Here is a 115,343-nt window from a genome sequence, read left to right on the forward strand (position 1 = left end):
TACGAAACCTTTCAGCATTCATGAAGTAATTGCACGAGTAAAAGCTCTTATGCGGCGTTTTTTAGTTCTCGGAAGTAACAATACTGCTCAAGAAAAAACAACTTTATCTTTTAAAGGACTAACTATCAATTTAAATACATACACAGTTCATACAAACAAAGAAGAAATTAGCTTAACCGGAAAAGAACTGGAACTGTTAAAATTCTTTACTTCAAACCCAGGACAAGTATTTACAAAAACACAGCTCTTCCGAAATGTATGGGACGATAATTATATAGAAGATGACAATACCGTTATGGTACATATTCGAAAACTTAGAAAGAAAATAGAAATTGACCCTTCCAATCCAAAATTCATTCAGACTATATGGGGAATTGGTTATAAGTTTGTAGGTGAAAAGCTTGAAGACTGATAAAACCCTCTTCCTGATTTCATTACAACTTATCATTTGCGGGATTTTAAACATACAAATGGATCCAAGAATAAAAATGTCTTTATTTATTATCCTTATCTTAATTACAATTTATCTCTTCTTTTCAAGAATACAATTCATTCAACATCGCAAAGCAATGGATACTAAATTAAGTCGTGTACTAAAAGGAAACTTACAAACGAGATTATTCACAAGCAATGACCACTCATTACATAATATCGTTTTTTCAATAAACGAGCTAATAGGTAAATTAGAGCAGGTTCAAATTGAAGCCAAAAGATCCGAAGAATCCAGAAAACAACTTTTGTCTAGTATCTCCCACGATATACGAACACCACTCACCTCCATTATCGGATATATAGATGCTTTGAAAGACGGAGTTGCTGCTTCTGAAATAGAAAAACAAGAATATCTTAAAATACTCTATATGAAATCAAATAACTTAAAGCACCTAGTTGATGAAATATTCAATATGGCGAAGCTAGACGCTAATGAATTTCCACTAAAAGAAGAAGAACTCGACTTTTCTGAAGTTACTAGAGAAGTTTTGATTGAATTTTTACCTGAGCTCTCAAAACATAACATCGAACTGCAAATTCGCATACCAGAGTCTACTTGTCCTATCATCGCAGATCATCTAAGCATTATGCGGATTATCGGTAATTTAATGAAAAATGCAATTTATTACGGAAAGGATGGGAAAACAATAGGAGTCGAATTGCTAGAAGCTGATGCAGAATACGAACTTCATATTTGGGATCAAGGCCCTGGTATTCCAAAACATGATTTACAAAACGTATTTGAGCGAATGTACCGAAGCGAACAATCAAGAAACTCTTCATTTGGTGGTAGCGGTCTCGGGCTTTCTATTTCCAAAGCGCTCGTTGAGAAAAACGGTGGACATATATGGGTTGAAAGTACTCCATGGAAACGAACTACTTTTGGCTTTTCTATTCCAAAACACAATACTTTTAAGAAATAGTTAAGAAATGATTAATATGCAGTTAAGCCTTCCTTTTTATGATGTAAGTAAGAACTTATAGAAAGCAGGTGTCTCCTATAAATACAATTATAAAAACGACTAACCTTACTAAAGTATATGGCAATCAAAAGTCAGTAGATAATTTAAATATTAATGTTCAACAAGGGGAGATTTATGGCTTCATAGGCCGCAACGGTGCTGGTAAAACAACAACCATTCGCATGCTGCTTAGTCTTATAAAGCCTACAAGTGGAACGATTGAAATATTCGGAGAGAACTTATTCCAAAATCAAAAAGATATTTTAAGCAGAATTGGTTCTATAGTTGAAGTTCCAGGATTTTATGAAAACTTAACTGCAAAAGAAAACCTATTAATTAATGCAAAAATAATTGGGGTTCACAAAAAGAATGCTATCGAAGAAGCATTAGAAATAGTAGGCTTGCAGCATGAGACAAAAAAGTTAGTAGGAAAGTATTCTTTAGGAATGAAGCAACGCTTAGGAATTGCGCGTGCTCTTCTCCATTATCCTGAGCTACTCATATTAGATGAACCAACTAACGGACTAGACCCTATTGGTATTAAAGAAATGCGAAAACTTATTCATTCTTTAGCTCAAGAAAGAAATATAACAATACTGATTTCTAGTCACATATTAGCCGAGGTAGAACAGTTAGTCGATCGTATCGGAATTATTCATGAAGGAAAGTTACTAGAAGAAGTTTCTCTTGATACGCTGCGCAAAGCAAACCGTAAGTACATAGAGTTTCAAGTGAATAATGACGATAAAGCTGTGATGTTATTAGAAAATCATCTTCAAATTTTTGATTATGAAGTACATGATGAAGGAAATATTCGTATTTACTCTCATTTTGGACAACAAGGATACATAAACAGAACGTTCGTTCTTAACGATATTGAAGTATTAAAAATGATGATAAGTGAAGATAGACTAGAAGATTATTTCACAAAACTAGTTGGAGGTGGAACAATTGGTTAATCTACTCTATACAGAACTCTTAAAACTAAAACGCTCTAATATGTTTTTAATTAGCATTATTGGTGCTGGTGTCGCACCTTTCTTAGTTGTAGTAGCCTCTTATATACATATAAAAACAAAACAGCCAACTCCAACTATTTGGTTCGATCAATTATTTACTGACGTTAACTTATATACTACTTTAGTTATAGGATTCCCCTTATATGGAGTAGTGGTTGCTTATTTGCTTACCCGCGAATATACAGAAGATACACTGAAAAATTTACTAACTATCCCCGTGTCACGCATTAGCTTTATTACAAGTAAATTCATCATTCTCTTTCTTTGGATTATGATGCTAACTTTAGTCGCTTGGGCACTTACTTTAATATTAGGGCTATTGGGGAACTTCCCTGGTTTTAACATTTCTTTACTTTTAGGTTCTTTCCTAGAATTTTTAATATGTGGTGGACTTCTCTTTCTATTGTCTTCACCTATTGTGCTACTAACTCTTGTAATGAAGAGCTATGTACCACCCATTATATTAACAGTCATTATTACAATGACTAATCTTATGCTCGTAAACTCCAAGCATAAAGATTTATTTCCGTGGACCGCTACTCTAGATATCGCAAATAACGAATTACAACCGACATATCCACCAGAGTATTCTTATATCATCATTGCAGTAACGACAATTTCCGGATTTATTGCAACACTATTCTATTTTAAAAAAGTAGACATTCATTAATGTATAGGAGTGAAACTATGAGCGATATCATTATTGCCTTCATACTCGGTATTGTAGAAGGATTAGCTGAATTTTTACCTATATCTTCTACTGGCCACCTTATATTAGTCGGGCATTTATTAGGCTTTGAGGGAGAAAGAGCAAAAACGTTTGAAATTGTTATTCAGCTAGGCGCAATTTTAGCTATTGCAATTTTATATCATAAACGTCTCGTTTCTTTATGTAATATTAAACCTCTTATACAGAAAGAAAAAAAATTCAACGCGTTCCATATATTTCTTGGCGTATTTCCGGCAGTGGTTGCTGGTTTGCTACTACATGATATTATTAAAACATACTTATTCCAGCCATACACTGTTGTGATTGGACTTGTAGCAGGGGCAATTCTTATGATCTTTGCAGAAGTAAAAAAGAAAGAGGCAGCAGCCTATTCACTGGACGATTTAACATACCGTCAAGCTTTAACAATCGGATTATTTCAGTGCTTAGCGGTATACCCTGGCTTCTCTAGAGCTGGCTCTACTATCTCTGGAGGTCTATTAGCAAAAGTAAATTATAAGACTGCATCTGAATTCTCTTTTCTAATAGCTCTTCCTGTAATGATTGGGGCAACAGGCTTAGACTTACTAAAAAGTTGGAAGTATTTAAGTGTCGATGACATCCCTATGTTCGCGGTAGGATTCATTACCTCTTTTATAGTAGCGATGCTAGCAGTAGTAACTTTTCTAAAGCTTTTAGAGAAGATAGGTTTAAAACCTTTTGCATACTACCGTATTTTGTTGGCTATCTTATTTACGCTTTTCGTATTGCTATAGATTCATATAAGTCACATATTATTAAACTGATATTCAATTTAGAATATCGGTTTTTTTATCTATTTCAACTCTAGTATTACTCACTTCAATATGGCATAGTGATAATAAACTACCATTCATAATCTGAACGTTCTTTAAGTAAATATGTCCTTTATCATAAAATGCAATTGGAAAATTAAAGATCCCATATATGTACAGAACATATTTACAAACTATATTCACTCCACATAGTATCTTTTTAAGTTGCAAAACACTGATACAAATTAAAAATAAGTACAAAGGCATAACAAATAAATAAATTTCCTAGGAATTATAAAGAGATTAAATATTAATTAGAGTGAGGTGACGATAAAAATGAATCAATTAGCACAGACATATTGGGATACTTATTGGGGAAACAACAAAAAACCAGAATCTGTTACAGCTTGGCAATTTGGGGATGCCCCTAATTATCTTGCACAACTAGTAATTGACGGTATTAAAACAGCTACATGCTCCGGTCACATTTTTTATAAATTAGAAAATGAATCGCTACCGACTACTAATGATTATAGTATTATACTCAATAGTAATGATGAACCTGTAGCTATTATTAAGACAATAGAAGTAACTGTAACACCAATGAATGAAGTAAGCGAAGAATTCGCTATCGCTGAAGGCGAAGGAGATCGTACTTATAATTACTGGAGAGACACCCATGTTCGTTTTTTTACAAAGGAACTAAATGAGATTGGTCTTAATTTCTCTGAAGATATGTTACTCGTCTGTGAGCGTTTTGAACTTGTTGATGTGAACAATAAAGTGAAATTTTAATAAACTGAGATTTACCAGCCATTCTTATTTTTATAAACACAAAAAAGACGAGTCATTCTGACTCGTCTTAAAGTTGCTTGGCGACGTCCTACTCTCACAGGGACAAGGTCCCAACTACCATCGGCGCTAGAGAGCTTAACTTCCGTGTTCGGTATGGGAACGGGTGTGACCTCTCTGCCATCATCACCAAACTATGAAGGCATATTCCTTCAAAACTAGATAACATTTGCTACATATTATATGGTTAAGTCCTCGATCTATTAGTATTCGTCAGCTCCACATGTCACCATGCTTCCACCTCGAACCTATCAACCTGATCATCTTTCAGGGATCTTACTAGCTTACGCTATGGGAAATCTCATCTTGAGGGGGGCTTCATGCTTAGATGCTTTCAGCACTTATCCCTTCCGCACATAGCTACCCAGCTATGCCCTTGGCAGAACAACTGGTACACCAGCGGTGCGTCCATCCCGGTCCTCTCGTACTAAGGACAGCTCCTCTCAAATTTCCTACGCCCACGACGGATAGGGACCGAACTGTCTCACGACGTTCTGAACCCAGCTCGCGTACCGCTTTAATGGGCGAACAGCCCAACCCTTGGGACCGACTACAGCCCCAGGATGCGATGAGCCGACATCGAGGTGCCAAACCTCCCGTCGATGTGGACTCTTGGGGGAGATAAGCCTGTTATCCCCGGGGTAGCTTTTATCCGTTGAGCGATGGCCCTTCCATGCGGAACCACCGGATCACTAAGCCCGACTTTCGTCCCTGCTCGACTTGTAGGTCTCGCAGTCAAGCTCCCTTATGCCTTTGCACTCTACGAATGATTTCCAACCATTCTGAGGGAACCTTTGGGCGCCTCCGTTACACTTTAGGAGGCGACCGCCCCAGTCAAACTGCCCACCTGACACTGTCTCCCGGGTCGATAAGACCCGTAGGTTAGAATTTCAATACAGTCAGGGCGGTATCCCACCAGCGCCTCCACCGAAGCTAGCGCTCCGGTTTCAATGGCTCCCGCCTATCCTGTACAAACTGTACCAAAATTCAATATCAGGCTACAGTAAAGCTCCACGGGTCTTTCCGTCCTGTCGCGGGTAACCTGCATCTTCACAGGTACTATAATTTCACCGAGTCTCTGGTTGAGACAGTGCCCAAATCGTTACACCTTTCGTGCGGGTCGGAACTTACCCGACAAGGAATTTCGCTACCTTAGGACCGTTATAGTTACGGCCGCCGTTTACTGGGGCTTCAGTTCAGAGCTTCGCTTACGCTAACCCCTCTCCTTAACCTTCCAGCACCGGGCAGGTGTCACCCCCTATACTTCGCCTTACGGCTTTGCAGAGAGCTGTGTTTTTGCTAAACAGTCGCTTGGGCCTATTCACTGCGGCTTTCCGTTAAGAAAGCACCCCTTCTCCCGAAGTTACGGGGTCATTTTGCCGAGTTCCTTAACCAGAGTTCTCTCGCACACCTTAGGATTCTCTCCTCGCCTACCTGTGTCGGTTTGCGGTACAGGCACCTTTTATCTCGCTAGAAGCTTTTCTTGGCAGCGGGGAATCAAAGACTTCGCTCCATAAGGAGCTTCCCCATCACAGCTCAGCCTTTACGATAAGCGGATTTGCCTACTTATCAGCCTAACTGCTTGGACGTGCACAACCAATCGCACGCTTCTTCTATCCTTCTGCGTCCCTCCATTGCTCAAACGATAAAGAGGTGGTACAGGAATATCAACCTGTTGTCCATCGCCTACGCCTGTCGGCCTCGGCTTAGGTCCTGACTAACCCTGAGCGGACGAGCCTTCCTCAGGAAACCTTAGGCATTCGGTGGACGGGATTCTCACCCGTCTTTCGCTACTCATACCGGCATTCTCACTTCTAAGCACTCCACCAGTCCTTCCGGTCTGACTTCACTGTCCTTAGAACGCTCCCTACCACTGATACCATTGGTATCAATCCGCAGCTTCGGTGGTGTATTTAGCCCCGGTACATTTTCGGCGCAGAGTCACTCGACTAGTGAGCTATTACGCACTCTTTAAATGGTGGCTGCTTCTAAGCCAACATCCTAGTTGTCTAAGCAACTCCACATCCTTTTCCACTTAATACACACTTTGGGACCTTAGCTGGCGGTCTGGGCTGTTTCCTTTGACTACGGATCTTATCACTCGCAGTCTGACTCCTAAGGATAAGTCATTGGCATTCGGAGTTTGACTGAATTCGGTAATCCGATGAGGACCCCTAGTCCAATCAGTGCTCTACCTCCAAGACTCTTACACTTAAGGCTAGCCCTAAAGCTATTTCGGGGAGAACCAGCTATCTCCAGGTTCGATTGGAATTTCTCCGCTACCCACACCTCATCCCCGCACTTTTCAACGTGCGTGGGTTCGGGCCTCCATTCAGTGTTACCTGAACTTCACCCTGGACATGGGTAGATCACCTGGTTTCGGGTCTACGACCACGTACTAAACGCCCTATTCAGACTCGCTTTCGCTGCGGCTCCGCCTCTTCAGCTTAACCTCGCACGGGATCGTAACTCGCCGGTTCATTCTACAAAAGGCACGCCATCACCCGTTAACGGGCTCTGACTATTTGTAGGCACACGGTTTCAGGATCTCTTTCACTCCCCTTCCGGGGTGCTTTTCACCTTTCCCTCACGGTACTGGTTCACTATCGATCACTAGGAGTATTTAGCCTTGGGAGATGGTCCTCCCAGATTCCGACGGAATTTCACGTGTTCCGCCGTACTCAGGATACATTCAAGAGAGAACGAAGTTTCGACTACGGGGTTGTTACCCTCTACGACGGACCTTTCCAGGTCGCTTCGTCTACCTCGTTCCTTTGTAACTCCGTATAGAATGTCCTACAACCCCAAGAGGCAAGCCTCTTGGTTTGGGCTATGTTCCGTTTCGCTCGCCGCTACTCAGGAAATCGCATTTGCTTTCTCTTCCTCCAGGTACTTAGATGTTTCAGTTCCCTGGGTCTGTCTTCCTTACCCTATGTATTCAGATAAGGATACCATACCATTACGTATGGTGGGTTTCCATTCGGAAATCTTCGGATCAAAGCTTACTTACAGCTCCCCGAAGCATATCGGCGTTAGTCCCGTCCTTCATCGACTCCTAGTGTCAAGGCATCCACCGTGCGCCCTTTCTAACTTAACCAAACTAAAATTAAAAAATATGAGCTACACTGTTATCTAGTTTTCAAAGAACATACATTTATATATGAGAGATAGTTCTCTCAAAACTGAACAAAACGAAACACGGAAACTTTATTGATGAACAGCGTTCATCAATTCTCCATAGAAAGGAGGTGATCCAGCCGCACCTTCCGATACGGCTACCTTGTTACGACTTCACCCCAATCATCTGTCCCACCTTAGGCGGCTGGCTCCAAAAAGGTTACCCCACCGACTTCGGGTGTTACAAACTCTCGTGGTGTGACGGGCGGTGTGTACAAGGCCGGGAACGTATTCACCGCGGCATGCTGATCCGCGATTACTAGCGATTCCAGCTTCATGTAGGCGAGTTGCAGCCTACAATCCGAACTGAGAACGGTTTTATGAGATTAGCTCCACCTCGCGGTCTTGCAGCTCTTTGTACCGTCCATTGTAGCACGTGTGTAGCCCAGGTCATAAGGGGCATGATGATTTGACGTCATCCCCACCTTCCTCCGGTTTGTCACCGGCAGTCACCTTAGAGTGCCCAACTTAATGATGGCAACTAAGATCAAGGGTTGCGCTCGTTGCGGGACTTAACCCAACATCTCACGACACGAGCTGACGACAACCATGCACCACCTGTCACTCTGCTCCCGAAGGAGAAGCCCTATCTCTAGGGTTTTCAGAGGATGTCAAGACCTGGTAAGGTTCTTCGCGTTGCTTCGAATTAAACCACATGCTCCACCGCTTGTGCGGGCCCCCGTCAATTCCTTTGAGTTTCAGCCTTGCGGCCGTACTCCCAGGCGGAGTGCTTAATGCGTTAACTTCAGCACTAAAGGGCGGAAACCCTCTAACACTTAGCACTCATCGTTTACGGCGTGGACTACCAGGGTATCTAATCCTGTTTGCTCCCACGCTTTCGCGCCTCAGTGTCAGTTACAGACCAGAAAGTCGCCTTCGCCACTGGTGTTCCTCCATATCTCTACGCATTTCACCGCTACACATGGAATTCCACTTTCCTCTTCTGCACTCAAGTCTCCCAGTTTCCAATGACCCTCCACGGTTGAGCCGTGGGCTTTCACATCAGACTTAAGAAACCACCTGCGCGCGCTTTACGCCCAATAATTCCGGATAACGCTTGCCACCTACGTATTACCGCGGCTGCTGGCACGTAGTTAGCCGTGGCTTTCTGGTTAGGTACCGTCAAGGTGCCAGCTTATTCAACTAGCACTTGTTCTTCCCTAACAACAGAGTTTTACGACCCGAAAGCCTTCATCACTCACGCGGCGTTGCTCCGTCAGACTTTCGTCCATTGCGGAAGATTCCCTACTGCTGCCTCCCGTAGGAGTCTGGGCCGTGTCTCAGTCCCAGTGTGGCCGATCACCCTCTCAGGTCGGCTACGCATCGTTGCCTTGGTGAGCCGTTACCTCACCAACTAGCTAATGCGACGCGGGTCCATCCATAAGTGACAGCCGAAGCCGCCTTTCAATTTCGAACCATGCGGTTCAAAATGTTATCCGGTATTAGCCCCGGTTTCCCGGAGTTATCCCAGTCTTATGGGCAGGTTACCCACGTGTTACTCACCCGTCCGCCGCTAACTTCATAAGAGCAAGCTCTTAATCCATTCGCTCGACTTGCATGTATTAGGCACGCCGCCAGCGTTCATCCTGAGCCAGGATCAAACTCTCCAATAAAGTTAGTTTGTCTAGCATCTAAAATAAAAATTGACGTTTCACGTTGTTTGTTTCGTTCAGTTTTCAAAGAACTACTTGGCCGCTCATTTGCGACTTCCTTATGTTAACATTTTCATCTTTCAATGTCAACTAAGTTTTTCATTTCGTTTGTCGCTTACGACGTTATTGTCATCGGCGACTTGTTCTATATTACACCTCTAAAGTATAATCGTCAATACGTTTTTTAAAAAACTTTATATTTTATAGATTTCATTTACGTATTTCTTCTATAAGTTATATACAAGCATCCCACAGAACAATCTATGGGGTGCTCTTCTACCATAAAAACTATTGTTCTTTCGACGGCACCGAACAACTTCCATCAGTACAAGAAAGATCGCTTCCACCCTCTGAAGAAAGTTCTTGCAACTTAGGTGCAGGATTCTCTTCTTCCCACACTTGCTGAAGTGCACCAACAAAAGTTTCAAGTGGTTGTGCACCTGAAATAGCATACTTTTGATTAATAATAAAATAAGGCACTCCCGAAATTTGATATTGCTGAGCAATCGCTTCATCAATTCTAACATCATTTGCATACGCATTTTTATCATTAATAACATTTAAAGATTCTTGCTTATCTAAACCTGAAGCTTCAGCGATAGTAGCAAGTGTATCCACATCGCTTAAATTTTTCGATTCAGTGAAATATGCAAAAAGTAAATTTTCTGTAATCTCTTTTTCTTTCCCTTGATTCTTTGCAAACTTAGCAAGACGATGCGCATCAAAAGTATTAGTCGGCTTCATCTCATCAAAATTAAAACTTAAACCCATACTAGCTGCATGATTTCCTAACTGTACGTTATTACGCTTAGCTTCTTCAATACTAATTCCATACTTTGATGCAAGTACTTCATTAATACTTGTTCCAGAATAGATTGGAGCATTTTGGTCTAATTCAAAACTTTTAAACTCAACTTCAACATCCTTCTTATGTGGAAATTGTTCTAAAGCAATCTCTAATCTACGTTTCCCAATATAGCAAAATGGACATACAAAATCCGACCATACTTCAATTTTCATAAAAAACACCTCATTAACATTTAGTTTTCAATCATTGTAGCACTGAGATTAAGGAATTCAAAAGTTTTTGCTCTATCTCCTTCATATAGTACATACAAAAACACACTTATAGCAGAATACCTAATTAACAAAAAAAACGATAATCAAAAGGATTAACTATTATCCCTCCGATTATCGTCTATATATATGCAACAACTTTAATTATGCCGGAATATACTTCCCTACGAACTTCCATACAGTATTCCAATATTTATTCGAATCTACTTTCTCCGCTTCTCCATGTCCAGCACCTGGAACAATTAATTTCTCTTTTTCTACTTTTGCAGCATTATATACTTCATCTAACATTTCAAAAGGAACGAATGTATCAGCATCCCCATGAATGAACAGCATAGGTGTTTTACTTTTCGCTACTTGTTTTACAGCTGAAGCCTCTTCTAAATCGTAACCAGCTCTTAATTTAGTAACCATATTTGCCGCATTCATAACAGGAAACTTCGGTAAATGGAATAAATCTTTTAGTTGATAAGTAAATTCATCAATAACAGTTGAGTATCCACAATCTTCAATAATAACTTTAACATTAGAAGGTAAATCTTCTCCTGAAGTCATCATTACAGTTGCCCCGCCCATTGAAACACCAAATAGAGCTATTTCAGCATTAGGGTCTTTCTTCAAGATTTGTTGAATCCAAATCAAAACATCTTTACGATCATGCCAACCCATACCAACATAATCCCCTTCACTATTTCCGTGTCCACGAAGGTCTGGTGCTATGACATTATAGCCTTGTTCATAAAAGTTACGAACATATTTCGTCATTTCTGATGCTCTACCATTGTATCCATGAACTACAATTGCCCATTTATGACTGGATGGTTCATTCATATATTCATAACCTTTTAAATTTAATTTATCGAAAGAACGTATAGTTAATGTGTTAGGTTTATACTTCGATACGAAGTTTGCATTCTTTTCTTCATTTGCAGCCAATACATCTCCCGACGCATTTACCGTTTCTACTAAATGAGGATTATCTTGCAAAAATTCTTTTTCTTGTTTCGCATTTAACGCGTAGTTATAAAAATAATTCCCAACTAACATATACACGATTACTAGCAGGACTAAGACTACTATAGTAATTATACTTATCTTTTTCATATTATCTCCTTTTCTAACTTAAATCTTCTTATATTAAAGTACATCAAAAACAACTGTACTATTTTAACACACTGATGAATCCTATCTTTAAGAAATAAAATAGAAAATCTTAAATTACATATAAAGAATCACGAAAGAAATTGAATAAAACTTATATAGCTACGTACTCAAAAACCTTTTTGAAAAGCGAGAAGCACTTCAAAATATTTAGCTTTGAAAAGAAGTTATAAAACACAAAAAAGACGAGTCATTCTGACTCGTCTTAAAGTTGCTTGGCGACGTCCTACTCTCACAGGGACAAGGTCCCAACTACCATCGGCGCTAGAGAGCTTAACTTCCGTGTTCGGTATGGGAACGGGTGTGACCTCTCTGCCATCATCACCAAACTATGAAGGCATATTCCTTCAAAACTAGATAACATTGCTACATATTATATGGTTAAGTCCTCGATCTATTAGTATTCGTCAGCTCCACATGTCACCATGCTTCCACCTCGAACCTATCAACCTGATCATCTTTCAGGGATCTTACTAGCTTACGCTATGGGAAATCTCATCTTGAGGGGGGCTTCATGCTTAGATGCTTTCAGCACTTATCCCTTCCGCACATAGCTACCCAGCTATGCCCTTGGCAGAACAACTGGTACACCAGCGGTGCGTCCATCCCGGTCCTCTCGTACTAAGGACAGCTCCTCTCAAATTTCCTACGCCCACGACGGATAGGGACCGAACTGTCTCACGACGTTCTGAACCCAGCTCGCGTACCGCTTTAATGGGCGAACAGCCCAACCCTTGGGACCGACTACAGCCCCAGGATGCGATGAGCCGACATCGAGGTGCCAAACCTCCCCGTCGATGTGGACTCTTGGGGGAGATAAGCCTGTTATCCCCGGGGTAGCTTTTATCCGTTGAGCGATGGCCCTTCCATGCGGAACCACCGGATCACTAAGCCCGACTTTCGTCCCTGCTCGACTTGTAGGTCTCGCAGTCAAGCTCCCTTATGCCTTTGCACTCTACGAATGATTTCCAACCATTCTGAGGGAACCTTTGGGCGCCTCCGTTACACTTTAGGAGGCGACCGCCCCAGTCAAACTGCCCACCTGACACTGTCTCCCGGGTCGATAAGACCCGTAGGTTAGAATTTCAATACAGTCAGGGCGGTATCCCACCAGCGCCTCCACCGAAGCTAGCGCTCCGGTTTCAATGGCTCCCGCCTATCCTGTACAAACTGTACCAAAATTCAATATCAGGCTACAGTAAAGCTCCACGGGGTCTTTCCGTCCTGTCGCGGGTAACCTGCATCTTCACAGGTACTATAATTTCACCGAGTCTCTGGTTGAGACAGTGCCCAAATCGTTACACCTTTCGTGCGGGTCGGAACTTACCCGACAAGGAATTTCGCTACCTTAGGACCGTTATAGTTACGGCCGCCGTTTACTGGGGCTTCAGTTCAGAGCTTCGCTTACGCTAACCCTCTCCTTAACCTTCCAGCACCGGGCAGGTGTCACCCTATACTTCGCCTTACGGCTTCGCAGAGAGCTGTGTTTTTGCTAAACAGTCGCTTGGGCCTATTCACTGCGGCTTTCCGTTAAGAAAGCACCCCTTCTCCCGAAGTTACGGGGTCATTTTGCCGAGTTCCTTAACCAGAGTTCTCTCGCACACCTTAGATTCTCTCCTCGCCTACCTGTGTCGGTTTGCGGTACAGGCACCTTTATCTCGCTAGAAGCTTTTCTTGGCAGCGGGGAATCAAAGACTTCGCTCCATAAGGAGCTTCCCCATCACAGCTCAGCCTTTACGATAAGCGGATTTGCCTACTTATCAGCCTAACTGCTTGGACGTGCACAACCAATCGCACGCTTCTTCTATCCTTCTGCGTCCCTCCATTGCTCAAACGATAAAGAGGTGGTACAGGAATATCAACCTGTTGTCCATCGCCTACGCCTGTCGGCCTCGGCTTAGGTCCTGACTAACCCTGAGCGGACGAGCCTTCCTCAGGAAACCTTAGGCATTCGGTGGACGGGATTCTCACCCGTCTTTCGCTACTCATACCGGCATTCTCACTTCTAAGCACTCCACCAGTCCTTCCGGTCTGACTTCACTGTCCTTAGAACGCTCCCTACCACTGATACCATTGGTATCAATCCGCAGCTTCGGTGGTGTATTTAGCCCGGTACATTTTCGGCGCAGAGTCACTCGACTAGTGAGCTATTACGCACTCTTTAAATGGTGGCTGCTTCTAAGCCAACATCCTAGTTGTCTAAGCAACTCCACATCCTTTTCCACTTAATACACACTTTGGGACCTTAGCTGGCGGTCTGGGCTGTTTCCTTTGACTACGGATCTTATCACTCGCAGTCTGACTCCTAAGGATAAGTCATTGGCATTCGGAGTTTGACTGAATTCGGTAATCCGATGAGGACCCCTAGTCCAATCAGTGCTCTACCTCCAAGACTCTTACACTTAAGGCTAGCCCTAAAGCTATTTCGGGGAGAACCAGCTATCTCCAGGTTCGATTGGAATTTCTCCGCTACCCACACCTCATCCCCGCACTTTTCAACGTGCGTGGGTTCGGGCCTCCATTCAGTGTTACCTGAACTTCACCCTGGACATGGGTAGATCACCTGGTTTCGGGTCTACGACCACGTACTAAACGCCCTATTCAGACTCGCTTTCGCTGCGGCTCCGCCTCTTCAGCTTAACCTCGCACGGGATCGTAACTCGCCGGTTCATTCTACAAAGGCACGCCATCACCCGTTAACGGGCTCTGACTATTTGTAGGCACACGGTTTCAGGATCTCTTTCACTCCCTTCCGGGGTGCTTTTCACCTTTCCTCACGGTACTGGTTCACTATCGATCACTAGGAGTATTTAGCCTTGGGAGATGGTCCTCCCAGATTCCGACGGAATTTCACGTGTTCCGCCGTACTCAGGATACATTCAAGAGAGAACGAAGTTTCGACTACGGGGTTGTTACCCTCTACGACGGACCTTTCCAGATCGCTTCGTCTACCTCGTTCCTTTGTAACTCCGTATAGAATGTCCTACAACCCCAAGAGGCAAGCCTCTTGGTTTGGGCTATGTTCCGTTTCGCTCGCCGCTACTCAGGAAATCGCATTTGCTTTCTCTTCCTCCAGGTACTTAGATGTTTCAGTTCCCTGGGTCTGTCTTCCTTACCCTATGTATTCAGATAAGGATACCATACCATTACGTATGGTGGGTTTCCATTCGGAAATCTTCGGATCAAAGCTTACTTACAGCTCCCCGAAGCATATCGGCGTTAGTCCCGTCCTTCATCGACTCCTAGTGTCAAGGCATCCACCGTGCGCCCTTTCTAACTTAACCAAACTAAAAATTAAAAAATATGAGCTACACTGTTATCTAGTTTTCAAAGAACATACATTTATATATGAGAGATAGTTCTCTCAAAACTGAACAAAACGAAACACGGAAACTTATATTGATGAACAGCGTTCATCAATTCTCCATAGAAAGGAGGTGATCCAGCCGCACCTTCCGATACGGCTACCTTGTTACGACTTCACCCCAATCATCTGTCCCACCTTAGGCGGCTGGCTCCAAAGGTTACCCCACCGACTTCGGGTGTTACAAACTCGTGGTGTGACGGGCGGTGTGTACAAGGCCGGGAACGTATTCACCGCGGCATGCTGATCCGCGATTACTAGCGATTCCAGCTTCATGTAGGCGAGTTGCAGCCTACAATCCGAACTGAGAACGGTTTTATGAGATTAGCTCCACCTCGCGGTCTTGCAGCTCTTTGTACCGTCCATTGTAGCACGTGTGTAGCCCAGGTCATAAGGGGCATGATGATTTGACGTCATCCCCACCTTCCTCCGGTTTGTCACCGGCAGTCACCTTAGAGTGCCCAACTTAATGATGGCAACTAAGATCAAGGGTTGCGCTCGTTGCGGGACTTAACCCAACATCTCACGACACGAGCTGACGACAACCATGCACCACCTGTCACTCTGCTCCCGAAGGAGAAGCCCTATCTCTAGGGTTTTCAGAGGATGTCAAGACCTGGTAAGGTTCTTCGCGTTGCTTCGAATTAAACCACATGCTCCACCGCTTGTGCGGGCCCCCGTCAATTCCTTTGAGTTTCAGCCTTGCGGCCGTACTCCCAGGCGGAGTGCTTAATGCGTTAACTTCAGCACTAAAGGGCGGAAACCCTCTAACACTTAGCACTCATCGTTTACGGCGTGGACTACCAGGGTATCTAATCCTGTTTGCTCCCACGCTTTCGCGCCTCAGTGTCAGTTACAGACCAGAAAGTCGCCTTCGCCACTGGTGTTCCTCCATATCTCTACGCATTTCACCGCTACACATGGAATTCCACTTTCCTCTTCTGCACTCAAGTCTCCCAGTTTCCAATGACCCTCCACGGTTGAGCCGTGGGCTTTCACATCAGACTTAAGAAACCACCTGCGCGCGCTTTACGCCCAATAATTCCGGATAACGCTTGCCACCTACGTATTACCGCGGCTGCTGGCACGTAGTTAGCCGTGGCTTTCTGGTTAGGTACCGTCAAGGTGCCAGCTTATTCAACTAGCACTTGTTCTTCCCTAACAACAGAGTTTTACGACCCGAAAGCCTTCATCACTCACGCGGCGTTGCTCCGTCAGACTTTCGTCCATTGCGGAAGATTCCCTACTGCTGCCTCCCGTAGGAGTCTGGGCCGTGTCTCAGTCCCAGTGTGGCCGATCACCCTCTCAGGTCGGCTACGCATCGTTGCCTTGGTGAGCCGTTACCTCACCAACTAGCTAATGCGACGCGGGTCCATCCATAAGTGACAGCCGAAGCCGCCTTTCAATTTCGAACCATGCGGTTCAAAATGTTATCCGGTATTAGCCCCGGTTTCCCGGAGTTATCCCAGTCTTATGGGCAGGTTACCCACGTGTTACTCACCCGTCCGCCGCTAACTTCATAAGAGCAAGCTCTTAATCCATTCGCTCGACTTGCATGTATTAGGCACGCCGCCAGCGTTCATCCTGAGCCAGGATCAAACTCTCCAATAAAGTTAGTTTGTCTAGCATCTAAAATAAAAATTGACGTTTCACGTTGTTTGTTTCGTTCAGTTTTCAAAGAACTACTTGGCCGCTCATTTGCGACTTCCTTATGTTAACATTTTCATCTTTCAATGTCAACTAAGTTTTTCATTTCGTTTGTCGCTTACGACGTTATTGTCATCGGCGACTTGTTCTATATTACACCTCTAAGCTCTAATCGTCAATATATTTTTATAAAAAATATAAAAAGGCTTATTTCTTTTAAAATAAGCCTTTTTATCACATATCATTCTATTCATTTATTATTTTTCTATAATTGGTAACGAGACGATAAATTGAATAGTGCCATCCCTATATTCCGCTCGAATACTACCACCTTGTAACTCAACAATACTTTTCGCAATCGCTAAACCGAGTCCCGACCCTTCCGTTACTCTACTTCGAGATTGATCCTTCTTATAGAAACGTTCAAACAAATTCGCTAACTCTTCTCTTGTAAACTCTTCACTATGATTCGCAATTACAATTTGTATATCCCTACGCTGCCTTTGAAGAGAAACTTTTATCTCTCCATCATCTTTACTATACTTAATTGCATTCATTAGTAAATTATCAAATACACGAACCATCTTTTCCGAATCAATCGATGCATAAGCACGTTCCTCAGGAAACTTCTTAACAAAAGTAAGTCCATGCTCTTCCGCTTGCGGTACTAACTCTTCTATTAATTGCTCAAGCAACTCATTTACACATACTTCTTGTTTTTCTAATACAACTTGTTCATTTGTTAACTTCGTATACTCAAATAAATCTTCTATTAAATTTTTTAACTGCTCCGACTTTGCAAAAGCAATTCTCGTATACTCATCGTGTTGTTCTTTATTTTCATATTTAGAATCTCGAAGTAATCGTAAGTAACCCATAATAGAAGTAAGTGGTGTACGCAAATCATGCGATACATTTGTGATAAGCTCATTCTTTTGCTTTTCTAATTTACGTTCCTTTTCTATATTATTCATAAGCTCTTCTGCCATATTATTAATATTCTCCGTTAAAGCTGCAATCTCATCTTCACCTTTTTTCTCAATGCGGTAGGCTAAGTTACCTCTTTCTATTTCCTTTACGCCTTGTGCCATTGCTTCAATCTGCTTCATCTTTCTCTTTGTTATATAGAAGAAAGAGAAAATGAATACAAGTACACCAATTAAAAATGGGAATGGTCCTTCTTGCGTATCATATATTACCTCTCCCTCTGGAATTCCACTAACAAACATGTACAAATTCTTTCCTTCAATAGTAATAGGTGAAAAAGATATAAACTCTTTTCTTGTACTTTCAAATACATTTCTACCATCTGTATAATTAATCGCGAATGATGCTGCATTACGAATCGTATTATGCAAATCGATTTGCTCTTCTTGCGCTTGCTTTGTTTTATATAAAACTTTACCACTTTCATCAGTAACCAATATCTTCAAAGCTCTAGACCCTTGCTCTAAATTTTGGTTCTCCATTTCGATCATATTTGATATAGCTTCTAATTTATTTTCATGAACCGAACTATTTGCCGCTCCTTGAGCTTGGTGATTAATTTGTTCCATACCAGCCCGATAATCGATAGTTGCTTGACGATTCGCATTCTCAAAAAACGGTGCTGCTGCCTTTGCTGACAAAACTCCTAATAACGCACAAGCAGCAAAAGTAGTAATCAATTGAATCCTTATACTCTTTCGTACGCTCTTTACTAATTTCTCAATTAATTGTCTTATTTTCCTTATATAAGTAAACGGATTAAATATCTTTTTCAATCTTATACCCCACTCCCCATACTGTTTTTATATATCTAGGTTTCCTTGGATTCTCCTCAATCTTTTCACGCACTTTTCGAATATGCACCATTACAGTATTATCAGACTGGAAAGATCGTTCGTTCCACACCTTTTCATAAATTTGCTCCGCACTAAACACCATACCTGGATTTCTAGCTAGCAATTCTAAAATTGAAAATTCCCTCGGAGTTAGTTTCACTTCTTCTCCCTCTACAATAACTTTATGGGTCGAGATGTTGATTTTCATCTCCCCAATTTCTAACTCGTCCTCATTTTGAATAGCGAAACCATTCATTTTCATATAACGGCGTAACTGAGATTTAATTCGTGCAATTAGCTCTAACGGATTAAACGGCTTCGTTACATAATCATCTGCCCCTGTTGTTAATCCTAAAATCTTATCCATATCTTGCGTTTTGGCAGAAAGCATAATAATAGGCATTTCTTTCGCTTCCCTTACCTTCATACACATATGAATACCATCCACTTTCGGCATCATAATATCTAATACGACTAGATGTACTTCATTTTCTTCCAATAGACGTAATCCTTCTTCTCCGTCTCCTGCTTGTAATACTTTATATCCTTCATTCTTTAAATAGATTGTAATTAAATTCCGAATTTCTTTTTCATCATCTACGACAAGTATTGTTTCGTGTGCCACAATATCTCCCCCATCACTTTTTTAATCCCTAACTTCTATTATAGGAAAACTTCTGAAGAAAAACGCTCGGAAATCCTTAAGATTTTCTGAAGACGCAAAAAAGGTCTAGACTCCCCTTAAGTCTAGACCTTTAAAAAACCCCTTTTATTTACGAACGTAGATGAAATATAGTACGAATAAAACTCCCATAACATACATAATCGGATGAACCTCTTTACGACGACCACTCACAACCATTGTAATTGGATAGAAGATAAATCCAATCGCAATCCCAGTTGCGATACTATACGTAAGTGGCATAGAGATAATTGTAAAGAATGCTGGCACTGCAATCTCGAATTTCTTCCAATCAATTTCCCCTAAGGAAGAAACCATCAAGATTCCTACAATAATTAAAGCCGGCGCCGTTACAGCTGGCGTTACAACACTTAGTAATGGCGAGAAGAATAGTGCCAGTAAAAAGAATCCTGCTGTTACAACTGCTGTAAATCCAGAACGTCCTCCTGCTGCTACCCCTGCAGACGATTCAATGTAAGACGTTGTTGTTGATGTACCAAGAATCGCACCAATTACAGTTGCAATCGCATCTGCAAATAACGCTTTTCCGGCACGTGGTAATTTATTGTTCTTCATTAATCCTGCTTGATTCGCAACCGCTACAAGCGTACCTGCTGTATCAAAGAAATCGATAAAGAAGAACGTTATAATAACAATCCCCATTTGAACTGTGAAAATATCTCCGAAGTGCGTTAACGCCACGCCGAACGTTGGTTCTAGACTCGGTATTGCTCCCACCACAGCTTTCGGAGTATCAATTAATCCTGTTGCTACTCCTAAGATCGCTGTAAGAATCATACCGTAAAATACTGCACCATTAATTTTCTTAATCATGAAGATGATCGTAGTAACAACCCCGAAGATTGCTAGTAACGTTGTACCCTTTGTTAAGTCCCCCAACCCAACAAGAACTGCATCATTTTTCACGATAATTCCGGCATTTTGGAATCCAAGAAATGCAATGAACAATCCGATACCTGCTGCTACTGCAAACTTTAACTCCGATGGAATTGCATTGATGATTTTTTCACGAATACCTGAAGCAGTAAGAATAATAAAGATAATACCTGACATTAATGTTCCGGCAATTGCTGTTTGCCATGGAATCCCCATCGTTAACACTGCTGTATAAGCAAAGAACGCGTTAATTCCCATACCTGGCGCTAAAGCAATTGGATACTTCGCGAAAATACCCATAATTAACGAACCGATCGCTGCCGCTAATGCCGTAGCAACGAATACTGCACCTGGATCCATCCCTGTACCTGCTGGTAACCCTTTAACATTTCCAAGCGACAGCGTAGCAGGATTGACAAATAGTACATAAGCCATAGATAGAAATGTCGTTAACCCTGCTATGAACTCAGTCTTATAATTCGTACCGAGCTCATCAAACTGAAAATAGCGTTTCATCCTACGTTTCCCCCGTTATATGATTACTCGCCGCATTTCTCCTAGCCCTCTTTTATCCCGAGAAATAAAAAAGGCTTCCATTGCATATATACATGGAAGCGTTCTATGAATAAAGATAAGATTCCCCTCACCTTTATAAAAACGCCTCGTAGTCAAGCCATTTACGGTAGCTAGGTAGAAACTTTCGGGCCATATCCCCGATATTATACGACGGCTATAATATTCACTTTTTGTTTGAATTACATAATCATATTAACTCGACGAAGTAGTTTTGTCAATTTAAAAACGAACGTTTTTATAAACTTTTATAGTTTCGTTCGTATTAACACCAAAATAAAAAAGATCCACCTATGCATAAGCAATAGATGGACCTTTTTATAAATACTATTCCCACTCAATAGTTGCTGGTGGCTTACTCGTTACATCATACACGATACGGTTAACGTGTTTTACTTCGTTTACGATACGTACAGAGATTTTCTCTAATACGTCCCAAGGGATACGTGCCCAGTCAGCTGTCATACCGTCGATAGATGTTACCGCACGGATACCTACTGTGTAATCGTAAGTACGCTCGTCACCCATAACACCTACGCTACGCATACCAGGAAGCGCAGTGAAGTATTGCCAGATTTCACGGTCTAAGCCCGCTTTAATAATTTCTTCACGTAAAATCGCATCAGATTCACGAACGATTTCTAATTTCTCTTCTGTGATTTCACCTAATACACGAATACCAAGACCCGGTCCTGGGAATGGTTGACGCCATACGATTTCATCAGGAATTCCTAATTCAGATCCTAATACACGTACTTCGTCTTTAAATAACGTGTTTAAAGGCTCAATTAATTTGAACTGCATGTCTTCTGGAAGTCCACCAACGTTATGGTGAGATTTAATTGTTTGCGCAGTTGCTGTACCACTCTCAACGATATCTGTGTAAAGTGTACCTTGCGCTAAGAAGTCCATACCTTGTAATTTTGACGCTTCATCATCAAATACGTAAATGAATTCGTTACCGATGATTTTACGTTTTTGTTCTGGATCTTCTACACCTTTTAACTTGTCCATGAAGCGGTCTCTTGCATCCACTTTAATAACGTTCATATGGAAGCCTTCGCTAAATGTTTTCATAACGCCTTCTGCTTCACCTTTACGAAGTAAACCGTGGTCAACGAAAATACATGTTAATTGATCACCAATTGCTTTATGAATTAATACTGCTACAACAGAAGAGTCTACACCGCCACTAAGTGCGCATAGTACTTTTTTGTCTCCAACAGTTTCACGAATCTTTTCTAATTCTACTTCAATAAAGTTCTCCATGTTCCATCCTTCAGAACAACCACATACACCGAATACGAAGTTTTTAATTAAATCGTTACCGTGCTCAGAGTGACGTACTTCTGGGTGGAATTGTACACCGTATAAGTTTTTCGCTTCATTGCTCATACCAGCAATTGGGCAAGACTCACTTGTTGCATCTACTACGAATCCTTCAGGTAAACCAGTTACTAAGTCGCCATGGCTCATCCATACAACTTGCTCTTCTGGAAGGTTCGCATATAATTTTGATTCGTTCTCTACTTTAAGAACAGCTTTTCCGTACTCACGGTGATTTGCACGCTCTACTTTACCACCGAATTGTTGCGTCATAAGCTGCATACCGTAACAAATACCGAAGATTGGTAAACCTAGTTCAAAGATTTTTTCATCACAATGTAATGCACCTTCACCGTATACACTATTTGGTCCACCAGAGAAAATAATCCCTTTTGGATTCATTGCTTTAATTTCTTCTGCAGTAATTGTATGTGGATGAAGTTCACTGTATACACCGAACTCACGAATTCGACGTGCTATTAACTGATTGTATTGACTTCCAAAATCTAAAACGATAATTGTATCGTGTTGTTTCTTCAAAATAATCACCCCAACGTTAGTTCTCGTATATAAATATTTTCACCAATTTGGCGAAAAGCATTACCAATATAATAAAAAAAGCCAGTCCTCCGCCTCTAGTCTCATAACAAAGAAAAGGCAGGGGTCTGGCTTTATAAAGAAAGATAGTCTCCGCTCTTTATAAATATAAGACACACTGCCTTCATAGTCAGGTTGTTTACGGTAACCCGGTAGAGACTCTCAAACCATATCATTGAGGATATATGAAGGATCGTTTTATATTATCTTCCTAGATTCTAACAATGAAGTATCAATATGGTCAAGAGAGAAAGCGACAAAATTCTACAGAAATTCATTTCCTTTTCTAAAAAACATAAAAAAACATCCATTTCTATATAGAAATGGATGTTTTTTAGGACAAACGGAATTACATCATTCCGCCCATACCACCCATGCCCATGCCGCCCATGTCAGGCATTGCTGGTGCATTTGGTTCTGGCTTGTCAGCTACTACAGCTTCAGTTGTTAAGAACATAGCTGCAACAGATGCTGCGTTTTGAAGTGCAGAACGAGTTACTTTAGCTGGATCTACGATACCAGACTCAAGCATGTTAACCCATTCGCCAGTAGCTGCGTTGAAACCAACGCCTACTTTTTCGCCTTTTAGACGCTCTACAACTACAGATCCTTCTAGACCAGCGTTGATTGCGATTTGACGAACTGGCTCTTCTAGTGCACGAAGTACGATGTTGATACCTGTTGCTTCGTCGCCTTCAGCTACGATAGAAGCTACTTTTGTGTATACGTTCATAAGTGAAGTACCACCACCTGCAACGATACCTTCTTCTACTGCTGCACGAGTTGAGTTAAGTGCATCTTCAATGCGAAGTTTGCGCTCTTTTAACTCAGTTTCAGTTGCTGCACCTACTTTAATTACTGCTACGCCACCTGCTAGTTTAGCAAGACGCTCTTGTAATTTTTCGCGATCGAATTCAGAAGTTGTTTCTTCTAATTGCGCACGGATTTGACCGATGCGAGCTTCGATTTGTTCTGTGCTTCCTACACCTTCAACTACAGTTGTGTTTTCTTTTGTAACAACAACTTTACCAGCGCGTCCTAAAGATTCAACTGTAGCAGATTTTAAGTCACGGCCTAATTCTTCAGTGATCACTTCGCCACCAGTTAAGATTGCGATATCTTCTAGCATTGCTTTACGACGGTCACCAAATCCAGGAGCTTTAACAGCTACTACATTGAATGTACCACGAAGTTTGTTCACTACTAATGTAGCTAATGCTTCGCCTTCTACATCTTCAGCAATGATAAGAAGTGGTTTACCTTGTTGTACCACTTGCTCTAATACTGGTAAGATTTCTTGAATGTTAGAAATCTTTTTGTCAGTAATTAAGATATATGGGTTATCAAGAACTGCTTCCATTTTGTCAGAATCAGTAATCATGTAAGGAGATGCATAGCCACGATCAAATTGCATACCTTCTACTACGTCTAATTCTGTTGTGAATCCTTTAGACTCTTCTAAAGTAATAACGCCGTCGTTACCAACGCGCTCCATTGCTTCAGCGATTAATTGACCTACTTCTTCGTCAGCTGCAGAAATAGCAGCTACTTGTGCGATAGAAGATTTGCCTTCGATTGGTTTAGAAATCGTTTTTAATTCTTCAATTGCAGCAGTAACAGCTTTTTCGATACCTTTACGAAGACCCATTGGGTTCGCACCAGCTGTTACGTTTTTAAGACCTTCACGAATCATAGCTTGCGCTAATACAGTTGCAGTTGTTGTTCCGTCACCAGCTACGTCATTTGTTTTGCTAGCAACTTCTGCTACTAATTTCGCACCCATGTTTTCGAATGCATCTTCTAATTCGATTTCTTTTGCGATTGTTACACCATCATTTGTAATAAGTGGTGAACCAAATTTTTTCTCAAGTACAACGTTACGACCTTTTGGTCCAAGCGTAACTTTTACTGCGTTTGCAAGAGTGTCGACACCGCGAAGCATCGAACGACGTGCTTCTTCACTAAATTTAATATCTTTTGCCATAATAATTGACCCCCTTGGATTTTTTAAGATTTATATAATTAACCGATAACTGCTAAAATGTCACTTTCACGTAAAATCAAGTAGTCTGTACCTTCATATTTCACTTCAGTACCTGCATATTTTGAGAAGATGATAAGATCACCTGCTGCTACCTCTAAAGCAACACGCTCACCATTCTCAAGCACTCGACCAGTACCTACTGCAACAACTTTACCCTCTTGTGGTTTTTCTTTTGCAGTATCTGGTAATACGATACCACTTGCTGTTTTTTCTTCTGCTTGAACAAGCTCAATTACAACGCGATCACCTAATGGCTTTAGCATGAACAATAACCTCCTCATTTTGTTATGTAAATTTCTTTTATTAGCACTCAAGTCATCCGAGTGCTAACACACTTATAATAATAAATAATCTCAATTTCTTTTGCAAGTAAAAAAATCATAATTTTTTCGCAAATCACTATATAAACTTTCTATATACAATACTGCCTTTACTATATGAATCGTTGTTTCCACTGCTCGTATGTTACAATATGAAAGGACACCCTAAGTTGTTTTCGCTACACATACAACTTTCTCCTGTCTTCTATTATAATTTCAAATAAGGATTTACGAAAAAAACATAATTCAAGAGGTTTATATCGTAGGTAGCATATTTACATGTTATCCTAACTTATCTCATACACTATAGTTAGAAAGGATGGTTAAACCATTTGAAGAAACAATACTGGTGGATTATCGTTACATACATTTTAATGCAGTTATCTGGCGTTGTTGGATTACCACTTCTCCTAAAAACAGGACTCTATGATAATAGAGGATTTACCATTGAGGAAAAAGGACAAATCATAACAGGACACTGGGCAATTATTAGCTTCTTTGTTGCATTATGTATCGTACTTTGGTTACTTAGAACAGATATTCGTGACAGGCATTTAGATGCAATGCGCTCTTCTGTCCCAGCTACTATTGGATGGATTTTTATCGGGTTCTTCTTAGCTTTCTTTTCACAAATAGTTGCCGGTATGATCGAGATGCAGCTGCTAGGAATTAAACAAGGTTCAGAAAATACAATGAAACTTATGGAAATTGCAAGAACGACACCTTGGTTCCTTATTGTTGTTTCTATAATTGGACCTATCTTAGAAGAAATCGTATTTAGAAAAATTCTATTCGGCACGCTTTATAAGAAGTTTAACTTCTTTATCGCAGCTATCATTAGTTCGCTTGTATTCGCAGCAATTCATTTTGATTTTACTCACTTATTGGTATACACTGCTATGGGGCTCGTATTCGCCTTCTTATATGTGAAGACGAAACGTATTATCGTTCCGATTGCAGCTCATGTTGCGATGAATACATTAGTCGCTATTGGGCAAATTTTTATGAGCAATGAACAAATTCAAGAAATGATTAAAGAAGCTGAAAAAATGCAAGGCTTTATCGGAGGATTTTTTGTATGAGAAACTCACCATTGTTCATGGCTGCACTATACTTCCTTCTTGGATGTATCTTTACACGCTTCGCCATTACGAACGTGACAGATACAATCTGGAATATGTGGACAATACTATTTGCAGTTATGGCAACAATTGATTTTAATTTGGCACTTCGCCTTATATTAGTTAAATTCACAAAGAAGAAACAATAATAAAACGCAGAGGTCGCTTCCTCTGCGTTTTATTGTGGATAGTTTTTCAAAAAGTAAACTAATGTTTGTAACTCTACAGCTAAGTCAATATGATGAATTCTAATATTCTCTGATACGTTTAATCGCGCTGGTGTGAAATTCAAAATACCGTGCACGCTTGTTTCAGCTAATCTATCTGCTACAGCTTGTGCTACTGTAGCCGGTACTGTTAATATTGCCACTTGTATATCATTTGATAATCTCTCTTCTAATTCATCTAAATGATATACAGGAATGCCCCCGATTTCTGTTCCAACTTTCTCTTCACTAACATCAAATGCCATTTCAATTTTTGTATTATTGTTTTTCGTGAAATTATAATGTAAGAAAGCGGTCCCTAAATTACCTACTCCAATAAGTGCTACACGTGTTATATCATCTTGATCAAGTGTTTCGCGGAAAAATGATAATAAATAATTTACGTTATATCCATATCCCTTTTTCCCTAACGCTCCAAAATACGAAAAATCTCTTCGTATTGTTGCGGAATCTACTTTTACTGCCTCACTCAATTCGGCCGATGAAACACGCTGCTTACCAGAAAGAGATAAGTTTTGGATAAATCGATAGTATAGAGGCAATCTTTTAGCAGTGGCTTGTGGAATCTTTTGCTGATCCATATGACCTCTCCTCTCTTCCTATCTTTATTCATATACTTTAATCAAATACAGAAGTTTAGCACTCATTAAATTCCTTGTATAATAAAGAGAAGAAGTATTCTCTCTTTATTTTAAACTATACACTATTTTTAGTATGATTGAGAAATATAAACATGGCAAAGTTAAGAAATTATTTGAGGTGAAAACATTGATTTTATTACAAGTAAACGCGCTTTCGAAATTATACGGTGCAGAAACGATTCTTGCAAACATAAAATTGGAAGTACAAACAAAAGATCGTATCGCATTAGTTGGAAGGAATGGAGCAGGAAAATCTACATTATTAAAAATTATCGCTGGTGAATTATCTCATGATGGTGGCGAAATTATAAAACCGAAAGATGTCTCAATCGGATATTTAGCTCAAAATACTGGACTAGAAACGTCTTTAACAATTTGGGATGAAATGCTAACCGTCTTTACCCACTTACAGCAAATGGATACAAAACTTCGAAGGCTTGAGCAAGAAATGGGAAAAGAAGAAAACTTTTCAAACGAAGCTACATATGAAAGATTGTTAGCTGATTATGACCAACTACAACTCAATTATAAAGATCAAGGTGGATATCAATATGAAGCGGATATTCGCTCCATTTTAAGCGGCCTTGGCTTCCCAGTTGAAACGCACCAGACGACGATCTCTACTTTAAGCGGCGGGCAAAAAACAAGATTAGCTCTCGGGAAATTATTATTAACAAAACCAGACTTACTTATTTTGGACGAGCCTACAAACCATTTAGACATCGAAACATTAACATGGCTTGAGCAATATTTGCAAGGTTATCCTGGCGCAATATTAATCGTCTCACATGACCGTTATTTCTTAGACAAACTCGTTACACAAGTATATGAAATTTCGAATAAAGAAAGCAGACGATTTGTTGGTAACTACAGTAAATATTTAGACTTAAAATCAGCATTATATGAGCAAGAAATGAAACGTTACGAAAAACAACAAGATGAAATCGCAAAACTTGAGGACTTCGTTCAAAAGAATATAGCTCGCGCTTCTACAACGAAACGTGCTCAAAGTCGCCGTAAACAACTAGACAGAATGGAATTATTAACGAGACCATTAGGGGATTCTAAGTCAGCATCATTCCACTTCGATATTGAAAAACAAAGTGGAAATGATGTTTTACAAGTAAATGATGCAACCATCGGCTATGATGGAAACCCTATAATTGAACATGTAACTATGCGCTTAACTCGCGGAGATAGTGTTGCTTTAGTTGGTCCAAACGGAATTGGGAAATCCACATTGTTAAAATCCATTGTGAATAAGTTACCACTATTAAATGGTGATGTTTCTTTCGGATCAAATGTATCTGTTGGTTATTATGATCAAGAACAAGCAAACTTAACATCTTCTAAACGGGTTTTAAATGAACTATGGGATGAATATCCACTGCAACCGGAAAAAGAAATCCGTACTATACTTGGGAATTTTTTATTCACAGGAGATGATGTACTGAAACCAGTATCTTCCCTTAGTGGTGGACAAAAAGCTCGATTAGCTCTTGCAAAACTTATGATGCAAAAGTCAAATTTGTTAATTCTAGATGAGCCTACGAACCACCTTGATTTAAATAGTAAAGAGATTTTGGAGAATGCTTTAATTGATTACCCAGGGACTCTTCTATTCGTCTCACATGACCGCTACTTTATTAACCGTGTAACAACGACTGTGGTTGAGTTATCAACAGAAGGTGCACAGGAATATTTAGGGGATTACGATTACTACGTTGAAAAGAAAAATGAAATGATTGAACGTGCAGAACTTGAACAGCAAGAAAGTGACGTTCCTGTTCAAAAGGTGATTGCACAAGAGAAATTAAATTATTTAGAAGAAAAAGAGCGTAAAAAACTAGAGCGTCAACGCACTAGAAAAATTGAAGAGCTAGAACAAAGTATAGTGGAATTAGAAGAAGAAATTGCTACGTTAGAAGATCAACTTTGCTTACCAGAAATATATGCAGATTATGAAAAAGCTAGTGAAATTACAACTAAAAAGCAAACGCTACAAGAACAACTTGAAACTTGTATGGCAGAATGGGAAGAGCTGCATGTATAAGCATATTTAAATAAGGAAGATGTCTCATAAGTCAGGATTTTTGACTATGTGACATCTTTTTTTAGTACTTAAACAATTTTTTGAATATATCTATCGTAACTTAGAATATACTAACGATTTTTTAAATATATCTATTGTAACCCTATATATATTAACAATTCGACACGAAATACCTTTTTAACGACAAAGATTGACAATATTAGCATCTTCTATAATGGGGAGATGTTTCAAAATGTTTTTCGGGGATATCTTCTTGCTTTTTATTTCCCGAAAAAGAACAAATTCAAAGGTCTGACATCAACCTATTTATCCACAAGTTTATACACATATCCACCTTTATAAAATAAACATCAAAATAACTTTTCCACATTATCCACAGTCAATAAAAAAGTTATCAACATTTTATATACACAATAAAACCCACATTATCAACAGATAATATGGGTTTTATCCACAACCTGTGGTTAATTATGTGTATAACTATGCTTCAATATCTAATCCTGGATTTGCATTTAAGGCTAATGTTGCACGCTTACCTTGTTCATAAGCAATTGTCCCTGCCGCTGCAATCATCGCTGCATTATCTGTGCATAAAGATAGCGGCGGAATAATTAATTCAATGTTTTCTTTTTGTGCAAATTCCTCTTCTAATCGCGCACGAAGTCCTTTATTAGCAGCTACTCCACCAGCAAGAAGTAATTGCTTTACATTATAAGCTTCTGCTGCACGAGCTGCTTTCGTTACAAGTACATCTATTACACTTTCTTGGAAACTTGCCGCTAAATCTTCTGGTGCAATTTCTATACCGCGCTGTTTTGCGTTATGCACAGTGTTGATAACTGCTGATTTCAATCCACTAAAGCTAAAATCATACGAATCCGGTTCTAGCCATGCACGAGGCAAATCAATTGTCGGTTCTCCTTCATGTGCAAGGCGATCAATATGAGGACCACCTGGATATGGCATAGATAACGTACGAGCTACTTTATCATATGCTTCTCCAGCTGCATCGTCTCGTGTTTCACCAATTACTTCGAATGAACCATGTTCTTTCATATAAACAAGTTCTGTATGCCCACCAGATACAACAAGTGATAATAACGGGAATTGAACTTCTTTTACTAAACGGTTCGCATAAATATGACCAGCAATATGATGAACACCGACTAACGGAATATCATGTGCAAACGCTACTGCCTTCGCTGCATTTACTCCAATTAGAAGTGCTCCTACTAAACCAGGACCTTCTGTTACAGCAATTGCATCAATATCATCAAATGTGATATTTGCTTCCTTTAAAGCTTCTTCTAACACAACTGTAATTTCTTCTACATGATGACGGGATGCAATCTCTGGTACAACGCCGCCAAAACGTTTATGACTTTCAATTTGTGATGCAACGACATTCGCAATAATTTCCGTTCCATTTTTAACAACTGCTACTGCTGTTTCATCACAACTTGTTTCAATACCAAGTATAATCGTATTTTTTTCCATTATATATTCACCCACATTACGAGACCATCTTCCTGATTGTCTGCATAGTATCGTTTACGAATCCCACCATTTTGAAATCCGTATTTTCTGTATAACTGCTTTGCTACTTCATTTGATACACGTACTTCAAGTGTCATTGTTTTTACCCCTAGTTCTTTCGCTTCAGAAATAACTGCTTTCAATAGGGCATCTCCTAACTTTTGACCTCGGTATTCTGGCAAAATAGCTATATTTGTTATATGTGATTCATCAATAATTATCCACAATCCACAATACCCGACTACACGACCATCTTTTTCTAACACAATATAATGTGCATGTTCATTCATCGTTAATTCACGGTGAAAGGCATCTGCAGTCCAAGGAGTTGAAAAAGACGCTTCTTCAATAGCTACAATTTGAGCAATATCATCAAGCTCCATCTTTCTAAATATCATATCCATCTTCTGCAAGCTCCTACTTGTTTTGACTTTCTAACCACTTTGTTTCCGCTTCAGCTAAACGAAGATAGCTTGGAACAAACGTATGCACATCTTGTTCTTCTTTTTGTAATCCTAAGAATGCTAGCTCACTTGGTCTTGGGTTATTTTTAGTAAATGGAGCGAATACAGCTTGATCACCTAAATGTTCTATAATTGTTTCTTTATGCAATTTAACATCGTTACCGATAAATAAAACAGGCTGTCCTTTATCTTTTAACATTTGCAACCAGTCTACAATAAGAATAATTCGGTCTTCTTCTATTGAAGTTAACTGCTCTCCTTCATATGTATATAACCCAGTATAAATTTGCCCACGTCTTCCATCAAATAAAGGACAAATTAACCCGTTAAAGTTAGCACCGTTTGCAGCTACTACCTCTAAACTTGATACACCTACAATTGGTATTTGAAGTGACCAAGCTAATGTTTTCGCCGCTGTCACGCCTATACGAACACCTGTATAGGATCCAGGTCCAGCAGCTACAACGATTTTAGTTAATTCCTTCGGTTTTACACCGCATTCTTTTAACAGTTTCTCTACAGCTGGCATAAGACGTACAGAATGGTTTTTTGTTAAATTTGTAATGATTTCCCCAATTACGTTTTCTTCCTCAATAAGGGATACACCCATTACGTAATTTGAAGTATCAATTGCTAGTACTTTCATCTTGTAATAGCTCCTCACATAATCTAATATAGCGATCTCCAATTGGCTCGAGTATAATTTTTCTTGTGTCATCTCCAGCATGGAATAAACTAATTTGTAACTTTTCATTCGGTAAATATGCTTCTATTAAATGAGCCCATTCTACTACCGTAATTCCTTCACCGTAGAAATATTCATCAAAGCCTAAGTCCTCTTCACTTTCTGCTAAGCGATACACGTCCATATGATATAGCGGTAATCTTCCTTTATATTCTTTAATGATATTAAAGGTAGGACTATTTACAACTCTTTTCACTCCAAGACCTTTTGCTAGTCCCTTTGTAAAAGTCGTCTTACCAGCTCCAAGATCTCCTTCTAAAATAATTACGTCTTGTGCCTCTACGAGCTCACCTAGTTTTTCTGATAACCTTTGTGTTTCCTCAGAAGATTTTGTTGTTACTTCATATTTACTCACAGACTTCACCTACTTTACTCACAATGTTCTCTGCTCTTTATTATACAGGTTTTGAATATATAAAAAAGTCCTTAGGAGTTGTCCTAAGGATAGTTTGACTGTCTTTATTAGTTTTTTGTTAAAACAAATAAAAAAATACGAAACAACTTGTTTCGTTCTTTTCTTTATATGAAATGGCGGTCCCGACCGGGGTCGAACCGGCGATCTCCTGCGTGACAGGCAGGCATGTTAACCACTACACCACGGGACCATTTGGTTGCGGGGACAGGATTTGAACCTGCGACCTTCGGGTTATGAGCCCGACGAGCTACCGTGCTGCTCCACCCCGCGACAATATAAATAGCTTGGCGACGTCCTACTCTCACAGGGACAAGGTCCCAACTACCATCGGCGCTAGAGAGCTTAACTTCCGTGTTCGGTATGGGAACGGGTGTGACCTCTCTGCCATCATCACCAAACTATTGAAGGTATATTCCTTCAAAACTAGATAACATTTGCTACATATTATATGGTTAAGTCCTCGATCTATTAGTATTCGTCAGCTCCACATGTCACCATGCTTCCACCTCGAACCTATCAACCTGATCATCTTTCAGGGATCTTACTAGCTTACGCTATGGGAAATCTCATCTTGAGGGGGGCTTCATGCTTAGATGCTTTCAGCACTTATCCCTTCCGCACATAGCTACCCAGCTATGCCCTTGGCAGAACAACTGGTACACCAGCGGTGCGTCCATCCCGGTCCTCTCGTACTAAGGACAGCTCCTCTCAAATTTCCTACGCCCACGACGGATAGGGACCGAACTGTCTCACGACGTTCTGAACCCAGCTCGCGTACCGCTTTAATGGGCGAACAGCCCAACCCTTGGGACCGACTACAGCCCCAGGATGCGATGAGCCGACATCGAGGTGCCAAACCTCCCCGTCGATGTGGACTCTTGGGGGAGATAAGCCTGTTATCCCCGGGGTAGCTTTTATCCGTTGAGCGATGGCCCTTCCATGCGGAACCACCGGATCACTAAGCCCGACTTTCGTCCCTGCTCGACTTGTAGGTCTCGCAGTCAAGCTCCCTTATGCCTTTGCACTCTACGAATGATTTCCAACCATTCTGAGGGAACCTTTGGGCGCCTCCGTTACACTTTAGGAGGCGACCGCCCCAGTCAAACTGCCCACCTGACACTGTCTCCCGGGTCGATAAGACCCGTAGGTTAGAATTTCAATACAGTCAGGGCGGTATCCCACCAGCGCCTCCACCGAAGCTAGCGCTCCGGTTTCAATGGCTCCCGCCTATCCTGTACAAACTGTACCAAAATTCAATATCAGGCTACAGTAAAGCTCCACGGGGTCTTTCCGTCCTGTCGCGGGTAACCTGCATCTTCACAGGTACTATAATTTCACCGAGTCTCTGGTTGAGACAGTGCCCAAATCGTTACACCTTTCGTGCGGGTCGGAACTTACCCGACAAGGAATTTCGCTACCTTAGGACCGTTATAGTTACGGCCGCCGTTTACTGGGGCTTCAGTTCAGAGCTTCGCTTACGCTAACCCCTCTCCTTAACCTTCCAGCACCGGGCAGGTGTCACCCCCTATACTTCGCCTTACGGCTTCGCAGAGAGCTGTGTTTTGCTAAACAGTCGCTTGGGCCTATTCACTGCGGCTTTCCGTTAAGAAAGCACCCTTCTCCCGAAGTTACGGGGTCATTTTGCCGAGTTCCTTAACCAGAGTTCTCTCGCACACCTTAGGATTCTCTCCTCGCCTACCTGTGTCGGTTTGCGGTACAGGCACCTTTATCTCGCTAGAAGCTTTTCTTGGCAGCGGGGAATCAAAGACTTCGCTCCATAAGGAGCTTCCCCATCACAGCTCAGCCTTTACGATAAGCGGATTTGCCTACTTATCAGCCTAACTGCTTGGACGTGCACAACCAATCGCACGCTTCTTCTATCCTTCTGCGTCCCTCCATTGCTCAAACGATAAAGAGGTGGTACAGGAATATCAACCTGTTGTCCATCGCCTACGCCTGTCGGCCTCGGCTTAGGTCCTGACTAACCCTGAGCGGACGAGCCTTCCTCAGGAAACCTTAGGCATTCGGTGGACGGGATTCTCACCCGTCTTTCGCTACTCATACCGGCATTCTCACTTCTAAGCACTCCACCAGTCCTTCCGGTCTGACTTCACTGTCCTTAGAACGCTCCCCTACCACTGATACCATTGGTATCAATCCGCAGCTTCGGTGGTGTATTTAGCCCCGGTACATTTTCGGCGCAGAGTCACTCGACTAGTGAGCTATTACGCACTCTTTAAATGGTGGCTGCTTCTAAGCCAACATCCTAGTTGTCTAAGCAACTCCACATCCTTTTCCACTTAATACACACTTTGGGACCTTAGCTGGCGGTCTGGGCTGTTTCCCTTTTGACTACGGATCTTATCACTCGCAGTCTGACTCCTAAGGATAAGTCATTGGCATTCGGAGTTTGACTGAATTCGGTAATCCGATGAGGACCCCTAGTCCAATCAGTGCTCTACCTCCAAGACTCTTACACTTAAGGCTAGCCCTAAAGCTATTTCGGGGAGAACCAGCTATCTCCAGGTTCGATTGGAATTTCTCCGCTACCCACACCTCATCCCCGCACTTTTCAACGTGCGTGGGTTCGGGCCTCCATTCAGTGTTACCTGAACTTCACCCTGGACATGGGTAGATCACCTGGTTTCGGGTCTACGACCACGTACTAAACGCCCTATTCAGACTCGCTTTCGCTGCGGCTCCGCCTCTTCAGCTTAACCTCGCACGGGATCGTAACTCGCCGGTTCATTCTACAAAAGGCACGCCATCACCCGTTAACGGGCTCTGACTATTTGTAGGCACACGGTTTCAGGATCTCTTTCACTCCCTTCCGGGGTGCTTTTCACCTTTCCCTCACGGTACTGGTTCACTATCGATCACTAGGGAGTATTTAGCCTTGGGAGATGGTCCTCCCAGATTCCGACGGAATTTCACGTGTTCCGCCGTACTCAGGATACATTCAAGAGAGAACGAAGTTTCGACTACGGGGTTGTTACCTCTACGACGGACCTTTCCAGGTCGCTTCGTCTACCTCGTTCCTTTGTAACCCGTATAGAATGTCCTACAACCCCAAGAGGCAAGCCTCTTGGTTTGGGCTATGTTCCGTTTCGCTCGCCGCTACTCAGGAAATCGCATTTGCTTTCTTCCTCCAGGTACTTAGATGTTTCAGTTCCCTGGGTCTGTCTTCCTTACCCTATGTATTCAGATAAGGATACCATACCATTACGTATGGTGGGTTTCCCCATTCGGAAATCTTCGGATCAAAGCTTACTTACAGCTCCCCGAAGCATATCGGCGTTAGTCCCGTCCTTCATCGACTCCTAGTGTCAAGGCATCCACCGTGCGCCCTTTCTAACTTAACCAAACTAAAAATTAAAAAATATGAGCTACACTGTTATCTAGTTTTCAAAGAACATACATTTATATATGAGAGATAGTTCTCTCAAAACTGAACAAAACGAAACACGGAAACTTTATTGATGAACAGCGTTCATCAATTCTCCATAGAAAGGAGGTGATCCAGCCGCACCTTCCGATACGGCTACCTTGTTACGACTTCACCCCAATCATCTGTCCCACCTTAGGCGGCTGGCTCCAAAAAGGTTACCCCACCGACTTCGGGTGTTACAAACTCGTGGTGTGACGGGCGGTGTGTACAAGGCCCGGGAACGTATTCACCGCGGCATGCTGATCCGCGATTACTAGCGATTCCAGCTTCATGTAGGCGAGTTGCAGCCTACAATCCGAACTGAGAACGGTTTTATGAGATTAGCTCCACCTCGCGGTCTTGCAGCTCTTTGTACCGTCCATTGTAGCACGTGTGTAGCCCAGGTCATAAGGGGCATGATGATTTGACGTCATCCCCACCTTCCTCCGGTTTGTCACCGGCAGTCACCTTAGAGTGCCCAACTTAATGATGGCAACTAAGATCAAGGGTTGCGCTCGTTGCGGGACTTAACCCAACATCTCACGACACGAGCTGACGACAACCATGCACCACCTGTCACTCTGCTCCCGAAGGAGAAGCCCTATCTCTAGGGTTGTCAGAGGATGTCAAGACCTGGTAAGGTTCTTCGCGTTGCTTCGAATTAAACCACATGCTCCACCGCTTGTGCGGGCCCCCGTCAATTCCTTTGAGTTTCAGCCTTGCGGCCGTACTCCCAGGCGGAGTGCTTAATGCGTTAACTTCAGCACTAAAGGGCGGAAACCCTCTAACACTTAGCACTCATCGTTTACGGCGTGGACTACCAGGGTATCTAATCCTGTTTGCTCCCACGCTTTCGCGCCTCAGTGTCAGTTACAGACCAGAAAGTCGCCTTCGCCACTGGTGTTCCTCCATATCTCTACGCATTTCACCGCTACACATGGAATTCCACTTTCCTCTTCTGCACTCAAGTCTCCCAGTTTCCAATGACCCTCCACGGTTGAGCCGTGGGCTTTCACATCAGACTTAAGAAACCACCTGCGCGCGCTTTACGCCCAATAATTCCGGATAACGCTTGCCACCTACGTATTACCGCGGCTGCTGGCACGTAGTTAGCCGTGGCTTTCTGGTTAGGTACCGTCAAGGTGCCAGCTTATTCAACTAGCACTTGTTCTTCCCTAACAACAGAGTTTTACGACCCGAAAGCCTTCATCACTCACGCGGCGTTGCTCCGTCAGACTTTCGTCCATTGCGGAAGATTCCCTACTGCTGCCTCCCGTAGGAGTCTGGGCCGTGTCTCAGTCCCAGTGTGGCCGATCACCCTCTCAGGTCGGCTACGCATCGTTGCCTTGGTGAGCCGTTACCTCACCAACTAGCTAATGCGACGCGGGTCCATCCATAAGTGACAGCCGAAGCCGCCTTTCAATTTAGAACCATGTGGTTCAAAATGTTATCCGGTATTAGCCCCGGTTTCCCGGAGTTATCCCAGTCTTATGGGCAGGTTACCCACGTGTTACTCACCCGTCCGCCGCTAACTTCATAAGAGCAAGCTCTTAATCCATTCGCTCGACTTGCATGTATTAGGCACGCCGCCAGCGTTCATCCTGAGCCAGGATCAAACTCTCCAATAAAGTTAGTTTGTCTAGCATCTAAAATAAAAATTGACGTTTCACGTTGTTTGTTTCGTTCAGTTTTCAAAGAACTAAAAGCGGGTGAAGAGAATCGAACTCTCGACCAGAGCTTGGAAGGCTCTTGTTTTACCACTAAACTACACCCGCGTGGTCGGGAAGACAGGATTTGAACCTGCGACCCCCTGGTCCCAAACCAGGTGCTCTACCAAGCTGAGCCACTTCCCGTAATTGGCGCGCCCGAGAGGAGTCGAACCCCTAACCTCTTGATCCGTAGTCAAACGCTCTATCCAATTGAGCTACGGGCGCTTATTCATGATGTTTTTTCGTCGTTGTAATTTGGCGACTCAATTATCTTATCATACTACATTTTCAAATGCAAGCACTTTTTTAAGATTTTTTTGATGCGGCCGAGAGGACTTGAACCTCCACGGGGTTTCCCCCACTAGGCCCTCAACCTAGCGCGTCTGCCGTTCCGCCACGACCGCGCGGAAAAAACAAAAGTGAGCCATGAAGGACTCGAACCTTCGACCCTCTGATTAAAAGTCAGATGCTCTACCAACTGAGCTAATGGCTCGTAAATGGCTGGGCTAGCTGGATTCGAACCAGCGCATGACGGAGTCAAAGTCCGTTGCCTTACCGCTTGGCTATAGCCCATCGAAATAATTATCTTCTTTTCAAAGACAAATGTTATTGTAACATAATGTCCAATAAAAAACAACTGCTATATAGCAGAAGTTAAAATGGCGGTCCCGACCGGGGTCGAACCGGCGATCTCCTGCGTGACAGGCAGGCATGTTAACCACTACACCACGGGACCATTTGGTTGCGGGGACAGGATTTGAACCTGCGACCTTCGGGTTATGAGCCCGACGAGCTACCGTGCTGCTCCACCCCGCGACAATACTATTCATATAAAATTATATGGTGGAGGATGACGGGATCGAACCGCCGACCCCCTGCTTGTAAGGCAGGTGCTCTCCCAGCTGAGCTAATCCTCCGAAGTGGTGACCCGTACGGGATTCGAACCCGTGTTACCGCCGTGAAAGGGCGGTGTCTTAACCACTTGACCAACGGGCCAATATGTATGGCAGAGAAGAAGGGATTCGAACCCTCGCACCGCGTTAGCGATCTACTCCCTTAGCAGGGGAGCCCCTTGAGCCACTTGGGTACTTCTCTGTATGGCTCCGCAGGTAGGACTCGAACCTACGACCGATCGGTTAACAGCCGATAGCTCTACCACTGAGCTACTGCGGAATAATGAAGACAATTTGTATCTTATAAAAATTCTCTCTGTAAGTCAAGAAGTTTTTAACAACATCTTGTTCAAACGTGACATGTTTATAATATACTGGATTGCGTTTTTACTGTCAAGATGTTTTCGATATCGGTTTGAGTTTCCCTTTACACTTTCCACAGACATATCTTTTTATATTTATTTGACGCCTTCTTACATATTGAAGTGAACACTCCATACATTCATACTTATAAATCTTTTTTTCCTTCTCTTCATTAATCATTCGTTTACAAAAACGTGGTGCATCAACTTTCTTTAACAACTCACGAAAATCCCTGTCCCTGTGCTTATACCCTCTTCCTGCAATATGTAAGTGATAATGACAAAGCTCATGTTTAATAATCCCGACTAACTCTTCTTCACCATACAATTCGTAATATCGATAATTCAGTTCGATATTATGACTCTTCAATAAATAACGCCCACCAGTTGTACGTAATCTATTATTAAACACCGCTTTATGTAAGAACGGCATCTCAAAGTATTGTAGTGACACTTCTTCCACTAGTCGCTGAATTTCTTGCTCATCCACTCTCATTCCTCCTAAACAAAAAAATATTTTTACACTTTTCTCCCTTCTTATACATATATTAAATAGTACATATACCCATCCTCATGTAAGAAGCGTGGTTTCTAAAAACAAAACATGAATAGAAATCCACTCACCAACCTCTCATCAATAGCATTTTAGATTTTTGAGAGCAGGATTAAACAAGGAGGGATTCCTATGCCTACGTGGCTAAAAAAACAAATGCAACGTGCATATTTCGAAAAAAACCGGTATCAAATTAAGTTATTAAATGAATGCTGGTTTTATTATAGCAAAATACATCAAAGCTCATAATCCATTACACTTTTTATTTCATAAAAAAAGAGCAGTTTCATCTGCTCTCTTCTCTTACTATTCAATCGGCAACATAGATAGTGCAACGCGTCCTTTTTTTGTATCAATATCATCTACCCATACTTTTACAATTTGCCCTACTGATACAACATCTAACGGATGCTTTACAAACTGTTTGCTAAGTTTAGAAATATGTACTAAACCATCTTGCTTTACACCAACATCAACAAAAGCACCAAAATCAACAACGTTACGAACTGTTCCTTCTAGTTCCATACCACGTTTTAAATCTTCTAATTTCAAAATCCCTTTTTTCAAAAGTGGTTTAGGCAACTCATCCCTCATATCTCGTTCAGGACTAATAAGCGCATCTATAATATCAACTAACGTCGGCTCCCCAACTCCTGTTTCTTGAGATAACTTAGAAATCTCTACTTCTTCCAATCTCTTTTGTAATTGCGGTTGTCCTACGTCATCTATCGATAACCCTAGACTCTTCAATAACAATTCAACATTTTTATATTGCTCTGGATGAATACCTGTTCGATCTAATGGATTCGCTCCTTCTAGTATACGTAAGAAACCTATACATTGTTCATAAGTCTTTGCACCTAAACGTGGGATTTTCTTTAATTCCGTGCGCTTCGTGAATTTCCCATCTTCTTCTCTCTTTGCTACAATATTTTTCGCAACAGTTTTCGATAAACCTGAAACATATTGTAACAATGCAACCGAAGCCGTATTTACATTAACCCCAACTTGGTTAACAGCTGTTTCTACTACAAATGTTAATGACTCATTCAGTCTCTTTTGAGATACATCATGTTGGTATTGTCCAACCCCAACTGATTTAGGATCAATTTTCACAAGTTCAGCAAGTGGATCTTGCAGACGTCTCCCAATAGAAACGGCACTTCTCTCTTCAACTTGTAAATTTGGGAATTCCTCACGGGCTAAATCAGAAGCTGAATATACACTAGCACCCGCTTCATTTACAATAATATAAAAGACATCTCGATTCACACTTTGTAATACATCTACTATAAACTCTTCTGTTTCTCTAGATGCTGTCCCATTACCAATTGCAATCATTTCAACTTGATATTTATCTATAATAGAAAGAACTTTCGTTTTTGCATCATCATATTTACGAACAGGTGGATGCGGATAAATAACATCGATATGTAGTACTTTCCCCGTATCATCTACTACAGACAATTTACAACCAGTTCTATATGCCGGATCTACCGCTAGCACGACTTTCCCTTTCATCGGAGGTTGTAATAATAAGTTACGTAAGTTCTCAGAGAAAATATGTATTGCTTGTTCTTCAGCTGTTTCTGTTAATTCTTTACGAATCTCTCTTTCGATTGAAGATTGAATTAATCGTTTATAACCATCTTCAATCGCTAATTGTACATAATGTGCACTTTTCGAATCGTTATCACGAATTACTTTCTTATTTAAGAAGGTTACTATCTCATCTACTGGTGGAACAACAGCAACTCTCAATATATCTTCTTTCTCGCCACGATTCATTGCTAATACACGATGTGGTACTACTTTTTGCAATGGTTCTTCATAACTGTAATACATTTCATATATATTCTTTTCATCTTTTTCTTCATCTTTCACGGAAGAAGACATAACACCTTTTCTAAAAGTAACATTTCGAATCCAACTACGATACGCAGCTTCATCTGAAACCATTTCTGCAATAATGTCTTGTGCACCTTGTAAAGCTTCTTCTGCAGATTGCACTTCTTTCTCTACATTAATAAATTCCACTGCCTTTTTAGCCGGATCTTCTTTCTTATATAACAATAACCATTCAGCTAATGGTTCTAATCCTTTTTCTTTAGCAACTGTCGCTTTCGTTCTTCTTTTCTCTTTATATGGACGATATAGATCTTCTACTTCTTGCAACTTTGTAGCTTTAACAATTTGCTGTCGTAGCTCTTCTGTCAGTTTCCCCTTCTCATCAATAAGACGAAGAACTTCTTCCTTCCTATCTTCAAGTTGCATCATATATTGCCATCTCTCTAAAATCGTACGAATTTGCACCTCATCTAAAGAGCCTGTCCATTCTTTTCGGTAACGAGCAATAAATGGAACTGTGTTACCTTCTTCTGTTAATTGAATAACATGACGAACTTGCTTTTCGGTAAAGCCTAATTCTTTCACTAACATTTTCATTAACGCTTGTCGATTATCTACCATTTCCATATACAACCGTAACCTCCTCTATAATAAAAAAAGTTGCCCTTCAAAGAGAGCAACTTAAACTGCCGATTTAAAAATCTATTAGTCCTAAACTAATTTGTAGCGCTTCATCTACACGAATCATCATCACTTCATCTAAGTGAGTGATTTTGTCCGTTAAGCGCTGCTTATCGATTGTTCGAATCTGCTCAAGTAAAATAACAGAATCTCTCTCAAAACCGTACTTTTTCGCATCAATTTCCACATGAGTGGGTAATTTCGCTTTTTGAATCTGTGCAGTAATAGCCGCTACAATCACCGTTGGACTAAAACGATTTCCGATGTCATTTTGAATGACAAGAACCGGACGAACGCCTCCTTGCTCAGAACCAACAACTGGGGAAAGGTCTGCAAAATACACGTCGCCGCGTTTTACAATCAAAATATTACCCCCCGCTAACTAAGCGTTCTACTGTATGAGCTGCTTCATACTCTGCTAAGAAAGCTTCAGATGCAATACCAAGATTAATTTTTCCCATTTCAATGTACCCACGTCGCATTGATTCATGTTGGTAGCGTTTCTTCGTCTTATGTTGACGCAATAACAATTGTGTTGCCTGGCAAATTAGTTCATGGCGATTCTTATTCTCTTGTTTTCCAATTCCGTCCAATTCCGTTACCATTTGCTTTGGCAACCGAACCACGATTTCAGTAGTTACACTTGATTCGGACACAAAAATACACCTCCACCGTCAACTACACACCCAAATATATATATGACACCTATTGTAATAATACCATTGTATGGAGCCTGTTGCAAAGACTTCCTTATTCCTTGCTTATGTTTTCCAATTCACAAACAAAACATTCATCTTCTTAAATTTTTTATCTCATAACTAACTAAAAACAATAGAACTCCTCTTCAAAACTTACGTGCAACTTATATAAAAAATGATTATAAGTAAAAAGCTTCTCATCAAAAAGAGCTTATTATCCAGCAATGAACAGTCACTCCAATGACAAGAAGCAATCATACTACCTTCTATATATTGTTCAAGTAATTAATTATCTCTACAACCTTACCATTCCGTATAAATATTCTCGGCACACGGAAACTGATCGTTGCAATAATTTCATAATTAATAGTCCCTGAGTATTCCGCAACCTCTGTAGCGCTAATATACTCATCTCCTTGCCTTCCAATAAGCGTAACTTTCGTACCAAGTGGCACTTCACAAGGAAGATGAATCATGAACTGATCCATTGTTACTCGCCCTACAATCGGTACCCTTTTACCATTTATAAGCACTTCAAATCCTTGTAACCTCCTAAGCCACCCATCTGCATAGCCAATCGCTACAGTCGCAATCCATTCTTCAGTTTTCGTTCGGTAGGTGACGTTATAACTAATTCCATCACCTTTAATTACCTGTTTAATATGAGCGACTTTCGTATGAAGTGATAGCGCCGGTTCTAATTCAAATGGTAAAAAAGGACGTATTTCTACAGAAGGAGATAATCCATACATTGCAATCCCAATTCGCACTGCATTAAATGTAATCCCTTGAAAACGTAACGTCGCAGCACTATTAGCTGTATGAACAAACTTAGGATCCACTCCGAATTCTTTCAACCAACTTAACTGCTCTAAGAACGTGTTATATTGCTTATCAAAATACGAAGTCTCAACTTCATCTGCCGTTGCAAAATGCGTGTATACTCCTTCTAACTCTAAAAACGGTGCACCCTCTAAACTCTTTAAAAATTCTTTTAGCTCTTTTCTTTCACGTATTCCAATTCTCCCCATACCACTATCAAAGTTAATATGGAATTTCATTACAGATGAACCATCCCAAAGTTTAATTGCTTCGTCCACCCATTCTTTTTGAAAAACCGTTAGCGCTACATCATTTTCAGCAGCTACATTTACATCACGCGGCGGCGAGGGACCTAACACTAAAATCGGCTCAGTAATACCAGCCCTCCGAAGCACTAAAGCTTCATCTAAAAAAGCAACAGCTAACCTTGTTGCACCTGCTTCTAATGCCGTTTTAGCCACCGGTACATAATCGTGCCCATATGCGTTTGCTTTAACTACAGCAAAAATCTCTACATTACTTGGGATGAACTCTTTAATATGTGTAACGTTGTTATAAATGGCATCTAAATCCACTTCCACCCAAGTGTCACGGTAAAATGGTGCTTCTTCCATAAATACACTTCCTTATACACGATATGCGAAGCTTATTCTTTTATATGCTTCTTTTATGAAATCCACCTTCAAACTAAGAAAAGACGTGGTGCACATATATCACCACGTCTAAGAAGTTTACTTCACCTGCTTCGCTGTAACTGAACGAGCAACCATTAACAGCTCCTTCGGCTCTAAACCTTTAGACACGAGCATATATTCTACTCCGTTATGCGACCACGTTACAGAGTCTTTCGTTAATGCACCAATCGTAAACCCAAGATCAACTGGTTCTCCACTTACACTTACCGCTGATGATGCCTCTGCAACTTTTGCCTTTTCTTGTATTAAAGTAAAGGATTTCTTATTTCCAGTGTATGTGAGTATCGCACGCTTGCCACTGTCTGTCTTCAACTCTTTTTCATCTTGCAGAGTCATACCTTGTGGTGTATCAAGTGGATACAAAATAGCAAACGGTTTGTCTTCTTTCGCTGTTGTTTGAACATCTACCTGCGCTCTAGACATATTTTGTTTCGTATCAAATGCACCTTTATCAAATTTCGCATCGAATTTCACTTTAGAGAAATCTACTTTCACAAGAACATTTTGATCATTATCCATTAACTTCACTGAAACTGGAGTCAAGTCGCTCTTATTCAATGTAATCTCTTGTCTCGGCAACATATTTTGATGTTGATAGTTTGTTTTTGTTTTAAAAATATAATACTTATCTGTTTTCTCAAAAGTAAGGTTTTTCTTGTCCTGCAAAATATCTCTTACAAGTGATTCATATAAATAAGCCTGGCTACTATTTTGCGGCCAATCACTTTGAAAACGGAAGCTCTTATTAAGTGCTGGCGTTAATACAAATACACCTTCTTCATTTCTCAAAATAATTTGGCTCTGATCTTTTTTTGCATTTTTTAAATTCACACGATAAAAAGACGGTTCCTTATGCCAAATCTCTACGTTATACTCTTGAGGCTCATTGCCTGTTTTAATAGATAATTTTGCCTCAGCTTGATAACTTTTCATCCCTTTTACTTTTGATTCTAAATCTCTCACGACATCATCTTGCTTCTTTTCCATACAACCCGCCAACACAAAAACGGTCAACAAACCGACAAGAACTAAAAACAGACGCCTTTTCATCAATTCAGCCCCTTTGCCCCTATAAATGAATGGAAGATGTACCTTCCTTATCGCTACCTCAAATATATGAGACAAAGATATAAAATATGCAGACTAGCGTGACAAGCTTTCTAAAACAACTTGAGCAACAGCAAATTCCTTACTATGACTAATTGATAAATGAACAATATACTCTGTACTTGTAATCAGAATTGGCTTACCTCTTTCATCATTTTTCACTTCAATATCTAAAAAACTCACTTCTTTTCCGATACCAGTACCTACAGCTTTTGAATACGCCTCTTTCGCTGCAAACCTTCCAGCTACAAACTCTGTAAGGCGACTTCCTTTCAGCTCCATAGCAACATTACGTTCATTTTCCGTTAAAATACGTTCCATAAATTTAAGCTTTCCATCTAGCATTTTTTCAATACGATTTAATTCAATAATATCGATACCAATCCCTATAATCATTTCAAAATCCCCTTCTTCTATTTAACTTTCTTCTTTCATATTGATAAGAATAACAGAGAATCTTTCTGATGCAAAAGGGGTGATAGTAACCGTATGCTAATAAGATCCACTCATATTTCTTTACAACCGACTATTCTTACCTTACTGCTTATTCATTTAGTCATGATGATATTAGGCGACTTTTTTCTCTTACCACTGGCAGCCTCTAATGAATATATCGCGAAAGGAGAATGGTGGCGTGTCATAACTTCTCTTCTCGTACACGTAGACTTACAACATTTTCTTTCTAATAGTATTTTTTTGTTTGCTCTTGGTTCTTCTATCGAAAAGCAACTCGGACACTTTTCTTTTTTTATTCTATTTTTTCTCTCTGGAATTTCTGGAAATATTTCTTCTTATATTATTATGCCGCTTGAATATATTCACGCAGGTGCATCAGGTGGTATTTTCGGACTATTAGGTGCACAGTTATTTTTATTGTACAATCGATACCGCTCTTCAAAACCAAAAGAAATTGCCATTTTCTCAATTATGATACTTCTATTACTACTATTTACTTTCTTTAACCCTTCTGCCAATCCGATCAGTCATTTAACAGGTTTAATAACCGGTGGCATTTTAACCCCTTTTTTAACAAAAAAAAACGATGGTGCAAAGCTTATTTAATATAAAAGCTTGCACCATCGATAATTTCTACATCTACTTGTTCACTTAAATCTCTCATTAATTGAAATAAAGACTCATCCTTCATCTTCGCCTCAATCATACAATCAATTTGCGGAACACTTCCCTTTATCCTTCTTAAAAAAGATAAAAATGCGTCTACATTAATATAATCTGCATGAGCTCTTGGATCTTTTCCCTCTCTAGGGCTAGAGATATGCATTTTAATCGGCAACAAAGACGTTTCCCACGTATGAACAACACGTGCCCAATCTTCAAACCAATCTTCTTGCTCATTATTCATCATATGGTGATGCAAGTCAAATACGACGGGAATATCTAATTTTTCTCCTAAATATAATGTTTCCTCTAACGTAAAGGTTGTATCATCATTTTCTAATATAATCATTTCTTGAATACCCCTTGGGACATTCGACCAATTCTCTATAAAGCGCTCTAATGCAAGTTCTTTATCTTTATATCCTCCTCCAACATGCAGTACACATCGTTGCTTATGTTCAATCCCCATGCCTTTTAATAATTTTTTGTGCATCTGCAATGTTTTTACAGATTGTTTAAAAACACTCTCTTCAGGTGAATTTAGTACAACAAAATGATCTGGATGGAAATCAATTCTCATATTCATATGAACTGCATATTCACCTAGTTTTTTTAAATTTTCTTTTAACGGACGAATATAGTTCCACTCTAGCAATTCCTCATGATTCGCTAAAGGAATGAGCTTTGAACTGAGCCGAAAGAAAGATATGTCATGCCCTTTATTATGCTTTAATAAACGTAAACAATTTTCTAAATTGGAATTAGCAATTCTTTCAAGCTTACGAATTGCAGCATCACGATCATCTAATTTCTGAAACTGTGCATACGTCATCGTTTGAGATGGAGATGCATTCTTCAAATGCACACTCATCGCAACGTAACCAAGCCTTACAAGCATATAACAGCCCCTTTTCTATCATAACTATTATGTAGTATGCACAATTATAGAAATAAAAAAAAGAGAATGCCCACAAAGGGCATTCTCTTTTTTTTATTAAGCTTGTGGACGGCTATGATGTTTTCTTTCGCCGCGTCCATTTGAAGAACCAGGGCGACCTTGGCCTTCACCTCTACGACCACGACTACCACCATCACGATTACGATCGCGGTTACCATCACGATTGCGATCACGGTTTCCGTCACGATTACGTCCATCACGGTTACGGTCACGATTACGTCCATCGCCACCGCCGCGTCCATCACGACTACGATTACGGTTACCATCACGGTATCCGCCTCCGTTACCGCCGCGTTTTTTAGAACCGCCGCCTCTTGAAACAACAGGTGGTTCTGATGTTAAAGCGATCGGAGTTGTATCCGGCTCTTTAGTCATCATTTTTAAAGCAGCAGCTACTACTGTTACAGAGTCATTTTCTTCTAACATTTCTTCTGCAATACGCTTGTAGTATGCTAAGTTTTCATTTTCAATTGTGCTTTGAAGCTTTTCAGCGATTAAACGTTGTTGACCTTCTAATGCCTCGTCAAGTGTCGGTGCATCCATACGGTCCATTTTACGTTTTGTTGTACGCTCGATATTTTTTAATTGTCCTGATTCACGTGGTGTTACAAATAGCATTGCAATACCTTTTTTACCTGCACGACCAGTACGACCGATACGGTGAACGTATGATTCTGGATCTTGTGGAATATCGAAGTTATATACGTGCGTTACGCCTGAAATATCAAGACCACGCGCAGCAACGTCTGTTGCAACAAGAACTTCAATAGAACCTTCTTTAAATTTACGTAATACAGACATACGTTTCGCCTGAGTTAAATCACCGTGAATACCTTCTGCAGCATAACCACGTAAGTTTAATGCTTCTGATAATTCATCAACACGACGCTTTGTACGACCAAATACGATTGCAAGCTCTGGAGATTGAATATCTAATAAGCGTGTTAACACGTCAAACTTTTTCTTTTCTTGCACTTCTAAATAGAACTGCTGAATGTTTGGCATTGTTACTTCTTTTGCTTTTACTTTAATGTGTTGAGGCTCAGTCATGAAACGCTCAGCAATACGGCGGATTGGATCCGGCATTGTCGCTGAGAATAGTAATGTTTGATGTGTTTCTGGCACATCTGTTAAAATTGCTTCAATGTCTTCAATGAAGCCCATGTTTAACATTTCATCTGCTTCGTCAAGAACAACTGTCTCTACGTTTTGCAGACGAAGTGTTTTACGGTTAATATGATCTAAAATACGACCCGGCGTACCAACAATAATGTGTGGGTGTTTTTTTAGAGCACGAATTTGGCGGTTAATATCTTGACCACCATAAATCGGTAAAATACGAACGCGTTTATGCTTACCAATTTTGTATAATTCTTCTCCAACTTGAATTGCTAATTCACGCGTTGGCGCGATAACAATACCTTGAACCGATTCTTTATGTGTATCCACTTTATCTAATAGTGGTAATCCGAATGCTGCTGTTTTCCCTGTACCTGTTTGCGCTTGCCCAATAATATCTTTACCTTGCAATGCATGTGGAATTGTTTCAGCTTGAATTGGTGTAGCCTCTTCAAAGCCCATACTTTCAACAGATTGCAGTAAAGAATCACTTAATCCTAATTCTCGAAATGTTGTCAATGTTACTTCTCCTTTTCTATCCTATACTTATCATTTAAAAAAAGGCGTTTTCCGAATTTGCGGAAAAGCCCTTTTCCTGAATGCTCACGTATATAAACGGGCGTATATTCTTCACGAAAATACTTCTAAACGTTATTACACTTTATCAATTATAAGTTTTGTATGTGTAAAAAGCAAACCCAACTGTTACCTTATTTTCATATTCAGAGTTTTTTTCTTCACTTTTATTTTTTTATATTTACTGTAAGCGCTTATTATAAGTTTCTTCTATTTTCGTAACTATCATCCCTATTTATATACACCAATTATTTCAACATCGTAATTACTTCTTCTAATTTCATACCGCGAGATGCTTTTATTAATACAACATCTTTCACATCGACTACTGCTTGTAAATCTTTTACTAACTCTTCTTTATTATCATACGCCTTTACACGTTCATTAGGGAAATTAATTTTTGCTCCTTCAGCAATTTGAGCCCCTAATCTACCGTATGTGAATACATGTGAGATTTTTGCTGGATCGATTAATTTTCCTACCTCATAATGGAACTGTACTTCTTGATCTCCAAGTTCTAACATATCACCGAGCACAACGATTTTTTTAGCAAAACCATCTAAACCATTCATTAAATGGAATGCTGCTTCCATAGCCGTCGGGCTTGCATTATAAGCATCGTTGATAATTGTTAAACCACTATTTGTTTTCACAATTTCCATACGCATGCCCGTCATTTGAAGTGTTACTAAACCTTCTTTCATCTCTTCCCACGTTACACCAAAATGTTTCGCAATTGCCATTGAAGCAAGTGTATTATACACATTATGTTTTCCTAACACCGGTAAGTAGAATGAAATATTTTCATCTCTATTCATTTTGAAATGTGTCCCAGTTGCTTGTAATGTTACAGTCGTTGGATAATAATCGTTTGCTCTTGCATCACCAAACGTAACCGTTTCTGCTGCTAAATTCATTCCAGGAACACGATTCGTTAATAAAGGCTCATCTCCGTTATATACGAACACGCCACCTTCTTGTAATCCTGTAACAATTTCTAATTTCGCTTCAGCAATTGCCTCACGAGATCCTAAATCCATTAAATGTGCCTCACCAATATTTGTAATGATAGCTGCATTAGGACGAGCTAACTTAGATAAGAATTCAATTTCGCCTCGGCTTGACATACCCATCTCTAATACTGCTACTTCTGTATTTTCTTCTAAGTTTAAAATGGTAAGAGGTAATCCGATATGGTTATTGAAGTTCCCTTCTGTTTTTTGCACTTTGAATTTAGTCGCAAGAAGACTTGTTACAATATCTTTCGTAGATGTTTTACCGTTACTACCCGTTACACCTACAACTTTAACATCCAATTGATCGCGATAGTTTTTCGCTAACATTTGCAATGCCGATAGCGTGTCTTCTACAAAAATAACCGGAAGATTCTCAGGTGGATTCGCTACATCTTTCATCCATAATGTAGCCACAGCTCCATTTTCAACAGCTTTATCTACAAAAGCATGTCCATCGAAGCGCTCCCCTTGAATCGGAACATACAAGTTTCCTTTTTCAATTTTTCTCGTATCAATAGACACGCCTTGAATAGTAATTCCCTCATATTGCTCTGCTAATTCAGTACCATTTACCATCTGTTCCACTTGCTTTAACATTCGCTTTATCATATATAAACGCTCCTTACATAGAGGAAGCACTATTCCTATGAATAGTGCTTCCTCCTTTTTTGTTAGATTGTATATTTAATTTTTTGTTTTTCTTCGTGACGTTCAATCGCTAAACGAATTAGCTCTTCGATTAATTCTGGATACGGTAACCCAGTATGTTGCCATAATAGAGGGAACATACTGAACGGTGTAAATCCTGGCATTGTGTTTACTTCGTTAATATACACTTCTCCATCTTTCGTTAAGAAGAAATCAGCTCGCGTTAAACCTGCACCGTCTAATGATTGGAATGCAATAATCGCATCACGCTTAATTACATTAGATTCTTCTTCTGTCATTTCAGCTGGAATAATTAGCGCCGTATCACCATCGATATATTTCGACTTATAATCATAGAAGTCCTTTTTCGGAACGATTTCACCTACAACTGAACATTTCGGCTCATCATTACCTAGTACCCCAACTTCTACTTCACGACCTACAATATTTTCTTCTACAATAATTTTGCGATCAAATTGGAATGCCTCTACAAATGCATCCTCAAGTTCTTCACGATTTTTACACTTATTAATACCAACACTTGAACCAAGGTTCGCTGGTTTTACGAAGCAAGGATATCCTAACTTATCTTCTACTTTAGAATAAGCTTCCTCACGATTTTTTTCCCATGCACTACGAATGAAGGATGCATATTTTGCTTGTTTTAAACCAGCCTCTGCAAAGATGTTTTTCATAACAACTTTATCCATACCAGCAGATGATGCTAGAACACCATTTCCTACATAAGGGATATTCATTAATTCTAATAGTCCTTGAACCGTTCCATCTTCACCGTTTGGTCCATGTAGTAATGGGAAAATAACGTCAATAGCGTTCTCCTCAGAAGCTGCAGATGGGATAATTTCTGTACTTAATGATAACGGAGAAATCGCATTTTCTGCACCGCTCATTTTTAAAGCTTCAACATCTGTTACTTCGCCTTCAATACGCTCACCGCGTACCCATTGACCTTGTTCTGTAATATAAATTGGATGAATCTCGAATTTATCTTGATTTAACGCTTTAATAGCAGCAAGAGCCGTCTGTAGCGAAACTTGATGCTCAGCTGATTTTCCACCATATAATAAACCTAATTTAATTTTCGTCAATGAAATCACCCTAACCAATTGTTTTCATTTTTCTATTTTAGCACTTTTTATAAAAATAGGTAGTTCCTATTTGAAATAAAATGTAACTTCCATAAATAATTAAATAACATCACTTATTGGTTTTTCATTTCATTTTCTATATAACTACACAAAATAAAATGGCAATCTAATCTAGTTATGTACCTAAAATATGTAGAAATCCCCTTTTTTGTGTATGTCACCTATTCACTAAGAAGATTGTTTGGTTAGTGTGTCTTTTTGCCTTTGCTCAACAAGGCGATCTAAAGAAACATATACAATACCTGCAACTACACATCCTACAGCTAAAATTGTAAATAGAAAGTGACCAAGTAATCGATCTAATAAAAAACCGCCCAAAAGTGGACCAAATGCGCTTCCTGTAATCCACTGCAAACTTGCAGCTCCCATATAAGTCCCTCTCAAATGCTCAGGGGCCAAATTTGCTACAAATGTCATCTGTACAGGCGACATAATCATTTCACCTAACGTATATAAAGCATAAACGAACAGTAGTGTTATTAAAATAATTGTAGCATTTGTATTAAATTCTCCAAACCACTTCGGTAACCACCCTATAAAAAATAATCCAATCCCGAATAAACATGCACCATATAACATCGTCTTCCCGACCGGTTTATCCGTAGCCCATTTTGAAATTTGAAACTGGAATAAAACAACTAATAGTCCGTTTAACGCCATTAAATATGGATATGGATTGTTCGTTCCAAAAATACGCTTCATTTCATTATCAAAATGTAGTGGCAACATGCCTTCCGTTTGAGAAAACCCCATCGAAATGATAATACCTGCTAATAAGTAAATCATTAATGCCTTATCTCGCATTACAATTTTCCAAACTGCCCCAGATTCCTTTTCTTTATGTTCTTCCTTATCTGTCCTCTTTGGCATCGTCTCTTGAATAAGAAGTAATACAAGTAACGCATAAAATAGCATTGTAGAAGAGGCAATAATAAACACAAGGTTCTTTGACAACACAACTACTGATGCTCCCATTATCGGACCAATCGCAGCACCTATATTGTGTCCCATTCGTAATAAACCATATGCCTCTGTTCTTTTTTCTGGTGCCGTTACATCCGCGACCATAGCTGATGCAGCTGGATGAAATAAAGAATTACTCAACCCTAAAAAAATAGATAAAATTGCATATGGAATAAATCCTTCTATAAATAGAAAACCGAGCATTAATAATGCATTACTTGCCATAGAAAATATCATAATAGGCTTTCTTCCATATATGTCAGCAATTCTCCCTCCTATAAGTGATCCAAAACTTGCAGCAATTGGAGAAAGCGCCATAATAACCCCAACTTCCAACAACGAATCTACCTTATCTTTTAAATATAATGCAAAAAAAGGCATTAACATCATCATTGCAATTCCATTTAACGTCTCTCCAATAAATCGAATCCATACGTTACGGTCCATCTCCCTTAACTCACGCCACGTATTTTTCATCATTTCACCCCTTTAGTTAGCCAACAATTATCTTATAATAAGTTCAGAAAAATGTAAATTTTCAAATAAAAAAATCCATTCTAACAGAATTAGAATGGATTTTTTTACTTATAAATTTGCAACATCTTCTTCTTTTTTACTATTATTTAAAGCACTATGTTTTCGGCTATATAAGAAGTAAACCGCTATACCAATAACCATCCATATCCCAAAACTAATCCATGCTGTCCCCGATAATTGAAGCATTAAGTATAAACAGAAGATCACTGTTAATGCTGGTAAAAATGGTACAAGCGGAGCCTTAAATGCCCTTGGTAAGTCTGGATGTGTTCTTCTCATTACGATTACCGCAACAGCTACGAGTGCAAATGCTGACAATGTCCCCATATTTACAAGATGTGCTAAAACATTTAAATCTATTAATCCTGAAATCAGTGCCGCAATAATTCCCGTTGTCCATGTATTTAAAAATGGCGTTTTAAATTTCGGATGAACTTTAGCAAGACGTTTCGGCAGTAAACCATCTCGGCTCATCGCATAAGAAACACGAACTTGCCCATACATCATAACTAGCATTACTGTTGTAATCCCTGTAATTGCTCCTACTGAAATTACCCCCGCTAAACCATCTTGTCCAATAAATTGAAGTGCAAAAGCAACTGGATCTGATATATTTAGCTGTCCGTATGGAACAATTCCTGTCAAAATAAGCGAAACAACGATATAAAGAACTGTACAAATTAATAACGATGCAATAATACCAATTGGTAAATCACGTTGCGGACGTTTCACTTCTTCTGCCGCTGTTGAAACTGCATCAAATCCTATAAATGCGAAGAATACTGTAGCCGCTCCAGCCATTACACCATCTAAACCAAATGGCATAAAAGGCGTCCAGTTTTCAGGTTTCACATAATTAAAACCAGCAAAGATAAAAATAAGAACAACTGCTATTTTAATAAATACCATAATGTTATTTACTCGTGCACTTTCACGAACACCCCTAGATAAAAGAACTGTCATCACTAAAATAATTAGAACTGCAGGTAGATCAATTATTCCACCCTTACCTGTACCAGGAGCCGAGGAGAGAATAGTCGGAATATGAATTCCAAACCCCTTTAATAAAGATTGAAAATATGCAGACCAACCGTTCGCTACAGCAGATGTAGCAAGTAAATATTCCAGCATTAAGTCCCAGCCAATTAAAAATGCGAATACTTCCCCCATCGTCGCGTATGTATACGTATACACACTGCCCGAGACAGGAACTGAAGAAGCAAATTCAGCATAACAAAATGCAGCAAAGGCACAAGCTAGAGCGGCAATCGCAAATGATAATATAATAGCTGGCCCAGAATGTTTCGCTGCCACAACACCCGTTAGAACAAAAATACCAGTTCCAACAATTGCTCCGATTCCAAGCATAGTTAAATCTAGCGCGCCCAATGTTCTTGCTAACGTTTTTTGCTTACTTTCTTGCATTAACTTTGCAATTGGCTTCTTTTGAAAAATTTGCTTCATCTTTCACTCCTCCAAGTTTTAAATTTTCTGAAAATTTTTAATTCGCTTTTTTATTTTACTCATTACGCTTTTCCTAGTCAATACTTTTGTCGAAACAAGTAGAAATTCTTCTGAATATGCACAATCCTTATTATTCTTTCTATATATCTTTCCATTATTTTTTTGGTATTATTATACATGTCGATTCCGTGAAAAAGGCATGCCCCCTTATTGAGAGCATGCCTTTTTACTTATTTCACAGTATATGAACCTTGTTCAATCCAGCTATACATATACTTTTCATCTTCTGTTTCATGTGCTTGTTTTACAATACGAAGCGGACGGAATGTGTCTATCATAACAGCTAATTCAAGCGTCTCTTTCTTCCCTATACTTGCCTCTGTTTTCCCCGGATGCGGTCCATGGGGAATCCCGCTCGGATGAAGTGTAATAGAACCTTCTTCCACACCTTTGCGACTCATAAAGTTTCCTTCTACATAGTAAAGAACTTCATCACTATTAACATTACTATGATAATATGGTGCCGGAATTGACTCTGGATGATAATCGTATAAACGTGGTACGAAAGAGCAAATAACAAAATTATGTCCTTCAAATGTTTGATGTACTGGCGGTGGCTGATGAATGCGCCCTGTAATTGGTTCAAAATCCTCTACATTAAATACCCACGGATATAAATAGCCATCCCATCCCACAACATCTAACGGGTGGTGTCCTAAAACATGTTTATGCATATAGCCTCTTGATTTTGTCATTACGACAAACTCGCCTTTTTCATCATATGTCTCTAATTTTTCTGGACCACGAAGATCTCTTTCACAAAACGGACTATGCTCTAACAATTGTCCGTATTCATTTCGATAACGACGCGGCGTTGTAATTTGGCTATTCGCCTCTACAACAAGAAACTTAGTCTCTCCTTCATCTGGAATAACACGATAAATCGTTCCAATTGGAATCGTTACATAGTCGCCTTTTCTATAGTGAATCGTTCCAAACATCGTTTCAATTTTCCCTGTTCCATAATGAACAAATAACATTTCGTCGCCATCACCATTACGATAGAAATAATCCATTTTTTCTGTTGGACTCACTACTCCAATTAATAAATCTTCATTTCCAAGTATGAAATTCCGTCCACTTATTGCATCACCACTTTTTTTACTTTCTTTCGTTCGAAAGTGGCGATGAGAAAGAGCAACATCCTCTTCATACTGCAACTGACAAGAATGCGATAATGCAGAATGACCTACTTCTGTCGGCATATAATGATGATACAAAATAGACTGCGTACCAGAAAAACCTTTTGTTCCCATTACCTGTTCACGATAAAGCGATCCATCTTTTTTACGAAATTGTACATGTCGTTTATGAGGTAGTTCTCCCATGTGACGATAAAACATGCCCATCACCCGCTTCCTTTTCTTTTTTGATTGTATTACGTAGTGTACCTAAACCAGTAATCGACAGTTCTACAACATCTCCATCTTGTAGCCACTCTTCTGTACCCAGTTCTAAAATACATCCTGTTCCTACTGTCCCAGAACCAATCACATCTCCTGGATATAACGTAACGTCCTCTGAAGCACGTTCAATCATTTCAGCAAATGTATAGTAAATATCTTGGAAGTTTCCTTTTGATAATAGTTTTCCATTTACATGAGCAGTCATTTCTAAATTATATCGATCACCATTACGATAAACGTCTAATTCCTCTTTCGTAACAAGATGTGCTCCTAAAGAAGTTGCAAAGTCTTTTCCTTTCGCTGGACCGAGACCTACTTTCATTTCTGTTGCTTGTAAGTCTCTCGCACTCCAGTCGTTCATAATACAATAACCAAAAATATATTCCTCTGCTTGCTCACGAGAAATATTTCGCCCTTCTCTTCCTATTACGCAAGCAATCTCCAACTCATAATCAAGCTTTTTAGACTTTTTCGGACCAATTACAAAATCACTGGAACCAATTACAGCACGATGATTAGTAAAATAAAAAACCGGAATATCATACCATTCAGGCACAACATCTAATCCTCTTCGTCCGCGAGCTGTTTTTACATGTTGTTCAAATGCGTAAAAATCTCGAATACTACTCGGATTAGGAAGAGCAGCTGTCAATTGTACTTCTTCTAAAGCATATATACCCTTATTTGGATTCTTAATATTCCGCACTACTTCTACATACTCATCCGCTTTCTCTAAAAAAGCAATCATAGAAGAAGGGATTTTCCCTTCACTAGCAAGATTCATATCTATTACTTTGTCACCTTCAAGCCATCCAGCCCGTAGTTCTTTTGAAGGAAGACGAAATGTAACAAATTTCATCCTGATTCCTCCTTATAAAAATGAAATTTCCACCAGCAAAGGGACTTTTGCTGGTGGATACAAATCTTATAAGTTTCCGCGACGCTCTTGTTCTCTTTCAATTGATTCGAATAACGCTTTAAAGTTTCCTTCACCAAATCCACGAGAACCTTTACGTTGAATGATTTCAATAAATAAAGTCGGGCGATCTACAATTGGTTTCGTAAAGATTTGTAGTAAGTAACCCTCATCATCACGATCTACTAAAATCTTTAATTCTTTTAACTTATCAATTTCTTCATCGATTTTTCCAACTCGTGCAGTTAACTCATCATAATAAGTATCAGGTGTATCTAAAAACTCCACCCCATTTGCACGAAGCGCTTCAACTGTTTTAACAATATCACTTGTTAATAAAGCAAGATGTTGTACACCAGCTCCATTATAGAATTCTAGATACTCTTGAATTTGTGACTTTCTCTTTCCATCTGCTGGTTCGTTAATAGGAAACTTAATACGACTTCCATTCGTCATAACTTTCGACATTAACGCCGAATACTCTGTACTAATATCGTCATCATCAAAATGAATCATTTGTTTAAAGCCCATAACATTCTCGTAATAACTAACCCACTCTTCCATTTTTTCAACATTACCAACTACATGATCAACAGCAATTAAACCAGACTCTTCAAATGGAATATTAAATTCTACCTTTTGGAATCCTGGCATAAATGCCCCTTTATAATTTTTACGCTCTACAAGCGTATGAATTGTATCACCATACGTACCAATAACTGCTTTTTTCAATGTACCGTCCTCATCTGTTAATTCCTGCGGTGGAGCAATTGCGACGGCACCACGTTTCACTGCTTCTGAGTATGCTTTATCAACATCATCAACAAGTAGTGCCACATCCTTCACGCCATCACCATGAGTCTTTACAAACTCTGCAATACGATTTTCACTACTTAAAGCTCCAGACACAACGAAACGCATATTTTTTTGCACAAGAACATAAGATACCTTTTCACGGTTTCCAGTTTCTAATCCAGAGTAAGCCACAATTTTGAATCCGAACGCTCTCGCAAGATAATAACTCGATTGCTTTGCATTCCCTACGTAAAATTCCAAATGATCTACATCACGTACTGGAAAAAAGTCCTCCATTTGTGCAGCTAGCGTATCCATAGATTTTTGTTTCATAATATCTTCATCCCCCTGTAAATAGATTAAATGGTCCATACTTAAAACCAACCGAAAACGCTTCCAACGTTAATTAATAGAAATTAGTTAGCAAGCTAACAAATTCTGACCTTTAAAATTTTCTATCTTTTCTGTCAAATTCCTCTTTTTTTCTTACATATAAAATTCGACTTTTTTCTCTTTGAAATAAAGCGGGATTTTATTCAGTGGATTTTTGATTATTCGTTGAATCAAGTTTCAACCGCAACGTTTAATTAGCCATGCATGCTGGATAATGAGGTAACTTTAATACTTGAGGGGATATAAGAAGAATATAAAAAAGACTCCAACATATTAACTACTTACTAATACGTTAGAGTCTTTATTTTTTTTGAATGATTGTATTTATATATCTCATACTAATACATTTGCAAGGAATAGAATAAATGATGTTAATATTACCGCTCCACCTAAGGATCCTAATAAATCTATTTTTGTTACTTGAAACACTTGTTCACTGTTCATATCCCTCATTCTCCTTCCTTTTTTGTTTGATTTAAAACTTCTATTATACTAATACACTTGATAAAAATACGATTAATGCTGTTAATACTACCGCTCCACTTGCTGATCCTACGAAGTCACCTTTTGTTACTTGTAATACTTGCTCTTTCATATCTTTCATTCTCCCTTCCTTTTCTTTTGTTACAAAGCTTCTATTATACTAATACGCTTGATAGAAATACGATTAACGCTGTTAATACTACTGCTCCACTTGCTGATCCTACGAAGTCACCTTTTGTTACTTGTAATACTTGCTCTTTCATATCTTTCATTCTCCCTTCCTTTTCTTTTGTTACAAAGCTTCTATTATACTAATACGCTTGATAGAAATACGATTAATGCTGTTAATACTACCGCTCCACTTGCTGATCCTACGAAATCACCTTTGTTACTTGTAATACTTGCTCTTTCATACCTTTCATTCTCCCTTCCTTTTCTTTTGTTACAAAGCTTCTATTATACTAATACGCTTGATAGAAATACGATTAATGCTGTTAATACTACCGCTCCACTTGCTGATCCTACGAAATCACCTTTTGTTACTTGTAATACTTGCTCTTTCATACCTTTCATTCTCCCTTCCTTTTCTTTTGTTACAAAGCTTCTATTATACTAATACGCTTGATAGAAATACGATTAATGCTGTTAATACTACCGCTCCACTTGCTGATCCTACGAAATCACCTTTTGTTACTTGTAATACTTGCTCTTTCATATCATTTATCCTCCCTTTTTATAAGTTATCTATATGTAATTTCTAAGAAATGTTTATTTCATAGTTTTTATGTTAACGTTACATTAAATTTGATAACGTAACGTTTGTAACATTAATGTAACATAACTATTATTACGTTGCAATATAATTACGTAAAATTTATTACACTTTTTTACGTTTTTATAATAACCCTCAAAACCTTTATTTAATGCGCTTTTCACTTAGTTCACGTTTGTAACATTCGTGTAACATTACAGTCATAAAGTGAAATGTCATCATATTCCTCTCTATTTTTGTTACAAATCGTTTATTTAGTGACACTAAACCTATCTAATCTTTACTTACTTTTAATATGAGATAAAATACCGTCTTTCCAAGATAAGTTTATATGTTTCCTCTATATAACTATGTATAATAAAAACAAAGAGGTGGTCATTTTGAAATTAATCGCATTAGATATGGATGGTACACTACTATCATCTAATCTTGAAATCTCCAAAGAAAACCTACAAGCAATCCAAACTGCACAAGAAGCTGGTCATATTGTAATGATCTGTTCTGGTCGTGCGAAAGAGGATGCTTTAAAGCTATTGGAAGAATATAAATTATCTCTTCCAGTCGGAGCAAGCAATGGGGCTATTGTTTATGTGGATGGAAAAGTAATTAACTCGCGTTGTATACAAAACGACAAAGTTTACAAACTTGCAAAATTACTAGAATCTGAAGGTTTCCCATATAAGCTATATACGAATAAAGGAGTTTATTCTCCATATACATGGCAAGATCAAGTGATGCAAGCATTCGAAGAAAATAAGCATGCGCTTGATGTTACATTAGAGGAACTTGAACGAATTACAGAAAAGCAAAAGAAATCGAACCTAATTACTGATTTCAAAAAAATAGAAGATGTTGTAAATAACCAAGAACTAGAAATATCTAAATTCTTCATTTTAACGTTTAATGCAGCGCATCGCGCACAACTATTAAGTATATTACAAGAAGATGCTGATATTATGGTTACAGCATCGGCTCCTACTAACTTAGAAATTATGGATAAGAATGGACATAAAGGAAACGGGATACAGCAGATGGCAGCTCATTTTAATATCCCTATTGAAGATACAGTTGCTATTGGTGATAATTTTAATGATGTACCGATGTTAGAAGTAGCAGGCTTATCTGTTGCAATGGGCAACGCTGAAGAAGATGTAAAAAAGCTATGTGATGTTGTAACACTAACAAACAATGAACATGGTGTTGCTCACGCAATCGAGCAATTTGTATTGAAACAAACTTCATCTAGTAAATAAAAAAAGGACTCTTTCAATTTGAAAGAGTCCTTTTTTATACGTGATGACAAGCAACAAAATGCTCTGCACCAACATTACGGAATTCTGGTACTATTTTTTTACAAACATCCGTCGCAAATGGGCAACGTGTATGAAAACGACAGCCCGAAGGTGGATTTGCTGGACTTGGAATATCCCCTTCTAGTATAATTCGCTCTCGCTTCACTGTTGGATCTGGTATTGGAACAGCTGATAACAATGCTTTCGTATAAGGATGTAGCGGATTGGTAAATAACTCATCACGCGGTGCTGTCTCCACAATCGTACCTAAATACATAATTCCAATTTTCGTACATAAATGTTCTACTACACTTAAATCATGCGAAATGAATAAATAAGATAATCCCTTTTTCTCTTGTAACTCACTAAATAAATTAATAATTTGTGCTTGGATAGATACATCTAGTGCCGCCACAGGTTCATCAGCTACAATAAATTCCGGATTTAATACCATAGCTCTTGCGATTACGATACGCTGACGTTGTCCACCAGAAAACTCATGGGGATACCGGTCAATATGATAAGGAGCTAACCCACATAACTCCAATACTTCAATTACCTTTTCACGAACATTTTCTTTCGTCGCTAATCCGTGGGCCAACATTGGCTCTCCAAGCGCTTCTCCAATTCTCATTCTCGGATTTAATGAGCTAAATGGATCTTGGAAAACGAGCTGCATATTAGGGCGATGTTTTCTTAATTCATCCTTGGATAAAGAATGAACATCTTTCCCTTTAAACTTCACTTCTCCCTCCGTTTTTTGAACGAGGCGTAAAATTGTTTTTCCTATTGTTGTTTTTCCGCTCCCTGATTCGCCAACGAGACCAAACACTTCACCTTTATTAATAGTAAAACTTACTCCATCAACCGCTTTTACATGCCCAATTGTTCTACTAAATACGCCACCCTTAATTGGAAAATATGTCTTTAGATTTTTCACCTCTAATAATGGTTCACTCATTGTTCCGCACGCTCCTCATATAGCCAGCAAGCTACTTTATGATTTTCATCATTTACATTTAGATTTGGGGCTTCTTTTTCACATATTTCCATACAATGCTCACAACGCCCACTAAAGTAGCAAAACTCACCTAAACCAACTAAATTCGGAACTTGCCCTGGAATAGAATATAGTTTATCTATTCGTTTTCCCATTACTGGTTTTGATTTCAATAATCCTTTCGTATAAGGATGTTTTGGATTTTGGAATATCTCTAGTACTGGGGCTTCTTCAATAACTTTCCCGCCATACATAACGACAACATAATCAGCCATTTCCGCTACGACACCTAAGTCATGTGTAATTAATAAAATCGACGTTTTAAATTCTTCTTTCACTTGTCTTAGTAGATCCAATATTTGAGCCTGAATAGTAACATCAAGAGCTGTTGTTGGTTCATCCGCAATTAATAACTTAGGATTACAACTAAGTGCAACAGCAATCATAATACGTTGTAACATCCCGCCGCTCAGTTCATGCGGATAAGAATGGACGATTTCATCAGCGCGGGCTATGCCAACTTTACGAATTAACTCAATTGCCTTCTTATATGCTTCATTTTTACTAAGTAATTCATGCTCCCTTAACGTTTCTACAATTTGCTCTCCTACAGTGAAGACGGGGTTTAGCGATGTCATCGGTTCTTGGAAAATCATCGCAATATCATTCCCTCGTAAACTACGAAGCTCTTTCTCTTTCATTCCTAAAAGACTTTTTCCTTCATATAAAATATCTCCACCTACTACACTGCCTGATTCAGCAATAAGTCCCATAATAGATAACGCCGTTACACTTTTTCCGCAACCAGATTCACCTACAACACAAACAGTTTCACCTTCTCGAACAGAAAAACTAACATGATTCACAGCTTTTACTGTCCCTTCTTCTGTCTGAAAGTGTGTTTGTAAATCTTTCAGCTCTACTACCGCTTTACTCATATCTCCTCACCTACCGTCTCATCTTTGGATCTAATGCATCACGAAGTGCATCACCAAGTAAATTAATTGATACAACTGTTATAAAGATTGCAAAACCAGGCGGAATCCATAACCATGGACGCTTTTGGAAATCGATTAATGAGTTAGCTGCGCTAATCATGTTCCCCCATGATGGTGTAGGTGGAACGACTCCAAGACCTAAGTAACTTAGTGCGGATTCTCCCAAAATAGAACCTGCAACACCTAATGTAGATACGACAATTAAAATAGGTAAAACATTAGGTATTAAGTGATATATAATTTTCCGGTAATCTTTTATTCCTAACACATCCGCAGCTTGCATAAATGCTTGCTCCCTAAGTGATAAAATTTGCCCTCTTACAAGGCGTGCAAGCCCTGGCCAACCTACTAAACTTAAAATAATCATAATGACATACAAACGATAATCAGACGGTACTTTCCACTCTGATAAAATCGCACCCATTATAATAAGTAACGGTAATCCTGGCATCGACATTAAAATATCTGCAAGTCGCATAATAATATTGTCCACAATACCACGATAAAAACCTGCAATCGCTCCTAATAAAGCTCCAAGTATAACCGATAAAACCATTGAAGCTAAACCAATGGTTAATGAAATACGTCCCGCTTGCATAAGCCTTGTTAAAATATCTCTTCCTAATTGATCTGTACCAAGCCAATGAGAAAAACTAGGTGGTTTGTTAATGAGCGCAACTTGTATTTTTCCTGATGCATATGGAGAAAAGAACGGACCGATAAAACAAAATAAAAACATAAAAATTAATGCATAAAACCCTACAAGTGCCATCTTATTTTTCTTTATCTTTTTAAAAGCTTGTCGCCATGGTGATGATTCATTTCTTCTCTTTTTTTCTTTTTTTTCTGTAATTACTGTAACAGTCTCCATTTCTTTCCCCCCTTACTTCAACCGAATTCTTGGATCAACAACTGCATATACGATATCTGCTAAAAAGTTTGAAACGATTGTTAAACAAGAAAGAAACATCGTAAATGCCATCAATACTGTATAGTCACGGAAATTTAATGCTTCTAATTGAATATTGCCAATCCCTGGCCAGTTAAAAATTTGTTCAATAATAATTGCCCCAGAAAACAATCCAGGTAATTCAAATGCTAATAACGTAATTGCCGGTAAAATTGCATTTTTTAATGCATGCTTATAAATAACCGTCTTCTCCTTCAAACCTTTCGCTCTTGCTGTTCGTATGTAATCTTGTCTTACAACCTCTAACATACTTGTTCTAAAATAACGAGTTAGCGAGCCGACCCCAAGAAGTGTCAAAATAAATACTGGTAAAATCATATGTTTTGCAACTTCTATCACGTAAGCAAATCCTGTTGAATTACTGCCAACATCAATCATTCCACCTATCGGTAATAACTTAAAGTCAACCGCAAACACCTTAATTAAAAACAAACCGATAAAGAATGAAGGGAATGACATTGCTGCAAAAACACCGATTGTTACAAGTTTATCGAATAAAGAATGTTGCTTCGTCGCCGAGAATACACCGATAATAAGTGCAATTAGCCAAATAAAAAACAATGCAATAATTGCTACACTAAAAGAATTCCAAATAAATTTATTTAATAATGACGTTACAGGCTCTTGATATTGAAGCGAGAAGCCAAAGTCCCCTTGCAATGCATTACCTAACCAATGAAAATAACGCTCAACAATTGGTTTGTTCAACCCATATAACTCCCTCAGTTCAGCTGCTCTTTCCGGTGTAATTTTCGGGTTTGAATCAATATAATCCCCAGGAAGAAGTGCGAACAGGACGAAGATAATAATTGATGTACCAAGCAGTGTAGGAATCATTTGTAACAACCTACGAACAATATATGTTTTCACCCTTTTTCTCTCCAATCTTATGCTTAAAATAGAAGAACATTTTTTCAAAGCGGCACATTACTAACCGAATGAAAAAATGTCTTCTACTTATACATTCTTATCGTTATTTTTCAAATGATAATACTGGTAAGTTTGCACTAATACTGTTGTACTTTTCAGGATCAATTCCTTTTATATTCCCGTTATAACCAGTAATTGTTCTACGGTAGTTTAATAGAATTACTGGTGGATCATCACTTAATTCTTTATACAATTCTTTATAAATAGGTTTACGCTTTTCGATATCTACAGTTTCAATACCTTTTTGAATTAGCTCATCTACTTTTGCATTCTTATAACCAAGACTAGTTTCATTTGCAGTAGACAAATATTCACCAGCTGTTTCACTCGGATCACTTGTAATCGGTGTCGAAACAGAAGCTAAATCATAATCCCCTTTGTTTACCTTAGAAAGCATCGTATTAAAGTCCATAAATTCCGGATTAAACTCTACACCTATTTCTTTATAATTCTCTTTCGCAATCGGAATTAATAAATCACTATCTTTAGCCGAACTTGGACCGAAATAAGAAAGTTTTAATTTTTGACCATCTTTTTCACGAATTCCATCCGAACCAACTTTCCACCCTGCTTCATCTAATAATTTTTTCGCTTTTTCTTTATCGTATTCGTATTTATTAACTCCTTCTTCCGTATAAGCCCAAGAAGTTGGATGAATTGGTACATTGGCTACTGTACCGTATCCTTTTAACGCTGTATCAACATATTTTTTGCGGTCTAATCCGTAAATAAGTGCTTGGCGAACCTTTTTATCCTTTAAATAAGGCTTATTATTATTCATATAAATATAACTAAATGACGGTGCTGTTTCGATTTGGATATTGGCGAATTCTAAAGCCTTAGCCTGTTCAAGAACCTCATCACCAGTACCTAAGCCAGTATGGTCAACTTCTCCTGTTTGGAATAACTGAAGCTTCGTATCACCAGAAGTAATTTTATAAATGAAGTTTTGAATTTTTGGTTTACCCGCATAATAATTTTCGTTTGCTACAAAACGAACTTCTTGACCTGGAATATACTTTTCAAATTTATATGGACCCGCAGCTAATGGCTTTCCATATAAATCTTTTAAGTAATCTAAGCTTGTATTTTGCTTATAATCTTTTCCATAATAAGCTTTTGATAGTACTGTACCTCCTAAAACAAATATAGCTTGTGAATTCACTTTTTCAGTTGTAATTTTAATTGTTTGTGGATCAACAACTTGAATACCTTCAATTGAAGTTGCTTTTCCTTCCTTATATTCTTTACCACCTTTAACCGCATATTGAGAGATATCTACTTCACCTTCATATGCCTTATCATGTAAAAGCGTCAATGTGAAAGCTACATCATCCGCCGTTAATGGCGATCCATCACTAAATTTCAAATCTTTACGTAAATGGAATGTATATGTTAACTGATCAGAAGAAACGTCCCACTTCTCAGCTAATTCTGGAATTGGTTTCCCTTGTTTATCGGTTGATACAAGAGATGCAAAAATAACTGAAGTTACGTTTCCATCCCAACCATTTTGTTGGAAGTATGGCAAAAATACGCCGCCTGGCTTACTAATACCAACTACTAACGTATCTTTTCTATTCTTCGCTTTGTCTGGCACTTTCGTTTTATCTGTCGCAGCGATCTTTTCAATTTTCACATTTTTTAAATCCTGCTGTTTAACCGGCTCCGTAGAAGCCGCGTCCTCCTGTCCCCCACAAGCAGACAACACAAGCGAACTGCTCATTAATACCGAAAATACACCAGCCCATTTTTTTGTCTTTTTCTTCATTGTCCCCACCCTAACTTTTTATGATTATACCCTCTGAACGAATTACCTTATGTATGCCTCCCACAGCAACATTTATAGCCAATCGGAAAAGTCGGTTTTAATCGTAAAAAAATAGATGTTTTTGAGGGGTAACAATCTTATTCCGACTTTTCCGGTAGACTTTATGGTTATTAGCTTATATCGTTCATTATGTTTTGTCAATTCTTTCTAAATAAATATTTTGAGAATTTTTCCAAAATTATCACTCTACATTTATACTTTAAGAAAACTCAGCTATAATTCGTATTAAAAAACTTAAAAATCTACTTCTATTCCTTCAACATGAAACATAGAATACTAATAAACAATTACCAAAAAGGGGGCGAAAATATGGACAACCTATTCCAATACGTCCTGCACTACGTATTATTAACAATTATGATAGTCGGAGCGTTATTACTATTCCCGTTCTTCCCAAAGTTCGTCCTCTTTTTAGCTTTTTTTATCATGCTCGGGATCGCTATTATAATTTCAACGAGAGAAGATGCCACGCAAAAAGAGAGCAGGGTTCAGCGCGTAAAGCTGTAACTTTGCTCTCTTTTCGTTTTCATTCACTAGTCTCTTTTATACGTATTTATCCCGCTATTTGCCGGGCAGTAAGAACCCCACCTCAAAATTCAGCGAAAGCAAAAGAAGTTAGGTCGGGGTCGGGCTGCCCGTAAAAGCCCTCACTTTATCTCTCGGGAAATAATTAGCCTTTGTTTTTGTGATTACTCCTATTGAAAAGCCACTAATGACATTTATTTTTCACCTTATCATTTCATACGCTTCACAAGCTATGCAAATTGAGGAACACGGATTTATCTAAGTTACTGTTTCACGTGAAACACATCGCTTCATTTAATCTTTAAAGCAAAATATCATTATGAAAAAGCCACTTCCTCCAACAAAACTGAAAGGAAGTGGCTTTCTACTCTTTACTCCACAATATTCTCTAACTCACTATATAACTTCGCTCGTAACAACTCTTTCATCGTTTTTTCCTCATATAATTTTTCAAGTCTTTCAACATCAGCTACATGTTCCATTTCACATTCTATTGCATATATATCTTCTTCTACATGCATTAACTCATTTTCAATCTCTTCAAGATTCCTAGCTTTTTTCTCTTTTACTGGAACCATTTCAACACTCTTTCTCCCTTGGCGTTTTTGCTTTATTACTTGCTTCTCAAGCTTTTCTTCCCATTTTTGACGAGCCCATGCATAGTTTCCTGCAAACTCAAATAATTTACATTCATCAATCCAGTACGTCTTTTCAAATAACTTATTTAAAAAATAACGATCATGTGAAACCGCTAGGATTGTTCCATTATATTGCTCAAGGGCTTCCTCTAAAACTTCCCTTGATTCAATATCAAGATGGTTTGTCGGCTCATCTAGAATTAGAAAATTGATGTCTTGATACATAAGTTGCGCAAGTCTTAACCTCATTTTTTCTCCACCGCTCAGTTGCGTTACTTTCTTAAATACTGCTGGACCATAAAATAAAAACTTAGCCAATATATGTCTTGCTTCTCCTTCTGTTACAGCTACATACTCTCTAAACGCTTCCAATACATTACTCTTCACATTTCCATACGTATGCTGTGATAAATAACCAATTTTGACACTACTACCAATTCGAATTTCACCAACGTCTGGATTTATTTCTTCTAATAGTAGTTTTAATAATGTAGTCTTTCCTGTACCATTACGACCAACGATAGCCGCACGCTCTTGAAAACGAACATGTAAATTCGCTTGTTCAAATAAAGGTCGTCCAGCAAAACCTTTACTCACTTCTTTCATTACAACAACATCTTTTCCGCTTCTCTCTTGCCCTTCAAACTGAAGACCCATCTGTTTTCGTTCTAAAATTGGCCTCTTTAATTTCTCTATACGTTCTAACGCACGTTCCATATTTCTCGCTCTTTTATGCAATCCTTCATTCGGAGGGTTCGCTTGATTTGCCCATTCACGTAGACGCTTAATTGCTTCTTTCATTTTCTTTATTTTCTTTTGTTGCTCCTGATAAGCTTGAAACTCTTGAAGTAATCTTTCTTCCTTCTCCTCAACGAACTGAGAATAATTCGTATGGTACACGTGAATCTCTCCATCTTCCAAATCAAAAATTTTCGTTACAACTTCATCAAGGAAATAGCGATCATGTGAAATAACTATAACTGTTCCAGTATATTCTTTTAAAAATTGCTCTAACCATTCAACTGCAAATAAATCTAAATGATTTGTTGGTTCATCTAATAGAAGTAAATCTGGTTTCTGCAATAGCATATATGCAAGGCTTACTTTCGTCTGTTCTCCTCCACTTAATTCCGTAAATACTCTTGAAAATAAGTCTGTCACTTGTAAGCCATTTGCTACCTTCATTATATTTGCCTCGATTTCATAACCACCGAGAAATGCAAATTTTTCTTGAATGACTCCGTACCTCTCCATTAGCTTTTCCAAAGCAGATTGTTCCTGTTCCACCGCCATATTTTTTTCTAAAGCATGCATTTCTTTTTCTAATTCCTTTTCTACTTTAAAAGCAGAACTCAATACATCATATACAGTCATAACCTCATCAAACTTCGGAATTTGTGCGACATGACCAATACGTGTACCTTTCTTCATATGAATGGCTCCTGCATCCAAACTCTCCATTCCAGTTAGAAGTCCAAAGATTGTTGTCTTCCCACTACCGTTACGACCAACTAACCCAACACGTTCACCATTCTTTATTTCAAGCGATATATTTTCAAATATGATGTTTCCACCAAAAGATTTCATTACATTATTTACACTACAAATAGTCATTTTCCGTACTCCTTTCAATATAAAAAACCATGAGAAAGAAACATTCCCCATGGTTTTCGGCATAGAAAAAGGAAGCCAAATAGCTCCCTTTTCACACGTTTATTAAAAATGGGTGAAGAGATTTCTATCGTTCAATAGTCACTATGCAATTGTTAAAAAAGGGCATACGTATCCCGTTAACAACTACATCATGAAAAATCGCACGACAAAAATAAATAAAATCTAAAAATTTGGCACGCGCAGCTAAAGAACGTTTCATCTCATTCACCCCTTTCGTACGGAATTTAATACTTACTTCTTTATTATACTTTCCAATTTCATGTTTGAATAGTCATTTTTCTGAAAATAATGAAGATAGACTAAACATTTCAATAAGTGACATCAAATCTTACAAAACTGTTATGTTCACGTAATGGAAAGCGATAGTACGAAAAGATGCCTCCCTATACAATAAAGATGTAAACAAGCGAGACAAACAAAAGGAGGAAACAAACATGATGAAAGAAATCGTAAAAGCAATCTTTGAGGTATTAGTGAACGGACAAGCAGTTGTAAAAGAACTAAATGAACTATAAAAAGGAGTGAAGAAATATGATGAACATGGTGAAAATGATTTTACACGCTTTAGTCGATGCAAAAGCAGTTAGCCAAGAATTAAACCAACAATAAAAAGGGGTATATGAATATGAAGAAAGCCATTATTATCATTGCAAGCACAGCAATTACCTTATACACAATAAAAAAGAGAAAAAAGAAAAATAATGAAAATGTTCTATATTATCCATACACACTATTAGAGAAAAAATAAAAGACAAGGTACCCTATCGTAATGAGGATATCTTGTCTTTTATTTTTCCCCTATTCCTTTAGAGGATTTCCTTCTCCTTTTCCCGAATGTATTAAGCGGGATTTTTACACATATTTTAAAGGGGCATATATACAAATGGATACACAACAACTATATTTTTTAAACGATATCGGTAAACAAAAACCAGAAAGTATTCGGAATAGAAGCGCTGCATGTCCATTTTGCGATAAAGAACAATTAACGGATATTTTAGCAACTGATGGTTCTATTATTTGGTTAAAAAATAAATTTCCTACATTACAAGATACATTTCAAACAGTGTTAATCGAAACCAATAATTGCGAAGATCATATCGCAACATATACAGAAGAACATATGAGAAAATTAATGCAATTTTCTATTCAACATTGGTTACACTTACAGAAGAACGAAGAGTTCGCATCTGTGATTTTATATAAAAATCACGGTCCATTTTCAGGTGGAAGTTTGCATCATGCACACATGCAAATTATCGGAATGAAATATGTAGATTATCTTGAAAATATTAAAGAGGAAAATTTCCAAGGAGTAATTGTTCAAAAAAATGAACGCATTGAGCTTAATATTTCAGAGCGTCCCATTATTGGCTTCACTGAATTCAATATAATCATTGATAATATTTCATATATAGATGAAATGGCAAATTACATTCAGCAAACTGTACGTTACATACTGATAGATTTTCATAAAGGATGCAGTAGTTATAACTTATTCTTCTATTACTTAAATGGAAAAATTATTTGTAAAGTTGTTCCTAGGTTTGTCGTTTCACCGCTGTATGTAGGATATAAAATACCGCAAGTTTCTACAAAACTAGAAGACGTAAAAATACAACTAGCGGAGTATTTCACAAAATGACACGATTATCAAAAAAAATAGAGTAGGTATCAAAACCTACTCTTTTATTACACCTTTATTTCGATAGTACACATCTTCTAATCCGATGTTATACTTCATGTTATTATCCGTCCACTCTGGCCCTAAATTCCCTGGCCATCCAGATGTATTCGCTATATATTTCAGTAATGCAAAATCAGTCAAACCTTTTTGCACCCCACGCTTATATCCTTTCATTAAATGCGGCATTGCAATTTGCGCATTTGTACGTGGATCTTTCAGCTCATCATCAGTTAAATGCTCTGGTGCAAGCCCGCCGCCGCGGTGTAGTTGAAACAATCCGAATGAAGTTCCATTATCTCCAACACTTCTTGGATTTAATCGACTTTCATGCTCGGCAATTGCAAGAGGTATCCATTCTGGAAGATTTACTTTCTTCGCTTCCTCTATAATGATTTGTTTCATCTGTTTTGCTTCTTCTGAATCAACATAGCTTGTTCCATTCACTAGCTTATCCATTCCTTCAGACTTTCCTTGGAAATATAAATATACTCCAAGAACAACTAAAAATCCTACAAAGAATTTCTTCACTACCTCTACCTCTTTCTCCGCTGAAATTTGTCCCCTTTCAGCCTTCCCTTTACAATTACCTACATTCTATTACTCTTTTATCATAGCAAATAACTATACATATTATCATCATGCTTTAGACCGATTTTGTGAAAAAACAGCTGGTAAATACGTGCAAAAATGTAACTTTCATAGACTACAACGCATTTATTGTATATAATTGTAAACTGAACTCTATATATAGAATAGGAGCATACAAAATGAAAAAATGCCTAACACTCTTGTTCAGCATTTTACTACTCATCCCTACCTACACCTCTGCACAAACATCATCAAAACCAAAAGTACTTGTTTTGTATAGTACACAAGACGATAAATTTTCAAATAATGTTCAAATCCTTAATACTCAATTAGGACATTTTACAAATGATATAACCGTAAAAAACTTAAAAGAAGCAACTTCAATTAATAACGTATCCTCCTATACACATATTGTTTATATCGGTGAAACAAAAGAAGTGTTTTCCGATGAAACGAAACAATTTCTAGAAAACTTCTCCGGCCCTGTATTAGTATTAGGACAAAATGTTGAACAATTATCTAAGCGTTTTTCTTTCATTACATTGAATAGTGATGATATACGAGTTAATAAAATTGAATATCCAGACAAGAAGCTAAAAAATACTTTAGAAGCGGAACGATTAATTCAATCATTTGATACGAATGGAACTGTGCTTGCTAGCGCCTTAAGCTCAAATAACACTAACCCACTAATCGTTCAGCATGAAACATCTTATTACGTTGCAACGCCAAATCTCTTTGACTGGATGTCTCATTACATCGGTGAAATGTTATTTTCTTACTTCGGAAAAGAGCCAACGACAAATAAAGTAGAAGCTTATTTACGTCTTGAGGACGTTCACCCCGCAGCAGATATAAATCAATTGAAAGAAATTGCTGAATTACTAAAAGAGAAAAAGATGCCTTACATGATTACGGTCATCCCTGTATATAAAGATCCAAATACGGGAAAGACAATACATCTAAAAGATAAACCCGAACTAGTCGATCTTTTACGCTCTATGCAAAATGATGGGGCAGCAATTATTATGCATGGTTATACTCACCAATTTTATGACAGTGAAACCGGTGAAGGGTTTGAATTTTGGGACGTAAAGACAGATCAACCAATTCGCCAACCGAAACATGAAAAACCGAAGACAAAAGATGACTTTCCAAATATAGAGGCATATAACCAATATGTAAAAAAAGGGGAAGAGTTTGAGGAAAAATATACGAAAGATCATATCGAAAAAGGAATTCAAGAACTTGTAGCTGCTAAACTATATCCTGTTGCCTTTGAAGCACCTCATTACACGATGTCTCAAAAAGGATATGAAATATTATCAAGATACTTTTCAACTTATGTAGGACAACTACAGTTAAATGATACAACTTGGAAATCCATGCACTCACCATATTATACAAGTACTCCGTCATTTTTACATGGAATGAAACTATTGCCTGAAACAGTCGGATTTATTGAAGAAAATAAACCACAAACTATTGCTAAAATGAAAGAACGTGCTCTATCTGTTTCTAAATTATCCGATGGAGTTATTGGAGCATTCTATCATCCTTACTTAGGTGTGAAACCATTAAAAGAAGTGTTAAAGGACCTAGAAAGTATTCCAAATATAGAATGGATTGATTTACAAAAGGAAAAGAATGAAGTAAAAATGAAAGATATTCATATTACGACGAATAAAGAAGGCATTCACGTTGAAAAACCAACCAGTGCGAATGACATAATTGATTATATAAAGCAATATGGCATCTTCCTTATACTAGGGTTCGTTATCATTGTCTTTCTTTTATTATTAAAACGTGCGAAAAAATTAGAATCCTAATACAAAACCACCGAGCGGACCGCTTGGTGGTTTTTTGTCCTATATCAAACCGTGGCATTTTATTAAATAAATTCAACTTTTACTTCTTCCGTTACATGATTAAAACTATAATTCTCCTATCCTTTCAAATAAAATCGACTTGTATTTTCATATATTGTTTCTGCGACCTTATCAATGGATATGTTTTTTATAGAACTAATTTCCTTTAATACCTCTCGAATCATTCTTGGGTGCGTTATAACATCTTCTTGAAATTCCCACGGACCATCTGTTTCTACCATCATATATTCAAGCGGATAATACGAAACGATTTTTCTAATCTTCTCCTTATGTAAAACATCCGGTGTAATCGAAATATAATAACCATTTCTCATCATCCGTTTCATTGTTTCATCGCTTCCTTTAAACCAATGGAAGTGTGCACGTGAAACTTTATATTTCTCTAGCAAATCACATACAATGTCAGCATCTTCATAAACTGCGTGTAATACAATCGGCAAATTATACTTACTAGCTAGTTCTATAAATTTTTTCAATACAGCTATGTATGGATCTACAGCAATTCTTTCATCTTCTTTCCTCAAATAATAGGGCAAACCTACTTCACCAATCGCAACAATTTTCTCTGCGTTCTGTTCAATAAGTTGATAAATCTGTTCACACTCTTCTTTATGAATCTGTTGCTCTGGATGAAACCCTATCGCTGGATATATAAAGGGATACTTCTTCGCTAAAGATAACGTTTCCTTACAAGATTGATAATTCATAGATACCGCAATAAGCCCCTTTATTTCCTTACTATTTTCCACCTCTTTTAGTAATCTGCTCTTCTCTTCATCCTTATATTGATCAACATGTATATGACTATCAATCCATTTCATCTTTATGCCCCCATAAAAAAAAACAAGAAAGGACTTCCTTTCTTGTTTTAGCATCTATATTATTTAACAATTAAGTTTGTTATGATATCAAATAATCCAATACACACTACGGCAACAGTAAAGTAGCTACAGAAATCTTTAATTGGTAACTTCACTACTTCTTCTTTACGCATCCCATTCTTCTCCCTTCTTACTAGATCCCTAATTATTTTTCTATCTGTATCTATTATGCAAAAATATGACAAATTTACTATCGAATTAACTTACGTAAACCTTACAATGTTGTAAGGTTTAAAAGGATCCCCATCTTTATTCAGATGAGGATTATTAAAAATTAGTTGGTTTTTCATTCTTCATTACAAACAGAAAGTAATACATTGAGACTTTCTAGTTACACTATATGAAAATTACTATCTTTTAACTATCGAATTACATTACAGAAGGCTTACATGTTTGTAAGTTATGTGTAATGTAATTCGATAGTTCCCCTTACTTATATTTCGTACAATAAAGTTAGAAAGTAAGCCAAATAAGAAGAACACTCACATAACCAAATTACATTGCTAGTAGCTACTCTTCTTATACCTTTCACCCATGCTACTACAATGTACCCCCTTCCCCTTTATATAATAAAAAAGCCTTAGTCTATATGGACTAAGGCTTTTTTGTTAATCTCAAAAATACCCTTACCCAGTATTTTTATTTTCGACAAAAAATAGCCGGGGGTATATTTCACTATCTCATCGTTAAAAGTTTGCTCTTCGCATTTATAGGAATATTTGCAACCTCAATCTCTTCAATCGATTCACCGTAACATCCTTTTGCAAAAACCTTTAATGCTTCATCTCTCTTTAACATATGCTTAACCGTTTTCTTTATTTTCTGCTCTCTACCACGTTCATCGAATGCAATAAATTCATATTCATACCACTCATCACCAATATGCTGACCAATTGTATTCACAACCGTATAGTATTCTTTCGTCTTATAAAATGGATTATATTTATCGATAACTGGTCCAAGTTTCGTAGGCAGTAACATTACTACTATCACTATCATCGCTATTATAGTAGTGATCATTTTTTTCTTCATAATAAACATTCCTCCTCTGCAGGATATATATACATCCATTTTAAAAAGGTGGAATAAAATCTACTATTGAATCTCATTACATTACACTTACATTTTTGTAAGAATTAAAAAAGGTGAACGAATTTGCTCGTTCACCTTTTAGCTTGCTTTAAAGCCACCGCCAAGTACATCACGTACATCATGTATAACAACGAAAGCATCTTCATCTACCCGGCTAATAACTTGTTTTAACTTAACAAGCTCTTGTTTATTAATAACAACATATAAAACTTCTTTATTTTTACCAGTATATCCGCCGCGCCCTTCTAATACAGTAACACCGCGTGTCATATTTTTCGTAATAGCTTCACGAATTAAATCTGGTTGATTCGAAATAATTGTAACAGCCGTTTTTGTGTCCATTCCTTCTACAATGAAATCAATCACCTTCGCTCCAATGAACACAGCCACAAGTGTATACATCGCCTTTTCTTGCCCTATTATAAATACAGAACCAGCAATTACAACAATATCAATAATTAGTACGCCTTTACCTACACTCCAACCTAAATATTGATTTGCTAACTGAGCTAAGATTGCTGATCCTCCCGATGTACCTCCGGCTTTGAACATACAACCTAATCCAATTCCCACAAATAAACCAGCAAATAAAGCTGCTAATAATGTATCACTATTTACATGATACTCAATATGTTCTGTAACGTATAAAAACAAAGATGTTTCTACAATCCCTAAAATTGTATAAATCATTGTTTTCTTATCAAAAAATTTATAACCAACAGCTAGTAAAATTGCATTTATAGCAAAGTTCACAATTCCTGGTGACCAATCAAATAAGTAGTACGTAACAACCGTTAAACCAATAATTCCACCTTCCGATAAACGGTTTGGAATTGCAAAGTAATTAATACCAATTGCGAATAATAATGAACCAATTGTAATTAGTGTTATTTCCTTTATACGTTGATTAACCATAGTTCATACCCTCCCCCCATTTGACATTGTATCACTATCTCCTAGAGGTTTAGAAGTGGTTTTTATTCCGCATTTTCCCTCTTAAAAATTGAAATATTATGTTTAAACAGAGGGTTGATTAATTATTCATATTTGCTCTAACTGCACGGACAAATCGCTCCACATTCCCTTTCTGAATATACTTAGCGCGAATGGTTTCATGACTACAAGTAAATTCAAAATACGGATGAAAATCTATGCTATCTATATACAAATATGAATACTCTTTAAATGTTGAAGAATAGTACGGAAATTTCCCGTAAAAAAGGAGACGTCTAGTAGTGGCAACAAAAACCCCATGTTGATACGATAATATAAAATTATCCTTCTCAAATATCCCTACCACAAAAGCCAGAATCTTTTCATCATCATCTACATACTTTTTCATACTCGATAAAAGTTCATTCATGCATATTCCTCCAAATTCTATTCACTGCATTAACACTTGAAAAGAATCCATGGATTATTACAGACCGGTTTAACTCCTTTATAAAGTATGAAACGCGTTTCCTGTCAAAAATATTTCAAAAAAATAATCCGTTATGCGATTATACACATAACGGATTACGATTAAACTGTAGAGCGTTCCACAAGTTCGTATGGAATTTCCAGCTTTTCTTGTTCAGAACTCTCTTCATTCACTTTTCTATGCAACATTTCAAAAGCAGTTTTCCCTATCTCCTTTAAATTTTGATCAATAGTTGTCAATTGTAACACTTGCGAGATAGGTTGATTATCAAAGCCAATAATCGCTAAATCCTCAGGAACTTGAATCCCTAATTTTTCAACCTCTGTCATAACCCCAATCGCAACTTCATCACCTGCTACTATTAATGCTTCAGGAAGATCCTGCATCTCTTTTAACTTATGAGCCACTTTTACACCATCTTCTAGTGTAAAACATTCTGTAAAAATCCATTCTTCATTAACCTCTTCGTCTATAGATTGCAATTGCTGTTTATAAACATCAAAACGCTTTTGACTACTCGGCCCTAATTTTCTTCCCGTACAATAACCAATTTTTTTATAACCTTTCTCAATCAAATAATCCATTCCTAATTGAAAGGCCGCTGAATGATTCGTATATACACTTGAGATGTTTGAAATATCATTGTCTTCACAAGCAATTATTGCGCCGTAAGAAGCATACGGTTCTATCGTTTCCCAATCATTTGCACGTGAACAAATAATAAGACCATCCAATTGTTTTGTTTTTAACATATGTAAACTTTTCATTTCTTCTTTTTTATTATAATTCGTTTGGCAAAGTAGCACCCTGTAATTATGCGCTAACGCAGTCTCCATCATTCCGCTCACCATCGCATCAAAACACGGATGATTAATATACGGTAAAATCACACCAACAATATTCGTTTTTCCTTTTGATAAATGAACAGCATTTGCGTTTTGCGAGTAATTCAATTTCTCAACTATCTCTATAACCGCTTTTCTTTTTTCTTCACTTACATATGGGTGATCATTCAACACTCTCGAAACAGTCGTAACTGAAACTCCCGCCATCTTTGCAATATCTTTAATATTAGCCATACACTCACCTCTACCTTTAACTTAATGAATCTCATGAACATATGTCAAATCTTCTTATCATTACACCTTCATTCTTTTCTCTTACAAAAGTGTAATTTTTCTGTAAGCTAATTCGATAGTGACTTTCCGCAACATTTCATACAATTAAGTCAGAAACAAGGTAACAACTATTCGAAAAGGAGCGGATTAATATGATGAACAAAATAAAAACGAACAATTTCTTACATACAATGGGCATGGTATTTTCCGCTCTTATCGACGCAAAAGCTGTTGCTTCTACATTAAACAAGTAAGGAGAATGTATTATGAATAACATCACTTTTAACAAATTAGATTTTTTAGGACTAGCTAGTGGCTCGATTCTTCTTACTGCTTTTATTTACGCCGCTACGCTTGTATAACTTTGTGTCCCCTTTCCCCTTTATTATAAATAGTAATAGAAAAGACGACCGTCTATGCCCGGTCGTCTTTTCTTATTTTTGATTTGATTGCAAAGCTTCTTTTAACTCCTCAAACTTCTCATTTAATTGATCCGTCATCATTTTCATAGCGGTTTTTCGATCTATTTGTTCTCCAGCCTCAATTTGAATTGGATCTCCAAAAATCAATTGTGCCTTTTTCCCCTTTATTAATTCTTTTACACTTGATGGACCAACATAAGCTGCTGGTACTAACGGAACATTGGAACGCATCGCAATTGTCACAGCACCCGCTTTTAATGAAACATCTTCCGCTGATCTTGTTCCACTCGGAAAAATCCCTACTACCTTTCCTTCTTTTAATAAACGTGATGGAATTTTAAGTGTACTTGGTCCTGGATTCGCACGATCTACAGGGAATGCATTTACATTTTTAAAGAACCAATTTTTGAATTTCCCTTCAAATAATTCTTTTTTGGCCATGTAATGAATTTGAGTTGGATACATCCCTGTAGCTAACATTAATACATCCATAAAACTTGTATGTGTACATGCAACAACATAGGGTCCACCTTCTGGTAGCTTTTCTCTTCCTTGTACTTCTACTTTCCCAGCTGTTTTAAATATATATTTCAACAAAAATGTAATTGGTTTATACATTTATTTCGTTCCTTTCTAAACATCCGAAGTATAATCATATTCTTATAATAATTATAACACTAAGTTTTAGGAGTTGGTAATAAAATTAAGGATGAATTGTTAAATTTCAATTCTTACAAAAGTGTAATTTTCTTGTAAGCTAATTCGATAGTTACTTCTTACTATATTTCATACAATTAAGTCAGAAACAGGGCAACAATTATTCGAAAAGGAGTGGATCAATATGATGAACAAAATGAAAACGAACAATTTCTTAAATACAATGGGCATGGTATTATCGGCTCTTTTCGATGCAAAAGCTGTTGCTTCTGCATTAAACAAGTAAGGAGAATGTATTATGAATAACATTACTTTTAACAAATTAGATTTTTTAGGATTAGCTAGCGGCTCTCTTCTTCTTACTGCTTTCATTTACGCTGCTACGCTTGTATAACTTTGTGTCCCCTTTCCCCTTTATATAGAAAAAGACGACCGTCTATGCCCGGTCGTCTTTTTAATTTTTTCTTTCTTTCAATTCTTTTAAAAGCTGTATCAGCTCAGCTTGTTGTTTTATCTTTTTACGACCATTTCGATTAATTGCTGCAAGCTCACAGGCAACTCCGACGGCGAAGAAAAACAATAAACTTTCTAACATGTGAAATCCTCCATTTGCCTATTAAACAGCTTGACGTAATTGTTCTTCTTGTAAAACTCTCTTATTTATATTTTCTTCTTTTCTCTGGCAAACGTTATTGCGAATAAGCGCTGCAATAACAAGTACAGTCCCTATAATATCAAACATTGTGATTTGATACCCTTGCATCATCATAATAGCTAAAGTCGTAATTGGTACAAAATTAATAAATAAAATCCCATTAATGGATGATAAAATTTTCACACCATAGTTCCAAGCAAGTAGCGCTACAATACCTGGCAATGTCATCATGAATAACAAATCATATTTCACAATAGAAATCGTTCCCATACTCGGAACTGAAATATATCCAAGCGACGTAATAATTACCGTTATAATTCCTGTAACAGTCGTACCGAATACACACGTCAACGTAGAATAACGTAATGTTGACCAATCACTACAAGTTTGACCACCCATCGTATAAATAACCCACCCTACAACACCAATAAATATAAATGCTAATGGGAACATATTATCTTTCAATGTTACAAAGAAACTCATGTCACCTTTTGTAATAACAAACACAGCTCCTACAAAAGCAATAACCATACTCGTTATCATATACTTCTTCGGTTTTATATGCTTATATCCCCATAAAATACAAATAGAAATCATCGGCATAAGTGCTTCCATAATGGAAGCTACCATTACACCCGACTTACCCATTAACATTTGCCCTAAAAATATGAGGACATTATATACTGTAAATGCCATCGTTCCAAAAAAGACGAGTAACTTTCCTCTTCCCTCTAAACAAAATGCCTGTTTTCCTTCTTTCACTAACAACAATACAATCAGCATTATCGCCACTGCTCCATAGCGAATAAGCGAAAAATAAAATGGATCTATGTATTCTAGCGCATGATCAGCAACTGGAAACATCGCTCCCCATGACATACTCGCAATTAAACACGCCAAAGCCCCTATTATCATTTGACCTCTTCTCACCGCAATCCCCCGTTTCTTTCTATTTGCACAAAGAGAATTGTAAAAGAAAAAATATATCACGTAAAATGATTCAAAATGATGTTAACTATCATTTATAATGATAGTTAACATCAAGGGGGATTACAAAATGGAATTAAGAGACTTACAAATCTTTAAAAGCGTTGCCGATCAGGGTAGTGTAAGTAGCGCAGCAAAGGAATTAAATTATGTACAATCAAATGTAACTGCACGTATTAAACAACTAGAAAACGAATTAAAAACCCCACTCTTTTACCGCCATAAACGAGGAATGACTTTAACAGCTGAAGGAAGAAAAATGCTCGTTTATGTTAGTAAAATTTTGCAAGATGTCGACGAACTAAAACAAGTATTTTTAGATAGCGAAACACCTTCTGGTATATTAAAAATCGGTACAGTCGAAACAGTAAGTACACTGCCTACCATTTTATCTTCTTACTATAAAAGCTATCCGAATGTCGATTTATCATTACAAGCGGGTCTAACAGAAGAATTAATTAGAGAAGTACTTGATCATCAATTAGATGGCGCCTTTATATCAGGTCCTATTAAACATCCACTAATCGAACAATACGATGTTAGTACAGAGAAATTAATGCTTATAACACAAAATAAAGCCTTTCATATAGAAGAATTTACAACAACGCCTCTACTCGTTTTTAACCAAGGATGTGGATACCGCTCCAAACTAGAACGTTGGCTTAAAGACGAAGGTTTGCTACCAAAAAGAATTATGGAATTCAATATATTAGAGACAATATTAAACAGTGTTGCACTCGGTCTCGGAATTACACTCGTACCACAGTCTGCTGTCCATCATCTTTCTAAAGCAGGTAAGGTACATTGTCATGCAATCCCTGAAAAATACGGCAGTATTTCAACGGTTTTCATACGCCGTAAAGATAGCTATATGACGAATTCAATGCGTAGTTTTTTAAAAACTATTGAAGACCATCATCATATCAATATGCTGTGAAAGACATTCTTACATGAATGTCTTTTTTTCTTACAAAAGTGTAAGTCTTTCGTAAGCTAATTCGATAGTTGGAAGTATCCATATTCCCTATAATTAAGACATAAGCAGGGCAACAACTATTCGAAAAGGAGCGGATACGCATGATGAACAATATGAAATCAAATAAATTTTTAAATACAATGGGCATGGTGCTATCCGCACTTGTCGATGCAAAAGCTGTTGCAACTACATTAAACAAATAAGGAGAGATTATAATGAACAACATTACTTTCAACAAATCAGACTTTATCGGACTTGCAAGTGGAGCTACTCTTCTTACGGCTTTCATTTATACACTTGCTCAAGGTCTTATTTAACACTTTGTTTCCCCAAACCCCTTTATATATAGAAAAAGCTGCTCGTCTTATAGACAAGCAGCTTTTTAGTTTGTCCCGCTTTAATGGGCAGTAAGACCCCCACCTCAAAATTCAGCGAAAGCAAAGAAATTAGGTGGGGGTCGGGCTGCCCATAAAAGTCCGATTGGTGAAGGCTAATAATCAGTGGGGGATGAAGAACCCCCACACTGATTAAAGTTTCACTTTATTTCATATACAATTTGACCTGTTTTCGTAATATCATATCCGCCAATCGCATTTAATTCATTATGAAATTCTTCCGATTGCAGAATGTCTTTCACAACTTCAATCAGCTCTTCATTTTCTTTATTCTTCAAAATTACTAAATCATACTGTTCTTTCATGATTGGAATAAAGTCCACATTTACAATTTGCGAAAACTTTTCTGAACCTACTCCTACATCAGCTTTTCCATTTGCAACTTGCGTGGCAACACCAAGATGATTCGATTCTTCCCATTCATATCCACTAATATCAGCTTTATTTAATTTTCGGATTCGTAATTGTTCATCCACTAACACTCTAATACCAGAACCCTTTTCTCGATTCACAAACTTTATAGTGGACCCGGATATGTCAGCCCATGTCTTTATTTTCTTCGGATTTCCTTTTTGAACATAAAACCCTACATTTCTGGACAATAAATTAATCATAAGACATGGCTGTCCTACTAAAATACGTTTTACGTAAGGAATATTATATGTACCCGTTTCACCATCAAACAAATGCAAACTAACGATACTTCCTTCTCCTTGATACATTTTCACTAAACTCGTTAAGCTACCTTGATACGCTCTTAAAACATTAGAACTTGGCAAACGATTTTCTATACGTTTAGCTAACATATCTAACGTTAGTTCTTGACCACTAATAATACACGTGTTCAAGATACTACTACCATCGTTTTTCACAGGATTAACTTGTACTTTCCCTGTTTTCATTTGCTTTATATATTGATCTAAATCTGCTGCATCAATGCGCATCTGTCTACCAACTCTATAAGAAGGAAGTTCTCCTTTTTTAATTAAGTCGTATACAGTTAATTTTGATACTTTTAATCGCTTTGCTACTTCTTCCGTTGTGTAGGAATGATGATCCATAGACGATTCCTCACTTTCTCCTTTCATTGTAACAAAGAAAAGAATATTTCTCCTATTTTTTAAAAATAGACATATGTTCAAATTATATTCAATTATAACTAGTTATATTTAGTTATATTTAGTTATAATTAGATGTGTCAAAATGAAAGGGGATTTTTTTATGAATAAATTTATATTACGTTCCATCGGGGCACTTATACTTTCTTTCCTTCTTATATTTAGCGCTGCTTGTACAAGTGGGGAAAAGCATACAAAGTCAGCTGCTAAAGAGGATAAACCAGTTGAACTGACTATCTCAGCTGCTGCAAGCTTACAAGATGCATTAAAAGAACTCGAAAAACAATATAAAGAAAAAGAGCCAAATATCAAACTTTCTTTTAACTTCGGTGCTTCTGGAGCACTTCAACAACAAATTGAACAAGGTGCACCTGCTGATTTATTCTTCTCAGCAGCAGAAGATAAATTCCAAACCCTTGTAAAAAAAGGATTCATTAATGAAAAAGAGGGGAAAAATCTCCTTGGAAACGAACTCGTTCTAGTCGTCCCAAAAGATAGTTCTCTTACAAAAATTCAAGATTTAAAAGATGAAAAAATAAAAAAAATTGCACTTGGTACACCTGAATCTGTACCTGCTGGCAAATATGCAAAGGCTTCTCTAACACACGAAAACCTTTGGAATGATGTTCAAAATAAAGTCGTATTTACAAAAGATGTTCGCCAAGTGTTAACATATGTAGAAACAGGGAATGTCGATGCTGGTATCGTATACAAAACAGATGCTCTCATTTCGGATAAAGTAAAGATTGGTGAGACAGCAGCAGCTACTTCTCATGAGCCAATCCACTATCCTTTAGGTGTTATAAAGGAATCTAAACATAAGAAAGAGGCGACTTCATTTTATGAGTATTTGCAGTCAAAAGATGCACAATCTATCTTTAAAAAATATGGATTTACAGTCCTGTCGTAATTACTATGAGCATTGATGCTATTTTATCGCCTGTCTTTCTATCTTTAAGAGTAGCTGCATGCGCCACTATTCTCGTTACAATTTTAGGGACAATTGTCGGGCGAGCACTAGCTCGCTCCTCATGGCGATATAAAGTAATATTAGAAACCATATTTTTATTACCAATGGTACTTCCACCAACTGTTATCGGCTTCTTTCTCATTATCATCTTTGGAAACAACAGCCCGATCGGAAGGTGGGTTGAATCATTATTTCAGCAGTCTATTATGTTCACATCTACTGCTGCGATTATTGCTTCTACAGTTGTTGCATTTCCGCTTATGTACCAATCAGCGAAAACGGGATTTTCTATCGCAAATGTACAAATTGAAGAAAGTGCTCGTGACCTTGGCGCAAGTGAATATCAAGTTTTTCTGCACGTTACACTTCCGCTCGCATTTCCTGCCTTACTAAGCGGGATGATTTTGAGCTTTGTCCGCGCGCTCGGTGAATTTGGTGCTACACTTATGTTTGCCGGGAACATTCCTGGTAAAACACAGACAATCCCAACTGCAATTTACATGGCTATTGATGCAAGTAATATGCAACTCGCATGGACACTTGTAGTTATTACTATCGGTATGTCACTCGTATTTCTACTATGTATTCAACTTATTAATAAAAGAATTACTAACTCTTAAAGCAGCTTTTTTCGAAGCTGCTTCTTTATTTCTTAGGAAATAAAATATACCACCGGGAAATAACTGAATTTTACCTCTTATTAAAATATACATTTTATTTGAATTCACTTTCTAAAATAGGCAATTTCCTGTTATTATATGGAGGTGTTTCAAAAAATGAAGAAATGAAAACGCATTTATATCGTGAATTCTTCATCCTGTTTTAGCGATCGGTAATCTTCTACTCTATTAGTGGGGCATTACCGATCGTTAGAACGATATGTAACTATATTGGTATAGCAAACCGAAGGGAGTCTTGTAATGGACATTTTATTAGCGCTTCTTCCTGCAATTGCATGGGGAAACATCTTATTAGTAAGCGTAAAAATGGGCGGTGGTGCATATAGCCAAACGGTAGGTATGACAATCGGTGCTCTATTCTTCGCAACAATTATGTATGTATTTACTCAACCAGCTTTAACAATGACAATCTTAATTGTTGGTTTTATTTCAGGTTTATTCTGGGCTTTAGGACAAGTAAACCAATTAAAAACAGTTGAAAAACTAGGTGTTTCAACTACTGTAACGATTTCTACTGGTATGCAACTTGTTGCAACTTCTATCTTTGGGGTTATCGCTTTCCGTGAGTGGACTACTACTACAACGATCATTCTGGGAACGATTGCAATCCTATTAATCGTAGTTGGTGTTGTATTCACATCATTAGATGATAAAGAAAATGCTCAGCCACCTGGACAATTGAAAAAAGGACTTCTTACTTTAATTGTTTCTACTTTCGGCTATCTTGTATATGTAATTATTATTCGTTGGTATAATATCGATGGTTGGTCTGCTATTTTACCACAAGCAGTTGGTATGTTTGTTGGTGCGGTTGTACTGACGTCTAAACATAAACCATTTAACAAATATGCAATCCGTAATGCTTTGTCTGGTTTACTATGGGGAACTGGAAACTTATTCTTACTTCTTTCATTACCACGTGTTGGAGTAGCAACAAGCTTCCCATTATCTCAAACTGGAATCGTTATCTCAACATTCGGTGCGATTGTATTCTTAGGTGAAAAGAAAACAAAACGTCAATTGATCTTTATTGCACTAGGTAGTGTTTTAATTATCGGCGGCGCTGTATTACTTGGTATGACAAAAGCATAATCTTATATTCTATTAGTAAACCCCTGAAGCATATGTACTTCAGGGGTTTTTTAATTCTAATTATTTTCTAGATATAATTATTTGTATGTTCTTGCCCCTTATAATTGCTCTTCCACTCTAGCAAACCAGCTACACATATAAAGAGATTAATAATAGCTAATATTAGCATGAATTTCCTCCTTCTCATTATCCATTCCATCTACGGTAAGTCTTTTCTTTTTACAAAATTCTCTTAAAGATGATATCGTTTTTATAACATATCTCTACTAGAAAGGAATAAAGGATATGCTAACTAAACATCGAATTTTATTTATTGGTGCCGGTCGTATGGCAGAAGCTATATTTTCCGGATTACTTAAAACAAGCAAAGAGTACATCGAAGAAATTATCGTCTCTAACCGAAGCAACATAGAAAAGCTAAAACAGTTACAACATCAATATAATGTGTCTACTACAACAGATTGGAAACAGCATGTTACATCTGTTGATACGGTTGTTTTAGCAATGCCACCTTCGGCTCATGAAGAGTTATTAGCTGAGCTATCTCCGTTAATATCAAATCAACTAGTCGTAACAGTAGCAGCTGGCATTGGACCATCTTATTTAGAAGCTAGACTCCCAAAAGGCACGCCTGTTGCTTGGATTATGCCTAATACAGCTGCTGAAATTGGAAAGTCTATCTCCTTATATACAATGGGACAATCAGTAAACGAGATACATCAAGAAACCCTGCAACTACTTTTAAAAGGTATTGGTACTTCGCAACTTTGTACTGAGGAAGAAGTTCATCAGCTTACTGCAGTTACTGGAAGTGCACCAGCCTTCCTTTATTACTTTGCTGAAAGCTTAATTGAAGCAACAAAAAGTTATGGAGTTGATGAAGAAACCGCAAAACACCTTGTCATTCAAATGATTTCTGGCTCTGCTTCTATGCTTGAACAAACGCAAAATCCAGCTAACCTTCGCGAACAAGTAACAACGCCAGGTGGTTCCACAGCTGAGGGTCTCAAAACTTTATACGAATATAATTTTTCAGAGGCAATTCAAAAAGCAGTAGAAGCAACAAACAAAAAAGCTAGGGGGAAATAATATGATTTTAACAAGTTTAAAAGATTATACAACATTACATAACGGTGTAAAAATGCCTTGGTTTGGTTTAGGTGTTTTTAAAGTAGAAGATGGTTCAGAAGTAATTGATTCTGTAAAAGCAGCAATTAAAAATGGCTACCGCAGCATCGATACTGCAGCAATCTATCAAAATGAAGAAGGCGTTGGACAAGCGATTCGTGAATCCGGTGTTTCACGTGAAGAATTATTTATTACCTCAAAAGTATGGAATAGCGATCAAGGATATGAAACAACACTTCAAGCATTTGAAACTACATTAGAGAAATTAGGTCTAGAATATTTAGATTTATATTTAGTACATTGGCCTGTAAAAGGGAAATATACTGAATCATGGAAAGCATTAGAAAAACTTTATAAAGATGGCCGTGTTCGCGCTATCGGTGTGAGTAATTTCCACATTCACCACTTACAAGACGTATTTGAAATTGCTGAAATTAAGCCAATGGTCAACCAAGTGGAATATCACCCACGTTTAGCACAAGAAGAGCTACATGCATTCTGTAAAGAACATAATATCCAGCTTGAAGCTTGGTCACCATTAATGCAAGGACAACTACTAGATAATCCAACGTTACAAGAAATTGCGACAAAATATAATAAATCAACTGCGCAAATTATTTTACGTTGGGATTTACAAAACGAAGTTGTAACAATTCCCAAATCAATTAAAGAACATCGCATTATTGAAAATGCAAACATCTTCGACTTTGAATTAAGTGCTGATGATATGAAAGCAATTCAAGCTTTAAATGAAGATCGTCGCGTTGGTCCAGATCCAGATAACTTTAACTTCTAGTAGAAAAACCACTGCCATATGCAGTGGTTTTTCTATTTAATAAAACTGAAAATTTAAACTATATTTCATTTAGTTGACACTTCATTATTCAAGGTGTAAGATTTTGAATTATCAAAGAAACACAAAAATTAATAAAATTTATTCGTTTACTCATTGTATCAAGAGAGGTGGAGGGACTGGCCCTTTGAAACCTCGGCAACAGGTTCATTTTGAATACTGTGCCACTTCCTGCAAGCTTTATGCTTGAAAGATAGAATGAGGGACTTCGTTTATATACGGGTGCATAACTTGTACGTAAAAATCCCTCTTTCTCAATATGAAAAGAGGGATTTTTTATTTTTCATTTCCCTCATCATCATCCAAACTTAATTATTTAGGAGGAAAATCAAATGAAAAAGAAGTTTGTACCCGGTATTGCATCAGTTGTAGGAGTAAGTATTTTATTAACTGGTTGCGGTAGTTATAAAAACGAAGCAAGCGGAGCAAATGCAAAAGACGAGGCACCTAGTAAACAGGTTTTAAACTTATCTTCACCTACTGAAATACGAACAATGGATACGGCTCGTGCTACAGATACTGATTCTGGTCAAGTAATGAGAAACGTATTTGAAGGTTTGTATAATCTTGGTGAAGGTAACAAACCTGTTCCTGGTGTTGCAAAATCTCATGAAGTAAGTGGCGATAAAACGAAATACACATTCCATTTGCGAGATTCAAAATGGTCAAACGGCACTCCTGTTACAGCTAAAGATTTTGTGTTCGCTTGGCAACGTGCCGTAGATCCAGCAACAGCCTCTGAATATGCATTTTTATTCTTTGATATTAAAAACGCAACAAAAATTAACAACAAAGAACTTCCAGCCGACCAACTTGGTGTAAAAGCAGTTGATGACCATACGTTTGAGGTAGAATTAGAGCGTCCTGTTCCTTATTTTATTAGCTTAACAGCGTTCCCAACATTTCTACCAATTAATGAGGAATTCTTTAAAGTACAAGGTGATAAGTACGCTTTAGAAGATAATACAATCTTGTACAATGGAGCTTTTACACTAAGCGATTGGAAGCACGAACAAAGCTTTAAATTTAAGAAGAACCCTACCTATTGGGATAAAGATACTGTCAAACTAGAAGAAATCAATTTTAATGTCGTAAAAGAAAAATCAACAGAAGTAAATTTATTCGAGTCAAAACAATTAGATCGTATAAAACTAACATCTGACTTCGTCGATAAATATAAAAAGGATGCTAACTTTAAAGAACGTCCAAACGTAGGCGTACAATTTTTACGTATGAATCAACAAAACAAAGTACTTCAAAACGTTTCTGCACGCCAAGCAATTGATCAAACAATTGATAGAAAATCCTTTGTAAATACGTTATTAAATGATGGCTCTACACCAACATTTGGTCTCGTTCCAAAAAACTTTGCAAAAGGACCTGAAGGAAAAGACTTCCGTACTGCAAACGGCGATTTAACAAAAGTTGATACAAAATCTGCACAAGAGTTATGGAAAAAAGCTAAACAAGAGCTTGGTTCTGAAAAGATAACATTAGAATTATTAACGAGTGATGCTGACCTTGATAAGAAAACTGGTGAATTCTTAAAAGGACAACTAGAAAAGAATCTAGATGGATTAATAGTAAATATAAAACCTCAGCCGCGTAAGCAACAAGTTTCGCTTTTATTAAAAGGTGACTACGAAATCGGAATTGATGGCTGGAGCCCTGACTTTGCGGATCCAATTACATTCCTTGAGCTATTTACAACGAATAACCCTTATAACTTAGATCATTACTCTAATAAGGAATTCGATGAAACAATAGCAAAAGTGAAAACAACTTTAGCTGGTGATGAAAAAGCTCGCTGGGAAGCATTACTAGCATCCGAGAAAATATTATTTAAAGACTCTGTTATCGCTCCTCTTTACCAAAAAGGCGAATCTTATTTAGAACGTTCTTATGTGAAAGGAATTGTGCAAGTAGACTTTGCAGGTCAATTAAACTTCAAGTGGACAAAAATTGAAAAATAAAGTGAAACTTTAATAAGCGGGGGTTTCTTCATCCCCACTTATTATTAGCCCACACCAATTGTTTTTTTAGCAAAATATATTAAAAATAGGTTCTCTCACACATGAGAATCTGCTTTTTTAATATATTATTCTGATAAATTAACAATCTATTTTTATTATTGACATATAGTTCTTTTCAGTGTTAATATTCTAAATAATCAAAGAAACAAAATATTTCACCATCAAAATATAATGTCTACTACGTTGAAACATATAACGATAGATTATAGTTCGACATGTATATACATATAGAACACCTGATTACCTATAAACAAATATTTATAATAGGTTTTATCTCCTTCTATAGCTACTTCAAGACACGGACATTATGACGTTACGAACAACACATTTAGGGAGGAACGAACAATGAAGAAAAAAGTTGTACCTGTTGTTGCATCTGTTTTAGGGGCAAGTCTATTACTAACTGCTTGCGGGGGAAATAAAGATAATGCAAGCGGAGCGAAAGCAAACGATAAAGCACCTGATAAACAGGCAATTAACTTATCATTCGCTTCAGAAATTCCAACAATGGATGTTGCAAAAGCAACGGATGGGGAATCCATGAACGTAATGCGTAATGTTTTTGAAGGGCTATATGCAATGGGAGAAGATAACAAACCGATTCCTGGTGTTGCTGAGTCGGTTGACATTAGTCCCGATAAAACAAAATATACATTCCATCTGCGTGATTCAAAATGGTCAAACGGTACTCCTGTTACAGCAAAGGACTTCGTCTTTGCTTGGCAACGTGCCGTAAATCCTGATACAGCAGCTGAATACGCATTCTTATTCTTCGATGTACAGAATGCGAAACAAATAAACCAAAAACAATTACCAATTGATCAACTAGGGGTCAAAGCTGTTGATGACAAAACGTTAGAAGTACAACTAGACCGTCCTGTTCCTTACTTCTTAAGCTTAACGACATTCTCAACATTCTTGCCAATTAATGAAGAGTACTTAAAGTCTCAGGGCGATAAATACGGTTTAGAAACAAATCATTTAATTTACAACGGTGCTTTCACATTAGATAACTGGAAACACGAACAAAGTTTCCAATTGAAGAAAAACCCTAACTATTGGGATGCTAAAACGGTAAAATTAGAAGAAATCAACTTCAATGTCGTTAAAGATAAGTCTACAGAAGTGAACTTATATGATTCAGGACAAATTGATCGCGTTGCTTTAACTGCAGAGTTTGTTGATAAATATAAGAGCGATCCAAACTTCAAGGAACGCGCTGAAGTCGGCATTCAATTCTTACGACTAAATCAGAAAAATGAAACATTAAAAAATCAACATGCACGCCTTGCTATTAACGGCGCAATGAATAAAAAGGCTTACGTAGAAACAATCTTAAATAACGGCGCTGTTCCAGCTGAAGGAATGGTTCCTGCGAAATTTGCAAAGAGCCCAGAAGGCAATGACTTCCGTAAAGAAAATGGAAATCTAGTCAAGGATGATGTGAAAACAGCGAAAGAAAACTGGAAAAAAGCAAAACAAGAACTTGGTACTGACAAAGTAACAATCGAACTATTAACAAGTGACAATGCTTTAGCTAAAAAGACTGGTGAATATTTAAAAGGTGAATTAGAAAAAAACCTAGATGGATTAACAGTGAATTTAAAACCACAACCACGTAAACAACAGTTGAAACTACTATTAAGTGGTGACTATGAAATTGGTATTGACGGCTGGGGCCCTGACTTCGCTGATCCAATTACATTCTTAGATTTATTTACAACAGATAGTGCTTATAACTTCGATAAATACTCTAACAAAGAGTACGATGAGCTAATTCATAAAGTGAAAACAGATTTAGCTGGCGATGAAAAAGCACGCTTTGAAGCAATGAAGCAAGCTGAAAAAATTCTATTACAAGACGGCGCTGTCGCTCCTTTATACCAACAAGGCCGTTCTTACTTACAACGCTCTTTCATTAAAGGACTTGTAACAACTGACTTCGGTGGTGAGTTTAACTACAAGTGGACAGAAGTTACAAAATAATAAGTGCTAATAAAAAGGTATCCCACCGAGGATACCTTTTTATTTTATACTTCTTTAACTACAGAGCTTCTTCTTCCCTTTACCATTCCTTTTATAGCTAAAGTCATCACTGCTACTGATTGTGTAACCAATACAATAACTAATAATGAAATAATATTTCTCTCTAAACTAACTCCTCCAAATATTATTGTATAATAGCCATTCGCTGCATATGTTGCAGGAAATAATTCACTAATTGTTTGATATGTTTTAGAAAGCATTTCATGTGGCACAGTTACAACCATTTGTGTTAATGAAAGAAAGGCGAAAAAGACTATTGTCAATAATCCTCTTTTCCTTCTTTTTGCATTGAACCAAAACTCATCATAAATATAAACACAAACATCAAATATGTTCTCCACGTCAAAGAAGGTATATGCCCTGACCAAAGATAGCTAACTAAATAATTAATTCCCATAATACAAGACGATATTACTAAACTAATACTTATTAGTTTTACATATTTGAGCATATCTTTTCTCCTTGTTTTTATTTTTCTACTTCTTCAAACTGTAGATTCACCGGATCTTCTAAAAGTGTTTCATAAAAGTTCTCTGCCAAATCTGTTGAAGGGATTTTTTCATCTACTTCATCAAATCGAATACTATCTAGCCACACACAACCTTCTCCTGATAATAAAACACCAAATGCAATACCAAGTGCTTCTTCTTTTATATCTAATACAACCGAGTACGATTGCCAGTTATTCGTATTTTTAATGGGGCGATTTTGCATATTATCCATAGCGAGCGGTTCTGTATCTTTTCCATCTACTCGCATCCACAATCCTGCCCAATCTCTTACATTTTCACTCTTAATAAATGCTGTAAAACGTAATCTCTTCCCTACATATTTATCCGCTCGGAACATTTGCATTAATGTTGAAAATCCTCCATGCGTAACATTCTCTTTTGCTTTTATGTATGCAGATACTTTTCCTTGATGGACAACTTCATAATCTAAACCCATCTCATATTCAGCAGGATGACTTCCACTTAAGATCCATCCTTTCGGTATACCTTTTTGCATTGAAACACCCTCTCTTTCTATATAAAATGACTGAAAGTACTTTCGATATTTCTTTGGTGGTAATTGAAACATTCTTTTAAAAGCTCTCGTAAATGCCTCTTGTGAGGAAAAACCGTATTGCACTGCAATATCAATAACAGCTCTCTCCGTTGACACTAAAACTTGCGCAGCATGAGTTAACCTTCTCTTTCGAATATAATCTGTTACACTCATCCCAACATATCTTTGAAAGATGCGATGAAAATGGTACATCGATACTGCACTGTGGGATGCCACTCTTTCTGTTGTAAGCTCCTCATGTAAGTGATTCTCTATATATTCAATTGATTTTTTTATTATCTCTTTATATTCTTCATGCATTTTAGCCCCTCCCTCACAACTTCAATTTACCATATACATACAAATCGTTTTTGATTTAAATTGCGGATTAGTCCTTGTGACTGCAGGATAATAATTTATTTTCAACACATACATAATTACATGTTTTTGGGAAAAACTTGTATAGAACGAATTTACATAAGGAGGAATTTATAATGAGAATTCTACTATCAGTTTTATTAGCTCTTATGCTAGTACCTGCATTAACAGGATGTAAAGCTCCTGCCAAAGAAGACACAACTTCTAATAAAAAGACGACTGAAGAAGCAAAAAATGAGGCTCCTGCAGATTTAAAACTAAACTTCAATGAATTCGATTTAAAGGCAGACTACCAAGATACAAAGAAAGACTACGAAGCAGACTATAAAAATGTAGCAGCTGACAAGAAAATGGAAGCAAAAATTGAAGATCATAAAGCAGATGTAAAATTAACAGGAGACGAGGCTATCACAAAATTAAGCCCACTTCTACAAGAATTAAAATTTGATAAAGATACTCCTGACCAAGAAGTAATCGATCAAGTAGTGAACGTGTTCAAACTTGATAAAGACTATCAAAAATTCGATTTAGAAGTTGTCTTCTCTGATGGAACGAAAAAAGAATATAAAAGAGAAATAAAATAAAGAAGTAGGCGGTTGCCTACTTCTTTATTTTTGCATATCTTAAATCTGGTTTAGATCCAACATAATATTGAAGTCCAGATACCGTTTGTTTTTGTAAATAGGAATCCGACGGGAATATAATTGGAATTAATGGTGAATCTGTAAACATAATATCTTCCGCTTTATGCAATAAATCAAAACGCTTATCTTCATTTTGTTCTACTTCTGCTTCCTTCACTAAAGCATCAAATTCTTTATTATGCCATTTTGCATAATTGTTTGGACCATCACCTGCATATAAATCTAATTTAGTAATTGGGTCTAATAGAGAACCGCCCCATCCCATATAAGCTAATTGGAAATCACTTTGCTTATATGTGTCGATGTAACTCTTCCACTCTTTATTTTCTAATTTAATATCTACGCCAAGATTTTTCTTAAACATTTCTTGCATTGCTTCTGCTACTTTTTTATGTTGTGTATCTGTAGTGAATTTTAATGTTACTTCAGGTAATGTAGACCAGCCTTGTTCTTTCATACCTTCTTCTAATAATTTTTTCGCTTCTGCTGGATCAAATTTAACGTAACCACCTTTTTCTTTACGGAAATCACGCCCACTTTGTGTTTTTGCTCCTTCTGGAACGAATGCATTTGCTTCTTGTGCATTGTTTTTATACAGTTTTTCAACAATAAACTTACGATCAACTGCTAATGAGAATGCTTTACGTACTTTCGCATTTGTGAACGGCTCTTTTTCTACGTTAAACGAATAAATATAAGATGAAAATCCTGCAACACGTTTATATTCTTTATTTCCTTTTTCTTTCTCAATCATTTCTTGCGGTAAACTACTTAGTAAATCTAATTCTTTTGATTTGTATAATTGGTACGCTGTTTTAGAATCTGGAATAATACGAAACTCAATTTCTTTTAATGTTACCTTTTTATCATAGTATTCTTTATTTTTTTGTACCGTAATAGCCTGATTATGCTTCCATTCTTTTAATGTGAATGGTCCGTTCGTAATTAACTCTTTTGGATCTGTTTTTAATTTATTATTATCATCAATTGATTTTTTTGATAATGGAATGAATAATGAGCTTGCTAATTTTTGTTTAATGGAAGACACTGGGTGCTCAAGTGTTACCTTTAATGTTTGAGGATCAACAACTTGAATACCAACTTGTCCTTCTTCACCTTTTCCAGTATTGTATGCCTCTGCCCCTTTAATAAAATACATTTCTGTCGCATTCATAGAACCCGTTTTCGGATTTAATAATCGCTTCCATGCAAATTCAAAATCATTTGCTGTAATAGGAGAACCATCTGACCATTTAATATCTTTCTTTAAATGAATTGTATACTCAGTTCCATCAGCATTTACTTCTTCTTTCTCTGCTAATTCATTTTGATATTTTCCATCACTATCTTGCGTATATAAGCTTGAGAATAAATGTCCAATTACATAACCTGAAGTACTATCTGTCGCAATAGCGGAATCAAGTGTATATGGATCGCTACCAATATTCGTTACTAATCGATCTCCTTCTCCCTTACCAGCACTCGCCTTTTGCGTCTCTTTCTTACCGCAAGCGACAGAAGTAATTGCTAAAACAGTCATAATGACAAACAGTAAAAACTTCTTCATCCTACATTCTCCTTTAACCTGAAATTTTTGGTGTTGATGCCAATAGTGTTTTTGTATAAGAATGTTGTGGATTACGGAATACTTCGTCCGTATTTCCAAATTCAACAAGTTCTCCTTTGTATAAGACAGCTACTTTTTCACATAAATAGTGAACCATCGGTAAATCGTGCGCGATAAATAAATATGTATAACCTTGTTCCTTTTGAATTTTTTGCAGCAAGTGCACAATTTGGATTTGAAGCGAAACATCTAATGCCGAAATTGGTTCATCAAGAATTAATACTTCCGGCTCACACAATAACGCTCTTGCAATAGCAATTCGTTGACGTTGTCCTCCGCTAAATTCGTGCGGATAGCGATCAATATATCGTCTATCTAACCCAACACGCTCTAGCGCATCACCTGCTACTTTATCTTTCAATCCTTTATCACCTAAACCAAATGAAATATAGCCTTCCGTTACGCTATCGCGTACTTTCCAGCGCGGATTTAATGCTGCTGTGGAATCTTGAAAAATAAACTGTACTTTCTGTAAGAAATCACGTTTATGAGTTGCCTTCAACTTGTGAACGACTTGACCGTTATAATCAATTTCACCAGACGTTGGGCTCTCAATCCCAGCTATGAGCTTACCAAGTGTTGTTTTTCCTGAACCACTTTCTCCAATAATGCCAAGCGTTGTTCCTTTCGGGATAGAAAGTGATATGTCTTTTAACGCTGCGATTTCTTTATTTTTACTTCCATACGTTTTCGTTACTTGCTTTACAGTAATTAAATCTGTCGTCATGAGGCATTCACCTTCTCTTTTGCTTTCGCTTTATTATGCTCCAGAACATGTTGCCAGCAATGTGAACTATGCTCCTTGGAATATGTTGTTCTCTCTGGGAAACGATGAATACATTCTTTTATCGCTACTGGACAACGATTTACAAAAGGACAACCAAAGCTATTTAACGTCTCAATGGAAGGTGTCGTCCCTTCTATTGCACGTAATACTTTTTCAGAATCATCCATATTCGGAATTGCTTGTAATAAGCTTTTTGTGTATGGATGTTTAGGGGAACCTATCACTTCCTCTATCGTTCCTTTTTCAACAACACGTCCTCCATACATCACAACTACTCGATCCGCTACTTCACGTACAAGTGCTAAATCGTGCGTAATTAGTAAAATACTCGTATTTTGCTTTTCCTTTCTTTCCTTTAATAACTCCATAATTTGCTTTTGAATTGTTACATCTAATGCTGTCGTAGGTTCATCCGCAATAACGAGTTTGGGGTGGCAGGCAAATGCGATTGCTAAACAAATACGTTGCCTCATGCCTCCGCTTAATTGATGTGGGTACTGTTCAAAGCGTTTCTCTGCTTCATGTATCCCTAAATCATTTAATAAGTTAATCGCAATTTCTTTTGCTTCTTTTTTCGATTTCTTTTCGTGTTGCAAAATCACCTCTGTAATTTGCCTTCCCACCTTCATCGTCGGATTTAAAGATGAAAGTGGGTCTTGAAAGATAAACGACATATCTTTCCCTCGAATTTGATTCCATTCTGATTCTTGTAGATTCGTTAATTCCTTTGATTCAAAAGATATATTTCCATCATCAATATGAATTGATTCTTGATTTAAGCCGATAATAGATTGTGCTGTAACACTTTTCCCTGAACCACTTTCTCCTACAAGTGCAACTATTTCACCTTCGCTAATAGAAAAGGAAACATGCTTCACAATTGCTTGGTTACTATTCTCTTTTTCAACGGCTAACGTTACGTTTTCTAAAGATAAGAGCTGTCCCATGTTTTTTCTCCTTTCGATTCCGTTTTACGATTTTTGGATCAATTGCATCTTGTAAACCATCACCAATCGCATTAAATGCGAACATAATGAGCGCAATCATGATTGCTGGGAAGAATAGCTGCCACCATTCTCCACTCAATAATGTCCCAAGTGCATCATTCGTCATCGTCCCCCAGCTTGCTGCCGGTGATTGCACTCCTAGTCCGATAAAGCTTAAAAATGATTCTGAGAAAATAGCTGCGGGAATTGTAAATGATAAATTTACGATAATAATGCCCGTTAAGTTCGGAATTAAATGCCCGTATATAATTTTCATATGGGATGTACCTAATCGCTCCGCTGCAATAACAAACTCTCTTTGTTTTAAAGATAAGACTTGCGCCCTAACGAGACGTGCCATACCAATCCATCCTGTTAATGCAAGGGCGATGATAATGGTAAAAAGACCTGGTTTCATAACAATTAATAGTAAAATAACAATTAATAAATACGGGATACCGTATAACACTTCGATTCCTCGTATAATCCACTCATCAATTAATGTCCCAAGGCGATTGCGCCCTCTCACATATCCACTAAATCCTCCGATTAGCACACCAAGTCCTATATCAAGAGCAGCTGCCACTAATCCAACTGTTAATGAAATTTTCCCGCCAGCCCAAGTACGTGCCCATATATCTCTTCCCAAATCATCTGTTCCGAACCAATGCTCACTACTAGGTGGTAAGTTTGTTGCCTCTTTTACTTGTTCACTCGCAGTAAATGGCGTTAAACTTTCACCAACAAGTGAGAAAACAATAATGAGTAATAACGTCACTGATCCTAAAACTGCGATTGGATTCGATACAAACTTACGAAACACTTCTTTCTTTCGGCTAATCTTTTGCTGATCTTTATTTATCGTTAATTCTTTCTTCTCTTCATTTGTTAATAACTGGTCATTAATTTCATAAGCTCCCATCTAAACATCCCCCTCCTTACGTAATAGAACGAATACGTGGATCAACAATACGATGAATAATATCTGTAATAAAAATACATACAATTAAAAGTGCACTATAAAAAATGGTTGTTCCCATAATCACTGGATAATCTCGATTAAAAATACTATCTACAAAATATTTTCCGAGACCAGGAATTGAAAAAATCTTTTCAATAACGAAAGTACCTGTTAAAAGTCCCGCCATTAATGGTCCAACAAATGTAAGTACCGGAACAATTGCATTTCGAAGAGCATGTCTTATAATAATCTTCTTAATCGGTATACCTTTCGCTCTCGCTAACTTAATATAATCACTCTGCAGTACTTCGATCATATTAGAGCGAACAAATCTTGTAATCACTGCGATTGGTCCTAACGCTAATGCAAAGGATGGCAATACCGTATGTTCAAATGTACCCCAAGAAGCTGCTGGTAAGAGCTCGAATTGAATAGCCAATACTTGTATAAATAGTGGTGCTAAAATAAAGCTCGGAATAGAAATACCGAGGATGGCAAGTAAACTTACACCGTAATCAATTACCTTCCCATGATAGAGAGCAGCAAATGTACCTGCAGCAATTCCGACTAGCAATGAAATAATAAGTGCTTGTAAACCAATAATTGCTGATGGACCAAAACCAGTTGTTATAATTTCTGATACACCTTGCCCGGTTGATTGAACAGATTCACCAAAATCAAAATGAACTACGCCGTCTAAATAAGCAACATATTGATTCCATAACGGTTCATCAAGGTGATACTTCGCTCTCATGTTTTGGATCACTTCTTCAGGAAAGATTTTTGCATCTGATGAAAATGGATCCCCCGGAATAATATGCATAATTAGAAATGTCACCGTCGTAATAACCCATAGCGTGAACACCATAACTGATAATTTTTTAATTACATACACCCCAATAACCCCCTAAACACATATATTTACTTAGTTTTATAAACGTACTTTTTCCATTACTCCCTTTTCTCTTTTTAGAATACAAAAAGCCTTGATCTTAAAAAATAAGATCAAGGCTTAATAAACAAAGGCCCATCACTTATCTTTCAAGACTTGCTTGCTGGAATTAGCACGGTGTTCCTATTACAGAACCCGCTGCTGAGGTGTCATAGGGCCAGTCCCTCTACCTCTCTGGATAAGTAAATTGCTATATTATTATTTGGTTCAAATTGTATATTTCGAATTATAATTCTGAAAAAATGAAAAGTCAATCAAATTGGATATATTTAGAAAAATCAGTTTTTAATACTTTTATTTATCTATATCGTATTTCGCTTATAATAAAAAAAGATATGAAAGGAGTTATAAGATGGACCCCTTACTTCTAGCTACTATAGGATTACCCTTAACAATCGTTATACTTGTCATCATCGGCTTCTACAAACTCTTCATCAAAAAGAAAAGTATCACTTCTTTTTATACCCCTTTCGATAATATTACCGGGCAAACTATTTCCGAATTTCACGAAGAACAGAAGATATTAGTATCCGAGGATGAAGATGGAGATAGCAAGAAGAAAAAATAACCTTGCATAGGCAAGGTTATTTTTTCGTTTCTGCTTGAAAACGTTTATAGTATGTCGATGCTGTTGCAAAATTAATTTCTATATCACGAATCAACGATGAATCTTCTTCTTTAGCTAACTTCTGTAATTTTTTCATTGCTTGTTCTGATTCATTCAAGAAACCAACATATACCTCATGTTCTTGCTCTTTCGATTTTGGAACACGAATTTCTTTACGTATATGATCAATATCTTCTAACATGCTAGTTGTTACCTTTTGCACATCTTCTTTATATGTAGCATTCGTTATTTCCTTACCGCCCTTTTCTTTTGCCACTTCAAATAACTGCAGTGCTTTATTAATTTCTTTATTGATTTTTATATCGTATTTTTCATGTACTGCACGGTATTCTTTCATCTCTTCTGTTTGTTCAGTAGATTGCTCTACCTTTTCTTTCGTATCTTTATTTCCATTACACCCTGCTAGAAGGAGCATACTTCCCATTACAGCAATACCCAAAACCTTCTTCATCTCTTCTTCTCCTTTTATCTACAGCTATTACTCATTATAGTTTCTTTTATCTCCACTTGTTATTATACCGAGAACGCCCTACTTTTTACACTTAAGACGACATCGTAATATATATACCAACATGTTTGTCACAGTATCGTCACTTTATACAAATAACTTTTGCAATGCTTTACTACTCACCTTACAAAACTGTAAGCACACATAAAGAACAAACCATGCTAGACTTACATATGCATAACGCAAACATATGTAAGGTTTTAAGGAGAATCATCTATGTACAACACAATACCTTTTATGGGAGAAGATATTCGTGTCCTTATTCGCGAAAAATCACTTCATATCGAAAATACAGAGAGCCTTCGCCGCGTATTAAAGAAGAAGCATGCTCCATTTAAGTTAGCTCAATATTTAAAACAACAACATACAAATCAATTTCATACCGTGCTCAATATATCGGATAAATCATTAACAATCGAAATCATCGGTCATGTCTACATTGGAAACTTTGCAGATACCTTAAAGGAAATCCCACGTATACCGAAGATTGCTCCTATTATCGTTAAAAAAGCGTATAAAATTACTGACCATACCGATATTATCGACTGTGGGGAAAAAGAAGTCGATAGTAATCGCTGGGTGTGGGATAAACTTGCTGTTTTATATGATACGATCATGAATAATATGTATGAGGTATTTCAAAGAAATGAAAAAAAGAACTGATTCAAACATTCCCTTTGAATCAGTTCTTTTTTGTTAAGCCTCTAAATTTTGTTTTTGCTGCAGTTCAAACTGCTTCTCACTTCTTCTGGCCATAAATAGATAACATAACACTGCTCCTACTTCACAAAGCGCAATAACAACACCCATCGGTAATGCTGTATTACTTCCACCAATACCTACTAGCGGAGCGACAAGCGCTCCTGAAATGAACTGTAATAAGCCTAATAAAGCTGACGCTGTTCCTGCAGCTTGCTTCTGATTTCTCATCGCTAATGAGAACCCAGTTGTTGATACAACCCCGACACTTGATACAACAAGGAATAACGAACATAAAACACCGATTAAACCTATTCCTAGTACGATTGTCAGTAGTAAAGATAGGCCGCCAACAGCTGCGATAATAATACCAGCAACAAATAATGTCTTCTCATTCACTTTCCCCGCTAAACGACCCGTTACCTGACTAGCAATAATAATACCGATGCCGTTAATCGCAAAGAATAAACTAAATTGCTGTGGTGATGCTCCGTATATGTTCTGCAACACAAATGGTGAGCCCGAAATGTATGCAAACATTGCCGCTGTTACTAATCCTTGTGACAATGCATATCCCATAAACAGACGGTCCTTTAACAATTTTCCGTACGTCGCCAAAGTCCCTGACAAACCACCCGTTTCTCTTTCTTCAGGAGGTAATGTTTCACGCAATACAAAAGTAGCTGAGATTAACATGAATACGCTAATTGCTCCAAGAACGATGAAAACACCGCGCCACGTTGTAAACTGTAATAATTGCCCCCCAATAATCGGTGCCAAAATAGGCGCTGCTCCGTTTACTAACATAAGCAGTGAGAAAAACTTCGTCATTTCAGAACCTGAATACATATCACGTACCATCGCACGTGATATAACAATCCCGGCTGATCCTGAAGCTCCTTGTAGGAAGCGCAATAATACTAATGTCCAAATAGATGGCGCAACAGCACAAAGTAAAGAAGAAGCAACATAAATAATAAGAGCAATAATAAGAGGTTTGCGTCTTCCGTAAATATCACTAATTGAGCCAACAAATAATTGTCCTACTGACAGCCCAAGCAAACAAGCTGTTAATGTAAGCTGCGCGAGGGATGCACCTGTTTGCAAATCATCCGTTAACTTCGGTAATGAAGGCAAATACATATCAATAGATAATGGTCCAATCGCCGTAAGTGTTCCTAATACAAGAATCATCCATAACCTGTTTGCCTTTACAGGTTTATATATTTCGTGATTAACTTCATTCACTTTTTCAATTCACCCTTTCCTATACAAACTGAATCGTAACAATTATAGTTACATCATAAACATACGTCAAGTACAGCGCATTTTCCTCTTTCATAATGTAAAAAAAGCGATAGAAATTCTATCGCTTTTTTTACATTGCTATTCGTAAATTTAGATACTGAGGACATCATCTCTCCCGTATCTAAATATGTAATTTGAATTGGGTCTCCTACTTCTGTAAACATAGCATATGGGAATTTCTTCACCGGTATCATAAATACCTTTTGTTCATTCTCTAAAAGTACGTACACGATTGTATTTTCACCTGATTTTTCTTTATATACACGTTGTACAATACCTTCTTTTTGCGCTTCTTTTCCTGTTGATGTTGGTCTAAATGTATCACCATTACCGCTCATTACGTTTTTATAATTCTCAAGCGCTTCTTTCTGCGAAGAACCTGTCGCAAATATTTTTGCATTAGCAGCATATACAACTGTATGTGCACGTACTAGGCCTCCGTCATCAACAACCGGAATAATCCAAGCTGGTTTACCGTATACGTTATAAATGACAGGCATTGTCCCATGCCATTTCTCTCTCTTAAAGGAATTATCTACTACTTCTGTAGCTGCTGAACCATCCATAATCCCCTTTACTTCTTTTCCATTATAGTAATATAGCTTGCCTGTGCGTGCATCTACTAATGAATAGCCTAGGGCTGAATCTACTCCTTCTTTTGGAGAAGTAAAGTCTGTAAAATAATACAATGTTCCATCTTTACCAAAGATCGGGGTCACGCCTTCTTTCGTTCCCCACTCAGTCGGAATTTTCATATCTGTTTGTGAGAATTTCGTATTCCAAAATCCGTGAATATATTTACCAAAGTACGTATTTAACGTAGATGCAGTCTCATGATTTAATACACCATCAACAAATTTAGGTGCCTTTCCTTTATCATATCTTTTCACTTCACCTGTTTGTGCATCTACTACGACAACACCTTCTACCTCAAATCCAGATCTTCCTGAAATAAATTCACCATACGTCATTGTATAATATGGTTTTCCTTTATCATCAACCTCAAATTTAGGTTTTCCTTTAAAGATTAAATTTGGTTCTGCTTGCCTTACCACACGCTCTAAATTATTACCAAAAAACATGCTTGGCACATATTTCATTTTATAACCGAGGTGCAGTTTCGCTTCCGCATCAGGATTCGTACCTGACATCGTTACGTACCCTGGAATTGTCTCAGCTTTACGCGCTTTAAAAAATCCTGAAACTTCAATCGGCGCTACATATAAGGCCTCGCCGTTTACCATTTGTGGCGTTAATTCTCCTAGCTCAAAATAAGCTACTTTTGGAATATCACCAAATACTTTTTTCATCTTATTCTCCGCTGTCTTTGGCGGCACTGTAAACGGCTGGTCATTTTCAGTAAATGGCTCTGAAATATCTTTCTCTACCTTAACAACAGAATCATATTTCTTTTGCGAGATTACTATATCATGCAAATAACCAAAGTAGCCGTAACTTGCGAGTAAAATAAACATTAGAAGTCCTTTTAATGTGCCTTCTAATTTCCCTATTTGATCTTGTGAAAATAAAACAAGCCCAATTAAAATTGCTACTGCAACAGAATAATGAGTAAGAATCGAGTCTATCCGATCATCAATTAGCCAAAAGTATTCATAGATTGCAATACCTATCCAAAATAAAACAGGAATAACTAAAATAGATGATTTCTTACCCTTTACAACCTTCTTATCTCCCTTCTTATCCACTGCTCGAAGCTTACTACTACTTCTTGTCCATGGAATCAAAAACAAAGTAAGAATAGCTAAAACTACAAATTTCATCAAAGGCACTGTCCCCTTTTCTTTTGTATTCCCTTTTAGTATAACAAATAAAGGGTATTAAGGTGAAAATAGGAATAGTTATATTTTTTTACTACTTAATACAATCCCGCTCACTACATATAGAATAGATGCAATATAAAAAATTGTACCAATTGTAAAGAAATCTACTAAATATCCCGTGGCAATAACCGCTACTGCTCCGCCAATGGATGTCCACACATGGTATTTTCCAATCTCATAACCAGCCTTTTCCTGCGCAACCTTTCGTGCTAACGAAGTCTTCTCAGTATTACGCTGCACAGCACCTAAAATGCCCATTACAATTTGAAGAATATATACATGCCATACTTCCGTGGCAATCGGAAAGCAAAGCATTAAGATTGCCATGGACCAAGCGTATATGATTAATAATTTTTTATCACCTACTTGATCAGATATCTTTCCCACTAGTGGATATACAAGTGCTGATGTTAAAGCAAATAAGCCATACGCCCAGCCAAATTGCGAGAAGCTATTTCCAACGTTTCGAAGCAATAATATATAAAAAGGAAATACCATACTTCCTGCCATCATGATGATACTTTGCGAAGCCACAAATCTTCTATATGTCATTTCGTATACTCCCTATAAAATAAATTCACAAATCTCTCTTCTGAATCTACTTCCTTCTTTTTCTTGAGAAATTCTTCAATACGAGGATATGCCCTCTTTAACTGCTCTTTCGTTGGATAAGAATAGTACGGCAAATAGTAACTACCGTTATGCTTTAAAGTAACATCAATCATCTTCCGAATGACATCCTCTGTTTTCTTTATCTCACTCTCTGAGCGTCCCTGGTTAATCAAAAGAACCAGCGCAAACATATCATCTTTCGCATAGGACAAAACTGCATTTTCATTCTTTTCCACGTAACGAATCGTAATGTTGAGTAAATTAAACTCTTCTTCATTTAATACGTTACGTAAATCATCTATATACTCCGTGAAAGCATCTATAGGCACAAAGTATTCTTGTAACACTTCGGTCCTATTTGGATTTTCATATTCCATAAAAGCACTATCTGATCTCATAACATTATTACGCGTCTCATACTTTCCATCTGTACGTTCAAAATAACCTCTTTGTATATCCCAAAATGTATTCTTTCCCCAATCACTATAACGTGATAACCCAAGTAAAAATTTCGGTACCGCTATAATATTTTCTTCCTTTAATTCACTGTACTCTTCTCTCATATTTTGATTTTGTGCCAAAGTATAATCTGTCACATACATCTCTTTTAAAAATGAATTTGGAGCAACAGAAATACGCGCTAAGTGCATACGAACATTTTCATCTCTTTTCACTTTCTCTTTGAAATAAGATACGTATTCTTTATAATCTATCATTCTCGTGTGCATTTCATATAATTCATCATCTGTTAACTTCAGCGTCACATCTAAAATAACTCCAAATAAACCGTAACCCCCAATGACATATGGAAATAACTCTGCATTTTCTTCTCTACTTACATTACGTACCGTACCATCTGCCATTAACAATCTAAATGAATCTACTGTATCAATTAGTGCCTCATGACGAATATCACGCCCGTGTACATTTACACTTAATGAACCACCAACAGTAAAAATATTTTGAGACTGCATGACCTGTACCGCAAGGCCATATGGATTTATTTTCTTCTGAATATCATTCCACGTGACACCACTTTGAACTGTAATCTGCTTCTTCTTTGGATCAAATTCTAATATTTTATTATATCCTTTCATATCGAGCATCGTGCCATTTGGATAATATGTCTGTCCTCCTTGGCTATGTTGCATGCCTGCAATGGAAATTTTCTCTCCTGAAACTTTTGCATCTCGCACTAATTTTATTAACGAGCGCTCTTCCGTAGCACTTTCAACACGTTTTATTTTTGTCGGAAGCAATTTACCTACATCACTCATAATAGGATGATCAATTTGTTTTTTATACGTATGTACAGACGTTGCAAGCAAAACCGTATATGCAACAATGACCGCCGCTATCTTTCCTTTTTTCAAATGACACTCTCCTCTTCTACATCTTTTCCTCTTTATATTGTACCTATTTTCCTATGAAGAAAGAATACAAAAAAGAGGGACCTTATTTTAGGTCCCTCCTTATCAAAACTGTTACTTTGCTGCTGGCAATTGTATTGGGTCAAACTTTTCATACGACGTATATTTTGCGTTCGTAATAATGTGTGCTTTATCCTTGCCATTGCTACTCATAATCATGTCTATCTTTGCTGATTCATATTTAAAATCTTTTGTAATGATATATTCTGCATCCACTTCTTCTATCTTCGCATTTTGTGCTTGTAACATTTTCTTCTGCGTTTCATCCATGCTAGTTAACATACTTTCTGTTTCTTGCCCTTTTAATGTAAATTTCAGTTTATATTTATCTCCGCTTTTCTCCAGCTTCATTTTATCTAAAACTACTTCCGGTACTTCTAATTTATCTATAATATCTTGAGTCGCTTTCATTCCACCAGCGTTTAATTGCTCCTCTGGTACGGTTACAACTTCTCCTGTATTAGGGTTTTTTACCTCACCAGCAACTTTACCATCCACAGTATACACTACAACATCTGTACCGGAAATATTCATTTCAGAACGAGAATTCTTTGTCTTTGGCTCTAATTGCATCTTAGCCTTTAATATATCCATCTCTGTTCCCTCAGCTTTTACCCCTACACCATATGTCATCGTTACATGTTCTTCATTTTTAAAAGCTTCATTCGTTTTCTTGAAAACATCTTTCGCCGTTAATTCCTTTTCTTTTTGAACGGATTCTTTTTTCGGCTCATCCGTCTTTGCTGTTTTCTCATTACTACACCCTACCCCTAGACTGATTGCAAGTACTAAACTTGAAACAAAAATAATTTTTTTCATACTGTTGCCCCCTTTCCCAAAATAATATCACCTCTTTTCCTATGAAATCTATATAATTTTTAATCTATACTCACTATATAGCGACATGTTTAATAAAGATCTTAAATATGATGTAAATAAAGACAACTCATTTCAGGAGGACATTATGAAGGCGATCATTTGCACACAGTATGGACCACCTAACGTTCTTCAGCTTCAAAACATAGAGAAACCTATACCTAAAAAGAACGAAGTATTAGTTAAAATTCACGCAACAAGTGTATCGACTGGAGATTGTAGAATACGCGGATTTAATAGCCCTCTATTATTTTGGATTCCTATGCGACTTATATTAGGACTTAGAAAACCGAGAAACCCTATACTTGGCGTAGAATTAGCAGGAGAGATAGAGGAGATCGGGACAGATGTAACTCAATTTAAAAAAGGAGATCAAATTTTTTCATTAACAGAACTAAATCTTGGTGGTTATGCCGAATACACATGCGTGCATGAAAGTGGATTAATAACATTAAAACCTACCAATGTAACGTATGAAGAAGCGGCAGTTATTCCTTTTGGTGGAACTTCAGCGTTGCATTTTCTGAGAAAAGGCCGAATAAAAAAGGGGCAACAAGTTCTCATATATGGTGCCTCTGGATCAGTAGGAACAGCTGCCATACAACTCGCTAAATATTTTGGTGCGATCGTTACAGCTGTTTGTAGTAATTCAAATTTTGAACTAGTGCAATCTTTAGGAGCGGATAAAGTGATTGATTATACGAAAGAAGATTTTACTAAGCGGCGCGAGCGTTACGATATTATATTTGATGCAGTTGGGAAGCATAAAAAATCCCTTTGTAAACAAGTATTAGCGCCTAATGGAAAATATGTATCTGTGAATGGAATGATGGCAAAAGTAAGTAAAGAGGATATGATTCTACTAAAAAGACTAACTGAAACAGAACATTTAAAACCTGTTATTGATAGAACTTACCGATTAGAAGAAATTGCTGAAGCTCATATGTATGTGGAAAAAGGGCATAAAAAAGGAAACGTTTCGATTACCTTAAAATAAAATATATTCAGAAAACAATATTGACAATTCTTTTTGTAAGATTTACTATTAGTACCATACTAAAAAACTACATACACATACTCTTATCAAGAGTGGCGGAGGGACTGGCCCGATGATGCCCGGCAACCGAGCTTATGACGTATAAGCTAAGGTGCTAATTCCTGCAAAACGAGTTTTCGTTTTGGAAGATAAGAGAGGAACCTATTTCGTCTATTCGGCACCTCTCTTATTTTGAGAGGTGCTTTTTATTTTGGAACGTATATGAAGGGGGAATCATAGATGAAGAAAGTATTATTAAGCATTGTAAGCGGAGCGGTACTATTATTAGGCGCATGTAGCGCAGGTTCAGATAAACAAGTAAAAGCGTTAGATGAGAAAAAGATTACTGTCGGTGTAACAGGCGGGCCGCATGAGCAGATTTTTGAAAAGGTAAAAGAAGTGGCAGCGAAAGATGGTCTCGAAATTGATATAAAAGTATTTAATGATTATGTAGCACCAAACGTATCCCTCGATGAAAAAAGCCTTGATGTAAATAGCTATCAAACGAAATCATATTTAGACGTATTTAAAGCTGAACGTAATATGAAATTAACCGAAGTATTTTCAACAGTAACATTCCCTATGGGCGTCTATTCTAAAGACATAAAAGATGTAAAAGAATTAAAAGATGGCGACGCAATCGCTGTCCCAAATGACCCAACGAATGAACTTCGTGCTTTAAAGTTATTTGAAAAAGCAGGGGTTTTAAAAGTGGATCCAAAAGCGACAGAAAAAGCGACTGCGAAAGATGTAATTGAAAATCCAAAAAAATTAAAGATTGTTGAGTTAGAGGCATCTCAATTACCAACACAACTAAGTGAAGTAAAAGCAGCTGCAATTAATACAAACTTTGCATTAGGTGCAAAATTAAGCCCTGCGAAAGATTCCATTTTCCGTGAAGGCAAAGATTCGCCTTATGTGAACTGGGTCGTTGTTCGTACTGAAAATAAAGATGATGTTGTTGTAAATAAATTAAAGAAAGCTTATCAATCTAAAGAAGTAAAAGAATTTATCGAGAAAAAATTTGATGGTTCTGTTTTACCGTCTTGGTAGGAGCTGACGATAATGATTGAATTAAAAAATGTATCCAAAGTATTTACAACAAAAAAGGGGAATGTGGAAGCTCTTAAGTCCACTTCCCTCCAAGTAAAAAAGGGCGAAGTATTTGGAATCATTGGATATAGTGGCGCTGGCAAAAGTACATTAATTCGCTGTGTAAATTTATTAGAAAAACCAACGACAGGAAATATTATTGTAAACGAGCAAGATTTAACAACACTGTCTACAAAAGAACTAGCAAAAGCGAGACAAAAAATCGGGATGATTTTTCAAGGATTCAATTTGCTCAAAACTGTTACCGTTTATGAAAATATCGCATTACCGTTACGCCTTGCTGGCGTTCCAAAATTAGAAATTGAAAAAAGGGTAGAAAAGTATTTACGTATTGTCGATCTTTTTAATCGAAAAGATGCCTATCCGAGTGAACTTTCTGGTGGCCAGAAACAACGTGTTGCCATTGCACGTGCACTATCACATGAACCGGAAGTGTTATTAAGCGACGAAGCAACGAGTGCTTTAGATCCAGAAACAACTGATTCTATTCTTGACCTATTATTAAAGATTAATGAGGAAATCGGGATTACAATTTTATTAATTACACATGAAATGAATGTCATCCAACGTATATGCGACCGAGTTGCTGTTATGGAACATGGAGCAGTAATTGAAAGCGGGACTGTGAAGGAGATCTTCACAAACCCACAACATGTAACAACGAAGAAATTTGTAAATAGTGCATTTGCAGCAAAAATCCCAGCTGAAGTACAAAAAGAACTACAAAGAACCGGAGAAATCGTAACACTTTCATTTATAGGAAATTCTTCTGGTGAACCAGCGTTAGCTATCGCTACAAAACGTTTCCAAGTGTATCCAAATATTTTATCCGGTAATATTACACAGTTAAAACATGAGGCATACGGGAAACTTGTCATTCATATGCAAGGGGAACAAAATGAAATCAACCACGCTTTATCATTTTTACAAGAGCAAGGAATCATCGTAGAAGGGGGTAGAACAGATTATGGGAAACAAGTCCTTTTTGGATGAATGGGGTAAAGTCATATGGGAAGCAACCATTCAAACATTTCAAATGACATCTATTTCACTATTCATCTCTATCCTTATTGCACTACCACTTGGTGTCACACTTGTTTTAACAAGACCTGGTGGGCAGCACGAAAATAAAATCATTTACCCAATTCTTAATACAATTATTAATATCATTCGCTCTCTTCCATTTATCATTCTATTATTCTTCATTTTACCTTTTACAAAGTTTCTAATGGGAACCTCCATTGGTGTACAAGGTGTAATCGTACCGCTTGTCGTATTCACGGCCCCTTATATTGCACGATTAATGGAAACTGCTTTATTAGAAGTAGATCGCGGCGTTATTGAAGCCTATCAAGCGATGGGCGTTTCTACTATAAAAATTATTTGGCACGTTATGGTGAAAGAAGCTCGTCCCTCCCTTGTACTTGGATTAACAATTGCAATGATTGGCTTAATCGGCGCAACAGCAATGGCTGGTCTTGTAGGCGCTGGTGGGCTAGGGGACTTAGCATATCGCTTCGGACATTTACGCTATGAACCTGAAGTAATGTATGCAACTGTCTTTATTTTAATTATCCTCGTTCAAGGATTACAGTCTTTAGGGAATGGTATTGCACGAAGGTTGAAGAAAGATTAAAAAAGAAGGTATCTCACTAAGGTGAGATACCTTCTTTTTTATCTTTTAAATCCACCTTCTGAATGAATAACTTGCCCAGTAATCCACTCAGCTTCTTCACTTACTAAAAATTTAATGAGTCTAGCTGCATCCTTTGGCTCACCAATTCTGCCAAAAGGAAACATCGGCTTTAACTCTTGTTTTATCTCTTCAGTCATCCATCCTGTATCAGTTGGTCCTGGATTAATTGCATTCACTGTTATTCCTAAATGAGCTACCTCTGCTGACAACGTACTAGTAAGAGCATCAATAGCTCCCTTCGTTGTTGCATACGCTAGTTCTCCTACCATAGGACCTTGAAATTGCCCCGAAGTCATATTCACAATTCTACCACCAGATTTTTTATCAAATCCTCGGACAAATTGACTACTGAGCAATGTAGTCGCACGAATATTCACCATATAATGCTTATCTAATTCTTCAGCAGTCAACGTAGAGAAATCATTATTCGTAGAATATGCTGCATTATTAATTAATATATGAGGGTACCCTAATTGTTCAGTAACTTTATTTATAAGCTCTTTCGGTGCATCATTCTGAGTTAAATCTAACTCCATACTTGAGACTTTAACACCGTTTTTTAGTAACTCTTCTTTTAATTGTATTTGTTCATTTTTATCAACGCCCCAAGGCATCTCTTTATCATAATCCGTCCAATACGTAAAAAATATATCGTATCCTGATTCAGCCAATTCTTTGCAAATTGCTGCGCCTATACCGTCTAGACGACTTACCCCTGTAATAACTGCTACTTTATTTTTTAATTGGTTCATCATATACTCCTCCAAGTTTAAAGGACGCATATTTTATATAAGAGATATAAACTTTCCCACAAAAAAGACAGATACATAAAATAGGCACCTATCCTTATAAAAGGGATGTACAAGCCAAATATGCATTCCTTGAATGATTTACAGATAACTAAATAAACCCTCGCTTATGAGAGAAAAATTCATCTATCTAGTTTCTAATCATTACAAGTTCATCCACATATCTAGTCTTTGCCTCCTTTTGATATATCTCTATTATTAGTCTATCAAAAAGATGAAATGTTACAAAAATAAAACAATTACTCAAAACATATATTCGTTCACATTTCCTCTATTGTGAATTTATTCACAATATATATATAATAAACATGTAAATACAATATTGGAGGGATTTCAATGGTTATCAATTTTTTAAGAACTGATAAACGTGCTACTTTCATATTATTACTTTTACGGCTTTACATAGGGTATACATGGCTCGCTGCTGGGATAGGCAAAGTCTTCGGACAATCTTTTGACGCAAGTGGCTTTCTAAAGGGTGCTATTGCTCAAGCATCAGGTGACCACCCTGCAGTACAAAGTTGGTGGGCAGATTTTCTTCAACATTTTGTCCTTCCAAACGCAGACCTATTTAGCTTTTTAGTTCAATGGGGAGAAATTTTAGTAGGTCTAGGTTTAATTTTAGGCGGATTAACAAAAACAGCTGCATTTTTCGGAATCATAATGAATCTTTCATTTTTATTAAGTGGAACCGTTAGTGTAAACCCAAACCTGCTTATTTTGACTATGTTCATTTTAGTTGCAGGGCAGAACGCTGGACGTATTGGATTAGATGGCTATGTTTCCCCTAAAATTTTCCGTAAAAACAACCACGGAACATATAAATTAAGTAAAACTGCATAGTAACAGTTTACTTTTAAAATATAAATAAGAAAAAGAGCCTGAATATAGGCTCTTTTTCTTATTTCTCCTAATTTAAACTTTTAAAGAGCCACGAAAACCTCTGGCAGCATAGTAAGAGTCTGCTCCATTATGGTACACGAAAACATGTCCAAAGCGATAATCGCAAAATAGAGCACCACCAAGCTCTCTAATATCTGAAGGTGTTTGTACCCAACTTGATGATTTCATGTCAAAATCGCCAAGTTGTTGCAATTCCCGATACTGTTCTTCCGTTAATAATTCAATGCCCATAGCATTGGCAACATCAATAACGTTATTTTCTGGTTTATGTTTTTTTCTTGATTCTAACGCTTCAAGATCATAACAAAGACTTCTGCGGCCTTTAGGACTCTCCTTTGAACAATCATAGAAAGTATATTCGTCCTTTTCTTCATCATAACCAACAACATCCGGTTCACCACCAGTTACTTCCATTTCGTTAAGTGACCACATTTTTTCATTATTAGTAGTCAGCTTCGCTTCAACTTTAGCCCATTCAAGACCTTCATGGCGGTTCATGTTTTTCTCAAAACGAGCTTGCAATACTTTCAATAACTCTTCACGTTTTTCTACTAGTAAGTCATTTTTATTTCCTGTCATATTAGTCCTCCCTGATGTATGTACTGATAGTAGTTTAAGTATATATTTTATAATAAATCATCTCAATATGAAGACCGTTTCAACCTTATGTCTTGTACAAACATCCCTTACAAAGTCCTAAAACCCTCCATACTCTCTCCAAGAATATAGTGTGAAAACCACATCAAGTTCTGCTTCATAATAGCCACATGAACTCCTGGTTGGTCAGAACTATATGCCATTCCTTTAAATATAATTAATTCTGTATCAACTTCCATATCCATTAATCCTTGATATAGATCATATGCATTTGTAATTGGAATTCTTGCATCCTTTTCCCCATGTTGAATTAAGGTAGGCGTACAAGCTGATTTAATATACGTCATAGGTGATGTCTTCGTATATATCTCTGGATCATTCCATGGAGTATTTCCTAAATACATTCTAATAAAGTAAGGTATATCTGTATTTACATAATGGGTACTCCAGTTAGTTATTCCACCGCCAACTGAAATAGCTTTAAACCGACTACTAAACGTAGAACAGAAAGCTGATACATATCCACCGTTGCTCCATCCCATAACTCCTACTCTATCCTTGTCTACCATCCCTTTTTCTACTAGTTCATCCACTCCAGATATAACATCATCGTAGTCAGCAATCCCCTGTTTTCTATAGTTAGCTTTTAAAAATTCATTACCATAACCTGAACTTCCTCTGTAATTTGGTTCTAAAACGATAAAGCCTTTTTCAACAAACTGTTCAATCGGATATTTCTCATTGAAGCAGTCTGAAAATATCGGAAAAGATGCCCAAGCCGGACCGCCGTGAATTACTACTAATAAAGGATATTTTTTATTAGTGTCCAACTCTACTGGCGTTGATAAAACACCTTCTATTTCAAGACCATCGCTACTTTTCCATGAGATGATTTCCCTGTTACTTCTAAGTTTCCCTTTGAAAAAGCTATTTTCATCCGTTATTTTTTTATCGTCTAAATAGATTTCAAAGGTTTCATTTGTTATAGCCTTATTGTAGGATATATGTTTGCCATCCTTTGTTATAGAAGCATCCATTATAAAGCCATCTACTTTTTCGCTTAATATTTCCACAGTGCCATCTTCGGCTAGCAATCCAATAAGATAATTCGTTTTATTCTGCCACCTAATTAAAACCCCTTTAGCTGTCCACTGTAATGGCATAACCGTACTATCAAAATCTGTTAAAGGTTGAATTAGCTCTCCGGTATTTATATCATATATCTCTAACGTACTATCTTGTATATGGTTTCTATAGTAACCCTTCTCTCTTATGCTTGCTGTGTAACATATTTCACTGCCGTCAGGAGAAAAGCAAACACTCCCTCCCAACAACTTATCCACATTCAGCTTTTGTAGCTCTCCAGCTTTAATATGGAGTATGTATAGATCTCCATTTATATAATCTGCCATATTTGAGCTTGGTGTCGCCATAAATACAACCTTTTTACCATCATTTGAAATATCAAATTCATGGATATGAAAATCCTTACCATCCGTTAATTGATAAACAACTCTGTTCTCGTGTTCATCTGTATCACTTTGTATCACCTTCTCTATTTCAATGTAATATAAACAATTATTCTGGTGTTCCTTACCTATATGTTGAAAATCTCCATATAGATCCTTACGTTTCTTTATCTCCTCACATTCTTTTGACTGCGTAACATAATAAAGACCCTTGCCAGTAGGACCCCATTTGAATGTACTGACTCCTTCTTTCTCATCGGTAATTTGAACCTCTCTATAACCATCTAGTGACTTAACAAATATCTGATTTTTCCCATCACCAACTGGAC

Annotated in this window: 103 protein-coding genes, 14 tRNA genes, 9 rRNA genes, 1 pseudogene and 5 riboswitches (2 of these 132 cut by a window edge); of the genes and pseudogenes, 35 read left to right on the forward strand and 92 right to left on the reverse strand. The window is 37.6% G+C overall.

Annotated elements, in window-relative coordinates:
* From IQ781_RS14020 to IQ781_RS14045, 6 genes are all read left to right on the forward strand, one after another.
* A protein-coding gene (locus tag IQ781_RS14020; protein WP_000651997.1) for a response regulator transcription factor crosses the window boundary here: on the forward strand, window positions 1-412 show its 3' portion. It extends 302 nt beyond the left edge of the window; the window shows 412 of its 714 coding nt (coding positions 303-714); its start codon lies off the left edge, out of view; its stop codon occupies window positions 410-412.
* Window positions 402-1,415 (forward strand): sensor histidine kinase, encoded by a 1,014-nt coding sequence (locus IQ781_RS14025; RefSeq protein WP_000845329.1) that lies wholly within the window; start codon window positions 402-404, stop codon window positions 1,413-1,415. The genes IQ781_RS14020 and IQ781_RS14025 overlap by 11 nt, the downstream gene beginning before the upstream one ends.
* Window positions 1,416-1,483: 68 nt before the next feature.
* On the forward strand, window positions 1,484-2,413 hold the full coding sequence (locus IQ781_RS14030) for an ABC transporter ATP-binding protein (RefSeq protein ID WP_000074581.1): 930 nt from the start codon (window positions 1,484-1,486) through the stop codon (window positions 2,411-2,413).
* Window positions 2,406-3,143, forward strand: a complete 738-nt coding sequence (locus IQ781_RS14035) for an ABC transporter permease (RefSeq protein WP_000247711.1) — start codon at window positions 2,406-2,408, stop codon at window positions 3,141-3,143. Before IQ781_RS14030 ends, IQ781_RS14035 begins: the two co-directional genes overlap by 8 nt.
* Before the next feature lie 17 nt (window positions 3,144-3,160).
* Complete coding sequence (uppP, locus tag IQ781_RS14040) at window positions 3,161-3,958, forward strand: undecaprenyl-diphosphate phosphatase UppP (RefSeq protein WP_050228951.1); 798 nt, start codon at window positions 3,161-3,163, stop codon at window positions 3,956-3,958.
* A gap of 354 nt (window positions 3,959-4,312) precedes the next feature.
* Window positions 4,313-4,771 (forward strand): ASCH domain-containing protein, encoded by a 459-nt coding sequence (locus IQ781_RS14045; protein ID WP_016125338.1) that lies wholly within the window; start codon window positions 4,313-4,315, stop codon window positions 4,769-4,771.
* A 75-nt stretch (window positions 4,772-4,846) separates the two neighbouring features.
* Here IQ781_RS14045 and rrf (IQ781_RS14050) read toward each other — a convergent pair.
* The 14 genes from rrf (IQ781_RS14050) to groES all read right to left on the reverse strand — a co-directional run bounded on the left by rrf (IQ781_RS14050) (window position 4,847) and on the right by groES (window position 25,111).
* Window positions 4,847-4,962 (reverse strand): 5S ribosomal RNA (gene rrf / locus IQ781_RS14050).
* A gap of 49 nt (window positions 4,963-5,011) precedes the next feature.
* Window positions 5,012-7,925 (reverse strand): 23S ribosomal RNA (locus tag IQ781_RS14055).
* Between the two features lie 144 nt (window positions 7,926-8,069).
* A 16S ribosomal RNA gene (locus IQ781_RS14060) occupies window positions 8,070-9,618 on the reverse strand.
* Together the 16S, 23S and 5S rRNA genes form the textbook arrangement of a ribosomal RNA operon.
* A 327-nt stretch (window positions 9,619-9,945) precedes the next feature.
* A complete protein-coding gene (locus IQ781_RS14065) occupies window positions 9,946-10,677 on the reverse strand; it encodes a DsbA family oxidoreductase (protein WP_050229033.1) in 732 nt (243 codons plus the stop codon).
* Between the two features lie 201 nt (window positions 10,678-10,878).
* On the reverse strand, window positions 10,879-11,838 hold the full coding sequence (locus IQ781_RS14070; protein ID WP_000723973.1) for an alpha/beta hydrolase: 960 nt from the start codon (window positions 11,836-11,838) through the stop codon (window positions 10,879-10,881).
* Window positions 11,839-12,108: 270 nt separating this feature from the next.
* A 5S ribosomal RNA gene (rrf, locus tag IQ781_RS14075) occupies window positions 12,109-12,224 on the reverse strand.
* A 48-nt stretch (window positions 12,225-12,272) separates the two neighbouring features.
* A 23S ribosomal RNA gene (locus IQ781_RS14080) occupies window positions 12,273-15,179 on the reverse strand.
* Window positions 15,180-15,325: 146 nt separating this feature from the next.
* Window positions 15,326-16,870, reverse strand: a 16S ribosomal RNA gene (locus IQ781_RS14085).
* Between the two features lie 293 nt (window positions 16,871-17,163).
* Window positions 17,164-18,669 (reverse strand): aminopeptidase AmpS, encoded by a 1,506-nt coding sequence (gene ampS, locus IQ781_RS14090; RefSeq protein ID WP_000719223.1) that lies wholly within the window; start codon window positions 18,667-18,669, stop codon window positions 17,164-17,166.
* Entirely contained in the window at window positions 18,653-19,354 is a 702-nt protein-coding gene (locus tag IQ781_RS14095) for a response regulator transcription factor (RefSeq protein WP_000929885.1), read from the reverse strand. The genes ampS and IQ781_RS14095 overlap by 17 nt, the downstream gene beginning before the upstream one ends.
* Window positions 19,355-19,498: 144 nt before the next feature.
* Window positions 19,499-20,824 carry an NCS2 family permease gene (locus IQ781_RS14100; RefSeq protein WP_000833082.1) on the reverse strand — a complete coding sequence of 442 codons (1,326 nt, stop codon included), beginning with the start codon at window positions 20,822-20,824 and terminating at the stop codon, window positions 19,499-19,501.
* Window positions 20,825-20,953: 129 nt separating this feature from the next.
* A riboswitch (purine riboswitch) is annotated at window positions 20,954-21,056 on the reverse strand.
* A gap of 152 nt (window positions 21,057-21,208) precedes the next feature.
* Complete coding sequence (gene guaA / locus IQ781_RS14105; RefSeq protein WP_000743924.1) at window positions 21,209-22,747, reverse strand: glutamine-hydrolyzing GMP synthase; 1,539 nt, start codon at window positions 22,745-22,747, stop codon at window positions 21,209-21,211.
* A gap of 164 nt (window positions 22,748-22,911) precedes the next feature.
* A riboswitch (purine riboswitch) is annotated at window positions 22,912-23,013 on the reverse strand.
* A 140-nt stretch (window positions 23,014-23,153) separates the two neighbouring features.
* The gene (gene groL, locus IQ781_RS14110; RefSeq protein WP_001029993.1) at window positions 23,154-24,788 is read right to left on the reverse strand and encodes a chaperonin GroEL; all 1,635 of its coding nucleotides are present in this window, start codon (window positions 24,786-24,788) and stop codon (window positions 23,154-23,156) included.
* Between the two features lie 38 nt (window positions 24,789-24,826).
* Window positions 24,827-25,111 carry a co-chaperone GroES gene (gene groES, locus IQ781_RS14115; RefSeq protein ID WP_000917311.1) on the reverse strand — a complete coding sequence of 95 codons (285 nt, stop codon included), beginning with the start codon at window positions 25,109-25,111 and terminating at the stop codon, window positions 24,827-24,829.
* 389 nt (window positions 25,112-25,500) lie between these two features.
* Between groES and IQ781_RS14120 the strand changes: the two genes are divergently transcribed.
* Both IQ781_RS14120 and IQ781_RS14125 read left to right on the forward strand, forming a co-directional pair.
* On the forward strand, window positions 25,501-26,250 hold the full coding sequence (locus tag IQ781_RS14120) for a CPBP family intramembrane glutamic endopeptidase (RefSeq protein ID WP_016125317.1): 750 nt from the start codon (window positions 25,501-25,503) through the stop codon (window positions 26,248-26,250).
* Complete coding sequence (locus IQ781_RS14125; protein ID WP_001246201.1) at window positions 26,247-26,438, forward strand: YdiK family protein; 192 nt, start codon at window positions 26,247-26,249, stop codon at window positions 26,436-26,438. The genes IQ781_RS14120 and IQ781_RS14125 overlap by 4 nt, the downstream gene beginning before the upstream one ends.
* A gap of 29 nt (window positions 26,439-26,467) precedes the next feature.
* On the opposite strand, the gene IQ781_RS14130 is transcribed toward IQ781_RS14125, so the two are convergent.
* Window positions 26,468-27,097: a redox-sensing transcriptional repressor Rex gene (locus IQ781_RS14130; RefSeq protein ID WP_000372699.1), complete on the reverse strand. Its 630-nt coding sequence runs from the start codon at window positions 27,095-27,097 to the stop codon at window positions 26,468-26,470.
* Window positions 27,098-27,284: 187 nt separating this feature from the next.
* Here IQ781_RS14130 and IQ781_RS14135 point away from each other — a divergent pair, with 187 nt between their 5' ends.
* Window positions 27,285-29,210: an ABC-F family ATP-binding cassette domain-containing protein gene (locus IQ781_RS14135; RefSeq protein ID WP_218976414.1), complete on the forward strand. Its 1,926-nt coding sequence runs from the start codon at window positions 27,285-27,287 to the stop codon at window positions 29,208-29,210.
* A gap of 480 nt (window positions 29,211-29,690) precedes the next feature.
* Here IQ781_RS14135 and tsaD read toward each other — a convergent pair whose 3' ends face one another.
* From tsaD to IQ781_RS14245, 22 genes are all read right to left on the reverse strand, one after another.
* On the reverse strand, window positions 29,691-30,707 hold the full coding sequence (gene tsaD, locus IQ781_RS14140; RefSeq protein ID WP_000414585.1) for a tRNA (adenosine(37)-N6)-threonylcarbamoyltransferase complex transferase subunit TsaD: 1,017 nt from the start codon (window positions 30,705-30,707) through the stop codon (window positions 29,691-29,693).
* On the reverse strand, window positions 30,707-31,150 hold the full coding sequence (gene rimI / locus IQ781_RS14145; protein WP_000367190.1) for a ribosomal protein S18-alanine N-acetyltransferase: 444 nt from the start codon (window positions 31,148-31,150) through the stop codon (window positions 30,707-30,709). The genes tsaD and rimI overlap by 1 nt, the downstream gene beginning before the upstream one ends.
* Before the next feature lie 13 nt (window positions 31,151-31,163).
* Window positions 31,164-31,856, reverse strand: a complete 693-nt coding sequence (gene tsaB / locus IQ781_RS14150) for a tRNA (adenosine(37)-N6)-threonylcarbamoyltransferase complex dimerization subunit type 1 TsaB (RefSeq protein ID WP_000865740.1) — start codon at window positions 31,854-31,856, stop codon at window positions 31,164-31,166.
* Window positions 31,837-32,310 (reverse strand): tRNA (adenosine(37)-N6)-threonylcarbamoyltransferase complex ATPase subunit type 1 TsaE, encoded by a 474-nt coding sequence (tsaE, locus tag IQ781_RS14155; protein ID WP_000049642.1) that lies wholly within the window; start codon window positions 32,308-32,310, stop codon window positions 31,837-31,839. The genes tsaB and tsaE overlap by 20 nt, the downstream gene beginning before the upstream one ends.
* 174 nt (window positions 32,311-32,484) lie before the next feature.
* A tRNA-Asp gene (locus IQ781_RS14160) sits at window positions 32,485-32,560 on the reverse strand.
* 3 nt (window positions 32,561-32,563) lie between these two features.
* A tRNA-Met gene (locus IQ781_RS14165) sits at window positions 32,564-32,640 on the reverse strand.
* 12 nt (window positions 32,641-32,652) lie between these two features.
* Window positions 32,653-32,768: ribosomal RNA gene (rrf, locus tag IQ781_RS14170) — 5S ribosomal RNA — on the reverse strand.
* Between the two features lie 50 nt (window positions 32,769-32,818).
* Window positions 32,819-35,732, reverse strand: a 23S ribosomal RNA gene (locus IQ781_RS14175).
* Between the two features lie 145 nt (window positions 35,733-35,877).
* Window positions 35,878-37,425 (reverse strand): 16S ribosomal RNA (locus IQ781_RS14180).
* 76 nt (window positions 37,426-37,501) lie between these two features.
* Window positions 37,502-37,572 (reverse strand) — tRNA-Gly (locus IQ781_RS14185).
* A gap of 1 nt (window position 37,573) precedes the next feature.
* Window positions 37,574-37,650 (reverse strand) — tRNA-Pro (locus tag IQ781_RS14190).
* Window positions 37,651-37,654: 4 nt separating this feature from the next.
* Window positions 37,655-37,731, reverse strand: a tRNA-Arg gene (locus IQ781_RS14195).
* A 96-nt stretch (window positions 37,732-37,827) separates the two neighbouring features.
* Window positions 37,828-37,910 (reverse strand) — tRNA-Leu (locus IQ781_RS14200).
* Between the two features lie 16 nt (window positions 37,911-37,926).
* Window positions 37,927-37,999 (reverse strand) — tRNA-Lys (locus IQ781_RS14205).
* A gap of 5 nt (window positions 38,000-38,004) precedes the next feature.
* A tRNA-Gln gene (locus IQ781_RS14210) sits at window positions 38,005-38,079 on the reverse strand.
* Between the two features lie 87 nt (window positions 38,080-38,166).
* Window positions 38,167-38,242: transfer RNA gene (locus IQ781_RS14215), tRNA-Asp, on the reverse strand.
* Between the two features lie 3 nt (window positions 38,243-38,245).
* Window positions 38,246-38,322, reverse strand: a tRNA-Met gene (locus IQ781_RS14220).
* A gap of 25 nt (window positions 38,323-38,347) precedes the next feature.
* A tRNA-Val gene (locus IQ781_RS14225) sits at window positions 38,348-38,423 on the reverse strand.
* A gap of 4 nt (window positions 38,424-38,427) precedes the next feature.
* Window positions 38,428-38,502 (reverse strand) — tRNA-Glu (locus tag IQ781_RS14230).
* A gap of 8 nt (window positions 38,503-38,510) precedes the next feature.
* Window positions 38,511-38,601 (reverse strand) — tRNA-Ser (locus tag IQ781_RS14235).
* 3 nt (window positions 38,602-38,604) lie between these two features.
* Window positions 38,605-38,679 (reverse strand) — tRNA-Asn (locus IQ781_RS14240).
* Between the two features lie 113 nt (window positions 38,680-38,792).
* The gene (locus tag IQ781_RS14245) at window positions 38,793-39,251 is read right to left on the reverse strand and encodes a SprT family protein (protein WP_000344234.1); all 459 of its coding nucleotides are present in this window, start codon (window positions 39,249-39,251) and stop codon (window positions 38,793-38,795) included.
* Window positions 39,252-39,446: 195 nt separating this feature from the next.
* Here IQ781_RS14245 and cmpA point away from each other — a divergent pair, with 195 nt between their 5' ends.
* On the forward strand, window positions 39,447-39,563 hold the full coding sequence (gene cmpA / locus IQ781_RS14250; RefSeq protein ID WP_001143642.1) for a cortex morphogenetic protein CmpA: 117 nt from the start codon (window positions 39,447-39,449) through the stop codon (window positions 39,561-39,563).
* Between the two features lie 57 nt (window positions 39,564-39,620).
* Here cmpA and IQ781_RS14255 read toward each other — a convergent pair whose 3' ends face one another.
* The 6 genes from IQ781_RS14255 to acpS form a co-directional block, all read right to left on the reverse strand.
* A complete protein-coding gene (locus tag IQ781_RS14255) occupies window positions 39,621-41,789 on the reverse strand; it encodes a Tex family protein (RefSeq protein ID WP_000426242.1) in 2,169 nt (722 codons plus the stop codon).
* Between the two features lie 67 nt (window positions 41,790-41,856).
* Complete coding sequence (gene ndoA / locus IQ781_RS14260; RefSeq protein WP_000635963.1) at window positions 41,857-42,207, reverse strand: type II toxin-antitoxin system endoribonuclease NdoA; 351 nt, start codon at window positions 42,205-42,207, stop codon at window positions 41,857-41,859.
* Between the two features lie 4 nt (window positions 42,208-42,211).
* Entirely contained in the window at window positions 42,212-42,499 is a 288-nt protein-coding gene (locus tag IQ781_RS14265; protein ID WP_000004570.1) for an antitoxin EndoAI, read from the reverse strand.
* A gap of 308 nt (window positions 42,500-42,807) precedes the next feature.
* Window positions 42,808-43,977 carry an alanine racemase gene (gene alr, locus IQ781_RS14270; RefSeq protein WP_000390615.1) on the reverse strand — a complete coding sequence of 390 codons (1,170 nt, stop codon included), beginning with the start codon at window positions 43,975-43,977 and terminating at the stop codon, window positions 42,808-42,810.
* Window positions 43,978-44,094: 117 nt separating this feature from the next.
* On the reverse strand, window positions 44,095-45,045 hold the full coding sequence (locus IQ781_RS14275; RefSeq protein WP_002004297.1) for a LolA family protein: 951 nt from the start codon (window positions 45,043-45,045) through the stop codon (window positions 44,095-44,097).
* A gap of 156 nt (window positions 45,046-45,201) precedes the next feature.
* Complete coding sequence (acpS, locus tag IQ781_RS14280) at window positions 45,202-45,561, reverse strand: holo-ACP synthase (protein ID WP_000583416.1); 360 nt, start codon at window positions 45,559-45,561, stop codon at window positions 45,202-45,204.
* Between the two features lie 93 nt (window positions 45,562-45,654).
* On the opposite strand from acpS, the gene IQ781_RS14285 reads away from it, so the two are divergent.
* A complete protein-coding gene (locus IQ781_RS14285) occupies window positions 45,655-46,227 on the forward strand; it encodes a rhomboid family intramembrane serine protease (protein ID WP_000908523.1) in 573 nt (190 codons plus the stop codon).
* On the opposite strand, the gene uvsE is transcribed toward IQ781_RS14285, so the two are convergent.
* The 15 genes from uvsE to IQ781_RS14360 form a co-directional block, all read right to left on the reverse strand.
* Complete coding sequence (uvsE, locus tag IQ781_RS14290) at window positions 46,220-47,182, reverse strand: UV DNA damage repair endonuclease UvsE (RefSeq protein WP_000961165.1); 963 nt, start codon at window positions 47,180-47,182, stop codon at window positions 46,220-46,222. The genes IQ781_RS14285 and uvsE overlap by 8 nt on opposite strands.
* A gap of 96 nt (window positions 47,183-47,278) precedes the next feature.
* Complete coding sequence (gene cshA, locus IQ781_RS14295) at window positions 47,279-48,880, reverse strand: degradosome RNA helicase CshA (protein WP_000206592.1); 1,602 nt, start codon at window positions 48,878-48,880, stop codon at window positions 47,279-47,281.
* Between the two features lie 305 nt (window positions 48,881-49,185).
* Window positions 49,186-50,562 (reverse strand): UDP-N-acetylmuramoyl-tripeptide--D-alanyl-D-alanine ligase, encoded by a 1,377-nt coding sequence (murF, locus tag IQ781_RS14300; protein ID WP_000595957.1) that lies wholly within the window; start codon window positions 50,560-50,562, stop codon window positions 49,186-49,188.
* A gap of 62 nt (window positions 50,563-50,624) precedes the next feature.
* Entirely contained in the window at window positions 50,625-51,710 is a 1,086-nt protein-coding gene (locus IQ781_RS14305) for a D-alanine--D-alanine ligase (RefSeq protein WP_000161427.1), read from the reverse strand.
* A 228-nt stretch (window positions 51,711-51,938) separates the two neighbouring features.
* Entirely contained in the window at window positions 51,939-53,210 is a 1,272-nt protein-coding gene (locus IQ781_RS14310) for an MDR family MFS transporter (RefSeq protein WP_000799721.1), read from the reverse strand.
* A gap of 108 nt (window positions 53,211-53,318) precedes the next feature.
* Entirely contained in the window at window positions 53,319-54,734 is a 1,416-nt protein-coding gene (bcaP, locus tag IQ781_RS14315) for a branched-chain amino acid transporter BcaP (RefSeq protein ID WP_000809361.1), read from the reverse strand.
* A 230-nt stretch (window positions 54,735-54,964) separates the two neighbouring features.
* Complete coding sequence (locus IQ781_RS14320; protein ID WP_013141710.1) at window positions 54,965-56,137, reverse strand: homogentisate 1,2-dioxygenase; 1,173 nt, start codon at window positions 56,135-56,137, stop codon at window positions 54,965-54,967.
* On the reverse strand, window positions 56,103-57,059 hold the full coding sequence (locus IQ781_RS14325; RefSeq protein WP_000674004.1) for a fumarylacetoacetate hydrolase family protein: 957 nt from the start codon (window positions 57,057-57,059) through the stop codon (window positions 56,103-56,105). The genes IQ781_RS14320 and IQ781_RS14325 overlap by 35 nt, the downstream gene beginning before the upstream one ends.
* Window positions 57,060-57,125: 66 nt before the next feature.
* Window positions 57,126-58,244 carry a 4-hydroxyphenylpyruvate dioxygenase gene (gene hppD / locus IQ781_RS14330; RefSeq protein WP_000810922.1) on the reverse strand — a complete coding sequence of 373 codons (1,119 nt, stop codon included), beginning with the start codon at window positions 58,242-58,244 and terminating at the stop codon, window positions 57,126-57,128.
* A gap of 393 nt (window positions 58,245-58,637) precedes the next feature.
* Window positions 58,638-58,748: a DUF3948 family protein gene (locus tag IQ781_RS14335; RefSeq protein WP_001083689.1), complete on the reverse strand. Its 111-nt coding sequence runs from the start codon at window positions 58,746-58,748 to the stop codon at window positions 58,638-58,640.
* A 43-nt stretch (window positions 58,749-58,791) separates the two neighbouring features.
* A complete protein-coding gene (locus tag IQ781_RS14340) occupies window positions 58,792-58,908 on the reverse strand; it encodes a DUF3948 family protein (protein WP_000654250.1) in 117 nt (38 codons plus the stop codon).
* 34 nt (window positions 58,909-58,942) lie between these two features.
* Window positions 58,943-59,059, reverse strand: coding sequence for a DUF3948 family protein (locus tag IQ781_RS14345; RefSeq protein WP_000654250.1), 117 nt, complete (start codon window positions 59,057-59,059; stop codon window positions 58,943-58,945).
* A 34-nt stretch (window positions 59,060-59,093) separates the two neighbouring features.
* On the reverse strand, window positions 59,094-59,186 hold the full coding sequence (locus tag IQ781_RS14350; protein ID WP_242808313.1) for a DUF3948 family protein: 93 nt from the start codon (window positions 59,184-59,186) through the stop codon (window positions 59,094-59,096).
* Window positions 59,187-59,243: 57 nt separating this feature from the next.
* Window positions 59,244-59,351: a DUF3948 family protein gene (locus IQ781_RS14355; protein ID WP_000664237.1), complete on the reverse strand. Its 108-nt coding sequence runs from the start codon at window positions 59,349-59,351 to the stop codon at window positions 59,244-59,246.
* 43 nt (window positions 59,352-59,394) lie between these two features.
* The gene (locus IQ781_RS14360; RefSeq protein ID WP_000664237.1) at window positions 59,395-59,502 is read right to left on the reverse strand and encodes a DUF3948 family protein; all 108 of its coding nucleotides are present in this window, start codon (window positions 59,500-59,502) and stop codon (window positions 59,395-59,397) included.
* A gap of 437 nt (window positions 59,503-59,939) precedes the next feature.
* Between IQ781_RS14360 and IQ781_RS14365 the strand changes: the two genes are divergently transcribed.
* The gene (locus IQ781_RS14365; RefSeq protein ID WP_000766421.1) at window positions 59,940-60,812 is read left to right on the forward strand and encodes a Cof-type HAD-IIB family hydrolase; all 873 of its coding nucleotides are present in this window, start codon (window positions 59,940-59,942) and stop codon (window positions 60,810-60,812) included.
* A gap of 34 nt (window positions 60,813-60,846) precedes the next feature.
* On the opposite strand, the gene IQ781_RS14370 is transcribed toward IQ781_RS14365, so the two are convergent.
* The 5 genes from IQ781_RS14370 to IQ781_RS14390 all read right to left on the reverse strand — a co-directional run bounded on the left by IQ781_RS14370 (window position 60,847) and on the right by IQ781_RS14390 (window position 66,520).
* Window positions 60,847-61,812 carry an ABC transporter ATP-binding protein gene (locus IQ781_RS14370; RefSeq protein ID WP_001294518.1) on the reverse strand — a complete coding sequence of 322 codons (966 nt, stop codon included), beginning with the start codon at window positions 61,810-61,812 and terminating at the stop codon, window positions 60,847-60,849.
* Window positions 61,809-62,789 carry an ABC transporter ATP-binding protein gene (locus IQ781_RS14375; protein ID WP_000030789.1) on the reverse strand — a complete coding sequence of 327 codons (981 nt, stop codon included), beginning with the start codon at window positions 62,787-62,789 and terminating at the stop codon, window positions 61,809-61,811. Before IQ781_RS14375 ends, IQ781_RS14370 begins: the two co-directional genes overlap by 4 nt.
* A gap of 10 nt (window positions 62,790-62,799) precedes the next feature.
* Window positions 62,800-63,720: an oligopeptide ABC transporter permease gene (gene opp4C, locus IQ781_RS14380; RefSeq protein WP_000451077.1), complete on the reverse strand. Its 921-nt coding sequence runs from the start codon at window positions 63,718-63,720 to the stop codon at window positions 62,800-62,802.
* Window positions 63,721-63,732: 12 nt separating this feature from the next.
* Window positions 63,733-64,689, reverse strand: coding sequence for an ABC transporter permease (locus IQ781_RS14385; protein ID WP_000860748.1), 957 nt, complete (start codon window positions 64,687-64,689; stop codon window positions 63,733-63,735).
* A 103-nt stretch (window positions 64,690-64,792) separates the two neighbouring features.
* Window positions 64,793-66,520 (reverse strand): ABC transporter substrate-binding protein, encoded by a 1,728-nt coding sequence (locus tag IQ781_RS14390; RefSeq protein WP_000730692.1) that lies wholly within the window; start codon window positions 66,518-66,520, stop codon window positions 64,793-64,795.
* A gap of 369 nt (window positions 66,521-66,889) precedes the next feature.
* Here IQ781_RS14390 and IQ781_RS14395 point away from each other — a divergent pair, with 369 nt between their 5' ends.
* Complete coding sequence (locus IQ781_RS14395; RefSeq protein WP_000369254.1) at window positions 66,890-67,087, forward strand: hypothetical protein; 198 nt, start codon at window positions 66,890-66,892, stop codon at window positions 67,085-67,087.
* Between the two features lie 389 nt (window positions 67,088-67,476).
* Here IQ781_RS14395 and abc-f read toward each other — a convergent pair whose 3' ends face one another.
* Window positions 67,477-69,408 (reverse strand): ribosomal protection-like ABC-F family protein, encoded by a 1,932-nt coding sequence (gene abc-f / locus IQ781_RS14400; protein WP_139847216.1) that lies wholly within the window; start codon window positions 69,406-69,408, stop codon window positions 67,477-67,479.
* 73 nt (window positions 69,409-69,481) lie between these two features.
* Window positions 69,482-69,616: an RAxF-45 family protein gene (locus IQ781_RS14405; RefSeq protein WP_000830643.1), complete on the reverse strand. Its 135-nt coding sequence runs from the start codon at window positions 69,614-69,616 to the stop codon at window positions 69,482-69,484.
* 420 nt (window positions 69,617-70,036) lie between these two features.
* On the opposite strand from IQ781_RS14405, the gene IQ781_RS14410 reads away from it, so the two are divergent.
* Both IQ781_RS14410 and IQ781_RS14415 read left to right on the forward strand, forming a co-directional pair.
* Window positions 70,037-70,165 carry a hypothetical protein gene (locus IQ781_RS14410; protein WP_002023099.1) on the forward strand — a complete coding sequence of 43 codons (129 nt, stop codon included), beginning with the start codon at window positions 70,037-70,039 and terminating at the stop codon, window positions 70,163-70,165.
* Window positions 70,166-70,300: 135 nt separating this feature from the next.
* Window positions 70,301-71,062: a DUF4931 domain-containing protein gene (locus tag IQ781_RS14415; RefSeq protein WP_000381030.1), complete on the forward strand. Its 762-nt coding sequence runs from the start codon at window positions 70,301-70,303 to the stop codon at window positions 71,060-71,062.
* A 36-nt stretch (window positions 71,063-71,098) separates the two neighbouring features.
* Here IQ781_RS14415 and IQ781_RS14420 read toward each other — a convergent pair whose 3' ends face one another.
* A complete protein-coding gene (locus IQ781_RS14420) occupies window positions 71,099-71,632 on the reverse strand; it encodes a transglycosylase SLT domain-containing protein (protein ID WP_000713249.1) in 534 nt (177 codons plus the stop codon).
* Window positions 71,633-71,871: 239 nt separating this feature from the next.
* Between IQ781_RS14420 and IQ781_RS14425 the strand changes: the two genes are divergently transcribed.
* Window positions 71,872-73,521 (forward strand): DUF2334 domain-containing protein, encoded by a 1,650-nt coding sequence (locus tag IQ781_RS14425; protein ID WP_139847215.1) that lies wholly within the window; start codon window positions 71,872-71,874, stop codon window positions 73,519-73,521.
* Between the two features lie 116 nt (window positions 73,522-73,637).
* On the opposite strand, the gene IQ781_RS14430 is transcribed toward IQ781_RS14425, so the two are convergent.
* The 5 genes from IQ781_RS14430 to IQ781_RS14450 form a co-directional block, all read right to left on the reverse strand.
* A complete protein-coding gene (locus IQ781_RS14430) occupies window positions 73,638-74,402 on the reverse strand; it encodes a TatD family hydrolase (RefSeq protein WP_119682846.1) in 765 nt (254 codons plus the stop codon).
* A 735-nt stretch (window positions 74,403-75,137) separates the two neighbouring features.
* The gene (locus IQ781_RS14435) at window positions 75,138-75,494 is read right to left on the reverse strand and encodes a YxeA family protein (protein ID WP_139847214.1); all 357 of its coding nucleotides are present in this window, start codon (window positions 75,492-75,494) and stop codon (window positions 75,138-75,140) included.
* Between the two features lie 138 nt (window positions 75,495-75,632).
* The gene (locus IQ781_RS14440) at window positions 75,633-76,469 is read right to left on the reverse strand and encodes a YitT family protein (RefSeq protein ID WP_000248045.1); all 837 of its coding nucleotides are present in this window, start codon (window positions 76,467-76,469) and stop codon (window positions 75,633-75,635) included.
* Window positions 76,470-76,587: 118 nt separating this feature from the next.
* The gene (locus IQ781_RS14445) at window positions 76,588-76,917 is read right to left on the reverse strand and encodes a PH domain-containing protein (RefSeq protein WP_001004246.1); all 330 of its coding nucleotides are present in this window, start codon (window positions 76,915-76,917) and stop codon (window positions 76,588-76,590) included.
* Between the two features lie 161 nt (window positions 76,918-77,078).
* On the reverse strand, window positions 77,079-78,056 hold the full coding sequence (locus IQ781_RS14450; RefSeq protein ID WP_074790799.1) for a LacI family DNA-binding transcriptional regulator: 978 nt from the start codon (window positions 78,054-78,056) through the stop codon (window positions 77,079-77,081).
* Between the two features lie 305 nt (window positions 78,057-78,361).
* Here IQ781_RS14450 and IQ781_RS14455 point away from each other — a divergent pair, with 305 nt between their 5' ends.
* Window positions 78,362-78,457: a DUF3948 family protein gene (locus IQ781_RS14455; RefSeq protein WP_001059999.1), complete on the forward strand. Its 96-nt coding sequence runs from the start codon at window positions 78,362-78,364 to the stop codon at window positions 78,455-78,457.
* A gap of 72 nt (window positions 78,458-78,529) precedes the next feature.
* Here IQ781_RS14455 and IQ781_RS14460 read toward each other — a convergent pair whose 3' ends face one another.
* Window positions 78,530-79,135: a lysophospholipid acyltransferase family protein gene (locus tag IQ781_RS14460; protein WP_000277778.1), complete on the reverse strand. Its 606-nt coding sequence runs from the start codon at window positions 79,133-79,135 to the stop codon at window positions 78,530-78,532.
* Window positions 79,136-79,472: 337 nt separating this feature from the next.
* Between IQ781_RS14460 and IQ781_RS14465 the strand changes: the two genes are divergently transcribed.
* Entirely contained in the window at window positions 79,473-79,568 is a 96-nt protein-coding gene (locus IQ781_RS14465; protein WP_001060007.1) for a DUF3948 family protein, read from the forward strand.
* A gap of 60 nt (window positions 79,569-79,628) precedes the next feature.
* Here the strand turns inward: IQ781_RS14465 and IQ781_RS14470 are convergent, their stop codons facing one another.
* Together IQ781_RS14470 and IQ781_RS14475 are read right to left on the reverse strand one after the other, a co-directional pair.
* A complete protein-coding gene (locus IQ781_RS14470; protein ID WP_000894065.1) occupies window positions 79,629-79,769 on the reverse strand; it encodes a YrzO family protein in 141 nt (46 codons plus the stop codon).
* A gap of 21 nt (window positions 79,770-79,790) precedes the next feature.
* Complete coding sequence (locus IQ781_RS14475; RefSeq protein WP_002182372.1) at window positions 79,791-80,759, reverse strand: DMT family transporter; 969 nt, start codon at window positions 80,757-80,759, stop codon at window positions 79,791-79,793.
* A gap of 127 nt (window positions 80,760-80,886) precedes the next feature.
* Here IQ781_RS14475 and IQ781_RS14480 point away from each other — a divergent pair, with 127 nt between their 5' ends.
* On the forward strand, window positions 80,887-81,753 hold the full coding sequence (locus tag IQ781_RS14480; protein ID WP_000423031.1) for a LysR family transcriptional regulator: 867 nt from the start codon (window positions 80,887-80,889) through the stop codon (window positions 81,751-81,753).
* Between the two features lie 254 nt (window positions 81,754-82,007).
* Window positions 82,008-82,109 carry a DUF3948 family protein gene (locus IQ781_RS14485; RefSeq protein ID WP_001060017.1) on the forward strand — a complete coding sequence of 34 codons (102 nt, stop codon included), beginning with the start codon at window positions 82,008-82,010 and terminating at the stop codon, window positions 82,107-82,109.
* 218 nt (window positions 82,110-82,327) lie between these two features.
* Here the strand turns inward: IQ781_RS14485 and IQ781_RS14490 are convergent, their stop codons facing one another.
* Entirely contained in the window at window positions 82,328-83,248 is a 921-nt protein-coding gene (locus IQ781_RS14490) for a substrate-binding domain-containing protein (protein WP_002180310.1), read from the reverse strand.
* Window positions 83,249-83,408: 160 nt separating this feature from the next.
* Between IQ781_RS14490 and modA the strand changes: the two genes are divergently transcribed.
* From modA to IQ781_RS14525, 7 genes are all read left to right on the forward strand, one after another.
* On the forward strand, window positions 83,409-84,215 hold the full coding sequence (gene modA, locus IQ781_RS14495; protein WP_139847213.1) for a molybdate ABC transporter substrate-binding protein: 807 nt from the start codon (window positions 83,409-83,411) through the stop codon (window positions 84,213-84,215).
* 5 nt (window positions 84,216-84,220) lie between these two features.
* Entirely contained in the window at window positions 84,221-84,895 is a 675-nt protein-coding gene (modB, locus tag IQ781_RS14500) for a molybdate ABC transporter permease subunit (protein ID WP_050292905.1), read from the forward strand.
* Window positions 84,896-85,195: 300 nt separating this feature from the next.
* Window positions 85,196-86,047: a GRP family sugar transporter gene (locus IQ781_RS14505; RefSeq protein ID WP_000353544.1), complete on the forward strand. Its 852-nt coding sequence runs from the start codon at window positions 85,196-85,198 to the stop codon at window positions 86,045-86,047.
* Window positions 86,048-86,332: 285 nt separating this feature from the next.
* A complete protein-coding gene (proC, locus tag IQ781_RS14510; RefSeq protein ID WP_000956251.1) occupies window positions 86,333-87,136 on the forward strand; it encodes a pyrroline-5-carboxylate reductase in 804 nt (267 codons plus the stop codon).
* 1 nt (window position 87,137) lies between these two features.
* Window positions 87,138-87,971 carry an aldo/keto reductase gene (locus tag IQ781_RS14515; protein ID WP_000604196.1) on the forward strand — a complete coding sequence of 278 codons (834 nt, stop codon included), beginning with the start codon at window positions 87,138-87,140 and terminating at the stop codon, window positions 87,969-87,971.
* Between the two features lie 152 nt (window positions 87,972-88,123).
* Window positions 88,124-88,228, forward strand: a riboswitch (SAM riboswitch).
* Window positions 88,229-88,360: 132 nt separating this feature from the next.
* Entirely contained in the window at window positions 88,361-90,001 is a 1,641-nt protein-coding gene (locus IQ781_RS14520; protein WP_139847212.1) for a peptide ABC transporter substrate-binding protein, read from the forward strand.
* Window positions 90,002-90,406: 405 nt separating this feature from the next.
* Complete coding sequence (locus tag IQ781_RS14525; protein ID WP_063219907.1) at window positions 90,407-92,047, forward strand: peptide ABC transporter substrate-binding protein; 1,641 nt, start codon at window positions 90,407-90,409, stop codon at window positions 92,045-92,047.
* 44 nt (window positions 92,048-92,091) lie between these two features.
* Here the strand turns inward: IQ781_RS14525 and IQ781_RS14530 are convergent, their stop codons facing one another.
* Genes IQ781_RS14530 through IQ781_RS14540 form a run of 3 tightly spaced genes read right to left on the reverse strand, consistent with a single transcriptional unit; the run spans window position 92,092 to window position 93,475 of the window.
* Window positions 92,092-92,370 (reverse strand): hypothetical protein, encoded by a 279-nt coding sequence (locus tag IQ781_RS14530; RefSeq protein ID WP_000156944.1) that lies wholly within the window; start codon window positions 92,368-92,370, stop codon window positions 92,092-92,094.
* Window positions 92,367-92,558: a hypothetical protein gene (locus IQ781_RS14535; RefSeq protein ID WP_000922547.1), complete on the reverse strand. Its 192-nt coding sequence runs from the start codon at window positions 92,556-92,558 to the stop codon at window positions 92,367-92,369. Before IQ781_RS14535 ends, IQ781_RS14530 begins: the two co-directional genes overlap by 4 nt.
* Window positions 92,559-92,575: 17 nt before the next feature.
* The gene (locus IQ781_RS14540) at window positions 92,576-93,475 is read right to left on the reverse strand and encodes a helix-turn-helix transcriptional regulator (RefSeq protein WP_000544202.1); all 900 of its coding nucleotides are present in this window, start codon (window positions 93,473-93,475) and stop codon (window positions 92,576-92,578) included.
* Window positions 93,476-93,648: 173 nt separating this feature from the next.
* Between IQ781_RS14540 and IQ781_RS14545 the strand changes: the two genes are divergently transcribed.
* Window positions 93,649-94,116: a YusW family protein gene (locus IQ781_RS14545; RefSeq protein WP_001221552.1), complete on the forward strand. Its 468-nt coding sequence runs from the start codon at window positions 93,649-93,651 to the stop codon at window positions 94,114-94,116.
* A 16-nt stretch (window positions 94,117-94,132) separates the two neighbouring features.
* On the opposite strand, the gene IQ781_RS14550 is transcribed toward IQ781_RS14545, so the two are convergent.
* From IQ781_RS14550 to IQ781_RS14570, 5 genes are read right to left on the reverse strand one after another with little or no spacing between them, the layout of a single operon-like run.
* The gene (locus IQ781_RS14550) at window positions 94,133-95,743 is read right to left on the reverse strand and encodes a peptide ABC transporter substrate-binding protein (protein ID WP_025690493.1); all 1,611 of its coding nucleotides are present in this window, start codon (window positions 95,741-95,743) and stop codon (window positions 94,133-94,135) included.
* A gap of 13 nt (window positions 95,744-95,756) precedes the next feature.
* Window positions 95,757-96,530 carry an ABC transporter ATP-binding protein gene (locus IQ781_RS14555; RefSeq protein ID WP_000205673.1) on the reverse strand — a complete coding sequence of 258 codons (774 nt, stop codon included), beginning with the start codon at window positions 96,528-96,530 and terminating at the stop codon, window positions 95,757-95,759.
* A complete protein-coding gene (locus IQ781_RS14560) occupies window positions 96,527-97,537 on the reverse strand; it encodes an ABC transporter ATP-binding protein (protein ID WP_000531265.1) in 1,011 nt (336 codons plus the stop codon). Before IQ781_RS14560 ends, IQ781_RS14555 begins: the two co-directional genes overlap by 4 nt.
* Complete coding sequence (locus tag IQ781_RS14565; protein ID WP_000501525.1) at window positions 97,494-98,498, reverse strand: ABC transporter permease; 1,005 nt, start codon at window positions 98,496-98,498, stop codon at window positions 97,494-97,496. The genes IQ781_RS14560 and IQ781_RS14565 overlap by 44 nt, the downstream gene beginning before the upstream one ends.
* Before the next feature lie 16 nt (window positions 98,499-98,514).
* Window positions 98,515-99,432 (reverse strand): ABC transporter permease, encoded by a 918-nt coding sequence (locus IQ781_RS14570; RefSeq protein WP_000289312.1) that lies wholly within the window; start codon window positions 99,430-99,432, stop codon window positions 98,515-98,517.
* A gap of 136 nt (window positions 99,433-99,568) precedes the next feature.
* A riboswitch (SAM riboswitch) is annotated at window positions 99,569-99,674 on the reverse strand.
* Between the two features lie 167 nt (window positions 99,675-99,841).
* Here IQ781_RS14570 and IQ781_RS14575 point away from each other — a divergent pair.
* Window positions 99,842-100,057 carry a DUF3951 domain-containing protein gene (locus IQ781_RS14575; protein WP_065382033.1) on the forward strand — a complete coding sequence of 72 codons (216 nt, stop codon included), beginning with the start codon at window positions 99,842-99,844 and terminating at the stop codon, window positions 100,055-100,057.
* A gap of 16 nt (window positions 100,058-100,073) precedes the next feature.
* On the opposite strand, the gene IQ781_RS14580 is transcribed toward IQ781_RS14575, so the two are convergent.
* Window positions 100,074-100,568, reverse strand: a complete 495-nt coding sequence (locus tag IQ781_RS14580; protein ID WP_000756541.1) for a hypothetical protein — start codon at window positions 100,566-100,568, stop codon at window positions 100,074-100,076.
* A 273-nt stretch (window positions 100,569-100,841) separates the two neighbouring features.
* On the opposite strand from IQ781_RS14580, the gene IQ781_RS14585 reads away from it, so the two are divergent.
* Window positions 100,842-101,288, forward strand: coding sequence for a hypothetical protein (locus IQ781_RS14585; RefSeq protein ID WP_000282860.1), 447 nt, complete (start codon window positions 100,842-100,844; stop codon window positions 101,286-101,288).
* A 33-nt stretch (window positions 101,289-101,321) separates the two neighbouring features.
* Here the strand turns inward: IQ781_RS14585 and IQ781_RS14590 are convergent, their stop codons facing one another.
* The 5 genes and pseudogenes from IQ781_RS14590 to IQ781_RS14610 all read right to left on the reverse strand — a co-directional run bounded on the left by IQ781_RS14590 (window position 101,322) and on the right by IQ781_RS14610 (window position 107,334).
* Window positions 101,322-102,581, reverse strand: a complete 1,260-nt coding sequence (locus tag IQ781_RS14590; protein ID WP_224200803.1) for a multidrug effflux MFS transporter — start codon at window positions 102,579-102,581, stop codon at window positions 101,322-101,324.
* Between the two features lie 116 nt (window positions 102,582-102,697).
* A pseudogene (locus tag IQ781_RS14595) lies at window positions 102,698-104,413 on the reverse strand (DUF3981 domain-containing protein); the annotation flags it as partial.
* Window positions 104,414-104,491: 78 nt separating this feature from the next.
* Window positions 104,492-105,025, reverse strand: coding sequence for an MFS transporter (locus IQ781_RS14600; RefSeq protein WP_000222361.1), 534 nt, complete (start codon window positions 105,023-105,025; stop codon window positions 104,492-104,494).
* Window positions 105,022-106,458: an FAD-binding oxidoreductase gene (locus tag IQ781_RS14605; RefSeq protein ID WP_100651822.1), complete on the reverse strand. Its 1,437-nt coding sequence runs from the start codon at window positions 106,456-106,458 to the stop codon at window positions 105,022-105,024. The genes IQ781_RS14600 and IQ781_RS14605 overlap by 4 nt, the downstream gene beginning before the upstream one ends.
* A 111-nt stretch (window positions 106,459-106,569) precedes the next feature.
* Window positions 106,570-107,334 (reverse strand): DUF6612 family protein, encoded by a 765-nt coding sequence (locus IQ781_RS14610; RefSeq protein ID WP_000720094.1) that lies wholly within the window; start codon window positions 107,332-107,334, stop codon window positions 106,570-106,572.
* A 145-nt stretch (window positions 107,335-107,479) separates the two neighbouring features.
* Here IQ781_RS14610 and IQ781_RS14615 point away from each other — a divergent pair, with 145 nt between their 5' ends.
* The 4 genes from IQ781_RS14615 to IQ781_RS14630 all read left to right on the forward strand — a co-directional run bounded on the left by IQ781_RS14615 (window position 107,480) and on the right by IQ781_RS14630 (window position 111,176).
* Window positions 107,480-108,388 carry an NAD(P)-dependent alcohol dehydrogenase gene (locus IQ781_RS14615; protein WP_050252108.1) on the forward strand — a complete coding sequence of 303 codons (909 nt, stop codon included), beginning with the start codon at window positions 107,480-107,482 and terminating at the stop codon, window positions 108,386-108,388.
* Window positions 108,389-108,468: 80 nt separating this feature from the next.
* Window positions 108,469-108,583: riboswitch (SAM riboswitch) on the forward strand.
* A gap of 84 nt (window positions 108,584-108,667) precedes the next feature.
* Entirely contained in the window at window positions 108,668-109,480 is an 813-nt protein-coding gene (locus tag IQ781_RS14620; protein ID WP_050252107.1) for a MetQ/NlpA family ABC transporter substrate-binding protein, read from the forward strand.
* A 12-nt stretch (window positions 109,481-109,492) separates the two neighbouring features.
* The gene (locus tag IQ781_RS14625) at window positions 109,493-110,533 is read left to right on the forward strand and encodes a methionine ABC transporter ATP-binding protein (protein ID WP_000571355.1); all 1,041 of its coding nucleotides are present in this window, start codon (window positions 109,493-109,495) and stop codon (window positions 110,531-110,533) included.
* Complete coding sequence (locus IQ781_RS14630; protein WP_050252106.1) at window positions 110,508-111,176, forward strand: methionine ABC transporter permease; 669 nt, start codon at window positions 110,508-110,510, stop codon at window positions 111,174-111,176. The genes IQ781_RS14625 and IQ781_RS14630 overlap by 26 nt, the downstream gene beginning before the upstream one ends.
* Before the next feature lie 38 nt (window positions 111,177-111,214).
* Here IQ781_RS14630 and IQ781_RS14635 read toward each other — a convergent pair whose 3' ends face one another.
* Window positions 111,215-111,991, reverse strand: a complete 777-nt coding sequence (locus IQ781_RS14635) for an SDR family oxidoreductase (RefSeq protein WP_050292790.1) — start codon at window positions 111,989-111,991, stop codon at window positions 111,215-111,217.
* A 390-nt stretch (window positions 111,992-112,381) separates the two neighbouring features.
* Here IQ781_RS14635 and IQ781_RS14640 point away from each other — a divergent pair, with 390 nt between their 5' ends.
* Window positions 112,382-112,888, forward strand: coding sequence for a DoxX family membrane protein (locus IQ781_RS14640; RefSeq protein WP_060634669.1), 507 nt, complete (start codon window positions 112,382-112,384; stop codon window positions 112,886-112,888).
* Between the two features lie 72 nt (window positions 112,889-112,960).
* On the opposite strand, the gene IQ781_RS14645 is transcribed toward IQ781_RS14640, so the two are convergent.
* Complete coding sequence (locus IQ781_RS14645) at window positions 112,961-113,527, reverse strand: DUF4256 domain-containing protein (RefSeq protein WP_000147394.1); 567 nt, start codon at window positions 113,525-113,527, stop codon at window positions 112,961-112,963.
* Window positions 113,528-113,634: 107 nt separating this feature from the next.
* Window positions 113,635-115,343, reverse strand: the 3' portion of a protein-coding gene (locus IQ781_RS14650; protein ID WP_016126168.1) for a S9 family peptidase. Its footprint extends 256 nt past the window's final position; 1,709 of the gene's 1,965 nt are visible here — the last part of the coding sequence; its start codon lies beyond the right edge, outside the window; the stop codon is at window positions 113,635-113,637.

This window comes from Bacillus sp. N447-1, assembly GCF_022701035.1.
In the GTDB taxonomy this organism is placed as follows: domain Bacteria; phylum Bacillota; class Bacilli; order Bacillales; family Bacillaceae_G; genus Bacillus_A; species Bacillus_A cereus.

Excerpts from the sequence above, each read along its gene's own strand:
- IQ781_RS14600 (WP_000222361.1), bottom strand. The coding sequence starts at position 105,025 with ATGACATATAGAAGATTTGTGGCTTCGCAAAGTATCATCATGATGGCA.
- opp4C (WP_000451077.1), bottom strand. The coding sequence starts at position 63,720 with ATGGAGACTGTTACAGTAATTACAGAAAAAAAAGAAAAAAAGAGAAGA.
- IQ781_RS14635 (WP_050292790.1), bottom strand. The coding sequence starts at position 111,991 with ATGATGAACCAATTAAAAAATAAAGTAGCAGTTATTACAGGGGTAAGT.
- IQ781_RS14440 (WP_000248045.1), bottom strand. The coding sequence starts at position 76,469 with ATGGTTAATCAACGTATAAAGGAAATAACACTAATTACAATTGGTTCA.
- abc-f (WP_139847216.1), bottom strand. The coding sequence starts at position 69,408 with ATGGGGAATGTTTCTTTCTCATGGTTTTTTATATTGAAAGGAGTACGG.
- IQ781_RS14490 (WP_002180310.1), bottom strand. The coding sequence starts at position 83,248 with ATGGATCATCATTCCTACACAACGGAAGAAGTAGCAAAGCGATTAAAA.
- IQ781_RS14520 (WP_139847212.1), top strand. The coding sequence starts at position 88,361 with ATGAAAAAGAAGTTTGTACCCGGTATTGCATCAGTTGTAGGAGTAAGT.
- uvsE (WP_000961165.1), bottom strand. The coding sequence starts at position 47,182 with ATGCTTGTAAGGCTTGGTTACGTTGCGATGAGTGTGCATTTGAAGAAT.
- IQ781_RS14565 (WP_000501525.1), bottom strand. The coding sequence starts at position 98,498 with ATGGGAGCTTATGAAATTAATGACCAGTTATTAACAAATGAAGAGAAG.
- IQ781_RS14370 (WP_001294518.1), bottom strand. The coding sequence starts at position 61,812 with ATGAGTGAACCATTATTAGAGGTGAAAAATCTAAAGACATATTTTCCA.
- IQ781_RS14625 (WP_000571355.1), top strand. The coding sequence starts at position 109,493 with ATGATTGAATTAAAAAATGTATCCAAAGTATTTACAACAAAAAAGGGG.
- IQ781_RS14285 (WP_000908523.1), top strand. The coding sequence starts at position 45,655 with ATGCTAATAAGATCCACTCATATTTCTTTACAACCGACTATTCTTACC.
- IQ781_RS14585 (WP_000282860.1), top strand. The coding sequence starts at position 100,842 with ATGTACAACACAATACCTTTTATGGGAGAAGATATTCGTGTCCTTATT.
- modB (WP_050292905.1), top strand. The coding sequence starts at position 84,221 with ATGAGCATTGATGCTATTTTATCGCCTGTCTTTCTATCTTTAAGAGTA.
- IQ781_RS14575 (WP_065382033.1), top strand. The coding sequence starts at position 99,842 with ATGGACCCCTTACTTCTAGCTACTATAGGATTACCCTTAACAATCGTT.
- IQ781_RS14465 (WP_001060007.1), top strand. The coding sequence starts at position 79,473 with ATGAATAACATTACTTTTAACAAATTAGATTTTTTAGGATTAGCTAGC.
- IQ781_RS14070 (WP_000723973.1), bottom strand. The coding sequence starts at position 11,838 with ATGAAAAAGATAAGTATAATTACTATAGTAGTCTTAGTCCTGCTAGTA.
- IQ781_RS14405 (WP_000830643.1), bottom strand. The coding sequence starts at position 69,616 with ATGAAACGTTCTTTAGCTGCGCGTGCCAAATTTTTAGATTTTATTTAT.
- IQ781_RS14505 (WP_000353544.1), top strand. The coding sequence starts at position 85,196 with ATGGACATTTTATTAGCGCTTCTTCCTGCAATTGCATGGGGAAACATC.
- hppD (WP_000810922.1), bottom strand. The coding sequence starts at position 58,244 with ATGAAACAAAAATCTATGGATACGCTAGCTGCACAAATGGAGGACTTT.
- IQ781_RS14360 (WP_000664237.1), bottom strand. The coding sequence starts at position 59,502 with ATGAAAGAGCAAGTATTACAAGTAACAAAAGGTGATTTCGTAGGATCA.
- IQ781_RS14515 (WP_000604196.1), top strand. The coding sequence starts at position 87,138 with ATGATTTTAACAAGTTTAAAAGATTATACAACATTACATAACGGTGTA.
- IQ781_RS14430 (WP_119682846.1), bottom strand. The coding sequence starts at position 74,402 with ATGAAATGGATTGATAGTCATATACATGTTGATCAATATAAGGATGAA.
- IQ781_RS14450 (WP_074790799.1), bottom strand. The coding sequence starts at position 78,056 with ATGGCTAATATTAAAGATATTGCAAAGATGGCGGGAGTTTCAGTTACG.
- IQ781_RS14535 (WP_000922547.1), bottom strand. The coding sequence starts at position 92,558 with ATGCTCAAATATGTAAAACTAATAAGTATTAGTTTAGTAATATCGTCT.
- IQ781_RS14255 (WP_000426242.1), bottom strand. The coding sequence starts at position 41,789 with ATGGAAATGGTAGATAATCGACAAGCGTTAATGAAAATGTTAGTGAAA.
- IQ781_RS14580 (WP_000756541.1), bottom strand. The coding sequence starts at position 100,568 with ATGAAGAAGGTTTTGGGTATTGCTGTAATGGGAAGTATGCTCCTTCTA.
- proC (WP_000956251.1), top strand. The coding sequence starts at position 86,333 with ATGCTAACTAAACATCGAATTTTATTTATTGGTGCCGGTCGTATGGCA.
- IQ781_RS14540 (WP_000544202.1), bottom strand. The coding sequence starts at position 93,475 with ATGCATGAAGAATATAAAGAGATAATAAAAAAATCAATTGAATATATA.
- IQ781_RS14335 (WP_001083689.1), bottom strand. The coding sequence starts at position 58,748 with ATGAACAGTGAACAAGTGTTTCAAGTAACAAAAATAGATTTATTAGGA.
- IQ781_RS14470 (WP_000894065.1), bottom strand. The coding sequence starts at position 79,769 with ATGTTAGAAAGTTTATTGTTTTTCTTCGCCGTCGGAGTTGCCTGTGAG.
- IQ781_RS14555 (WP_000205673.1), bottom strand. The coding sequence starts at position 96,530 with ATGACGACAGATTTAATTACTGTAAAGCAAGTAACGAAAACGTATGGA.
- IQ781_RS14325 (WP_000674004.1), bottom strand. The coding sequence starts at position 57,059 with ATGAAATTTGTTACATTTCGTCTTCCTTCAAAAGAACTACGGGCTGGA.
- IQ781_RS14435 (WP_139847214.1), bottom strand. The coding sequence starts at position 75,494 with ATGAAGAAAAAAATGATCACTACTATAATAGCGATGATAGTGATAGTA.
- IQ781_RS14065 (WP_050229033.1), bottom strand. The coding sequence starts at position 10,677 with ATGAAAATTGAAGTATGGTCGGATTTTGTATGTCCATTTTGCTATATT.
- IQ781_RS14630 (WP_050252106.1), top strand. The coding sequence starts at position 110,508 with ATGGGAAACAAGTCCTTTTTGGATGAATGGGGTAAAGTCATATGGGAA.
- IQ781_RS14130 (WP_000372699.1), bottom strand. The coding sequence starts at position 27,097 with ATGGATCAGCAAAAGATTCCACAAGCCACTGCTAAAAGATTGCCTCTA.
- IQ781_RS14620 (WP_050252107.1), top strand. The coding sequence starts at position 108,668 with ATGAAGAAAGTATTATTAAGCATTGTAAGCGGAGCGGTACTATTATTA.
- IQ781_RS14640 (WP_060634669.1), top strand. The coding sequence starts at position 112,382 with ATGGTTATCAATTTTTTAAGAACTGATAAACGTGCTACTTTCATATTA.
- IQ781_RS14480 (WP_000423031.1), top strand. The coding sequence starts at position 80,887 with ATGGAATTAAGAGACTTACAAATCTTTAAAAGCGTTGCCGATCAGGGT.
- IQ781_RS14610 (WP_000720094.1), bottom strand. The coding sequence starts at position 107,334 with ATGAAAAAAATTATTTTTGTTTCAAGTTTAGTACTTGCAATCAGTCTA.
- IQ781_RS14275 (WP_002004297.1), bottom strand. The coding sequence starts at position 45,045 with ATGGAAAAGAAGCAAGATGATGTCGTGAGAGATTTAGAATCAAAAGTA.
- rimI (WP_000367190.1), bottom strand. The coding sequence starts at position 31,150 with ATGGATATGATATTTAGAAAGATGGAGCTTGATGATATTGCTCAAATT.
- tsaD (WP_000414585.1), bottom strand. The coding sequence starts at position 30,707 with ATGGAAAAAAATACGATTATACTTGGTATTGAAACAAGTTGTGATGAA.
- IQ781_RS14615 (WP_050252108.1), top strand. The coding sequence starts at position 107,480 with ATGAAGGCGATCATTTGCACACAGTATGGACCACCTAACGTTCTTCAG.
- IQ781_RS14460 (WP_000277778.1), bottom strand. The coding sequence starts at position 79,135 with ATGTATAAACCAATTACATTTTTGTTGAAATATATATTTAAAACAGCT.
- IQ781_RS14545 (WP_001221552.1), top strand. The coding sequence starts at position 93,649 with ATGAGAATTCTACTATCAGTTTTATTAGCTCTTATGCTAGTACCTGCA.
- cmpA (WP_001143642.1), top strand. The coding sequence starts at position 39,447 with ATGCCTACGTGGCTAAAAAAACAAATGCAACGTGCATATTTCGAAAAA.
- murF (WP_000595957.1), bottom strand. The coding sequence starts at position 50,562 with ATGATAAAGCGAATGTTAAAGCAAGTGGAACAGATGGTAAATGGTACT.
- IQ781_RS14100 (WP_000833082.1), bottom strand. The coding sequence starts at position 20,824 with ATGAAACGCTATTTTCAGTTTGATGAGCTCGGTACGAATTATAAGACT.
- alr (WP_000390615.1), bottom strand. The coding sequence starts at position 43,977 with ATGGAAGAAGCACCATTTTACCGTGACACTTGGGTGGAAGTGGATTTA.
- IQ781_RS14485 (WP_001060017.1), top strand. The coding sequence starts at position 82,008 with ATGAACAACATTACTTTCAACAAATCAGACTTTATCGGACTTGCAAGT.
- IQ781_RS14445 (WP_001004246.1), bottom strand. The coding sequence starts at position 76,917 with ATGAATGAACTTTTATCGAGTATGAAAAAGTATGTAGATGATGATGAA.
- IQ781_RS14355 (WP_000664237.1), bottom strand. The coding sequence starts at position 59,351 with ATGAAAGAGCAAGTATTACAAGTAACAAAAGGTGATTTCGTAGGATCA.
- IQ781_RS14340 (WP_000654250.1), bottom strand. The coding sequence starts at position 58,908 with ATGAAAGATATGAAAGAGCAAGTATTACAAGTAACAAAAGGTGACTTC.
- IQ781_RS14345 (WP_000654250.1), bottom strand. The coding sequence starts at position 59,059 with ATGAAAGATATGAAAGAGCAAGTATTACAAGTAACAAAAGGTGACTTC.
- IQ781_RS14045 (WP_016125338.1), top strand. The coding sequence starts at position 4,313 with ATGAATCAATTAGCACAGACATATTGGGATACTTATTGGGGAAACAAC.
- IQ781_RS14645 (WP_000147394.1), bottom strand. The coding sequence starts at position 113,527 with ATGACAGGAAATAAAAATGACTTACTAGTAGAAAAACGTGAAGAGTTA.
- IQ781_RS14320 (WP_013141710.1), bottom strand. The coding sequence starts at position 56,137 with ATGTTTTATCGTCACATGGGAGAACTACCTCATAAACGACATGTACAA.
- IQ781_RS14375 (WP_000030789.1), bottom strand. The coding sequence starts at position 62,789 with ATGAGTAAAGCGGTAGTAGAGCTGAAAGATTTACAAACACACTTTCAG.
- IQ781_RS14410 (WP_002023099.1), top strand. The coding sequence starts at position 70,037 with ATGAATATGAAGAAAGCCATTATTATCATTGCAAGCACAGCAATTACC.
- IQ781_RS14560 (WP_000531265.1), bottom strand. The coding sequence starts at position 97,537 with ATGGGACAGCTCTTATCTTTAGAAAACGTAACGTTAGCCGTTGAAAAA.
- IQ781_RS14455 (WP_001059999.1), top strand. The coding sequence starts at position 78,362 with ATGAATAACATCACTTTTAACAAATTAGATTTTTTAGGACTAGCTAGT.
- bcaP (WP_000809361.1), bottom strand. The coding sequence starts at position 54,734 with ATGAAGCAAATTTTTCAAAAGAAGCCAATTGCAAAGTTAATGCAAGAA.
- uppP (WP_050228951.1), top strand. The coding sequence starts at position 3,161 with ATGAGCGATATCATTATTGCCTTCATACTCGGTATTGTAGAAGGATTA.
- IQ781_RS14550 (WP_025690493.1), bottom strand. The coding sequence starts at position 95,743 with ATGAAGAAGTTTTTACTGTTTGTCATTATGACTGTTTTAGCAATTACT.
- IQ781_RS14125 (WP_001246201.1), top strand. The coding sequence starts at position 26,247 with ATGAGAAACTCACCATTGTTCATGGCTGCACTATACTTCCTTCTTGGA.
- IQ781_RS14395 (WP_000369254.1), top strand. The coding sequence starts at position 66,890 with ATGGACAACCTATTCCAATACGTCCTGCACTACGTATTATTAACAATT.
- groL (WP_001029993.1), bottom strand. The coding sequence starts at position 24,788 with ATGGCAAAAGATATTAAATTTAGTGAAGAAGCACGTCGTTCGATGCTT.
- IQ781_RS14310 (WP_000799721.1), bottom strand. The coding sequence starts at position 53,210 with ATGAAAAATACGTGGCGTGAGTTAAGGGAGATGGACCGTAACGTATGG.
- IQ781_RS14390 (WP_000730692.1), bottom strand. The coding sequence starts at position 66,520 with ATGAAGAAAAAGACAAAAAAATGGGCTGGTGTATTTTCGGTATTAATG.
- IQ781_RS14415 (WP_000381030.1), top strand. The coding sequence starts at position 70,301 with ATGGATACACAACAACTATATTTTTTAAACGATATCGGTAAACAAAAA.
- acpS (WP_000583416.1), bottom strand. The coding sequence starts at position 45,561 with ATGATTATAGGGATTGGTATCGATATTATTGAATTAAATCGTATTGAA.
- IQ781_RS14425 (WP_139847215.1), top strand. The coding sequence starts at position 71,872 with ATGAAAAAATGCCTAACACTCTTGTTCAGCATTTTACTACTCATCCCT.
- IQ781_RS14525 (WP_063219907.1), top strand. The coding sequence starts at position 90,407 with ATGAAGAAAAAAGTTGTACCTGTTGTTGCATCTGTTTTAGGGGCAAGT.
- tsaB (WP_000865740.1), bottom strand. The coding sequence starts at position 31,856 with ATGAAAGTACTAGCAATTGATACTTCAAATTACGTAATGGGTGTATCC.
- modA (WP_139847213.1), top strand. The coding sequence starts at position 83,409 with ATGAATAAATTTATATTACGTTCCATCGGGGCACTTATACTTTCTTTC.
- groES (WP_000917311.1), bottom strand. The coding sequence starts at position 25,111 with ATGCTAAAGCCATTAGGTGATCGCGTTGTAATTGAGCTTGTTCAAGCA.